We start from the raw sequence: 115,343 nt of genomic DNA on the forward strand, positions 1-115,343 counted from the left end.
GTGCGGCTGAGAACACCGCCATCGAGCAGGTCCTCGCCGCCGCGCGAGAGACCGGCGCCCGGGTGCACATCCTCCACCTGTCCTCCGCCGAGGCCCTGCCCGCCATCCGCGCCGCCAAGCAGGAGGGCGTCAAGGTCACCGTCGAGACCTGTCCGCACTACCTCACCTTCGCCTCCGAGCTCATCCCCGACGGCGCCACCGAGTACAAGTGCTGCCCGCCGCTGCGCGAGAACGACAACCGCAAGGCCCTGTGGGAGGGACTCAAGGACGGCACCATCGACCACATCGCCTCCGACCACTCGCCGTGCACCGTGGACCTCAAGGTCAAGGACACCGGCGACTTCGGCAAGGCATGGGGAGGCGTCGCCTCGGTTCAGCTCGGGCTGCCGGCGGTGTGGACCGCAGGCGAGGAGTTCGGCATCGAGCTGAGCGACATCGCCCGGTGGCTCGCGGCCAACCCCTGCGCGAGCTTCCGCGTCCCCGGCAAGGGCTCCATCGCCGTCGGGAACGACGCCGACTTCGCCGTGGTCGCCCCCGAGGAGACCTTCGTCGTCGATGTCGAGGACCTGGAGCACAAGAACAAGATCTCCCCCTACCAGGGGCGCACCCTGCGCGGCGTCGTCAAGCGGACCGTGCTGCGGGGCCGGACCGTTGACCGGGACTCCAAGGCCGGCCGCATCGTCCGCCGTCCCTGAACCGGGGCGCGGCACCCAGTGCACCCAGTGCGCTCAGTGAGCTCAGCAATTTCAGCGAGCTCAGCAGTCTCGTTGGGCTCAGCGATCAACCAACTTCACACATCACCCCACCATCTCGAAGGAGAGACAACCTATGTCCGAGTACATGCGTTCGATGAAGGGCCTGGTCGACGCCGTCGACCACGTCGGCAAGGACTTCATCTCGATCACCGACATGAGCACCGACCAGCTCTACTCGCTGTTCGAGCTCGGCAAGAACCTGGAGCTGTTCAACCGCTCGAAGATCGACCTGCTCAGCGACAAGATGCTGGCGCTCATGTTCTTCCAGCCCTCGACCCGCACCCGCATGAGCTTCCAGACCGCCATGGAGCGCCTGGGCGGCCACGTCATCGTCGAGGCCAACCCCAAGGTCACCTCCTCGGTGGCCAAGGAGGAGAGCATCGAGGACACGATGCGCTGCATCTCGCAGTACGCCAACCTCATGGTCATCCGCCACTACGACGCCGATGAGGCGCGCCGCGGCGCGGAGGCCGCCGAGTGCCCGGTCATCAACGGCGGTTGGGGTCACTGGGAGCACCCGACCCAGGCCCTGCTCGACCTGTACACCATGTGGCGCCGCTTCGGCCGTATCGAGGGACTCAACGTCGCCGTCGTCTCGCCGGACATGATCGAGGCCCGCACGGGTCACTCGATGGCCGCCGGCCTGGCCCGCTTCGGCGCCAACGTCACCATCTGCTCCGACTCCGACCGCCGCACCCCCGCCGACGTCCGCGAGCGGATCCTCTCCCACGGCAACGTCAACCTCAAGGAGGAGTTCGACTTCGAGCAGGACACCTTCAACGAGTTCATCCGCACTCAGGACCTCATTTACCTGCCCGGCTGCTCCGCCCCCGCCGGCGCCAAGGCCGACGAGTTCAAGACCCTCATGGACCGCTACCTCGTGCGCTACGAGACCCTCGAGGAGGAGGCCGCCAAGGGCCACCAGATCTACGTGACGCACACTCTGCCGCGTCGCGCCGGCGAGATGGACCTGCGGATCGACAACACCCCGCACCAGCTCTACTTCCGGGCCATCCTCCAGTCCGTCTCCATCCGCATGGCCCTGGTCACCGCGATCCTCGGCCTGTGACAGGCGCGCGACAACCGCGACTCGTTATCGAACATCTGAACCCCATCTGAGAAAGGACCTGCACCATGCTTGAGATCAAGGCCGGCGGCTTCACCTTCCTGGCCCGTTACGAGGAGGAGGCGGCCCCCAAGACCGTGGCCGCCTTCCGGGAGAAGCTTCTGCCGCTCGACTCCAAGATCATCCACGTCCGCTGGTCCGGCCAGGCCGGCTGGATCCCCATGGGCGACCTCGACCTGGGCATCGCCCCGGAGAACGGCACCTGCTACCCGCACCCCGGCGAGCTCGTGATCTACCCCGGCGGCGTCTCCGAGACCGAGCTGCTCATGGCCTACGGTTACGTCAACTTCGCCTCGAAGGCCGGTCAGCTCGCGGGCAACCACTTCGCCACCGTCGTCGAGGGCGCTGAGAACCTCTACACCCTCGGTGAGAAGTTCCTGTGGGACGGCGCGCAGGAGATCACCTTCCGCGAGGTCTGAAGCACCACAAGCCAGCACCGCGTCCCGTCCGGCGGGACGGCCCCCGGGCGGGACGCGGGGCTCCAAAGGAGGAAACCATGCTCAATGACCAGGAGCTCACCGAGCTCAAGGACGTTGCGCGTCAGTGCCGGCGCGACATCGTCCGGATGACCCACAAGGCCGGCAGCGGTCACCCGGGAGGCTCGCTCTCGGCCATTGACGCGCTCGTCGTCCTCTACCTTCGGCACATGCGCGTGCGTCCCCAGGAACCGCTGTGGCACGAGCGCGACATGTTCTTCCTGTCCAAGGGGCACTGCACCCCCGCCTACTACGCGGTCATGGCCGCGCGCGGCTACTTCCCCCGCGAGGAGCTACTCACCTTCAGGGCCCTGGGCACCCGGCTCCAGGGCCACCCGTCCAACACCCACCTGCCCGGGGTCGACTCCTCGTCCGGATCGCTGGGCCAGGGCCTGTCGGTGGCCAACGGGGCCGCGCTCGCGGCCCGCTACGAGGGCCTGGACTCGCGCTACTACGTCATGATCGGCGACGGCGAGAGCCAGGAGGGCCAGATCTGGGAGGCGGCCATGACGGCGGCCGCCCAGGGCCTCGACAACGTCTGCGCCATCGTCGACGTCAACGGCATCCAGCTCGACGGAACCGTCGAGTCCGTCAAGTCGCTGGGGGACCTGCCGGCCAAGTGGCGCGCCTTCGGCTGGAACGTCATCGACATCGACGGACACGACCTGCGCGCCGTGGACGACGCGCTCACCGAGGCCGCCCGCACCAAGGGCGTCCCCACCACGATCATCTCCCGCACCGTCAAGGGCAAGGGCGTGTCCTTCATGGAGAACACCGCCAAGTACCACGGGCTCGCCCCCACGGACGAGGAGCTCACCACTGCTCTGGAGGAACTGCGATGACCCAGCATCTCGAGTCCCGAGAGCCCCGCGACGGCTACGCCGAGGGGCTGGTGGAGATCGGCGCCGAGCACGACGACGTCTTCGTGCTCGACGGCGACTGCGCCAAGGCCAACTACACCACCCGCTTCCAGGAGAAGTTCCCGGACCGGTTCTTCAACCTCGGCATCGCCGAGTGCGACATCGTGGGTACCGCGGCTGGCATGGCCGCCATGGGGAAGGTGCCCTTCGCCAACGCCTACGGCAACTTCCTGACCGGCCGCGGCTTCGATCAGGTGCGCGTCTCGGTGGCCTACTCCGGGCGCAACGCCAAGATCGTCGGGCACAACGCCGGCACCACCGCCGCTCAGGAGGGTGCGACCCACCTGCCGCTGGAGGACGTCGCCATCATGCGCGCCCTGCCCGAGATGACCGTCATCGTGCCGTGCGACGCCGTCGAGATGCGCAAGGCCGTTCACGCCGTCCACGCCCTGGACGGGCCCGTGTACCTGCGCGTCGGCAAGCTGCCCGTCCCCGTTGTCACCGATGAGGACACGCCCTTCGAGATCGGCAAGGCGGTCCAGCTGCGCGAGGGCGACGACGTCACCCTGCTCACGACGGGCTCCATGGCCTCCGAGACGCTCGGCGCGGCCGACCTGCTGGCAGCCGAGGGCATCAAGGCGGAGGTCCTCCACCTGCACACCATCAAGCCCCTGGACGCCGAGGCGGTCATCGCCTCGGTGACCAAGACCGGCTGCGCCGTCACCGCCGAGGAGCATTCCGTGGTGGGCGGCCTGGGCTCGGCCGTCGCGGAGGTCCTGAGCGAGCACCTGCCCGCCCCCCTGGAGCGGGTCGGCACCAAGGACACCTTCGGACTGTCCGGAACCATGGACGAGCTCTTCGACTACTTCGGTCTGCGCGCCGCCAACATCGCTCAGGCGGCCCGCGCCGCTGTGGAGCGTCGCAGCTGACCGTTCGGCATCGCCCGGGCAAACCGCTGCTCGTGCCCATCACTCGCAATTCATCAGGCGTACGACTATCAGGAGAGACAGCATGAAAGACTCACTGCACGACTACATGAAGGTCGGGATCGTCCATTTCATGGCCTACCCCTTCGCCCTGAGCGGGGAGGAGCCGGTCGCGGACTCGATCGCCGAGATCGTCGAGGACGACTTCTTCGACGCCATTGAGGTCACCCGCATCAACGACGACGCCGAGCGCCGGCGCGTGGCCGACATCCTGACCACTGCCGGCGCCACCGTCGGCTTCGGCGGCCAGCCCTACATCCTCAAGGGAAAGCTCAACCTCAATTCGCCCGATGAGGAGGAGCGCGCGCATGCCATCGACATCCTCAAGGGCGGCATCGACCAGGCCTACGAGCTGGGCGCGGGCAAGTTCGGCTTCCTCTCCGGTCCCAAGCCGCCTGCGGACCAGCGGGATCAGGCTCTTGAGCTCCTGGCCGACTCGATCGTCCAGCTCGGCCGCTACGCCCGCTCCAAGGGGGACCTCGTCCTGTCCCTGGAGACCTTCGACGACTCCACCGACAAGAAGGCCTTCATCGGCACCAACCGTCTGGCGTGCGAGCTCGCCTACGAGGTGCGCAAGGCCATTCCGAACTTCGGGCTCATGGTCGACCTGTCCCACCTGCCGATGCAGGGCGAGAACTCGCGCCAGGCGCTGAGCGTGACCAAGGAGTTCATCAACCACGCCCACATCGGCAACTGCGTCATCGGCGACCCGAGTCACCCCGACTACGGCGACCTCCACCCGTACTTCGGCCACCCCGAGGGCGAGAACAACGTCCCCCAGGTGCGCGAGTTCCTGCGGTGCCTGCTGGACATCGGCTACCTGCGCCCCGACGCCCCCGAGCGCAACATCGTGGCCTTCGAGGTGCAGCCGCTGGGCGGCCAGCGCAGCCGCGCGGTCATCGCGGACGCCAAGCGCGTACTGCGAGAGGCCTGGCGGACGCTGTGACCCTGCGGGCGGGCGCGCGATAGGGCTGCGGAAGGAGCTGATATGAGCGTTGCGGAACGCGAGAACCGCGAGGCGCACAGCCGCGAGATCGCACTGGTCGGGCTCGGTGCGATGGGCCTGCCCATGGCCCTGAACCTCCTGGCCGCCGGTCATCGGGTCACCAGCAGGTCCGGCGACGCGGGCAGAACAGCCCGATTCGCGCAGGCCGGCGGAGTGGTCGGCGCCTCCTGGGCGGAGGTCCTGGAGGGCGCCGACGTCGTCATCACCGTCCTGCCCGACGGCGGCGTCGTTCGGGACCTGATCGATCGGCCCGACGGAGTGGCGCAGCACGTGCCCTCCGGCGCGCTCATGATCGACATGAGCACCACCTCGCCGCAGGACGCCCGGGCCGTCGGGGCACGGTGCGCCGAGCTGGGGATCGACTTCATCGACGCCCCCGTCTCCGGCGGCGTGACCGGGGCCGAGGCGGGGACGCTGTCGATCATGGTCGGGGGCCGGGAGGCCGACCTGGAGCGGGCCCGGCCGGTGCTGGAGGCCATGGGCGCCTCGATCACGCATGTCGGTCCGCTCGGCTCCGGGCAGGTCGCCAAGGCGGCCAACCAGCTGCTGGTCGGCTCCACCCTGACCGCCCTGGGCGAGGCCGTCCTGCTCCTGGAGCGCTCGGGGGTGGACCCCGCCGTCGCCCTTGAGGCGCTCGCCGGTGGCCTGGCCGGATCGCGGATCCTGGAGGCCAAGGGCGCCAAGGTCATCGACCGCGAGTTCTCGCCGACCTTCACCACGCGACTCCACGCCAAGGACATGGCCATCGTCCGGGCCGCCGCCCAGGACGCCGGATGCGTCCTGCCCGTGGCGGATCGGGTCAACGAAGTATTCGCCGTCGCCATCGCTAACGGCCTGAACGAGCAGGACCACTCCGCCGTGGTCCGCGTCGCGGAGCTGCTCAGCGGCACACACCCCACCGATTGGAGCAAAGAACCATGACAGTCATGAGAGCAGTAGACGCCATCGTCCTCATTCTGGAGAAAGAGGGCGCCACCCAGGCCTTCGGCGTCCCGGGCGCCGCCATCAACCCCCTGTACTCCGCGATGAAGAACCACGGAGGCATCAAGCACGTGCTCGCGCGGCACGTCGAGGGCGCCTCCCATATGGCGGAGGGCTACAGCCGCACCGGTGCCGGGAACATCGGCGTGTGCCTGGGCACCTCGGGCCCTGGCGGGACCGACATGGTCACCGGCCTGTACTCCGCCTGGGCGGACTCCATCCCGATCCTGTGCATCACCGGCCAGGCGACCGTGCCGATGCTGAACAAGGAGGAGTTCCAGGGCGTCGACATCGCCTCCGTAGCCGCTCCCGTGACGAAGATGGCCGAGACCGTCCTCGAGCCCGCCCAGATCCCCGGCACCTTCGCCAAGGCCTTCCAGCTCATGCGCTCCGGACGCCGCGGCCCGGTCCTCATCGACCTGCCCTTCGACGTCCAGGTCGCCCAGATCGATTTCGACATCGACTGCTACGAGCCGCTTCCCGTCGCGGTCCCCACGATGTCCCGCACCCAGGCCGAGCGCATCCTGGACATGCTGGACGCCGCCGAGCACCCGCTGCTCATCGCCGGCGGCGGCGTCATCAACGCCGACGCCGCCGGGGACCTCGTCGCTCTGGCCGAGTACCTGGATGTGCCGGTCATCTCCACCCTCATGGGCTGGGGCTCCATCCCCGACGACCACCGGCTCGCCCAGGGCATGGTCGGCATCCAGACCTCGCAGCGCTACGCCAATGCCACCTTCCTCGAGTCGGATCTGGTCATCGGCATCGGCAACCGCTGGGCCGCCCGTCACACCGGGAACCTGGACGTGTACCGCAAGGGACGCCGGTTCGTCCACGTCGATATCGAGCCCACTCAGATCGGACGCGTCTTCGCCCCCGACCTGGGCTCCGTCTCCGACGCCGGCGCCGCACTGCGAGTGCTGCTGGAGGCCGCCGAGGAGCGCTACTCCGGCCCCCTGGAGAGGTACGGCTCCTGGGTCGAGGCGTGCAACGAGCGCAAGGGCACCCTGCTGCGCAAGACCCACTTCGACAACGTGCCGCTCAAGCCCCAGCGCGTCTACGAGGAGATGTGCCGGGCCTTCGGGCCGGAGACCCGCTACGTCACCACCATCGGCCTGTCGCAGATCGCGGCGGCGCAGATGCTGCACGTCTTCCAGCCGCGACACTGGGTCAATGCGGGGCAGGCCGGTCCGCTCGGGTGGACCATCCCCGCCGCGATCGGCGCGTGCGTGGCCGATCCGGACACTCCTGTGGTGGCGCTCTCGGGGGACTACGACTTCCAGTTCCTCATCGAGGAGCTGGCGGTGGCCGCGCACTTCCGAGTCCCCTACGTCCACGTCGTCGTCAACAACGCCTACCTGGGACTGATCCGCCAGTCCCAGAGGAACTTCGACATGGACTACCAGGTCCAGCTCTCCTTCGAGAACATCAATGCTCCTGAGACCGACGGCTACGGCGTGGACCACGTCAGCGTCGTCAAGGGCCTGGGGTGCCATGCCATCCGCGTGCGCACTCCCGAGGAGCTCGGAGATGCGTTGGCGCGGGCGCGCGAGCTCGCCGAGCGCGACCGCGTGCCGGTCGTCGTCGAGGCCGTCCTCGAGCGCGTCACCAACATCTCCATGGGCGGTGCGATCGACGCCGTCACCGAGTTCGAGGAGATCGCTGAAGATCCCGCCGCCGATGCTCCGACGGCGGTCGGGCTCCCCGCTTGAGCAGGACGAGCGCCGCTGCTGCCGGCAAGCCGGCTCGACGTCGCTCAATCGCTCAACGTCGCTCGACAGGGCCATACGCCCCCCGGTCCCGCTGATACGAGGACCCATCAGCGGGACCGGGTGGTACCGGCGGCCTTCACCGATTGCCCACCGGTGAGGGCCGCCGGGGCGGGGACGCCCGCCGACTGCCGGTGAGGTCCGCCCTCGCCGATCGCGCGCCCCGGATAAGGGGCGCCCCGCGTCGTCACGGTACGGGCCGGTGACGACAGCCGACTGCTGCGACGGCGGTGGATCGCGCCTTCCGCAAGGCCCGCGCTACCTGACAATGGTGTGAGGAGATAAAGCTATGAAAGCACTGGACGTCGACCACGACGAATTGCGCCGTGGCGACACCGAGGGACGTCTTTTCAACGACGACCTGGCCCCGGCGCGTGCGGACGACCGCAGCTGGAACAGCTACTCGCTGTTCTCCCTGTGGATGAACGACGCGCACAACGCCTCGAACTACACCTTCGCGGCCGCCCTGTTCATCGGTACGGGGACGCTCATGGGCATGACGCCGCTCGCGATCGTCATCGGCGTGCTCGTCGCCACGGTGATCATCTTCGCGGCGTGTTGCGTATCTGGGCAGATGGGATATGAGACCGGCGCTCCGTACCCGGTCATCAGCAGGGTGACGTGGGGCGTGTGGGGCGCGAACTTCCCGGCGATCGTCAGGGGGATCGTCGCCATCGCCTGGTACGGCATTCAGACCTACCTGGCCTCCATCTCCCTGGAACTGCTCATGATGCGAGTGTTCCCGGCCATGCAGACGTGGGACGCCTCGTTCGTCGGGCTCCGACTCTCCGGCTGGCTGGCGTTCCTGATCCTGTCGGCCATTCAGCTGATCATCGTGTGGCGCGGAATGGAGGCGGTCCGGCACTTCCAGGGAGCCGCCGGCCCGACCATCTGGGTCATCATGATCGGCCTGGGCCTGTGGATGCTCTCCCAGGCGGGCTGGCAGTTCCACTGGACGGTCAACGCCGACGGCGTGGTGCCGCCCATGGGGACGCAGGTTCACCAGGTGCTGGTCACCGTGGGCCTGACGGTCGGCACACTGGCGACCCTCATGCTCAACTTCTCCGACTTCGCCCGCTACGCGCCGAGCTCGCGCTCCATGGTCATGGGCAACCTGCTCGGCCTGCCGCTGAACTGGACCGCCTTCGCCATGACGTCGGTCCTCTGCTCGGCCGCGGCGATCGAGGTCTACGGCGTCGCCATCCACGATCCGGGCGAATTGCTGGCCCTGGTCGACAACGACATCGTCTTCTACGCGGTGAGCATCGGATTCATTGTGGCCACGATCGGGGTGAACATCGTCGCCAACTTCGTCTCCGCGGCGTTCGACCTGTCCAATGTCAATCCCAAGCGGGTCTCCTTCCGCGTGGGCGGGATCGTCGCCGTCATCGCCTCCATTGTCGTTACGCCGTGGAACCTCTACGGCAGCCCGACGGCCATCACCTATTTCCTGGGCTCACTGGGGGCGCTCCTCGGACCCTTCTTCGGGATTCTCGTCATCGACTACTTCTACTTCAAGCGCGCGCGCATCGACCTGCGCGACCTGTACTCCCCGGCGCGCGAGGGGCGGTACTACTACCAGCGCGGAATCAATATGAATGCGCTCATTGCCTTCATTCCGGCGGCGATCATCGCCCTGTGCATCGCACTGATCCCGCTGCCGCTGTTCCAGACGCTGGCTCCGTTCTCCTGGTTCATCGCGGCTCCGCTCGGGTCGCTGTGCTACTGGGCGGTCATGCGCGTGCGCGGGGTCGAGGAGCGACTGGTGCCCGTGCCCGCGGACGGGACGGATGAAGCAGAGGAGGCTGCGTAGCGACGAACCAGTGAATGTGAACTGATCTCGACGGACATCAGTGGAGATCAGCGGAGATCTGCGGAAAGCAGTGGTGTGACTGCGGCCCGCGGGCCGGGCTCCCCCGGCCCGCGGGCCTCCGTCATCAAGGGGCTCATCGTCCGGGTTCCCATCCCCGGAGGAGCACTCCTTCTTCGCCAGAGCGACCGGGCCGGGCTCCCTAAGACCCGACTCCGTCTCGGCAGCGATCCGGTCATCGGGTTCCCCAACCCTCGCGGCCCGCTCCGTCCGGCGGCTGCGCCCATGTAACCCGCCTCGCCTGGAAGCTCACCCCCATGTCTGCTGACAAGTTCCTGTGAGCGCGCGATCGTCCGGGCGATGGCGCATGATGCGCGCCGGAATGCGCCGGAGACGGATGGACAGGAGCCGACGAGTTGGTGCGGGGCGCGTGAGAGCTCTTGGCCGGGCCGGCCGTGATCGCCTTGACCCTCGCGCTGCGTGAGGGCCCAGGCTCGAGTTCGTGAGAGATGCTGTGCTCATGGAAACCGCGAACACCGCGCCGCGCCGGAGCGAGGATTCCGGTGAGTTGACGGTCGGGCAGGTCGCCGGGCTCGTCGGGGTCAGCGTGCGCACCCTGCACCACTGGGACGAGATCGGTCTGGTGGTGCCCTCGGCGCGCTCGTGGGCCGGCTACCGGCTCTACGGGCCCGACGACGTCGCCCGGATCCACCGAGTTCTCGTCTACCGGGAGACCGGGATGCCGTTGGCCGAGGTGGCCCGGGTCCTGGACGACCCCGACGTCGATGCCACCGCACATCTGGCTCGCCAGCGCGACCTGCTCCAAGCACGCATCGCTCACCTGACCCGGATGCTCCGGGCGGTCGACACGATGATGGAGAGGAACAGCATGGGAGAGAACCTGACCCCGCAGCAGCAGGCCGAGATCTTGGGCGCCGAGTGGGACCCCGCGTGGCAGGAGGAGGCCGAGGAGCGCTGGGGCGACAGTGACGAATGGGCGCAGGCGGCCGCCCGCAAGGCCGCCATGACCCGGCAGGACTGGGCGCGCGTCGCTGAGGAGACGGAAGCTCTCGAGACCGACCTGGCGAACGCCATGCGCGAGGGCGTGGTCCCCGGCAGCGAGCGGGCCAACGCCCTGGCCGAGCGCCACCGCGCCAGCATCGACCGGTGGTTCGACACGACCTACGCCAAGCAGGTCCTCATCGCCCGCGGTTATGTTGCCAATTCGCGCTTCACTGCCTACTACGACAAGCGCGAGTCGGGTCTGGCCGCCTGGATCAAGGAGATCATCGACGCCAATGCCGCCGCCCACGGGGTGGACCCGGCCAACGCCGTCTGGCAGTGATCCGGTGTTGATTCTGGGCTGATCCAGCGCTGATCGTGCGCTGATCCTGGGCCGGCCTCCGGCGTCGAGGTCGATCGAGGCGGACGAGGCAGACGAGATTGACATTTTCGAACGAAGACGACGGTGTCACCGTCGATCTCGTTCGAAAATGTCGACCTCGACGCCGGAGGCCTCATGGAGCCGGCGCGAAGTCAGCCCTGAGCCGGTCCAGGACTAGCGCGAAGTCATGTCATGGGGCGAGGCACCCCAGCGGGACCACCAGTACGCCGTCCTGTCTGCGGTATGCAGTTGCAGTGCCCGTGAGCACCATGAGGAACTCGGGTTCGCCCAGCGACGTGGTGTCCACTCTGTCGGCAAGACGAAGCAGGTTGGCGGCGGCCTCGTCGATCTGACCACTTCCCAACTTGACCTCGATGGGCGCCCACCGGCCGTCGTCCAGCGAGATGACGGCATCGGCCTCAAGGCCCTGCCGATCGCGGTAGTGGTAGAGCCTTCCGCCCAGACCTCCGGTGTAGATGCGCAGATCGCGTACGCACAGGGACTCGAAGAGGAGGCCGAAGGTCTCCGGATCCAGGAGCAGTCGTTCTGGGGTGAGCCGCAGTATGGCCGCTGCGATGGAGGGATCGGTGAAGTGGCGCGTGGGACTCGTGCGGATGGCGGTGCGCGACCGCAATGACGGGCTCCAGGCAGGAAGGTCCTCTATGACGAATGCGCGTGAGAGCAGGTCGAGGTAGGGCCGAAGCGCGTTGACTGAGAGTGTCTGCCCATCCTCCTGCATATCCGCTCGCAGGGTTGCTCCTGTGGCTTGGGTGGCGATGTTGCGCGCGTAGGAGCGAAGAAGTGCTCGCATGCGCATGCTGGAACGGTTCACTGAGTCGACGCGTGAAAGATCGGAATCGATGAGGCCATTGACGTAGTTCCGCGCATATTGGATGGCGTCGGCGGGATCGGTCTCGAGTATGGCCTCAGGCCATCCGCCTCGGCAGATCGACTGGGCGAGGGCGTCGACCGTCAGGTTCGAGAGCGCAGCGATATCCGAGTCGCCGTCGAACAGGGCGTTGAGTGAGACGGCCCGGTTGGACTCCAGTGACTCGGTGAGCGACATCGTCCTCATGACGAGGCGCGTGATACGGCCGACCCCTGAGTGGGCGGGCTCGACAGCAGGTGTGGAGGACCCGGTCAGGATGAACTGACCGCGAGCATGACGCCTGTCGATGGCGAAGCGAACCGCGTCCCAGAGCTGGGGGGCCATCTGCCATTCGTCTATGAGGCGCGGGGTTGTTCCCTCGAGAAGCGCTGACGGCTTGAGATCGGCGAGCCTGAGGTAGGCGGTGCTCTGGTCCGGGTCCTGAAGGTAGATGATGCTGGACGCCGCCCGCGACCCCGTCGCGGTTTTACCGCACCACTTGGGCCCTTGGATCAGAACTGCTCCAGATGTGCGCAGGGCATCGGTGAGCTGACCGTCTGCGATACGGGGCAGGTACTCATTCAGATACTCGTTGCGGTGGTGGGTGCTCATGCCTGTTCTTACCTCAGTGGATGCCCCGAGAGTACCCGCAGTGTGAAGGTTGGCGCGATTCTAGTGTGAAGATTGACGGGTTTTCAGTGTGACAGTTGACGCGGTTTCAGTGTGAAGGTTGACGAGCCGGTGCGGCCCCTGAACGTCATGTCGTCATGGGGCCGCACCGGCTCCTCGGGGCCTCAGGCCACCTCAGGCCAGGGAGGGCTGGAGGCCGAGCGTGCCGATCAGGTGCGTGCGGTAGGCCGGCGAGGTGACCTCGTTGAGCCAGGCGCGCGCCGCGGCCAGGCGCCCCTCGATGTCGAGGCGCACGGCGACCTCCTCGTTGTTCTCCGCCGTGTAGAAGCGGGTGAGGTCCTCAATGGCCTGGTGGGCCTGGCGGGTGTCGCGCTCGACCTTGGCGTCGACGCGCGCCGCGTACCAGTCGGAGGCAAGGATGTTCTCGCGCTCGAACAGGGCGCGGAACTCCGGGCTCGACAGGGTCCACCCCTGCTCGGAGCGCCCGGAGTGCATGATCTCCAGCAGCGCTTTGAGCGGCGGCACGGCCCACTGGATGGAGCCGTCATCGATGTAGCGCTTGGCCACGACCTGATGGGTCTCGACGATGACCTCCACGGAGTCGGCGAAGACCGCCGGATCCTGCAGCTCGGGCCGCAGCATCTCCTCGGTGAACACGACATCGGGGTGCAGGAAGATGCGCCCGAAGTACGCCGTCGCGAAGGCGGCGTTCATGCGGTAGCCCAGGCGCGAGGCCTCAATGCGGCGCCCCTCGTAGTCGAAGTCCTCGAGGCGCTCCAGGTAACCGGCCTCAATGAGGGTGCGGGCGTCGCGCTCCTGCGGGGTCATGCGCGAGAAGATCTCGGGCACGAGCAGGGAGATGTCGTGCGCGACCTTGACCTTGGGGCCGATGTAGCCGGCCGAGCTCAGCCAGCCGTCGTAGCTCCCCAGGGCGTAGGACAGCAGCGCGGCGTTGAGGTCGTAGATGGGCGGCAGCGCGTTGAAGGGCGACTTGGTCAGCGCCCCCTCGCTGCCTGCGCCCGTCGTCGAGGGCGACTTGCCGGTCATGGAGGAGATGAACTCCATGAACAGCTCGGGCAGCTCCATGTAGTGCAGGGGGTTGTAGGCGCACAGCGCCGGTACCCCCGGCTCGGGCGGGTTGTTGCGGCGTCCGGCGGCGACGACGTCGACGCTGTGGCGCACCGGCTCGGCCAGCGGCGTGTCCCGGTACAGGTGGGAGGACAGGTTGGCCAGTGCGACCTCCTCCGGATGGGCGGTGTCCGGGCGCACCTGCAGGTAGCGCGGGTTCTTGGTGGGAGCCCCGTTCACCAGGCGCGGGTCGGCCGTCGAGGTCCAGTAGGTCTCCTCGCGCGGATCGGTCGCCTCGGGGATCGCGGCCGCGCGCCGCACGAGCTCCTGCATGGGCTCGGTGAAGCGGGACAGGCCGGGCGCGTCGGCGACCATGGCCCGGGCGTCGGCGGGGGTGAGCGGCTGGAAGTTGGAGATGAACAGGCCCGTGGCCGACATGTCCTTCTCGGTCTGCTTGTCGTAGCCGCGCACGATGGCGTCGTCGGGACGCTGGAAGAGCAGGGACTCGCAGTTGGCCACGAACTTGCGCGAGACGCTCGAGCCCGCCGTGGACGGCAGGCCGCCGGGCGCGACGATCGAGGCGGTGATGTCGTCCTCGGTCTGGACCTTGGCGGCCGGGGAGAAGTCGGGGCGCAGGGACAGTAGGCGCCAGGCGCCGTCGTCCTCGAAGCCCACGCGCAGCATGTTGACCTTGATGACCTCCCCGTCCAGTCGCAGGGAGTTGCCCTTGCGGCCGTTGATGATGCCCACGGAGAAGTGGCTGCGCCAGTCCTTGCCCCAGCTGGGCTGGTAGAAGCGCTTGACGGTGAAGATGAGCTCCTTGATGTGGGCCGGGATCGACTCCAGGAAGGCGTTGTACTCATCGGTGTACATGCTCGACGGCGTCAGCAGCTTGATGACGCTCCCCAGCGAGCGGCGCTCGGAGAGGATCGAGCGGTGGTTGTCGCTCTTGTTGGCCGGGTCCACGAAGCGGTCGGCGTAGTTACCGTCCAGGATCTTCTGGACGGTGTCGAAGTCCTCCTCGACGTCGCCCACGTAGGCCTCGCCGAAGACGAAGGCGTCCAGGAGCGACTTGGAGATCTCCGACTTGCCTCCGCCGGAGACGGTGGCCGGCTTGTGGGCCTGGGTGGCCCAAGGGGCGGTGCCCACCAGGTGCCACTGGGTGGCGTCGCCCTCACGGTGCTTGGCGTGGACCCGGTAGCCGTTGGGGGTGATGTACACCCGGTCGGCCAGCAGCGGGATGGAGGACGTCCGACCGTCCGGGCGGGTCCAGGTGATCGTCTGGTCGCGCATCGAGTAGTGGGCGCCGCCGGGTACCAGCACCACGGCGGCGTCGGCGGCGTCGGCACTGCCAGCGGTGTTGGCAGTGTCGATGGCGGAGCCGTCCTCGCGCACCTCGAAGCGCCCCGGGTTGCGCTCCAGGACGTGCTCGAGGGTCAGCCCCTCGGGCGTGTGGATGTCGGTGTAGTCCTGGCCGAGGTTGTAGCGGGGGAAGGTCAGGGCGCCGCCGGCGTGCTCCTCCTCCACGCAGCCGAAGAGGTTGGCCGAGTACCCGATCTGGGTCTTGACCTCCTTCTTGCAGTAGCCGAAGTAGTTGTCGGCGATGACGGTGACGATGACGCCGCGCTCGTCGCGGGCCACCAGCTTGAAGGCCTTGCCGTCGTTGTAGAGCTCGCCCTCGTCCTTCCAGCACATGCCGTCGCGGCGCTGGCGCTCGGTGGCGTCCTCCCAGGCGGGCAGGCCGAGCTCCTTCTTGGTCAGTCGGGTCAGGTGCGGGGCCAGGATGACGCAGCCGGTGTGCCCGGTCCAGGACTCCGGAGCCAGGGAGGCGTCGTTCTCCGGCAGGTAGGGGTCCCCGCCGTTGCCGAAGATGCCCTCGACGAAGTCCAGGTTGGAGACCAGCCCGCCGGGCGCGATGAAGCGGATCTCCATGGAGCGCTCGGCGGAGAAGCCGGGCACCTCGGGAACGACGACGGGCCGCAGCAGCAGGGAGACGAAGCAGCGCGCCGGCGCCTCCTGGTTGGAGGCCCACGGCAGGGTCAGCAGGTCCTCGGGGGCGTCGACGGCGGCCGCGAGGATGCGGGCGAAGACATCGCGGGGCACGGCCTTCTTGTCGTCCGGGATGGGCAGGCCGCCCTCGGCGACGTGGAAGACGCCCGCAGTGGTGCGGCGGTCATTGCGCGGATTGTGGAGGACGCCGGAGAGCACCTTGTAGCTCTCGACGTAGTCGGAGGTGAAACTGGTGGCGTCCACCGGCAGGGAGAGCGTGCGGGCCAGCCCCGGCTGATCCAGGACGAAGGTCTCCCCGGGCAGCTTCGGCTGGGCGGCCGCGCCGTCGAGATAGGAGTCCAGGAAGGTCTGGATGCGCCGATCCGCGGCGCACGGGCGGTTGGCCAGGCGGCGGGTCAGCTCGCGCTGACGGGCGAGGATCGGCGCCACGAGGCGATCGGTCTCGCGGTCGAAATCGGAGCGGGCGGCGTGATCCGGGACGGGCGCGCCGAGCAGCTCCAGGCGCAGCGCGATTGCTGAGTTCTCTGAGTTCGCTGAGTCGTTGGTGGTGGCGGCAGGGGAGGAATTCATAGCACCGACCCTAGCGACGGTATGCGACACATGCTGTTCTCATTCCTCAGCAGCGGCCCTCAGCGGAGGGTCTTGAGTGCCTTGAAAGCCCTTGAAGTCCCTTGAAAGTCCTTGAAGGCCTTGCTGAAGGCCCTAGTGAAGACCTTGCGAGAGCCCTTGATAGCCCTTGAGGGCCCTTGAGAGCGCTGCCGGCGGCTCGCAGTGGCTCGTGGGCTCGTGGTGGCTCACAGTGACGTGCTGTACACCACGGAAAGGTGGCGGGTCTCGTTGGTCACTGATTGGTCACCGATCGGTGGCCGATCAGGCGCCCGGCGGGCGGCGCGCCGGCGAGACGTCGAGGGCCCGACGGCGCTGCCGAGCCGGTTGTCGCAGGCCCCGGGTTGATGCGGAATCGCGCTGTTCGAGGCCCTCGCCGTCCATCGAGGAGGCCGGTCGGACGGTCGTCCATCGGCGGTCCGACCGGCCGCCCCATGAGCGGGGCGAGGATGCGGGTCATGGGCAGCGCTCGGGCGTCGTGCAGGTTCTTCCTGCTGTTCATGTCCGGCCGAAGCCGCCATACTTGACGACAGTCCGTGACGGCACGTGGCCGTCGTCCGCACAGAAATGAGGACCGCGTGGCAGACTCCGCTAACAAGGGCAAGCGACCGAAGGGCATGAAGCTGGCGCAGGCCGCCGGCCGCTACAGCGACCCGGCAAGCGCTCAGCCGGTTGCGGCTGTGTCCGGCGGCAGGACGGCCGGCGGGAAGGCGGGCGGACGGCCGGCGGGCAAGCCGGGCGACTCGCGGCGCCGTCGCTGGATCAACTACCCGCGCGCGGGCAAGGGGCCGATCCGTCGGTGGATGCCCGGATGGCGTTTCGTGCTGGGGAGCTTCCTTCTCCTCATCATCACCGCGGTGGGAGCCTTCGCCGTGGCCTATTCGATGGTCAAGGTCCCCGAGCCCAGTGAATTCGCCCTGGCTCAGACGACCACGGTCTACTACAACGACGGCACCACCAAGATGGGCGAGTTCGCCGATGTGGACCGCACCATTGTGGACACGAGCACGTTGCCCGACTACGTGGGCAATGCCGTTGTCGCCAGTGAGGACCGTACGTTCTACAGCAATAACGGCGTCGATCCCAAGGGCATTGTCCGCGCCTTCGTGAACAATATGCGCGGCGGCGACCGCCAGGGGGCCTCCACCCTCACGCAGCAGTACGTCAAGAACTACTACGTGGATACGACCTCCTCATATTCCGGCAAGTTCAAGCAGGCCATCATGGCCATCAAGATCGACCGGGAGATGAATAAGAAGAAGATCCTGGGCTCTTATCTCAATACGGTTTATTTCGGCCGCGGGGCCTACGGCGTCGACGCCGCCTCCAACGCGTTCTTCGGACACCCGGCCTCCGAGATGACCGTCTCCGAGGCGGCGCTGGTGGCCGGCATCCTGCCCGCGCCGAGCTCCTGGGATCCTGCCATCAGCCCTGATCAGGCCAAGGAGAGATGGCAGCGCGTGCTCGGCTACATGCTCGAGGACGGCTACATCACCCAGGATCAGTACGACTCCGCCACCTACCCCGAGACCATCGTCTCGGAGAACACCGAGACCTATGCGGGGCCCACGGGCTATCTCCTCCAGATGGTGCGCGCCGAGCTTCAGCAGGAGGGCGAGTTCACCGACCAGCAGATCGACACCGGCGGCCTGAACATCGTCACCACGATCAAGAAGGAGGATCAGGACGCCGCCGTCGATGCCGTCAACAATCTTCCTGAGGGGCACTCGGACAGACTGCGCACGGGGCTGGTGTCGATCGATGCCACGAATGGGGGAATTCTCGCCCTGTACGGAGGCCCGGACTATCTGACCGACCAGGTCAACTCCTCGACTCAGGCCGTCGCCCAGGCGGGGAGTACCTATAAGCCCTTCGCGCTCATCGCCGGCCTGGAGGGCGGGCTGACCCTGTCCAATGGGTATGACGCCTATTCGCCGATGCAGGTGGAGGGCTCGACCTTCAATAATTTTCAGAACGCACAGTTCCCCTGGATCAACCTGATTCAGGCCACGACCGACTCGGTCAACACCGCCTATGTCCAGCTCAACCGCGATGTCGGCCCCGATGCCACCAATGAGGTCGCCAAGCGCGCCGGCTATCCGGAGGACACCGTCGGTATGGACGAGACCCTTCAGAACGTGCTCGGATCCGCTTCCCCGCACACCTTGGACATCGCCGCCTCCTATGCCACCTTCGCCTCTCAGGGCAGGCAGCGCGACGCACATATCATCTCCTCGGTGACCAATGGCGCCGGAGCGGTGTCCTATTCGCCCTCCACGGATGGGGAGAAGGCCTTCGACGAGGACGTCATGGCTGACGCCACCTACGCCATGCAGCAGGTCGTCAACTCCGGCTCGGGGAAGACCGCTCTCGCCCTGAATCGGCCCGTAGCGGCCAAGACCGGTTCGTCCAGTGACAACAAGTCCGCCCAGTTCGTCGGCTACACCCCGCAGGTCGCCACCGCGGTCACCCTCTACCAGGCCGGTGAGGACGGCACGGAGGAGTCGATCACCCCGTGGGGCGAGTACGAGGAGATCACCGGGTCAACGTATCCGGCCGATATCTTCACCGATTACATGACCACCGCCCTGAAGGATCTGCCGGTGGAGGACTTCCCCGACCGCACCCCCGGCTCCTATCAGCGGGGCTCCCTCAACGGGACGCAGATGCCCGTGGATGATGACTACAACACTCCCGAGCCCCAGCAGCCGACCGCTGCGCCCACGACCGCCCCTCAGCCCGTCGCGCCCTCGGAGGAGCCCGGTCAGCCTGAGCCCTCCTACGGCAATGGCGATCAGCCGGATCCGGGTGTGGGGCAGCCGATACAGCCGACTCAGCAGCCGCCGATCCAAACTCAGAATCCCATTCCCAATCCCAATCCTCTTCCGCCGGACAATGGGGGTAACAACCCCCCCGATCCTCCCAGGCAAGGGGAGCAACAACTGAGGAACAACAACGGACAGCAGCAATAGCTGCGGCACGCATCGTGGTGCACCGCACGCCGCCCGGACGGGTTTTCGCCTTCCGGGCGGCGCGTCGTCTCCGGTATCGTGCTGAGCCAGTCTGGCCGGCGGACATTCAACTGCCGGCTCGGCTGCACGCATCACCCTCCTGTCACGGAAATGCCGTGACCGCTTGAGTCCAGAGGAGGTGGGTACTAAGCATGCGTCATTACGAGATCATGATCATTCTCGACCCCGAGACCGACGAGCGCACCGTCGCTTCGTCGCTGGAGAAGCTGCTGCAGGTCGTCCCCAACAACGGGGGCACGGTCGACAAGATCGATATCTGGGGCAAGCGTCGTCTCGCCTACGACATCAAGAAGAAGTCCGAGGGCTTCTACGTCGTCGTCGATATGACCACCGCGCCGGAGATCGCTCAGGAGCTCGACCGTCAGCTCGGCCTCAACGAGTCCGTTCTGCGCACCAAGCTCCTGCGCCCCGAGGCCTGAGACCGGATCGGGAACGGAGGGAAGCATGGCCGGCGAGACGACCATCACCGTCATTGGAAACCTCACCGCGGACCCCGAGTTGCGGTACACCAGTAGCGGCATCCCCGTCTGCTCGTTCAGGGTGGCCTCGACGCCGCGCGTCCGCAATCGCCAGACGGGCGAGTGGTCGGACGGCGACCCGCTCTTCTTAGGATGCGAGCTGTGGCGCGAAGCCGCTGAGAATGCGGGTGAGTCCCTCAAGAAGGGCATGCGCGTCATCGTTCAGGGCAATCTGACTCAGCGCTCCTACCAGACCCAGTCCGGTGAGCAGCGCACCGTTTTCGAGCTCAAGAACTGCGAAGTCGGGCCGTCCCTGTTCCGCGCCCGTGCCCAGGTCACGCGCAATGAGCGCGGTGGTGGCGGCTACGGCGGAGGCGGCGGTTACCAGGGCGGCGCCGGCGGTTACCAGGGCGGTTCTGGCAGCGGCTACAACAATGCCGGTGGCCAGGGCGGCTACAACGGCGGCGGCCAGCAGCCCACCTACAACGCTCCGGCCGGCGGGGCCCCGGACGACCCGTGGGCCACGGGCGGGGCGACCAGCTTCGGCGACGAGCCTCCGTTCTGACTCAGGTCTGACTCAGGATCGTTCTCGGGAGCGGGGGACCGCGGCAAGGACTCCTGCTCCCCACATCGCGCAGCGCGCAGACACGCGGCGCCGCGCATCACCACACATCTCGTATGAGCGCCATGAGCGCTTGAAGCAAGGAGTACCACTATGGCGAAGCCTCAGCTTCGTAAGCCGAAGAAGAAGGTTGGCCCCGTCAAGGCCATCAAGGTCGGCGCTATTGACTACAAGGACACCGCCACGCTGCGGAAGTTCATCTCCGACCGCGGCAAGATCCGCGCTCGCCGTGTCACCGGCGTTTCCGTTCAGGACCAGCGCAAGATCGCCAAGGCCGTGAAGAACGCCCGTGAGATGGCGCTGCTGCCCTACTCGAGCTCGGCTCGCTGACGGGAGGGGGAACGCATGACCACCAAGCTCATTCTCACGCACGACGTTGCCCACCTCGGCGAGGCCGGTGAGGTCGTCGAGGTCAAGGACGGCTACGCCCGCAACTACCTCGTCCCCCGCAAGCTCGCGACGCCGTGGACCAAGGGCGCCCAGCGTCAAATCGACCAGATGGCCGAGGCCCGTCGTAAGCGGGCCATCGCCTCTCTCGACCAGGCCCAGACCGCTCGCGCCTGGCTGGCCGACAACGTCATCACGGTCACCGCTTCCGCCGGCGCCAATGGCCGCCTCTTCGGCGCCGTGACGACCGCCGTGCTCGCCGACGCAGTCAAGGAGGCCGGTGGCCCTGCCATCGACCGCCGTAAGATCGAGGTCATCCCCCCGATCAAATCGACGGGTCGCCACAGTGCCTCGGTGCGTCTGCACACCGACGTCGTCGCGCCTCTCGAGGTCAACGTCGTCGCCGCGCGCTGACTCCTGATGTCGAGCCCGGCTTTCGGCCGGCCTCGGCATGAGCGTTGCTGACGTCGCTCCTTCACCTTAGTGCGCTTTGTCGCGGCGCACGGAGGCGAAGGAGCGTCGTCAGCGTCTTACCCCTGTGGCACTAGCCGATATCAGGTCCGGGTGAGCCTTTCGGCGACTGCTCGGTGCCGTTCAAGTTGGGGTCGAGGTTCTGAGCCTGTTGGTAGGCGGTGGCTGCTTCGTCGGGGCGTCCCATTCTGTGCAGGGTGTTGCCGATGCCCTCGTTGAGGCAGTAGGCCTGCTGACGCTGGGTTCCGTTCACCTGGCGGAACAGCTCCAGAGCTTGCTGGTAGGCCGTGAGAGCTTCCTGGTAGCGCCCCAGGTCGCGCAGAGCGTCACCGGTGTTGCGCAGACAATCCGCCTGCCAGCGCCGGGTTCCGCTCACCTCTCGGTAGAGGTTCAGGGCTTGCTGGTAGGCGGTGGCTGCTTCGTCGGGGCGTCCCATTCTGTGCAGGGTGTTGCCGATGCCCTCGTTGAGGCAGTAGGCCTGCTGACGCTGGGTTCCGTTCACCTGGCGGAATAGCTCCAGGGCTTGCTGGTAGGCCGTGAGAGCTTCCTGGTAGCGCCCCAGGTCGCGCAGAGCGTCACCGGTGTTGCGCAGACAATCCGCCTGATCCTTCTGGCTCCCACCCTGGCGGAACAGCTCCAGGGCTTGCTGGTAGGCCGTGATCGCCTCCTGGTAGCGCCCCAGGTCGCGCAGAGTGATACCAGTGTTGTAGAGACAGTCGGCATGCTGGCGCTGAGCGCCTGTCGCCCGACTGTAGAGGTCCTGGGCCTGTCGATAAGCCGTCAGGGCTTCGTCGTATTGCCACATATCGGCCAGGGTGAGGCCGATTCTGTAATTCAGGATATTGGCCTGGTCCTTCTCGGTCCCGTCCTCCTGACGGAATATGGCCAGGGCTTCTCGATAGGCGGTGACCGCCTCCTGGCGGCGCCCCAGGTCGCGCAGAGTGTTACCGATGCTGCGCGCGCAGTCGGCCTGATCCTGTGTGCTGCCGTCCAGGTGCTGGTAGAGGCCCTGGGCCTGCTGAAAGGCCGTGATGGCGTCCTCATACTGCTTCGCGTCGCGCAGAACGGCGCCGGTGTTGTACAGGCAGTGGGCCTGGTCGCGTTGGGTTCCGTTGATCTGGCGGTAGAGGTTGAGCGCTTCCCGGTAGGCGGTGACGGCCTCTTGATAGCGCTTGAGGCTGCGGAGAGTGATACCGATGCGGTAGTGCAGGATGTTGGCCTGATCCTTCTCCGTGCCGGGCACGTCGCGGTAGAGCTCCAGGGCCTGTCGGTAGGCGTCTACCGCCTCCTCAGGTCGTTCTGCGTCGCGCAGAAGCATGCCGATATATCGCAGGCTATCGGCCTGGTCCCGCTGAGATCCGTCGATCTGGCGGTAGAGGTCGAGCGCTTGCCGGTAGGCGTCTATCGCCTCGTCAGCTCGTTCTGCGTTGCGCAGGGCGACGCCGGTGTTGTACAGGCAATGGGCCTGGTCGCGTTGGGTTCCGTCCAGCCGGCGGTAGAGGTCGAGCGCTTCCCGGTAAGCGCTGATCGCCTCTTCGAACTGCCCGATTCTGTTCAGGGTGAGGCCGATGCTGTAGTGCAGGGTGTCAGCCCGCTCCTGTTGGGTTCCGTCCAGCTGGTGGCAAAGATCCACGGCCTGCCGGTAGGCGTTGATCGCCTCCTCGTAGCGTTCTAAGTTGCGCAGGGCATGACCGGTCTTGAGCAGGCATTTGGCCTGCTGGTACTGGGTTCCGTCCAGCTGGCGGTAGAGGTTCAGGGCATCGTGGAAGGCCGAGCACGCCTCCTCGTACCGCTTCATCCCGTGCAGGGACAGGCCGATGCCGCGCAAGCAGTTGCCCTGCTGGTACTGGGTTCCGTCCAGCTGGCGGTAGAGGTTCAGGGCATCGTGGAAGGCCGAGCACGCCTCCTCATACCGGTCTGTATCAATCATGATGCCGCCGGTGTTGAGCAGGCAGTCGGCTTGATCTCGTTGAGTTCCGGGTACGTGGCGGTACAGCTCCACCGCCTGCCGATAGACCGTCAATGCCTCGCCGTATCGGCGCATCTCGCGCAGAGCCAGACCGGCGTTGAACAGGTTGTCAGCCTGCTGGCGCTGCGAGTCTGGCAATTGACGGTACAGTTCCAGGACCTGCCGGAATGCGGTCAGCGCCTCGTCGTACCGGCCCGCCCTGTGCAGGGCGGTGCCGGTGCTGTTCAAGCGCTCGGCCTGCATCCACATGGCGGGCGGGGTGCTGCGTTGGAAGGCCAAGGATTGATCGGCATCATTGGAGGCGGTGACCGTCTCCATCTGCTGATCCGCCTGTGCGGGGCGTTCCCCTCCGGCTATGCGATTGAGCTTATTCTCGTTCTTCTTTATGCTCGGATCCATCGGCTCCATCTTCCGTATGCTGATGGCAACTGTATATCAAGACGTTATCCGTGTTCGCGGCGGAGAATATTCTGAACTGCGCGAAATACTGCGCGAGTAGGGCAGCCGTGTCCTTGTAGATAAACGTGTCGTGCGCGGAGCGGAATATCGGACGGAGCGTTCGGCTCTGCTCGGCGGGCTGTGGGGCATTGTGAAAGCACTGTGAGGGCGCCGTGAAGGCACCGCGGCGGCACTGTGACGACACCGCTGTGACACCGTGGTGACGATGACGCGAGCTGCCGGTGGCCCCGCTCCACTCCGACCGGGTGTTGTTTCTCAGCGGCGCCAGGCGGAGCTGCGGGCTCGCAGGCCGGTTGTCAGTGCTCGCATCCCCATGAACACCCAGGCGAAGGCCGCCCACAACCATACGAGTCTCCCAGTGCCGGCGATGGCGGGTGTTGTCGAGGCGGTGAGGGCGGGCGCCCCCTTGGCCACGATGATCGCCAGGGGCAGATAGGGAACCAGGGTGAGGATTCCGGTGCGCGCCAGGTATCGCCCGTCGCCCGCGCCCATGAGAACCCCGTCGAACAGGTAGACGGCGCCTGCCAGGGGCATCGCCGAGGCGGCCACGATCAGGGCCGGTGTCGCGGCTGCGCCGACGGCGCTCTCCGAGGTGAATACGCGCGGCAGCCACGGGCTCACCGCCGCCAGGCCGACACCGATGACCGCGCCCACCGCGATGCCCCATACCAGGCATCGGTGCAGCACCGCGTCCAGCGCACCGCGCGACGCAGACCCGTGGATGCGGTGGATGCGGCGAGTACCGCGGTGATCGGAGTCGCTGCCGGTGCTCGTCCCGCTCGTGGCGTCGGACTGCTCGGCCTCGCCGTCGCCCCTGCTCTCCGCCCGTTTCGCGTCCTCCTGCCCCAGGGCGGTGCCGACCAGCGCCTGCGCCGCGATCGCCAGCGCGTCCAGCGCGAAAGCGGCGAAGTTCCATACAGAGCTGACTACTTGGTGCGCCGCCAGCGGCACCTCGCCGAGCGCCGTCGCCGACCACACCGTTGCCAGGATCGCCACTCGCAGTGACAGGGTGCGCACCAGCAGCGGCGTTCCCGCACCCAGGGATGCCCGCAGGCCGCGGCGCCCCGGGAGCAGCCCCGCACCTGCCCTGCGGGCGGCCCGGATCACGGGCGCCATGAGCGCTGCCGCCATGACGCTCTGGGAGATCGCGGTTCCCAGTCCCGATCCGGCGATCCCCATTCCGACGCCGTACAGGAGCACGGCATTGAGCCCCGCGTTGAGGATCGCTCCGGCGCTTGCCACGATGAAGGGCGTGCGGGTGTCCAGCAGTCCCCGCAGCGTGCCGGTGGCGGCGTAGACGACGAGCATTCCGGGGATTCCGGGTGCCGAGGCGCGCAGGTAGTCGCATGCCGCCTCGGCGACGTCGCCGCCGGCGCCCATGGCCGTGGCCACCCATGGTGCGCCCGCTGCGAGCACTACCGCCGCCCCCAGACCGAGGAGCGCCGCCAACCAGCAGCCGTCGATGCCGGCGCGCAGCCCGCCGTGCTGATCTCCGGCGCCGAAGAGACGGGCCGTGGTCGCCGTTGTGGCGTATGCGAGGAAGACGAACAGGCCCACGACCGTCGTCAGCACCGTTGATGCGAGCGACAGGCCGGCCAGGCTCGTGGCGCCCAGGTGGCCGACCATGGCGGAGTCGACAAGAACGAACAGGGGCTCGGCGACCAGGGCTCCGAGAGCGGGTACGGCCAGGGACAGGATCCGCCGATCGAGACTCCGCCGATCGAGAGTGGAGCTGGTCGTCCGGCCGGCTGGGTGGCCGGATCGCCGAGTGGGGCGCGGGCGGGCGGAGCGGGTCACGTTCTCTGAAGTCCTTCGAGTCTTGAACCGAGCCAGTCTCTCACGCCGGTGCGAGCCTCTCGGCCGTCCCGAGCTCCCGGGGCCGTTCTGAAGCCGTCCTGGGGCTCCCCGCCCGCCGGGTGCTCGGCTGCCGAGAGGTGCTGGGCGGGGCACCCCGGGCCGCCGAGCGCCCAGTGGTGACCCAGAGCTCACTGAGCGCACAGAATTTACGGTGGTTATGACGATTCTTCCAGGCTGAGTACAGGTTCGGTACGAGTCTCCACGCAAGCCGAAAACCTCAGGGTGAGGTAGAGGTTCATCCACAGGTTTACCCACTTGTCCACAGATTTCTCCGTGACGCTCAGAATTTGTGCTGTGAATCGTGACTCCGCGTGAAGAATCGCTCCATTGCAACGATCTGAGCGTGGTCTGTGGATGAGGGCTTCGAGCTCTGGTACGCCTGTGCACAAGCAACGCGGCGCGTCGTCCACAGCTGCGGACCAGTTGTCCACAAGGCCGTGCAGATTGTCCACATGTGGCAAGTGGATACCCGCTTGCGAGCGCTATGGAGGGCGGCTATGGTCGCGCGCGCACCCTGCCAGCACCCGGACCCGGCCATGGGTGCACGGCAGAAAGGTGCGTATGACCGACCGTATGACCGACATCGACTCCCGCCCGGGCTTCGAGTCCGGCCGGACAGCCGGATCCGACGACGTCGGCCTCGGCGGCTCGGTGCGCTACGACGGTGCCTTCGACCGCGTCCCGCCCCAGGACCTTGAGGCCGAGATGGCCACGCTGGGCGGAATGCTCCTGAGCAAGGAGGCCATCACCGACGTCATCGAGGTGCTGCGCGGTTCCGAGTTCTACAAGCCGGCCCACGAGTCGATCTACGACGCCGTCATCGAGGTCTACAACCGCTCCGAACCGGCCGATCCGCTCATCGTGGCCGACGAGCTGGCCAAGCGCGGCGAACTCGAGCGCATCGGCGGCGCGCCTTACCTGGCCTCCCTCATGGCGACTGTGCCCACGGCGGCCAACGCCGCCTACTATGCGCGCATCGTGCGCGAGAAGGCCCTCATGCGCGGGCTCGTCCAGGCGGGGACGCGCATCGCGCAGCTCGGCTACTCCACTGACGCCGGCGATATCGCCGAACTCGTCACGCTCGCCGAGGCCGAGGTCTACTCCGTGGCCCACTCCGAGGGGGAGAAGGAGGACTACGTCCCGGTCGGCGAGCTTCTCAATGAGGCCAACCTTGAGATCGAGGCCGGGCAGGCCCGTGAGAACGGCCAGATGACGGGTGTGCCGACGGGCTTCGTCGAACTCGACGAGCTGACCGGCGGCCTGCACCCCGGGCAGATGGTGATTGTCGCCGCGCGTCCCGCCATGGGCAAGTCCACCCTCGCCGTCGACTTCTGCCGTTCGGCCTCCCTGCACTCCCGGCGCGCTGACGGCTCCCTCATCCCCAGCTGCTACTTCTCCCTGGAGATGGGGCGCATGGAGCTCATGATGCGCATCCTGGCCGCCGAATCCGGGGTGGATATGAACAAGCTGCGCGGCGGGCGCCAGATGAGCGAGCGCGACTGGGAGGACGTGGCGCGCGCCTACAACCCGGTCAGCGAGGCGCCGCTGTTCATCGATGACTCCCCGAATCTCACCATGCCGGAGATACGCTCCAAGGCGCTGCGGCTCAGGCAGCAGAGCGACCTGGGCCTCATGGTCATCGACTACCTGCAGCTGATGACCTCGGGCAAGCGCGTGGAATCCCGCCAGCAGGAGGTCTCCGAGTTCTCCCGCTCCCTGAAGCTGCTGGCCAAGGAGCTCGACATCCCAGTGGTGGCCGTCGCCCAGCTCAACCGCGGCCCTGAGCAGCGCACCGGCAACAAGCCGCAGATGTCCGACCTGCGTGAGTCCGGCTCGCTGGAGCAGGACGCCGACATCATCATGCTGCTGCACCGTCCGGAGTACTACCAGCCCGAGGAGCGCGCCGGCGAGGCGGACATCATCGTCGCCAAGCACCGCAATGGTCAGACCCGCACGATCCCGGTCGCCTTCCAGGGGCACCTGTCCCGTTTCGCCAACATGGCGCGCGATGTCAGCGTCGAGCCCGCCTACGAGTAAGTACGAGCAGAGGGACGCGGGCGTGGCGAGCGGCGGGCTGCGCCAACGGAGCGCGGGGCGGGCCAGGTCCCTCGACGTCAACGGCTGGCTGTGGGAACGAGTTGGCGGGCGTGGACGGCTCGATCCGCGCCCTGGCCGTGTCAGTGGACGTCGGTGGCGGACAGGTCGAGCTTGTCCAATGGGAGCGGGCGCGAGCCGCGCATCAGCCTGTAGCCGAGCCACAGCGCCACGGTGATCGGCAGACCGATATAGGCCACGAGTAGGCCGTACCAGGTGAAGCCCGATATGGCCAGGTTGACTCCCTGTCCGATGATCACGCCGATGAAGACGATGAGTGCGAACCACGTGCCCACCGGGAAGAACCGAGCCCGGTAGGGCAGCTCGTCGGCGCTGTGCCCCTGCGCCTTCCAGGCTGCGCGGAACCGCAGGTGGGCCAGGCACACGCACACCCACACGATGAAGCCGGTCAGGCCGGTCGCGTTGTAGAACCAGGTGTAGGCCACCGAGTCGCCCACGAGCGAGGACAGGAAGCCGAGCATGGAGATGGCGACTGTGGCCAGCACGCCCCACACGGGCACGCCGCGCGCCGTCGTCTGCGTGAAGAGCCTCGGCGCGCGCCCGGCTCCCGCCATCGAGTACAGCAGGCGGGAGCCGACGTAGAGCGTGGAGTTGCCGGCCGACAGCACAGCGGTCAGCACGACGGCGTTCATGAAGGCGGCGGCCACGGCCAGGCCCGCCCGTTGGAAGATGATGGTGAAGGGGCTGGCCGCGATGTTGTCCTCCGAGGCGTTCAGAAGACTGGGGTCGGTGTAGACCACGAGGGTCGCCACGACGGCGATCGCCCCGATGTAGAAGAGCATGATCCGCACGAACACGGAGTTGATGGCCCGGGGCATGGTCGTGCGGGGGTTCTCCGCCTCGCCGGCGGCCACCGCCGCGGACTCCACGCCGATGAAGGAGAACCCGGCGACCATGAGCACCGAGAACGTCCCCGACCACCCATCGACGAAGGGCGCCGCGTCAGTCGTCCAGTTCGACAGCCCCGCCTCGTGGCCGCCGACGATGCCCACGATCATCGCCACACCCAGAATGAGGAAGACGATGATGGTGATGACCTTGATTCCCGCGAACCAGAACTCGGATTCGCCGAAGATGCGGGCGGAGAACAGGTTGAGCGCCAGGATGATCCCGAGGAACAGCACGCTCCACAGCAAGGAGGGGGAGTCGGGGAACCAGTACTTCATGATGATGGAGGAAGCCACCAGTTCCACGGCGATGGTCATCGCGCACGAGTACCAGTACATCCATCCCACGGTGAAGCCCAGTGCCGGCTCGACGTACTCGCCCGTGTAGGTCTCGAAGGCCCCGGCCACGGGGCGGTGGGTGACCATCTCTCCCAGCGCCGCCATCATGAAGTAGATCGCGATACCGATCACCCCGTAGGACACAATGGCGCCGCCCGGTCCGGCGGCGGAGATCGAGGCGCCCGTGCCGACGAACAGCCCCGTGCCGATCGCCCCGCCGATGGCGATGAGGTTGATGTGCCGGGCCTTGAGATTGCGCTGGAGACCGCCTTCGACGGGGCTGTCCGCGAAGGCCTGGCCGGGCGGCGCGGCGGAGGGTGCTGCGTGAGGATGATCGCCGTCGGATTGTCCGTCCATATGTGCCTCATTCGTGGTGCCCGTGCACCGGTCTGTTGGAGAGGTGTATCGACAGTGGGGCGGATCCCACTGATCCCACTGAGTGGGGCCTCACTATAACGGTAGAGTAAAAGACATTCAGCATACGTATCGCCTCCTTTCAGAAACCGGAGTCATCGCATGGAGATCACCAAGGCACTCGTTCGCAGGCCCAGCCCTCGACTCGCCGAGGGGCTGGTGACCCATATCGAGCGCAGCCCGATCGACATGGATCTTGCCCGCAGGCAGTGGCAGGACTACGTCGATGCCCTTCACTCCCAGGGTTGGGAGACCATCGAGGTGGATCCGGCCCCTGACTGCCCCGACTCGGTCTTCATCGAGGATGCCGTCGTCGTCTACGGGCGCACCGCCGTCATCACCCGCCCCGGTGCCGACTCGCGCAAGCCCGAGATCGAGGCCGCCGAGAGGGCCGTGGCTGCGCTCGGCTACGACGTCAGGCGCATCACCTCGCCCGGCACGCTCGACGGCGGCGACGTGCTCAAATATGGCGGGAAGGTGTGGGTGGGCCAGGGCGGCCGCACCAACGAGGAGGGACTGCGCCAGCTGCGCGAGCACCTGGCCCCCGAGGGCGCCGAGACGATCGGCGTGCCCCTGACCAAGGTGCTCCACCTCAAGTCCGCCGTGACCGCGCTGCCGGACGGCACCGTCGTCGGCTACGAGCCGCTGGTGGACGACCCCTCGGTGTGGGACTCCTTCCTCGCGGTTCCCGAGGAGAGCGGCTCGCACGTCGTCCTGCTGGGCGGCGACCGGCTCCTCATGGCCGCCGATGCGCCGCGCTCGGCCGAGCTCTTCCGCTCGCGCGGCTACGAGGTCACCGAGGTCGACATCTCCGAGTACGAGAAGCTCGAGGGCTGCGTGACCTGCCTGTCCGTGCGCCTGCGGGGCTGCCCCGCCTGAGGGGCCGGGGCCTCTGCGCGGGTGCGGGCGCGTCCCCGGTCCCCGGTGGCGCTGCTGTGGCGCTCCTGCGGTGTCGCCGTGCTCAGGGCTCGGGCAGGCGGATCGTGCGCAGGCGCAGGACGCCGAGCAGCCAGCTGATCGTGCCCAGTGCCAGTCCGTAGGCGGTCCCATGGGCCAGTCCGGCGTTCAGGCTGCCGCTCGTCCCGGAGCTCGAGGCGGCCACGGCGTCGGCGGAATCCAGGATGTAGGTCGCCAGTTCCCGTGCGGACCACAGCGGCAGAACGCGGGTCCAGCTCTCGGCGGGGTCGACGAGCACCTGGACCGCCATGATCGCCAGGAGCAGGAGTGCGCCCTCGAGATCGCGCGGGACGGCGGCGGCCACCAGCGACCCCAGAGGCGTGGCGGCGGTCGCCGTCAGCAGCAGCATGAGGGGGACGGCGGCCGGTCGAGTCAGCTGATCCCCGATCATGACCAGCGCCAGTGCGCTGTAGAGCAGGCCGATGCCCCAGCTCAGGCCCAGCACCGCCAGCTGCCGGCCCAGGACGAGCGTGATGGGTGAGGCGCCGGTCACGGTGAGCCGACGATCCACGGAGCGCGACGACACCGCTGTGAACAGGGCCAGGGTCGCCGCCGCCCAGCCCAGGCCCATGGACAGCAGGCGGAGCGCCGTCCAATACGTGTCCAGGCGGACCAGGAAGAAGGCCAGCGGGAGGAGGAGCGCGAGCACCAGTGCCCATCGCCGTCGGGCCAGCTCGTGCAGCGTGATGAGCGCGACCAGGGCCAGGGTGCCCGCATGGTGGCGGATGCGTTGGCGGATTCCGCCGGGGGCCGTGCGGGTCGCATCGAGGGCGAGGCCTGCTGCCGAGGCTGTTGAGTCGCCGGTCATGCCGCCTCCTTCGAGGCCCGTTCGGGGGCGGGCAGTTCGACTACCCGGTCCACGAGGTCGATGTCGCGCAGGAGGTGGGTGACGAGCAGGACCCCGGCCCCGGAATCGCGCCACGCCGAGATCAACGCCCACAGGTCCTCGTAGGCCAGGGCGTCGAAGCCCTGGTAGGGCTCGTCGAGCAGCAGCAGGTCCGGGGAGTCCAGTTGGGCCAGGGCCACGTTGAGCTTCTGCTGCGTGCCGCCGGATAGGGTGCCGGCGGTGCGCGAGCCCTCTGGGGTCCAGCCCAGGCGGCTGAGGAGGCGGTGGCCGGTGGAGATCGATCGGGCGCCGCCGGCACCGCTGACGGCGCCGAACAGCCGCAGGTGCTCATCGACGGTGAGCAGTGGGGCCAGGGCGTCGAGCTGGGGCGCATAGCCGAAGCGCGCGGTGCGCTCCACCGTGCCCGAGCTCGCGCGCAGCAGGCCGGCGCAGACCTGCAACAGGGTGGATTTGCCCGCTCCATTGGCCCCGACGACGGCGACGACCTCGCCGCGGCGCACCGTCAGACTGACTCCGCCGAGCACGGGGCGGCGGCCCCGACGGGCGCCGACGTCGGTCAGGCGGAGCACGACCGGGCGGGGCTCCGGGGGCTCTGAAGGCACTGAAGGCTCGTGAAATCCTGGCGCTCCGTCGCGGGGTTCGTGCAATGGGGCGACGCCGTCCCTCAAGGCCGAGGCGAGCTCGCGGGCGTACAGGACGGCTGGGCCGAACATGGTGGTCGGATCGAGGCCGGCGGCCTCGGCCTCTGCACGGGTGTCGGCGGTCGCGCGCTCGGCCTCGTGGGGGCTCAGGCCCCGGGAGCGCAGTTCGGCGTCGAGGCTCCGGTACCAGGCGGCGGCATCGAGGCGGGATGCGGGTTCATCGGCGGCGCGGGTCATGAGCGCGCCTCGGTCGTCGCCGTCGAGCTTTCCAGGATGGCGGAGAAGGCGGTGCGGAAAGAGCGCCATTCCGCCCGGCGGGCAGCCAGTTCGTTACGGCCCGCCGCCGTGAGCTCGTAGTACTTGCGGGCCGGTCCGGAGGCGGAGGGTCGCGTGGAGGTGCTCACCAGGCCGCGGCGCTCCAGGCGGGTCAGGGCCGGGTAGAGGCTGCCGCCGGGAACGTCCTCCAGGCCCGCCGCGCTCAGGCGGCGCATCAGTGAGAGCCCGTAGTCGGGGCCGGGTGTGAGGAGGGCGAGGAGGCAGGGCTCTAGGAAGCCTCGCAAGAGGCGGGAGGTGGAATCGCTCATGTAGGTAGGTTAACTGGTTACTAGTCTGTCTGACTAGTGGTGCCGCTCGGATCGCGGTGAGGCTGTGCGGTGGGGCCGTGCGCGTCGAGATCGACTTTTTCGCACGAAGACGACGGTGTCACCGTCGATCTCGTTCGAGAATGTCGATCTCGCGACGCTGAGGGCGCGGGGTGTGGGGGTTCGGAGGGCGCTGAGGGCGCGGAAGGTGAAGGTGTGGGGGTTCGGGGGCGCGGGGCGCGGAGCTACGAGGCGGTGGCGCGGTCGGAGGATGCGTATCCGAAGGTGGTGGCGTATCCGTGCCGGAAGGCCCATACGACGATCTCCAGGCGGGACTTCGTCTTCGTCTTGCTGAACAGCACGGAGATGTGGGACTTGACCGTGGCCTCGGAGATCGACAGCTGCGAGGCGATCTTGCGGTTGGAGGCGCCCTCGCACAGCATGTGGAGGACGTCGCGCTCCCGCTTCGACAGGGCGACGCTCCCGTCCTCGGTGTGGGCGGATGCCAGCACGTAGTCGATCAGGCGCGCGGTCGACATCGGGGCGACCACCTTCGCCCCGGAGTGGACGGTTCGCACGGCGGAGAGGATCTCCTCGGCGGGCGCGCTCTTGAGGAGGAAGCCGCTGGCGCCCGCGCTCAGCCCCTGGATGAGGCTGTCGTCGGTATCGACAGTGGTCAGCAGGATGACGCTGGTCTCGGGGGAGACCCGCAGCGCCTCCCGCGCCACCTGGGCTCCGTCGATGTTCTCCATGTGGATGTCGGTGATGAGGACGTCCACCCGGCTCGACTCGAGGAGCTCCAACATCTGGTCGGCGCACCGCGTCGCAAGTAGGACCTGGATATCCTCCGGCGGGGTGAGAAAGGATTCCAGGCAGGTCAGCGCCATCGCATCGTCGTCGAGGAGTACGACGGTGATGCACTCAGGGTCGGTGGCGGTCAGGGAACTCATACATCTCCTTGCGACGTAACCGGCTCGAGCCGAGGTCAGAGATGTCCGCGGCCTCAAGGGAGATAACGATAATATTACGATTCAGAGCGCCTGGGTAATCCCGCTTGACGGTGCTCGTCAGGCGCGAGTTTCGTGGTCTTGTGAGGTCGTGCCGCCCGGCCCTTGAGGCGCTGGCGCGCGGCAGTGGATCTGCAGTGGATGAGCGGGATCGGCAGGGGAGCCGGCTGAGTCGGCACAGTCAGTGAGGATCAGTGGCGCCGGAGCCGACGCTCCCAACGGTCTCCAGTGAACCCCGACCTCCTTCCACCGGCGGTGCGCCGAAGGGATGAGCGTGGTCGTTCGAATAGTGAACGGGCACACACTCAAAAAGAGACATCACAGTGGCCTGATGGCCGATACATGATTCCGCACCTCACCGGGCAGACTCTTCGGTCAACGGCACATTCCTGAAAATGTGTTGGCCCTGTCTCACCCTGGAAGGCGGATCCGTGTACCGATCTGCGCTCGACGAGCGAATCGCTCCTTCACTGGCCCGCGCGGCGTCCCTCGAGTCGTCGGTCGGCCTGGTGTCCCGCACTGCGGAGCTGCCTCAGGCTCCCGGGGAACCGGCCTTCTCGATCTGGACCGGATTCCTCGGCGACCTCTCCGCACCGCTGGCCTCGCAGAACACCTGGAATCACCGGGTTGAGTCCGGCAACATCGACGGCGCCGGGGGCGCCATCGACCCCGATCTCGCCAGGCACATCGCCATCGTGGAGTCCCTGGAGCGCTACTCCAGCTGCGCATGGGCGGCCGAGGACCTGATCTGGGACACCCCCGCCGGACTGGGCGAGGCCGCCGTCGGGCCGGAGCGCTGGCCCGCCTGCTCGCCCACGGAGTTCGCGGACCCGCACTGCGGGCTGATCCCCTCCGACCCCAGGGTGCCGCTGCGCTGGGTACGGGGCTGGTCCCTGACCCGAGGATGCGAGGTCTTCGTGCCGGCCATCCTGGTCTACCTCAAGTTCCCGGTGCGCAGCCCCTCCGAGCGCTTCATCAACATGGTGTCCACCGGTACGGCCGCCCACTCCGACCTGCACGAGGCCGTCCTCGGCGGTCTGCTGGAGGTCATCGAGCGCGACGCCATCGCCATGACCTGGCTGCAGAGGCTGCGCCTGCCCGAGGTCACAGTAGACCCCGACGCCCTCGGCCCCGAGGTCGCCGAGTACTACCGGGCCGGCACCTCCACCGAGCTGACGGTCCACCTGCGGGACGCCACCACCGACTACGGGGTCCCGATCCTCTACGCCGTCCAGACCTCCGAGGTCGACACCGAGCTGGCCCAGGTGGTGGCGGCCACCTGCGACCTCGACCCGCAGCGGGCGCTGGCCAAGATCTACCGCGAACTCGCCTCCCTGCGCATCGCCCTGCGCAGTCACGCCCGCAGCCCCCGCGCCCAGGAGGTCACCGGCCAGGACATGACGGTGGTCGGCGGCGCCCTGGCCGATGCCGCCCCCGACATGCGCGGCGTCTTCGACTTCCTGCTGGAAGGACCCCGACCCGTCCACCGGCTGGATGACATGGGACTGCCGGAGCTCCGCAAGACCGCCGGATCCGGAGCATCCGACGGTGCCGATCCGCTGGGGAAGGTCGTCTCTGCACTGGAACGCGCCGGATCGGAGGCCATCGTCGTCGATATCACCACCGACGAGGCCCGCCAGGTCGGAATGCACGTGGTCAAGGCCCTCGTTCCCGAGGCCGTGCCGCTGTCGTTCAGCCACCACGCCCGCTACCTCGCCACCCCCCGCCTCTACGAGGCACCCCGCGCCATGGGCCTGACCGCTCATGACGAGGCCGATATCAACCCCGTCCGTCAGCCCTTCGCCTGACCCACCCGCAGGAGAATCATGAGCACCAGTACTGCCAGTACTGCCGCGCAGAGGCCGGTGACGGCCTACCTGCCGCAGGGGCGCTTCGGGCACGCCGTCGTCGAGCACCTCGCCGAGCCCCAGGACGTCGTCCTGTCCGTGGACCACGGCCTGGTCTACGCCTCGGTCCCCTACGCCGACCGGCTCGTCATGATCAGCGACGCCGACCGCACCCCCGTGCGCGAGGCGCTGGACGAGGTCTCCTTCGTCCGCTCCCTGCCCTCCCTGGGCCTGGAGCTGACCCCCACCGAGCTGCGCTGCGGACCCCTGGTGGTGCCCGGGCGCACCGCCTGCTACCACTGCTACGCCCGACGTCGTCAGCAGCACGGCTACCGTCCGCTGCCCGATGACCTCGAGCCGCTGCCGCAGGGCTACGCCAGGCATCACGTGGTCATCGGTGCCGGGCTGGTCAGGCTCGCCCTGGGGGTTCTGGACCATGGCGACCCCGCCGACGGGAGCACGGGCGATGACGAGCTCGGCGGGCAGGTGTGGACCGTCGACCTCGTCTCCGGGCTGACCTCCCTGGCCCGGACCGTCGCCACCGATCGCTGTCAGACCTGCTCCGGGCGCTACGCGACCCGGCGCGACGCAGTGCCCGCACTCGCCGCCCTCCTGCCGGAGCGGGTGATCTGAATGGCCGAGAGAGTCGACAGCATCGACGGCGTCAAGAGCCCTGAAAGCCCTGCGAACCCTGAGAACCCTGCGGCGTCGGCGGCCTCGGCGGCCTCCGGGATGCGTGCGGCCGATGTGGGCCGTGCGGCCCGCCAGGACCTGCAGTTCCGCATTCCCCGCAAGCCCGTGGTCCGACTCGGGGTGCGCATGCGCCCCGAGGACGAGACCTGGGTGCTCGAGGGCGGGCGCAAGCGCCAAGTTCTGGGCGGAGCCTTCGCACGCGAGCACCTGGGCGCGCTGCTTCAGGCCTGCGACGGCACTCGCACGCTCGACCAGATCGCTGAGGCCATGGGAATCGGCCCGGGCGGTGCTTTCGAGGCCGTCTCCCTGCTGTGGACCGGCGGCATCGTCGAGGAGGGCGACACCGACCCGCTCCCCGACCCGCAACCGGCTCCGGAGCTGGCCTGCCTGCTGTCGCGCCTGGGCGAGTCCACGGGCGTCAACGACTCCTGGCAGGACGCCGCCCGTCGCCTGGCGGCCGCCCGCGTGGCGGTTCTGGGGGACGCCGCGCTCGCCGACGACGTCGTCAGCGCCCTGTCCCCCACGTTGGCGGTGGCGGCCCGGGCCGCCGCTGTCGAGCCCGGCGACACCCTCGCCGTCGTTGTTGAGACCGCTGAGGCAGCCGAGACCGGTGACGCCGGCAGCGCGATCAATCGCTGCTGGGAGCTCGGCGTCCCCCTGCTGCGCGTACGGGCCGAGCATGACGCGGTCACGATCGGACCGTACATCGACCCGAGCTTCTCGCCCTGTCCGCAGTGCGCCACCGCCGGCGAGTCCGACCCGGGGCCGGTGCCGGGGCCGGACCGCAGGGACCTCGCCGGCGGTATGGCAGCCCGGGCTGTGGCCGCACTCATCGCCCGCGCCACCATGATCCACCTGCCGGGCGACATCCGGCGCATCGACCTGGAGACCTTCAGGCATACAGACCATCCGGTGACCACCCGTCCGGGGTGCCCCATCTGCTCGATCACGGGAGGCTCAGGACAAGCCGACGAATCGGACGGGCCATCCGCGCCGGTCGCGCAGTCGGCCCCCGTCGGGGCCCGCTACGAGCAGGCCGTGGCCATCCCCCCGGCCGGGTTCGTGGACTCCAAGGGCCACCAGCAGCACTACAAGCCCTCCAACCTGCGGCTTCAGCGCGAGTTCCGCGACTGGCCCAACTGTCCGCGCACACTGCTGCCCGACGCGGACCTGGAGCGCTTGAACCGGCCCTGGCCCCTGGGCGGGGCGGGTGCGCAGGCGGCGGGCAGTTCAGGCACTCCGGTCTCGGACAGGACTGTCTCGGACCGGACTGATGACGGCCCGGAGGCGCCGATCGGTCGGCCAACGCTCACCGAGCTCGCCACCGTGCTGGCGCTGGCGGTCGGTGTGCGCGAGCCGCTGCGCCCGCAGGAACAGGACGCCGACGCTCCCGCCGACGCCTCGAAACTGCGCCGGTGGACGGCGGCCGGCGGCAATATCGGCTCGGTCACCGCCTACGTCCTCGTGCCCGACGCCGGGGCTTCCGGGGCCGGGGCCGCCAAGAGTGTCGGGGCTTCCGGGGGCGCCGGATCGCCGGCCCCGCTCGCCCCGGGCGTCTACACCTACATCGAGCGCGACCACGCCCTGGCCCAGGTGGGGCCGCCGCCTTCTCCGGCATCTCAGGGCTCCGACGGCCCCGGGGGCTCGACGACTCCCGAGTCTCCCGAAGGCTCGGAGGCCCGCGATGCAGGGGTGCGAATCGTCCTGACCGGCAATGTGGACAAGCTCTCCAAGAAGTACATGGCCTTCGCCCTGCGACTCGCGATCCAGGACTGCGGCTGCTCCCTGGAGACCCTCCGGATCGTCGCCCGCTGCTTGGACCTCCCCCTGCGCGCTCAGGCCCGCTGGGACGAGCGGGAGCTGTCCGCCGCCATCGGCGTCGATCCGGCGCGCGAACCGATCGTCGCCGTCGTTGATCTGGGAGGCCGCCATGCGCACTGACTACGAGATCCTGCGAGAGATCATCGGCGGCTTCTCCGACCCGGACGCCGTACCGACCTCCGACGGCCTGGCCGCACGGCGCCCGCGCCGGCCGCTGGACTGCGAGGTCCCCGACGCCCTCGCCCCGCAGGCTGACGGCCCCTACCCGTACGACCTGCGCCAGACCTTCGAGCGGCGCTCCTCGACCACCGACTACGCGCCCGAGCCCCTGGATGCCGCGCCCCTTCTGGCCAGCGTGCAGGCCGCCCTGGCCGAGGAGGCCGAGGCCTGGGGCGAGGAGGCCGACGTCGTCGGCCTGGAGCCCTTCGTCCTGCTTCTGCGGGCTCGCGGCGCCCGACCGGGCGTCTACAGGGTCGGGCCCGACGGTGCGGACCTCGTGCGCGAAGCGCCGAGCCCAGAGGAGATCGAGGGGATGACCGTCCAGAAGGAGTTCGCCCGCGCCGGGGCCATCGTCTCGATGGCCGCCGATCTGGACCGGGCCGACGCCTGGGCCGGGGCCCACGGCTACCGTCACGCCATGGCGCGCGCCGCCGCCGTCATCTACTCGGTGCACCTGCGCAGCGCCGCCCGCGGCCTGACCGGAACCGTCTTCGCGGGCCTGTCGCCCTCGGCCGTGCGCCGCCTGCTCGACTCCGACGGAGTGAGCCGTCACCAGATGCTCGCCGTCACCGTGGCCGTCCCGGCCCGCGCCGCGCCGTCGTCCTAGCCGGACACGGCTCCCATAGCCGCCCCGTTCCGCGGGGCGAGGGGCCCGGCCCGTGCAAGACCGGACCCCTCAATGAGGCCCGACAAGGGCCTCGCTCCTGACCAGTGACACGAACCGGAGAGGAGGTGAACAAGCATATGGCTAACACCATCGATCTGACACTGACCGACAGCGATTTCGGCGTTGAGGAGCTCCCCGAGGGCAACGCTCTGGGTTGCGCCTTCTGCGGCGGCTGCGCGTCGTGCCCGGGTTGCGCCGCCTGCGGCTCCTGCCCGTCCTGCGCCGCTTGCTCGTCGTGCCCGTCGTGCTCGTCATCGTCGTCCTGTTGAGACGTCATTCACGGCGGCGGGCGGAGGAGCTCCCTCCGCCCGCCGCCCCCTATGCCACTTCGATCCGACCTGAGGGGGCCCTGACCCGATGACCACGACGACGAGTCCGGCGAGGATGTCGAGCAATGACATTCCGCGGCTGCGCCGAGGGGTCAAGCTGATCGTCGGGATGGATGATCAGCCGATGCTGTTCGACTCCGTGTCGGGCGCCTACCACCGCCTCGGAGGCGCCGCCGCCTTCATCGTCGATCAGTTCGACGGGGCGCGCTCCCTGCCCACGATCATCGACCAGCTGCCCCAGGAGATCGACGCCGCCGGCAGGCAGCGCATCGCTCGTCTCGTGGAGTACCTGCGTTCCAAGAGCCTCTTGGAGGGCGGAGCGCCCCCCAAGGTCGTCGTCCAGCAGGAACGGGCCCGCAAGCGCGCCGACGGCCGACACGTCGCACCGCCGCACGTCGGAAAGCACGAGCAGATCCACCCGCCCCGCTGGAACGGCAACTGGATGCTGCCCCGATTCATGCTGATCCGCAGCTACCGCCGGGCGGTCGCGCCCGTGGTGACCGCACTCCATCACCTGCCTGCGCGCGCACTCGGCTGCCTGTTCGTTCTCGCCGCTGCCGGAGGCTACGCGGCGGGGGTGGAGGGCCTGATCCATCTGGCCGGAGGCCCGCTCCCGCCCGCGCGCGTGTACGTCATCGCCGTCGCCATCCAGCTGGTGAGCATCGTCGGGCACGAGTCCTGGCACGCGATCGTGGCCGGCTACCTGGGAACCCCCGTGCGCGGTCTGGGAGTGGCGTTCATGTTCTGGGTGCTGCCGATCGCCTACGTCGACCGTACCGACTCCTACCGCGTGCGCTCGCGGCTCGGGCGCGCCATGCTCGCTTTCGCGGGCATCTGCTCCGACGGCGTGGTGTGCGGTGTGGAGGCCGCGGTGGCCGCGGCGTTCACGGGCGAGGTGCGGCAGGTGGCGCTGACCCTGTGCGCCTTCCAGCTCACCATGCTCGTGACCAATCTCAACCCCCTGACCCAGTCCGACGGCGTGGCCACGGTCGAGGCCCTGACCGGCTCGGTCAACCTGCGCGGCCGCTCCATGCTGATCCTGCGCAGCGTCTTCACGCGCGCACCGCTGCCCCCCGCCCTTGCCCGCATGCGGCTGACCGTGCGCGGAGCCTACTTCCTCTACGGCCTGGCGTGCGCGCTGCTGAGTGTGGTCGGCACCGTGTTCGGCGTCGCCTGGCTGGGCATGATCGTGGTGGGCATCGTGAGAGGAGTGCTCGCCTGATGCGCACTGAACCCGCTGACCCCACTGAATTCACTGGACTCGAGGCCGGTGCCGCGACTATGACTGCGCCCGATCGTGTTGCCACTACTGCCGCTGCTCCCGCACCCGCTCCCGCGCTGGACCACGCACCCGCTCCCGCGCTGGACCACGCACCCGCGCCCGCTCGCGCCGCTGGGCCGGTCCCGCTGCTCCCCACGCTCGTGCGCCTGGGCGGCCTTCCGGCAGCGGCCGTCCCCCGGCCCGGCAATGCCCTCGTCGAGGCCCTGGAGGGGCTGAGCCGCCTTGACGAGGAGATGGAGCTGGCCGGCGATCGGCTGCTCGACCCCCTGTACAGACTCATCCCCGACCTGGAGCGCAATGAGAGGCGAGCGGTCCTGCACGCCAAGCGCAGAGTGTTCCAGGGGCGCGTCAGCGGCCTGCCGCCGCAGGTGCGAGCGGGCCTGCCCGCCGACGTCGGCGCCATGCTCGCCGTCTGGGACGACCTGGTCTCCCAGCGGCGCGCTCAGTACGCCCGCCTGGAGGCGGCGGTGGCCTCGGACCTGGATCACAGCCGCACCCTGCTGGCGGCCGGCCTCGACGACGCCGAGTACCTGCGCGCCCTCGCCATCGCCGCCCCCGCACTGGTGGCGGCGCTGACCAGACGCGGGCGCCGGCTCGACGACTCGCGCGTGCTGCGGACCCTCTACACGATGGCGACTCGCACGGCCCTGAAGACCAGCCCCTTCTCCGGTCTGACGACTGTGGCCGAGGCCGGCAGGCCGGCTCGCGGGCGCCGCCGCTGCACGGTGGCGCTCCACCTCGCCTACGGAATCCTCGCCGCGACTGCGCGCGATCTCGATCCCGCCGGCCTCCTGCGCCTGGAGGCCGCTCCCGTCAGGCGGGCGCCGGCCATGAGCATCGCCGTCGTCGCCGGGGGGAGTGGCGACGGCGATGGGGCGGTTCCCGGCGGTACCGCGGCCGAGCCCGGCGGTACCGCAGCTGCCGAGCCCGGCGGTACCGCGGCCGCACAGGCGAGCGCGCTGACCATCGTCGCCGAGCACGGGTACGCCAATGCCATGGTCTTCCGGCGCCAGGAGGTGCAGCCGGCCCGATGGCTCGCAGCCGCTCACGACCGCCTGACCGGTGGGCGCCCCGATGCGGAGCCGGTGAGCGTGCGGGAGGCCGCCCGACTCGTGGGCGGACGGGATCCGCGCCTGCGCCTGCGCCGTCTGCTGTTCTCCGGGGCCGTGCATCCCCGAGCCCCGTGGTCGCGGGGTGCGGACCCCCTTCCCGCCCTGGCCGCCACGCTCTCAGAAGCGCAGCGGCGCGCCTGGGGCGAGGACCTCGGCCGGCTCGGGCGTCTCGAGCGGCTCGTCGAGACCGAGGACGGGTCCGCGCGGGCGGAGCTGCTCACCGACGTCCAGCGCTTGGCGCAGCGCATCTTCTCCGACGGCGAGCTGGGGGCCAAGCCGGGCGGCCTGCTCTACGAGGACTGCGAGTCCAGAGGGCAGTGGCCCGATCCGATGGAGCTCGAGCCGTTGCGGCGGGATATCGAGACCCTGACCGGGCTCGTGGACCCCTGGGTGACTCGTTCTCACATCTACGACCTCATGGTGCGCCGGTTCGTCTCCCGGTACGGGCGCGGCGGAGTGTGCGAGGACCCGCTCTCCTTCCTCATGACTCTGGCGCACGCGCCCGACGGCGACACGGAGATGATGGGTGCGGTCGCGCGGGACATCTCCGCCGGCCCCGACCCCGAGCGCGCGGCCATGCCCGGTGGCGTCTCGGCCTCGCCGCGGCACATGGGCGCCTACCTGCAGCCGGTTCTCGCCGGTTCGGATGGGCCTGCCGGGGCCGCCGGGCCTGCCGGGGCAGGCGGTTCGCAGGCGCTCGGCACCGGCGGCCTGACGGTGGTCAACGCCTTCACCAATGGCAATGGGGCCCTCCAGACCCGCTTCCACCGGTTGCTGGGCGATGGCTACCGCGAGCGCCTGGCGCGAGGAGTCCGCACCGCCTGGGGCCTGGAGCGCGTGCTGGAGATCGAGGTCGCCACCGACTGCAATACGGCTCAGGCCGCGGCCTGCGGCGTCCTGCCCCCGCTCGGCCTGCCCGGCGAGCCCGCGGCGCCGGACGCCGTGCCCCTGAGCTCGCTGAGGCTCGCGCACGATCCGCCTACCGACACCCTGTTCCTGAGCGACGACCACGGGCCGGTGGGAGTGGCCTACCTCGGGCTCATCCCGCAGTACCGACTCGGCGGTTACATGTCCTGGCTGGCTCTGCTGGGCGATCCGTGGGCCCGAATGGCCCCCTTCGCGGATCACCGGACCAGTCGGAACCTTGACATGACCGGACCGCTGCCGGATGAGGTGGTCCACTCCCCGCGCTCCTCCCATGGGCGCCTGGTCACTCGTCGGGAGTCCTGGACCTTCCCGGCCTCCCGGGTGACCGAGCTCCTGGACCGCGATCTGGCGGCCACCCTGGTGAGAGTGGCGAGACTGCGCGACCAGTGGGGGATTCCCGCGGAGATCTACGTCCATCAGCATATGGATTCCCGGGCGGACCCCGGCGCCACCTTCGACGAGCACAAGCCGCGGTACGTGGACCTGCGGTCGCCGGTGTCGCTGCTGGCACTGCACGGCTGGATCGACCCCGACGTCGAGCACCTGACCCTGGTCGAGGCCCTGCCGACCAGGGATGAGCTCGCGGGTACGACGCCCGACGGCGAGGCGACGGTGCTGGAGTATCTGATCGGCATGCAGTGGCCCAAGTGGCCTAAGGGGCCCAAGGGGCCCAATGGGCCGCAGATCGGTGGAGGTGACTGGTGACCACGGTGCAGAACGACGTCGGCGCGGGCTCGCCGAGACCCCGGGCGGAGAGCAGCGGCCCCCCGGCAGGAGACCTCATGACGACGGGATCCGGCCTGCTCGCCGGGATCGACCCGTCGGCGGAGGAGCGCTCGCCGGCCGAGGGCGGTCCGAGCGCCGCCTCGGTTCCGACGGGCCGGGATGACCGGGATGGTCGGGATGATCGGGATGTCGACTGGCTGTATGCGCGCATCTACTGCGACGGCGGGGACGACACCGACGCCCTGCTGCCCGACATCGCGCGATGGGTGGATCAGATCCGCGCCCGCCGGCCGATCCGCTCCGTCCACTTCCTGCGCTTCATCGACCTGCGCGGCCACCATGTAAGGCTGCGACTGCAGGCCGCTTCGGATGTGCTGGACGAGGCCTTCGATCGTCTTGACGCCCTGGACGCGGCATCCCGGCGGGCGCGGGTGCGCGTGGTCGAGCGACTCGTCCCCGATCCGATGACCGCCCCCACCGGCAGCGGCCGGGCGGGCGCGGTGTGCTCGGTGTACGGGCCCGAGTACGACAAGTACGGCGGTCCGCCGGGGGTGGAGGAGGCCGAGCGGCATTTCGACGTCTCCAGCCGCTGGTGCTTGGAGAACCGGGTGTGGACGGTGCCGCGTCCGCTGCCCAGGGTCGCTCTGACCGCTCGCTTCCTGGCGCGTGCGGCCGCCGTCGGATCATTGCCTGCGGATGAGCTGTTGGGCACGCACCTGCGCACGTGGGGGCCGCGGCTCCCCGAGCGTTTGCGCGACGGCGCCGTCCTCGGCCCCGTGGTGCGTCAGGTGCTCGGGTGCCGCCTGGAGGAGGAGCCGGGATGGGAGCGGGTCGATGACCTGGTTGAGCAGTTGGCCGCCGACGCCGCCCTCACCGCGCGCAGGATCGGTGCCGGCCCCGGCGGGCGCCGGGCCCTCGACGTCATGCACATGGATGCGAATCGTTTCGGCGTCAACCCCGCCGAGGAGTGCGTCGCCGGGGTGTGCGCCCGCTACCTGCTCGGTTCCGGCTGAGGCGGTAGGGGGTGGCTGCTGCCGGTGCCACCGTTCCCGCCGGCGCTTGCGCTTCTGCCGGCTTCTGGCTCCCGCCAGTGCTTGCGCGTCGAGGTCGACATTTTCGAATGAGATCGACGGTGCCACCGTCGATCTCATTCGAAAATGTCTATCTCGACGGGGTGGGCGCGTCGGTTTCTCTACCTTCTGGGTTTTCCGGTTTCTCTGTTCGCACCTGATGCGGCGTCGGAGAGGATGGTCGAGGTGCGGTGCTTGAGCGTGGAGGGAAGGACTGAGACCAGGTCGGCGATCGTCTTCTTCGCGAGTTCGGATCGCCAGGCCGCATCGGCGGAATCCACGAGCGTGTGAATGATGCACCTACGCCGGCATTCCTCAGGTGTGGCGGCACCGAGGCCGTGACGACGAATGTCCTGACAGGTGAACGCGGGCGCCGTGCCCTCAATGGCCTCGAAGACGTCCAGAGCAGTGATTTTCTCCGCTGGAGCGGCCAAGCGGTACCCGCCTTTGGGGCCCGTGGTGGCCACCAGTACGCCCGCGGCGACCAGACGACGAAGGTACTTGGCCAGGTACGGCTCGGGCAGGTCGTAGAACTCGGCGATCGTCCGCCGTGAGGTCCACGCGCCCTCGGGGGCCTGCGCCAGCAGGACCGCCGTATGCATGGCCCACTCCACTCCCGTCGAGACGCGCATGGACGTCAGTGTCGCATACTTTCAACGCTTTGCTATTGTGGATACATGACATCCACAATACGACATCAGGGCATGATCCTGGCGATACTGCTCGTCGCTGCGTTCATGGGGCAGTTCGACTTCTTCGTCGTGAACGTCGCGGCTCCGGCTGTCCAGGAGGCGCTGGGGGCGAGCGAGGCCGGACTCGAGCTCATCGTGGGCGGCTACGCCTTCGCGTATGCCAGCGGACTCATCGCGGGTGGTCGCCTCGGCGATATGTACGGGCATCGGCGGATGTACCTGTGGGGAATCATGCTCTTCGCGGCGACGTCTCTGCTGTGCGGGGTGAGTGCATCCGCCGGATTCCTGATATTCGCGCGAATAATGCAGGGTTTTGCTGCTGCGGTCATGATTCCGCAGGTGCTGGCGTCCATCAATGTTGTTCTGCCGGGCGAACGACGCGGGTGGGCCATGGCCTGGTACGGCGTCGCCACCGGTGTCGGGTCGATTGCGGGCCAGATTCTGGGGGGATGGTTTATTCACGCCGATCTCATGGGGCTGGGTTGGCGCGTTATCTTTCTCATCAATGTGCCCATTGCTGTGCTCACGTTCGTGGCGACGCTTCTCATCATTCCTGGCAGTCGGCGTCCGGAGGCGCCCACGATCGATGCGCCGGGAGCTGTCGGCATCTCCGTGTCGCTGGCTGCCATGCTTCTGCCCTTCGTCCTCGGGCGTCAGAATGGGTGGCCCGTGTGGATGTGGGGCGGTCCGGTTGTCGGCGTCATCCTTTTATTGATCGTCATTCGTATGGAGAATCGACGTGCGGCGCGCGGTGGTGATCCCGTGCTCGATACGAGGGTCATCGTTATTCCCTCATTGGCGCGCGGCCTGATCGCATCCGTACTATTCATGACTTTCTTCGCCAGTTTCATGTTCAGGCTGACTATTCTTCTGCAGCAGGGCGAGCATATCGAGCCTCTGTATGCCGGATTGGTATTCGCGCCGTCGGGCGTCACGTTTGCACTCAGTTCCCTGCTCATGCGGGGATGGGTTGCTCAGAATCGAGAACGAGCTGTTCGGACTGGCGCGTGCGTGACCATGATCGGCCTGCTCATCGCCGTCCTGGGTCTGACTGTTGAGGCTCTGCCCACAGTGCCCCTGATCGTGGCGGCGGTGTGTGCGACTGGATTCGGGAACGGGCTGGTTCTGCCCACTCTCATCGGGCTCGCGCTCTGCGATGTTCCGTTGGCGAAATCCGGCGTCGCCAGCGGGACGATGACCGCTTCTCAGCAGTTCGCGGCGTCGGCGGGGGTCGCGCTTCTGGGGACGCTTTATTTCGCGTGCTCCGCCTCGACTGGGCACGAGCATGCGATGGCATGGACTCTGGTCGTTGACATCGTTCTGCTGATCGCCGTCATTCTTGTTGCCGGGTTGCCGAGGCGTTCAGCGATAGAGGGATGACTCTCGATTCCCGGTTCCCGCTCCGTCGGTCTCATTCGAAAATGTCGACCTCGTCTACCCTGACGGGGGTGGGGTGGCGCATGGGGCGCGTGCGCGAGGGAGACGGCGGGGAGCGGCGGAACCGGTGTACTCCGCGTCAGCCCTCCAGGTGGTCCACCAGCTGGAAGGTCGAGCGCGCCCGCGCCCCCGAAAAGGGAGCGGTTCCTCGGGAAAATGGCCTCGTCCCGGGTGGGGTGCACCATCTGGCAGATCTCCTCGTTGCTCAGTGTGGCGCCCACTGACTCCGTCCAGCATTGTCCCGGCGCGCTCTGGTTCTACCCACGGAGGAGGCTTATTCATGGGCCTCGTCGTTCCTGGTGGGGTCGGTTGGCGGGGCTTGTCTGGGCGGATGTGTCCAAAACGGAGGAGATTAAGGCCTCGGTGGCCTGGGGTCTCTCCAAGGAACCATGCGATGGCCTGGTGCTTTCGGTATCGCGCTGCATGATGCCCGGGTTAATCTCCTCCGTTTCGGACACCTGGCGCGGTCAATGCGCCGTACTGACACCAGAACAGAACTGTTGAACAAGACGCCCCCGGACTCAACCAGCCCCGGGCTCGATCAGTCGCATGTCCCGCCCTCGACTCTCGAGAACCGCCCAACGCCTCCCCACAAAACGGACACAACCCGCGGAAACATGAGGGAGCTTATGAATAAGCCTCGAGATGATCCCATGAGCCTTGAGGTACTGCGCGAAGGTTTCGGAAGTGCATTGGCGGCCCCGATCCGAATGAAACATCGTCTCATCTTCACGTGGAGGACGTTTATCTGCTGCCATATCGATCGTCTCGCAGGGTAGGGATGTGCGCATTTGGTCGGCCATCGCATACCCAACCACTTTCTTGGTGCAGCAATCCAGAACCGTGGCCAGGTAGACGAATCCCTCCCAGGTACGAATGTAAGTAATGTTACCCACCCATTTCACCCCAGGCTCATCGGCCGTGAAATCCCGCTTGTCCAGGTCCGGGCGCGACTCCAGGTCCGCGGCGGGGACTGTGATGCGGACTTTCTCCCGTCACCGGGCGGCTTCCAGGCCCATGGCCCACATGCGGGGGTAGGCCGTGTTCCCGGTAGATGCTGATACCCCGTCGTTGCAGGGCGGCGTGGACCCTTCGGTGCCCGTAGGTGCCGTGGGAGTCGTTGAATACCCGCTGTTCTCCGCCGACTGCTCAGTGCTCGTCTCGGCATCCATGGATTCCGGGTGGTCTTTTCTACATTTCTTGACCTAAACCCCCGCACCGTCTGCGGCACCAGGTCGTAGGACTTCGCGACCTCCGCGATACTACAGTCCTTCACAGGCCACCTCGCGGACTATTTGCGCTTTGAAATCACTGTTGAGCCTCCGTGCTGCCATGAGCCGATCCCCGCCTCATTTCTCGAAAGGCGGATCTTTTCCACCACTGTCCGAGAAACGCTGAGACTTCAGTCCTTTTGAAGGTTCGTGGGTGTGCTGGGGCGTCGGAAGGTCGATTGGTCGGGAGGTTGGAGCGGGTGTGGAGTAGTCTGTACGGGGGTCGTGTTGGGCGGTCTCTGGCGTGGTCAGGTCTCCCGGTGTCGAGGTGTGGAGCATGGTGGATAAGCCGAATCAGTACAAGCAGGCGCTGAGCGCGGTGGGTAGTGCCTTCGGCTCTCACGAGGAGCCTTTCGAGACCAGTGGGTATGCCACGCTCGGGGAGGGGTTCGCTACGTCCATCTCGGGGTCGGCGTGGACGTCGTCTCAGGCTGATACGTATGCGACTGATGTGGCCGGGATCGTCGACTCGGTGCATGCGCTGTGGAAGAGCGCCAAGGAGCATGTGGCCCAGGATGTTGCTGCGGAGAGCGACATGGTCGACGATGAGGGGGAGGAGTCCTGGAAAGCGCGGTTCCTTGACTCCGCTGCGGGCGCGCCCGAGGCGGGGGTGCTCCCCTGATGACGTACATCTACTTGAACTACGACGAGATGAAGATGGTGGTGGCTTCCCTGCTCGCTTTCGCCAATGGGGCCGAGGATGCCAAGTCAGGGGTTGAGGCGAATAACACGGTCAATGGTTCGGCCGCGGACTTGAGTGCGATGTCCACGCTTCCGGACAAGTCCCAGGAGCTGAGGGATAAGGCCGCTGAGATCGATGCTCGGGTTGAGCTGGCTAAGACGCAGAACGAGAACGGCATCACCTCCAAGGCGTCGGACGGGACGATCGCTTACAAGTTGCCCGATGGGGTGGAGGACACGGTCGCCAACGTCCAGGGAGCTAAGAGCGCCACCCAGGACGCCATTGACCTCAAGAAGGCCCTGGAGAACCAGGATGCGGCCGCCGCCGAAGAGGTTAGGAGCCGTATCGAGGAGCACCAGGATGATCAGGCCTATGCCACGTCCTTCATCGACACGATCGGTATGGAGAGCTTCCTGGAACTCGGCATTAACGCCCAATCAATATACAAGCACCCGGAACAAAGTGGCGTTATGGTGTCGAATTCCAATAAGGATGCGGAGTCATTTAATGACACTATTTATACATTGGGGCACGTGCTTGCGGCTGCGTCGCAGCCTAACCCGGAGACGCACAAGGAGAACCATTACGAATCCGATATCTATGATGTTGTGGTGGCCAAGGGTAATAACGGCCTGGCTTCAGTTGTGACAGCCTTGATGTCGGTACCCGACACCGTTTATGGGACCGAGTTCACTTCTCGTCTTGCCGAACAGATGGAAACCGAAAAAAATTACGGTGACGGTATCCTTGGTCCTAAATATGGGACCTATCTGGACGGGTATTCTTTGGATCCGTTGACCGGCCCTCTTTTTGCTATGGGTAATAATCCGGAGGCGGCGGATCGTTATTTCACGCCGAACAATACGGGGACGAATCCTGCTCTTGAGATTCTGGATACTGATGGTGATGGCGAGGCCGACGGCACCAAGGAGGTGTTCGACCCCTATGATCCTTCGAAGCCTTTCACAACCATCGATGGGCGGACCATCACTCCGCAGGAGAGAATGAAGAAGCTTCTTGATCGGAAATGGGACAGAAGAGGCGAGGAGGCCTTGACGGCGGCGTTTGCGGGGGAGTCTGCTAACAAGACCTCTGACAACCCCAACCTTGATTACCGGGCGTCCTGGGCCAGTGGTGAGGGGCTGACGTACTTCGGAAAGCAGGATTACTCCGGCTCCTCGGACCAGACGAAGAGGAACCTTGGCGTGTTCACCGGAAACTACGCTGCGGACCTTGTGGGGATCGGGGATAATTACAACGGGAATAATACCACAGCTGGAGCAGATACGCGCTACGACTACAAAACCGAGAATGGCAACGAGTGGCATTCGGCTAAGGAGCGTGAGGGCTCCCTCAAGAGCATCATTGAAGACATCTCCGATAATGATGACGCGATCTCCGCCACCGGCCAGGGCATCATGAAGTACACGGAGAAGGCGGCTGACGCGGAGGCGAAGCACGACTCCGCACGGGAGAAGGATGGCGGCATCAAGGGTGGGCAGAGCGGAATGTACGAAGCATACATGAGCGGCAAATCTGCCACGAAATGGGTCGATGATGTGGCTGATCAGGCGAACAAGGACAGCGACAGTGACGGCAAAAAGGAGAGAGCCGCCCTGGGTGCCTCATTGAGCGCGCTCGGACTCGTGCCCCACCCAGCTGCAAAAGCGGTGTCGACCGTTGGTTCGGCGGGCCTGACCCTGGCCAACGCCTACCCGAACGATAAGACGACTGAAACAGGGGTGAGTTCCTCTGATTACAATGCGAGTATCGTGAGGGTCGGGGTGCGGAACGGCCTCGTGGACACCAGTGAGTTGCCGACTGACCAATCATGGTACAACCCGAGCACGGGGGAAGTGACAATCAGCAACTCCGAACAACGCGAGCAGTTCGACCGCTGGTGGGCCGAGCGCGGCGACGACATTGGCCTCTCAGATGACCTCCGCAACTTCAGCAAACCGCAGTAGCGTGATGGGACATAAGAGAATCCCGCAGTCGGAGCCTGTGGTGCAACCGATCGGCGATGATCCCAGTTCAGCCCCCTTGAGCCGCCTCGACGAAAGAAGCCGGTGATCGCATGCCGCTATCGCGCCGCTCCAACGGGGAGCACGTGAATCCGCCCCGCACTGGCGCCGACCAGGATCGCGGTGATGAGCCGACCACTTACACCCGGCAGCATCTGCTGGTGGTGGGCGCGACTATTCTCATTGTGCTGGCGGTAGCCGCCGTAGTCATCCGTCCCACATGGCACCCATGGGAGAAGGAGACACCGCCGACCTCCCTGTGCGACGGGGTTTACGCCACCTCCGAGATCAACCGCCTCGCCCACATGCAAACGGTAGGCTATTCTGTGTCAGGATCTTACTTGTGCCATATCGAGACCGACAAAGGGGCGCAAGATGATTCGGGGCGGCGAATATTCGATATTAGAATCTGGCCATCGAGTAGTTTCGATACCGGTTCCGCTGTCGAATGGGACAGGGATACTCTGGCGTCGGACACGAGCGGCGATGTCAAGCGTTTCGACGTCCCGGACCTGGAGGGCGAGTTCTACACCTGGGACTACCGTGCCGAGAACACCGCCTACGGGATCTGGGCTACAGACCGGTTCTTCCTGGTCGTCGCCTTCTACAATCCGGACCAGCAGCCCGACGGCCCGGCCACCACCGAGCAGGCCCTGGAGCTCATGCCCGACCTCCTGTCCTACATCGCCCACCAGGCCGACCAGCACGGTGTCCTCCCCAGCACCACACCCACAACCGAACCACCACCCATCGATCCCACCACACAACCCGCAACAGAACCCACCTCCTGAAGCAAACCGCCTCAATTGGACCGATTCCTCAGGAATGACCAACGTGCGCGTCATTCCCAAGATCGGTCCAGTTGAGGGAGGGGGCGGCGGAGCCGGCGCCCTCCGCGTCAGCCCTCCAAGTGATCCACCAGCTGGGTGGCCAGTCCCGTGTAGGTGGCGGGGGTGAGCGCCAGGAGGCGCGCCTCGACGTCGTCGGGCATGCCCAGGGAGCGGATAAAGTCGCGCATGGCCTCGCGCGTGACCCGCTTACCGCGGGTGAGCTCCTTGAGGCGCTCGTAGGGGTCGGCCATGCCGGTGGCGCCGGCCACCGATGCGGCCCGCATCGCCTGCTGGACCGGCTCGCCGAGCACCTCCCAGGTGGCGTCGAGGTCCTCCTCCAAACGCTCCCGATCGACGTCGAGCCCCGCCAGGCCGCGCCGGATGTTGTCGATGGCCAGCAGCGAGTGCCCCAGGGCCACGCCGATGTTGCGCTGGGTGGTGGAGTCGGTCAGGTCTCGCTGGAGGCGGGAGGTCACCAGGGTGGCGGCCAGCGTGTCCAGCAGGGAGCAGGAGATCTCCAGGTTCGCCTCGCCGTTCTCGAAGCGGATCGGGTTGACCTTGTGCGGCATGGTGGAGGAGCCGGTGGAGCCCTGTGCCGAGAGCCGCTGGTGGAAGTAGCCCAACGAGATGTAGGTCCACGCGTCGGTGGCCAGGTTGTGGGCGATCCGGTTGAAGCGGGCGACGTCGGAGTACAGCTCGGCCTGCCAGTCGTGGGACTCGATCTGCGTGGTCAGCGGGTTCCAGACCAGGCCCAGGTGCTCCACGAAGGCGCGCGCCACCGCCTGCCAGTCCGCGCCGGGCACGGAGACGACGTGCGCCCCGAAGGTGCCGGTGGCCCCGTTGATCTTGCCCAGGTACTCGGTGGCCTCCACGCGGCGCACCTGGCGGCTCAGGCGGCGGGCGAGCACGGCCAGCTCCTTGCCGAGCGTCGTGGGGGTGGCGGCCTGGCCGTGCGTGCGCGAGAGCATGGCGGCGTCGGCGTGCTCGTGGGCCATGGCCGTCAAGTCCGCCACGAGCCCGCGGGCGGCGGGCAGCCACACCTGCTCGATGGCGGCGCGGATGGTCAGGGCGTAGGAGAGGTTGTTGATGTCCTCCGAGGTGCAGAAGATGTGGACGATCTCGCCCACACCCGGCAGCACCGTGGGGCCGCCGTCGGCACCGACGACGCCGGGGGCCCGGGCCGCCTCGGCCAGGCGCCGCTTGAGCAGGTACTCCACGGCCTTGACGTCGTGGCGGGTCTCGGCCTCGATGGCCGCCAGCTCGGCGATCTGCTCGGCCCCGAAGTCCTCGACGACGCCGCGCAGGTAGGCCTTCTCGGAGTCGCTGAGCGCGGGGGCGCCGGGCAGGGCGCGGGCGTCGGTGAGGTGGATGAGCCACTCGACCTCCACCTGCAGGCGCGCCCGGTTGAGCGCGGCCTCGGAGAGGTGGTTGACCAGGGGGGCGGCGACTGCCCGGTAGCGCCCGTCCAGGGGGCCCAGGGCGATGGCGGGGGATGCGGTGGAGAGATCGACCATGCGGCTCATTGTGGCAGGCCGGGGGCCGTGTCGGCGGCGCGCACGGCGGCGAGCGCCTCTCGCACCTCGGCGGGATCGTCTGTCAGAAAGGCCTCATCAAGCGGTTGCTCGCGCAGGCGAAAGAGCAGGGCGTGGGCCTGGTTGGTCCAGGCGGACTGCTGAACCAGTCCACGAGGAGCGCGCTGGAGACTGCCTTGAAGAAATTTTCCCGGGGCGAATCAGCATAGTCTGGGAAAGCATCGCCGTACGGCAATTTATCGAACGTGATGAGAGCAAGGTCCCGGTGTTTCTCGAACAGCGGCAAAAATAAGCATCGTGTGTAGGTGTCAGGCATCTCAGTCTTGTCGCCCGCTCGCGCGATATGACCGCGGCTCCGGGGCGCCAGTGGGCATCACCTATTTCCATAGGGCCACGCCGGGGTCGAGAACAAGATTGAATTCCTGACTTCTTCCTCCTCCTGGTTCGGGTTCCCCAAGCTCAATAATGGGAGGAGGGACGGCTTTTATCCATATGACGGTTCCAAAGCCATCGAAATGGACACTTTCCCCCAGGCGAAGATCCACGGCCTGTGTGGGGCCGCCGCGCGGGTGCCATTTCGCCGTGATAACCCACTCATGATTCACCGACCGCAAATCTCGTGCACGAAAAGACCCGCCGTCTATCGTCCAAGGCGTCGGAAGATTACCTTGTATGAAGACGGTCTCCCCTGTTCAATCCCAGGCGGCAGGGCTGCCGAGCGCTTCAACGGGTGCGTCCACCACACCCGCCCCATCACAGCAACCGCACCAGACAACACAAAAACCAGAACAACAACCACAACCGCCCGGCCGAACCTCCCCATACGCCCAACCCAATCACAAACCCACGACCTCACCGCCACCATCACCACCAGAACTCGGAAAATCGCCATTCGTAATTTCAACAACGACCGGCTTATCGTCCTCAACGGCCTGGCCGATCTCGTCCCACTCACCATCTGCATACTTGCGATAGTCCCACCACCGCCACCTCAAGGCTCCCGAACCACCACCCATCCTATTATCATCGTCGATGACTCCGTTTTGTTCGTGTCCACTTTTGCTTCTATGACACCTTCGCCAATTTGTTCGAAGTCTTCCCCGCCGGTCCCGGCACCCGCGGGCTTCCCGTCTTCAGTGGTTTCTTCGATTTCATTTCATTTTTCATTTCTTCATCTCCTAAGAACTTACCGTAAGCGCGCTCATATATGCTTAAAAACTCGATGGCCCTTCCAGGCTGTCTGTATGATAGCCATCCACTTTAACTTCGATTGGAATTCCATGAATATATAAGGTGATTATGAAATCGTGATCCTTATTGCTCCACCCAACTTGATCACGCAAACGCTGCCTGCCTTTTTCGGTATTGGAGTACGCCTGTAGTGTGGCCAGTAGGAAGCAATCGCCTATACCTTGCTGATCAACAGCAGCCCAGTCCTCGCCGCTCTCATCTTGTCTTTTGATTCGCTCAATGTCGTCTGGATTTAGCTTGCTGGTTTTAAGATCGCCACCCCCGGAACCGCTCGTCTGCGATCCCGATTTATCCCCTGACTTCTGCCCGCCAGCGCCGGCACCCAGTGCCGTTGAATCGCTGATACCAGCACCGCCGCCTCCCAAACTCAACCGGTGGGACAAGATTTGGTACAGGTTTGGTCGGTCCGCGACAGGTGATGCGGTGGAACAGAACCTTGTATGGGGAGAGGGTCTCGCCTTGCTCAGTTCCAGGGCAGGGCCATCGAGTGCGTCAACAAGGGGCCATAGCATACTGCCTTGATACTGCCGGACACACGCCCTAGACACTCATCAGGCGCTCGGAGAATCCCCTGCTCTCAGCAGTGGAACCCGCTACTCGAAAGCAAGTGATGGCGAGACGATGGGCCCGTGCACAATAAATCGCAGCATGATACGCTAGCAATGCGAGTTTCGATTTCATATGATCTGTGTGGTAGTCCCATAGCGCATATTCAGAAGGAGTGCTGCTGAGGGCCAGAACCCCGCGTAGCGCATGAAGACACGCGCGAGCGCTCATGGACCTGGTTGAGGTGGTCTGGGACTGTTCATGGAGGATGACGGAGGACGTCAGATGCAGGATCGAGAACCTCAGAAAAACCTGCGGTCACCGGACAGCGGAAGCAAGAAGCTGGCGGGTACTTCCCGACGAAGCGATAGTAAGCGCCTCATTATCGGCACTAGCGTATTCGTGATTGTATCAATGGTTATCGCAGGCGCCATGACAGGCTACCTGTGGTGGATTCGTCCCTGGACACGATCCGCGCCCCTGCCCCCAGGAGTAGAACAAGCGGAGACCGTGAAAATCGGGAACACGATCCAGCCGCTATACACTAATCAAGGCAGATTAGAATGGGATTCCCTGCGAGTTGAGAACCATGAATGGGTGGCTACCGTCAACTGGAGGCAAGACAACGTAGGAAACAATCCTATCGACTTCCATCTAGGACAAACACACCACATTCAAGGACTTGGCACCATCACCCTCATCGAAATTGATCCAGCATACGTCGGCATAGAAAAATGGGCGGGAGCCCAAAAAGGCGGCGGCCCTCGAGCTTTCTTTAATGTACAATTGGACTCAGAGGTCGAAAGAATATATTACTAGGCGCCGAAGTTGTCTAGGGAATATTTCCAATATCGGTGGAAGTGAACCATCTACCATAATCACTTCGCGACACACGAATCAGGCCCCCACCGCCAGGATTCCCTTCACCATCATTGTGCGCCCAAGGATTATATAGCGTCACATAATTGTCGTCGACGGTAACTACTGTGTACACATGATCTTTGACGACTCGATAGTTTCCCGAAGAGTCCTGCGAATTGATAGCGCCGTCGCCGTTGGTGTCAGCTGTACCGTGAACCACGCCCCCTTCGTCGGTGCTTGCTGTAACAACCTTGTTATTGTCTTCAGATGCTTGCTCGATGTCTGACCATTCTGAATCTTCATACTTGTGATCTTCAGTGCGCCCAAGCCACAGGAATCCCGAAGGCTCGCTAGTATTTATCGTTTCCACCGGAGCTTTAGAAATGTCATGCATAACATTTCCGCTATAGCCGCCTTTATCTAGATTATGATCGCTGATATAGATTCCGTAGGCTCTTTCGTATATACTCATGAGAGTTGGCGGATTATCTTTGCCTTGTGCGCCATCCGTATAGTAATCATCCACCTCGATGGGGACAGGCATACCATCATAATAAAATGTAACAACAAAGACCTGTTTATCTTTATTCCATTGGATCTGATCACGCAAACGCTGCCTGCCTTTCTCGGTAGTGGAGTACGCCTGTAGTGTGGCCAGTAGGAAGCAATCGCCTATACCTTGCTGATCAACAGCAGCCCAGTCCTCGCCGTTCTCATCTTGTCTTTTGATTCGCTCAATGTCGTCTGGATTTAGCTTGCTGGTTTTAAGATCGCCACCCCCGGAACCGCTCGTCTGCGATCCCGATTTATCCCCTGACTTCTGCCCGCCAGCGCCGGCACCCGGTGCCGTGCCGGTGTTTAGTATGGCAGCGGTTCGGGCGGCTGCCATGTCGACCTCGGCCTGTAGGTTTGCCCAGGCTCCCGCGATTGCGGACAGCGCTCCTACCGCGGCACCGGCCCCAAGCGGATTAGCCATGGCCTCCAGAAGCACCCTGCCCGCCTGCTCACGTAATGCTGCCGCCGCATGAATCGCTGATTCCAGCACCGCCGCATAGTCATCCAAAACCCCCGCACCATGAGACAGGTGGCCCACGCCCTGTTCCAGCCCAGACTCAAGACTGCTGGCCGTGCCAGCAAAAGCTACGGCCGCCTCGCCCTGCCATGACGGCACCCCACCGCGCGCACCACTACTAAGACCAACTGCCTCACCAAGCCGGCCCGCACCCGACCGCCACGACTGGGCCACCGACCGCACCCCACCCGGATCACCCTCAATCCGACCAACCACCACACCACCAAGCCCACCAGCCATCACCGTCACCGCAACCCCTCCCAACCAGACCCCGCAACACCCGCAGCCGCGCCCACGGCCGCGCCCGCGCCCAACGAACCGCCCAGCGCCCGGGCACCCGCAGCCGCTTCCTGATCAACCGCCTCATAATTACTCATAGCAGAGCTCAACCCATCAACAATCCCGTCAGCCCTCGCCGCACCAGACCGAATCTCCCCCTCGCAATCCGAACAGAAACCAGCCGCCGCCGAAGCCAACACCGCCACCCCGAACACCGCCTGACTCCCCCGATCCAGACGCACACCGCTCAACACCTCAGCGCACTGACCCATCTGCGAACGAGCCGCAGCCAACTCCCCACCAGAAACCCGCAACACCACCGACAAACCCCTCCCTCATAAGAAACCAACACCAACAACAAACACGTGAAACATACCACACACCCCACAACCCCAACAGAGACACCCACCATCAAGGCAGACATTGCCGAACGAGGCAGACGGTGTCACCGTCTGCCTCGTTCGGCAATGTCTGTTTGGACGCGAGGACGAGCGACAGCAACCCGTACTCGACGCGAAGACGACCCATATAAGTAAGGGATGGTCGGAAACGACACGCCTCGTCGCCCGCGGATCGTCACTCCTCCCCGTTGCGGACGCGATCCCACAGGTCGCGCAACGACTTGCCCAGGTCGCCGTCGTCCGAGCCGCCGTCGCCGGGCTCTTCTCCGGCGCCCGGCTCGCTGGGCGTGGCCTCGTCACCGGGGTCCTGCGCCTTCTGAGTCGACAGTTCGGTCACTGCGGCGTTCGCGTCGATGATGCCGGTTCCGCAGGCGTCGCGGTCGCAGGAGGTCATGGATCTGGAGGTGTTCTGCAGAAGTGTGGTGGCCTTCTCGGTTGTGAGCGAGGGATCGATGTACTTGAGCAGCGCGATCGTGCCGGCTACGTGCGGGGTGGCCTGGCTCGTGCCCATCTGGAAGGCGTAGGGAGGGGAACTGGGGTCTGAGGGCTGGGAGAGGGAAATGATGCCGTTGTCTACTTCGGAGTCGCCGCCGGGGGCCGACACCTCGACCTTGGTGCCGTGGTTGGAGTAGTAGGAGCGGGCGCCGTTCTCGTTGGACGCGCCGACGGTGATGACGTTGTCGCAGCCGCCGGGGCTCACGATGCTCACGTCCTGATCCTCGTTGCCGGCGGCAGCGACGACGATCGACCCCCGGTCCACCATGTCGTCGATGACCTTCTGGTAGTAGCTGGGGCAGATGCCGACGCCGCCCAGGCTCAGGTTGACGATCTGTGCGGGGTTCGCGTTGTCCGGAACCCCTTTGACGCTGCCGCCCGACGCCCAGGTCATGGCGTCGAGGATGTCCGTTCCGCTTCCGCCGCAGCGGCCGAGCGCGCGCACGGGCACGATCTTGGAATCTGGGGCGACCCCGGCCACACCACTGCCGTTGTCGGTCGAGGCGCCGATGATCCCCGACACGTGCGAGCCGTGCCAACTGGACTCCCTCGCCTCGGAGCCCTGACCGCAGACCTCGGCGTCGACGGCGTCGCCCGCGTCAGTAGGGTCCGCGTCGCGGCCGTCGCCGTCGCCGGCCATCCAGGAGTCGGAGATGAAGTCGTATCCGGGCAGGAGCTTGCTGCTGATGTCCGGGTGGTCGGGCAGGATGCCGGTGTCCACGACGGCGACCGTCACGTCCTGCCCGGTGGACTGGGACCAGGCGCTCGTGGCGTTGATGCTGTGGTCCTCGTTGCTCACGCCCCACTGGTAGCCGAAGTACTCGTCGTTGGGCGTGCCCGAGCTGGTGTCGAGCGCCGTCATCTTCATCTCGGGCTCCGCGGACTCGACGGAGTCGGAGGAGGTGAGGGCGTTGATGAAGGACTGCGACTTCTCGGGGGAGAGCACGTCGCTCAGCTTGACGGTGGTCAGGCCCCCCACGTGGACGGTGGCCTGCTCGACGGAGACGGAGGCCTGGTCGGCGGCCGCCTTGAGCGAGTCCTGGTCCTTCTGGGGCAGGGAGCTGATGACGTCGACGCCGTAAGCGTCGACGGAGTCGACGAACTTGGCGGCCTCGGAGCCCTCCGCCCAGGTGATGACGAAGCTGTCCGCGGCGGCGGGCGTGGCGCTCGGGGCGGCGCTCGCGGCGGCAGGGGCATTGGAATCCTCGGTACTGCTCGCCGAGGGGGCCGTGGAACTGGAAGAGGAGGAGCAGGCGCTGAAGGTGCAGGCGAGGGAGAGGGCGCAGAAGAGCGCGAGGATCGTTGAGCGTCTTCGGGAAGCGGTTCTCATCGGATGGTCCTTGATCAGTGAGGGCCCAGTGAGATCCCCTGGGCAGGGCTTGCTCCGCTGATCCGGAGCACCATGAGTGTGGCACAGGAGGGTCGGTGAGCAGGAACGCTGCGGATGGGCAGCGGTCCCCGGGGACTGCTGTTCACGGGACGCCCGCTCTCCCGCCCGCGGCGGCGCGGATCGGTCCTGACAACCGCTCTGGAGTGGAAGCGTCCCAACATGTGCCTGGCCCGGCAGCTTTCCTTGGTCGAGGGGTGGTTCTGGCGGGGGCAGGACTAAACCCGCGTACGGCGAAGAAGACCTAGGCGGACCAAGAGTGGTATTCGACGTCGATGTCCCGTCGCAGTCGCGGCTAAGAGGCTTGTTCGTGGGCTTCTAGGCGTCGTTCTCGAGGGGGCGGTTGTTTTTGGTGGGCCGGCGTGGTGGTGGGGTCGGTTGTCGGGGGTTGTTGGGCTGGGTGTGTCCAAAACGGAGGGGATTAAAGCCTCGGTGGCGTGGGTGTCTCCAGGAGACCAGGCGATGGGCTGGTGTTTTCGTTGTGTTTCCGGTGTGTTTTCGGTGTCGTGCTGCATGGTGCCCGGGCTGATCTCCTCCGTTTTGGACACTTGGCGCGTTCACTGCGCCGTGCCGGCACCCGAGTAGGGCTGTCCGGCGGGCCGGGCTGGGGCGGGGCGCTCGAGGGTGCTTGGACCTTGTCGTGGACGAGGGCTTGCGCTGCCAACGCGAGTTCAAGGCTGATCATGAGGGCCGGGGCCTCGTCATCGGGGACGAAGCCGGCCTTGATGAAGGCAGCAGTCCCCGTTGACGACCGGGACCCTCGCCACCCCCGGCCTCCGCTACCGAGGCGTCCCGGGCTCGACCAACCGCGCATCCCGCCCTCGACCCTTGAAGACCGCCCCCGCACAACAGACACAACGTGCAGAAACACAAGAGAGCCCACGAATAAGCCTCTAAAATTAAAACCGTAATGAATGCAGGCCCTTTCTCGTTTGGTCAGGATGGTTGGCCGGTGGATGGCGGCAGTGTCGGAGCTCCCTGCGTGTGCGGCTGGGCGGGTGGCATTGGTCGCGGCACAGGCGGTGTGTAAGGACCTCCCTGCAGAGCTGGAGAGGGGCGCATGGAAGGGACGGGTGCCCGTGCGGGCATCTGTGGCGCCGGTAGCGCTGGTATGGGCAAGGGCATCTGGGGAGGGTGGCTGAAGCGCCAGGGGGGTGGGTGCGTGTGAGCTGTGTGAGTTCATGAACGTGCTGTGACCGCAATACACGCAGTTCCTAAAGAATGCCGGAATGATGAGGAAGAGGCCAAAAGTGCAGACGGCCAGTAGACCGATGAGAATTGAGAATACTGCGGCCGATATTCTTCCCGCCTCCTTCGCACATGCAGCAGCCGAAACAGCCGTGGCGGGCGTAAGTCTCAACGTTGAGAGGCAAGGTCGTGATAATCCTTAGTATGGGAAGTACTTCCCCTCCTATTCATCCACAATCATGGACACAGTGCAGATGGAGTGTGTATGAGTGTGCATGAAGGTCCTGCGCCATGGCCCGTACCGACTGTGCTCCGGCGGCGGCAGTTCTAGCTCTTGGGCGACAGCCCGCCCAGGAGATTGGGCGACGGCCCGGACGAGAGGCGCGACCCCGCCCGCTCTCCCGCCCGCGCCGGCGCGGATCAGGCAATCGGGTCCCAGCTGGGCAGTATGACGGGCTCGGCCTCCAGTGCCGCGCGGACTTCGGCGGGCAGGCGTCGGGCGCGCACGACCACCTGGAAGACGTACTCGTCGAACCACGAGTCGTTCATCGTGTGGAAGCCCTTCTCGCCGAGCTTGTCGCCCCAGGAGTTCTCCACCCGCCAGCGCCGCGGGACGCCGTCGACCAGGTCCACGCCCGTCAGGCACATGGCGTGAGTGAGCATGGACTCGCGCGCCAGCAGCCGCTCCGCCTTGGTCATGGACAGCTCCACGCCGTACAGGCCCTCGTAGTCGTGCAGGGCGGCGTCCCAGATGCCCGTCTCCTTCTCCCGCTGCTTGGCCACGTCGCAGCCGAACCACACCGGCTCGCCGTCCTGGATGGCGGCGATGGCGGCGGCCTTGAGGACGTCCAGCTCGGCGGTGACGTGCTCCTGGGTGGGCTCGCCCACCATGATGTCGGTGCGGTCGATGCCGAATCGGGTGTTCACGGCGATCCCGGGGCGCGGGTCGTGGACCACGACGACCAACTCCTCCAGGCCGGTGACGTACCGCTGGGCGAACTCGCGCGGGGTCAGTGCTCCGACACGGTGGAAGGCCTTGTCCTTGTCCCGGTACTGCCACACGAAGTCGGTCGGCGGCGTGCCCAGGTGGATGGACAGGACCCGGTGGACGTCCTCCATCGCCGCCGCACGGATCGGCTCGGGGTCCTCGCCTGCGGTCACCGCGGCGCGCAGGCGCAGCGCGGCCCGGCGCAGGAGCGTGGACAGGCGGGTGTTCATGGTCTCCGAGTGGGTCGCCGAATCCGTGTCCGGCATGGCGTAGTGGGGAACCACCCCGTACTTGGCCACGAGCCGGGCGAACTGCGGCCACCACCCGCCGTCGCCGATCGGCTCGTGGAGGGAGGCCGCTACCTCCCGGTCGTCGAGTGGGCGCTCGGCGTCGACGATGGCGCGGGCCAGGAAGGCGGCGGCCTTCTCCAGTTTGTCGTGGAAGTAGACGAAGTTCTGGCTCAGCTCCACCGACTCCAGGTTCAGCTCCTTCATGAGGGCGGTGCGCAGGACGTTGAGACCGGCGAAGGTCCAGCAGCGGCCGGATCGCTTCTGGTCGGTGACGGCGGCGTCGGGGATGAGGTCGGAGACCGAGGTGTCGATCGAGGTGACGATCGCGCGGTCCAGGGTGAGCTTGTCGACGTCGGTGGTGGCGACGGCGTTGCCGGCGACGCGGGCGGCGGGGTCGGAGAGGAATGCGGTGCTGCGGGCGGTCACCCAGGAGGGAGCGATGGCGCGGGGCGCGTGGGGGTCGGTCATGATGCGAGGCTAGGCGCTGGGTTTTGTTTGCCGGGGCGTCCTTCTCCCATGTGCGAACTGCCTCCGCCATGTGCGAATCGCCTCCGCGCCTGCTGTCAGGCTTTTCTGGCTTCGGGCTCGGTGCGCCGCCGTCGAGGTCGACTTTTTCGAACGAGGGCGACGGTGGCGCCGTCGATCTCATTCCGGGATGTCGATCTCGACGCCGTCTGGTATCGCTAGTCTCGCACCCATGAATGAACGTCAGGAGCAGTGGGAATCGCGTTACGCCGCCGTCGATCGGCTGTGGTCCGAGCAGCCCAACGACTGGTTGCCGGAGTTCGCCGCCTCCTGGGAGCCGGGGCGCGCCCTCGACCTGGGCTGCGGGGAGGGCGCCGACGCCGTCTGGCTCGCCGAGCGCGGTTGGGACGTCACCGGCATCGACCTGTCCGCCACTGCGATCGCCCGTATGGAGGCCGAGGCCGATCGGCGCGGCCTGGGGGAGCGGGTTCACGGCGTCGTCCTCGACGTGACTCGTGAGGAGCTGCCCACCGGCCCCTTCGAGCTTGTTGCGGCCTTCTACGTTCATGGAGGGCCCATGCCCGGATCGCTCGACCTGATCGAGCTCCTGGGTCGGGGTGCCGGGCTCGTCGCCCCCGGCGGCCGTCTGCTGACGGCTGTCCACTGCGTCAACCCGCCCTGGCACGGCCATCATGCGCGCACCTACACCCCTGACGAGCTTCTTTCGGGGTTGAGCGGGGCGACTCGGGGCTGGCAGGTCGAGGCGGGGCGCGAGCGGTGGCGGGAGGTCACCGGCCCCGACGGCGAGGCGGGACGGCGCTCCGACGCCGTGGTCTGCCTGCGTCGGCCCGCCTGAGCGGTTCGGCGTCAGCGCGCGGATCGATGCTGCCGATCACTGCCGGTGGCGCCGAGGCTGCCGATGAGGTGGTCCGGGGGCAGTCGGTAGCCGGTCGAGCTGCCCGCATCAGCGGATGGCGTCGAGATCGGTCGTACTCCGTGTCGAGTTCGGTTCGCTTCCGCGTCGAAATCGGTCGTAACCCGTGTCGAGTTCGGTACATCTCCGGCTCGAGTTCGGTCGTACTCCGTGTCGAGATCGGTTCAAACTCGCTTCGAGTTCGGTCGTACTCCGCTTCGAGTTCGGTCGAGTTCTGGCTTGAGTTTGTGGTGGGTGTGGTTGTCATTGGTGTTGCACATGGGAGAGCGGGGTCTTTGCGGGGCGGTGGCTGGCTTTTGTTGGAATGACGGGATTTTCTGATGATCGTGGTGTGTGGTGGTCGGGCTCCCATGTGCGGTGAGGGGGGTCTGCGCACATGGGAGCCCGACCATGACCGCTACTGGCGGTGCTGTTCCGCGTGATTCCGCGGTTCCCACCGACACGGAGCGTGCGTGAGTGTGCAACACCCACCAGCCCCGGCACACGCGGGCACCGGGAATCACGAAGACGCCGCGATTCACGCCATCGAGCACCGCCCCCGGCACACGCGGGCACCGGGAATCACGTGAATGGACGTCAGGTGTTCACAGCCCACCCCCGGCGTATCGAGGCAGTCGGCCCAAGAGCTGACAGCCGTCCCGACCGCCTAGGCACCACCCCACCATGCGCGGGCATCGACGTCGTCCAGGCCGTGGCCCACGACGTCCTGGCCCACCACCCCATCCCACGCAGGCATCAGCAGAGCCGGCCGGCAACGATCCAGTCCGACCCATCCGGCTCCCAGCCCCAAGACGTCGCACCCCGCACCGGAGTACGACCGATCTCGACGCGGAACTCGACCGATCTCGGCACGGGTTTCGACCGATCTCGGCACGGGTTTCGACCGATCTCGACGCGGAACTCGACCGATCTCGGCGAGCGGGCGAGATCGGCGTCGACGATCGAAGCTCAGTACAACACCCAGCTCGCCGGTTCATGCGGATGTGACGCGGGGCGACGCGACGCCGCCCTGCCGATGGCCTCAGATATCCAGCTCTTCGACCGCCGGGACCTTACCCGCTCGCCGGACAGCGTCGACCAGCTCGTCCGGGAGGTGGCCGGCCATGTCATCAACCGAGGCGAACACCCTCAACTCGCGGTTGCCCCTGCGCCACCAGTCGCCCTGCCAGGTCTTGGGGTCTTCCCACACCGGATTGTCGTCATCGGGGTTGGAGAGCACCGCCCAGTTCGGGTCATCCCGCTCATAGACGGCGAGCTGCCCCCTGGCCGTCTCGAACACCCGGAACGAGCGCGTCCGCATGCCCTCGTCCCGCCTCCACCGAAGCAACTGACGTCCGGAGAAGCGCTTGGTCGTGACAACCCGCTCTTCGTCGACATCGAGCTCGATCGTTCTCATGTCATTCCCTTTTCGCCGGTTCTCATGCTGAGCCAAGTAGAGCCTGAGCCCCGCGGCGACCGCCGCCGACAGGCTGCCCGCATGAGCGGTGGCAGCCTCGAACAGGGGCAGGTCGGCGTCTGAGACGTAAACGTTCTTGCTTGGCATGCACATAAGCATAGTCATATGCATTCTCGTCGTGCGATCCTTCGCCGCGCCGCGCCCCGACGGACGCTGACGGGCAACTGGAGCCGACGAGCGCCGCCGCGCCACGCCAGGCATCGACGGGCGCCGCGCCGGACGCCGCCGGGCAGCCGAGCACCCCCCACCGCTCGCACCCATGCGTCGAGATCGACTTTTTCGCATGAGATCGACGGTGGCACCGTCGGTCTCGTTCGAAAATGTCGATCTCGACGGGGCGAGGCAGGGCAGAGGGGTGGAAGGGAGGCAGGCCGCGACAGGGCGCGAGCCGGCCGGAGCGAGCCGGCCTCACCCCGCCTCAGAACTGCGAGCTGGAGCCGGACTGACTGGGCTCACCGGTCGTGTTGCGGGTGACGTCGAAGACGAATGCGCTCGTCGTCGCCCCCTCCTCACCCGTGCCGGTGAGCGACCCCAGTTGCTGAGTCCACGCGTCGATCCCGGGGTCCCCGCTCATGCCCTCGACGGCGTCGGCGTAGACGTCGCCCCCGTGCGGGTAGCCCTGCAGGTCGGAGCCGGTGGTGTCCAGGGTGACGACGGTGCGCGTGGGCGTGCGCGGAGTGGGCGCGCCGTCCAGGCCGGGAACGGCGTCGGCGCCATTCTCGAGATGCAGCGCGTTGACGTGGTCGGGGAGGTCGGCTCCGGCCGTGGGGCCGCCGGCCGTCAACAGGGTGGTGACGTTGTACCGCTCGTTGATGGTGGGGTCCGCCGCAATATCTGCCGCCACAATGGCGCCCTGCGAGTGGCCGTAGATCCCCACCGGGTCATCCGGACCGATCCCCGCCCGGCGCATGGCGGTGACCACGGCGCTCTCCAAGTCGTTGGGCGCCCCGGCCACGGACTGCAGGTTGGTCAGGAGGTCCTGCGGATTGGTGTTGCCCAGACCCCAATCGGTCGTGCCCGGCACGACGACCATCCACGAATTCGTGCCATCGGCGTGCGTGGTGCGCACGACGCTGACGACGCCACTGGAGGCGTCGTCGTCCTCCGCCTTGAGCGAGTCGCTATAGCGGATGACGTCCGAGGCCGTCCCCAGTGGCCGGTCCATCCTCTCCCCGTCAGCCGGCGCCCCGTCCGCCTTCTTGAGAGCGGGCACCTGCGTACCCCACGCCATCGGGTCGCTGCCGGAGGGCGGGATGGTGAAGGAGGAGCCGCCGCGCGCGGCCACAGTGGTGCCGGTCGGGTCGCCGAAGCGCCTGGCCGCGACCTGCGACGACAGCGCGGACATGTAGTAGACGACGCGCTCCATCGGCGTCAGCGACGAGGCGGGAACCGTCTGGCCGCCGCCGGTCACGAGCTCGTCGGGCAGCTTCTCGCTGATCTCCGGGTCGAGACGCTGCGCGACGCCGGCCAGGTAGGTCTCGACGGCGGCCGACTCATGACTGGTCTTCGCATCCTTGGCGTACGCGACCAGAGCCGCGATCGTCAACAGGTCGCTCTTGACCCACCCCGACAGGTCCTCATCCGACATGACGACCGCGAGATCGTCCAAGACATCGGCGAGATCGCCGTCGGCGTACTTGGTCAGATCGGGATTCTTGACCGCGGAGGCGCCTGCGAGCATGAGGAGCAGCCCGGCGGGCGAGGACGCCGCCGCCGCGATGAGCCCGAGCACGACCCCGGCCGTGACACCGTTCAAGCCTGCGGATCCACCGGCGGGCGTCGCACTGGAATCGGCGCCGTTGTAAACACTGACGCAGGCCGTGACGTCAGCGGCGAGGGCGCGCAGGGAGTCGGCGGCGTCCTGGAGGGAGCCGGGGCCCGCCGTCAGCGCCGTGGCGGCGTCGATCGCATTGGTGCGCAGGGTCTCGAAGCTCGACGGCGCGCCCTGCCCGGCCTGGGCGGCCCCACCGCAGGAAGGAAGGCCCGTGTTGCCGAAGCCGGAGTAGCACATGGGGTCCGACCAGGTGAATCCGCTGGAGGCGACCCCTCCGCCCGCCCCGGAGCCGCCGTCCTGGGAGTTCTGGGGGTCCGAGGAGGAAGCGCCCGAGGTCCCGTCGTCCGGCTCGGAGGGGGCGATGGCGGCCCGCGCCTGGGCCTCGGCGTTGAGGACGTGCGTGCGGGCGTCGTCGAGGTATCCGGCGGCGTTGGTGAGCGCTGTGGCGAATTCGGTGAGTGCGTCGGTGTCGACTGCATAGGCGCCTCCCGACACGACGGCGGTGACCCCGGCGGTGATTCCGGGCCAGGACAGCGTGGCCGATCCGTCCCCGTCGCCCGCGGACGGCGGATCGACGTAGGTGCCCTTCGGCGCCGGGTCGCTCGCGCAGCGCGGCATCGCGTCGCCCAGGGTCAGCTCGGGGAACGGGTCCCTGCTGTTCTGGATGGCCTCATCGGCGGCGAGGAGGGCCTCTCCCGGGTCGTCGCAGATGTCCGCCTGCTGTGACGAGGTCGACGGGGATGCTGTCGCGGTGCTCATCCGACCGCTCCGCACTGGTCGCTTGCGTTATCGAGGGCCGTCATGGCGCTGGAGGCCGTGTCCAGAAGCGGATCGAGGCCGGCGAGCAGGACCTGAAGGGTGTCCAGTTGCGTCTGACAGGAGCTTGACGCGGCCCCGGTCCAGCTCTCGGGGACGGCGGCGGGAACGAGTGACACGCCGGTGGCGGCGTCTTCATCGGCCAAGGCGATGCTTAAAGAAGCCATGCCTCGACGGTACGACCATCGGCCCGCATTCCGCCGAGCCCCTGTGGAGAGCGCGCCAGCAGGGTGCACGACGCCACCCTGTGGAGCCCCGCGCATCCTCTGCGCGCGCCCCCTCCGTCGAGATCGGTCGAAACCCGTGCCGAGATCGGTCCATTTCCGCACTGAGATCGGTTCACTTCCGGCTCGAGATCGGTCCGGTTCTGCGTCGAGATTGTGGTGTCAGTACATCTGAGACAAGGCGAGTGTCCGGGGTGTGGTGGTCCCCGGTGTGGTGGTTCTCGAGGTTGGGGTCGTATGAGTCGGGCCGCACCGTTGCGGGCTGGCTCTGCCGCTGCCCGCATACGCCGGGGGCGGTGCTCGATGGCGTGAGTCGCGGCGTCTTCGTGTTCCCGGTGCCTGCATACGCCGGGGCTGGTGGGTGTTGCACACTCACGCACGCTCCGTGTCGGTGGGAACCGCGGAATCACGCGGAACAGCACTGTCAGTAGCGACCACGGTCCTGCTCCCATGTGCGCAGACCCCCCTCACCGCACATGGGAGCCCGACCACCACACACCACGATCACCAGAAAATCCCTTCATTCCAACAAAAACCAGCACCCACCCCGCAAAGGTCCCGCTCTCCCATGTGCAACACCAACAACAACCACACCCACCAAGCACACCAGGCCCCACACAACCAAACTCGAACCGAAGGTAGACCGAACTCGACACGAGTTTGAACCGATCTCGATACGGAGTACGACCGATTTCGACGCGGAAGCGAACCGAACTCGACACGGAGTACGACCGAACTCGACACGGAATGCGACCGAACTCGACACGGAGTACGACCGAACTCGAGAAACAAAACAAATGAGGCGCTCGCAGACACCGTCGCGAATGCTCAGAAGCAGACAACACACCACCCCACACCCCCGCACCCCACACCCCCGCACCAAGATCGGCCGCGTTGGGGCTGCCGGCCCTTCCGCGAACGGCGACCCGCCGTCCCGCGGGTAACCCGCCGTCGCTACCTCGTCATGAGATCCCAGAGGGTCAGACCGATCACGGCCAGGCAGCCAACGGTGCCGAACGGCAGGTACCAGATCCCGAGCGCGGCGACCACGATGAGTGCGACACCGCCCGTGAAGGAACCCATGAGGTAGGAGATGCCCGCGGCCAGCAACGCGATGTCTTAACCGACGAACACCATGGCCACGCCGGGCGCGTGGGGGTCGATCCCGAGTCGTTTGAGCAGCCCCGCCCACGGGCCGAGCTCTCCGCCGGGCGCGATATACCCGGCGCCCTAGAGCTCCCGAACGCCGTCGACGATCATGAAGCCCGCGACGATCACAACCAGGACGCCGATCACGATCGGCCGTACCGTCACTCGACCTCGCCTTCCTGTGCGCGCGCTCCCGGGCCGCCGGCCGACAAGAGTCGTGGGGACCCCGCTAGTCGTCCCGCTCGCGCGAGCCGAGCACGCCCACCACCAGTGCCGAGACGATCGAGACCACGATCGAGCCGAGAACCGCCGTCCCGAAGGAGCCCACATGCAGGCCCAGGGTGACCCCCGCCTCCGCCCCGACACCGACCAGCCGGTCCGTGATGGCACTCGTGAGCATCAGCATCGCCCCGTTGACGACCAGGGCGAACAGCCCGAACGTCAGGACGTACAGCGGAAAGGCGACGAACTTCGCCACGGGCTTGATCAGTGAGTTCACCAGTGCCAGGACGAGGCCGACCACGAGCAGGTTGACGACTGTCATGAGCGTGGTCGGTGTGCCCGGCACGTCCATCCCCTTGATGAAGGTGACCGCCAGCCACAGGCCGGCCGCATTGCCGATCGCACGTACGAGAAACTCCATAAACTTATTCTTCCATGCCCTCCTGTGGCGGGGCTGTGCGCGCCCTCCCAAGACGGGGCTGTGTGCGGCGCTGGGGGAGGGCGGAGGCCTGTCGGTCGCGGCGCCTCCGTCGCTGCCGGGATCGTTCTCTGCGCCCTCGCTCTGCGCCCTCGACACGCCCCATCTGCCGGTCTGCTGCTCGTCGCGCCCGGCCGCTGGTTCCCGACGACGGACGGCGGGGCTCGTGCGGGGCGCAGACGATACTCACGAACAGGCGGCGGGTCCGGTCGCGGACGATGGCTTGGCGCGGTGCCCTCGGTGCTCCCGGGGTACTCGAACTCCTCGGTGTCATGGGGTTTTCGAGGGCCGCAGAGCGGCGGCGCTCACGCTGCCGAGGAGCGTCAGGAGAGCAGATCCGATGAGCGCTGCGCTGAAACCGCGGGCGAAGGCCGAGTCGGGGGTCAGCTCGCCGAATGCGTAGAAGAGGATCACGGCGATCGATGTGCCCACGGCCCCGCCGAGCTGGCGGAATGTGTTGAAGACTCCGGAGGCGATGCCCGTGCGCGTCGGGTCGACGGCGCCCAGGACCGCCTTCTGCAGTGCGGGCCCGGCCATGGATATGCCGGCCCCGGAGATCACCAGGGGCGTGATCATGGCGCGGTAGTCCGTGTCTGGGGACAGGATTGCGGCGATCCAGACGTATCCGATCGCCTGGAGGAGCAGGCTGATGATGGCTACGGGCCGCTCTCCGAATCTGTCGACCGCTCGCCCGGCGAAGGGCGAGACGATCACGAGAGTGCCCGTCCACGGGAGTATCTCCATGCCGGCGGTCAGGGCGTTCGCGCCGGTGACCGTCTGAAGATACTGGGGCAGGAGGAAGACGACCCCGTACATCGCGGCGTAGAGCAGGAATGTCCCCGCAACGCCGCCGCTGAAGGTCGACGACGCGAAGAGCGACAAAGGGATCATCGGTGCGGACGACTTTCGCTGCCGAAGCACGAACACGGATCCCAGCGCGATGCCGGCCGTGCCGACGACCAGCGCGCTGGTGCGGCCGGCTGGGAAGATGCTCTCGGACAGTGCCCAGATGATTCCTCCCGAGGAGGCGACGACGAGGACGGAATCAAGGGCGTTCGGCAGTCTCCCGCCGGCCTCGGATTCGGGGAGCCTCCGGTGGGACAGGTGCATGCCGATCAGACCGATGGGGACGTTGATCCAGAACACCCACTGCCAGCCCAGCTGCGAGACGATCGCACCACCGAGTGCGGGACCGATGATCAGCGCCAGACCGCCGACTCCGCTCCAGATCCCCAGGGCCCGGCCTCGTCGGGACGGAGGAGATGCGGCGAAGAGGATGGCCATGGACATGGGTGTCATGACCGATGCGCCGATTCCCTGCAGGACGCGCGAGGCGATGAGGGCGCCGAGACTCGGCGACAGGGCGCAGGCCACGGACCCGATGACGAAGAGGAGCAGGCCGATGGTGTAGAGCCTGCGGTGTCCGATCCTGCCTCCGATTGCGACCCCGATGAGGAGGAAGGCCTCCACGGCGACGTTGTAGGCGTTGAGCGTCCACTGCAGCTGCCCGACGCTCGCGTCGAAGTCGTCACGGATCGCCGTCGAGGCGGTCGTGACGATCATCGAATCCATCATGGCCATGAAGAAGCCGAGCGACGTCAGGGCCAGGACCCAGGCATATCCGGCGGTATCGGCTCTGCCGGCTCCGCCAGTGCTGCCTGTCCTGTCGGCATCGCCGGCGGCGCCGACCTTCTTCTGAATGTCCGACATCTTTGAGTATCCTCTCGCAGTCATTTCAATGGTTCAAATATTATTGAACTGTTTCTTAGGGTGCACCGCTGATCCGGGGTCGGTGCGCGCGTGCCTCCACCCGCGGGCGGCTGTGCCTCTGTTGTCGGTCCTCCGCTGTGGATCGGTCCGCGTCTCCGCCCGCAGGCGGGTCAGGGGCGGTGGCCTGATGCATCTCGATGTCTGCGATGCGTGCCTCCACCCGCAGATGGAGTCGCGGCGGATGCTGCGGCGGGGTTCGACGTTTGCAGCGGACCGGGTCGTGTGGCGGGCTCTGCGGCGACCTTGGCGGCGGGTTCTGCGGCGGCATGGTGGGTCCCGTAGCGAACTTTGCGGCAGATCTCGTGGTGATCTTTTGGTGAGCTTGCGGTGGGCCCGGCGGCGGATGTGCGATGTGGCGGGTGCGCTGGGCTCTGCGGGCTCGATGTGGGACTTACAGAAGATCGACGAAGTGCGTCACGTAATCGTTCAGGGTCTTGAGATTGATGGAGACGTACTTCTCGCGGGACTTCTTCTCGGTGATGGTGAGTCCGGCCTCCCGCAGGGTCTTGAAATGGTAGGAGCCGGCCGACTTGCTGATATCGATGACCTCTCCGATCTCGCTGCAGGTGACGCCCCGGCCGACCCGCTTGAGGTAGCGGAGGATCTGGAGGCGCACCGGGTCGGACAGGGCCTTGAACACCTTGACCTGCATGTCCTCGTCCCAGTTCGAAGCGGTCGGCACCCCCGTCAGTTCAATAGTCATAGAACTATGATATCTTCGAGTCCGCCGTCGGGCAATCGAATGACCGGGCGCCACCGCCGACGGATCAGGCCGACGCCGGCGCATCTGGTCTCCCCAGGCGGCTACTCCGGCCCACTCGCACTCCCCAGTGGGAGGATGCGCCCATGAGCAGCACGGAACCAGCCGGAACCCCCGGCGCCCTTGGCACCCCCGGCACCCCCGTCCACATCCGCGACGCCGTCCTCTCCCTGCCCGGCTATGTGCCCGGGGCGCGCCCCGGCGCCGGCCGCACGGCCAAGCTCTCCAGCAACGAGCTCCCCTACCCGCCCCAGCCCGCGGTGCTGGAGGCCATGGTCGAGGCCGCGTCCGGCGCCAACCGCTACCCCGAGATGGCTGCAGACTCACTTATCGCGGCTCTCGCCCGGCGGCACGGGGTGGACGCCGAGCAGATCGTCGTCGGCAACGGGTCGGTGGCCCTCATCCAGCACGTGCTCGACGCCGTGTGCGACGAGGGGGACGACGTCGTCGTGCCGTGGCGCTCCTTCGAGGCATACCCGATCTGTATCGCCGTCGCCGGGGCGCGGGCCATCGCGGTGCCGCTGACCGCCGACGGCCGCCACGACGTCGCCGCCATGATCGCGGCCGTCACGCCGCGCACCCGCGTCGTCATCGCCTGCACGCCCAACAACCCGACCGGGCCGGCCCTGACCGGCGCCGAACTGGCCGCACTGCTCGACGGCGTGCCCGAGCGGGTGCTCGTGCTCGTGGACGAGGCCTACCTCGACTTCGTCACCGACGCCGCCGTCGGGGACGCGCTGACGCTGCTGGACCGCCACCCGAACCTGGTCGTGTCGCGGACCTTCTCCAAAGCGCACGCCTTGGCCGGAATGCGGGTGGGCTACCTGGTGGGGGCTCCCGCGATCATCAGCGCCGTCCGCAGCGTGGCGACTCCCTTCGGGGTGGGGCTCGCGGCGCAGGCCGCGGCCATGGCGGCGAGTCGGCCCGAGGCGCTGGTCGAGACCGCACGGCGGGCGGGCGCGGTGGTCGATGAGCGGGAGCGCGTGGTGTCGGCGCTGCGCGAGCGGGGGTGGGCGGTGCCCGATGCTCAGGGGAACTTCTACTGGCTCGGCGTGGGGGAGGCGACGGCGCGCCTGGCGGAGCATTTCGCATCCGCCGGGGTGCTCGTGCGCCCCTTCGCCGGGGAGGGCGTGCGCATCTCGGTGGGCACGAGCGAGGAGAACGACCGGGTGCTCGACGCCGCAGCCGCCTGGAGGGGCCCGCGCGGCTGACCTCCTCCGGCTCCTTTCCGCGAGATCGGTCCGCTTCCGCGTCGAGATCGGTCCGGTTCCGTGTCGAGATCGGTCCGGTTCTGCGTCGAGATTGTGGTGTGTCAGGACATCTGAGACAGTTCGAGTGTCTCAGATGTGGTGATTGTGGTGGGGTGGTCTCAGGGTTGGTGGGTGGTTACTGAGATTTCCTGGGCTAGACGGCATGCGCTCGCCGCATTCAATACGGACCGATCTCGAGCCGGAGTACAACCGATCTCGACGCGGAGTGCGACCGATCTCGACGCGGAGTGCGACCGATCTCGAGCCGGAATACGACCGATCTCGACGCGGGTTACGACCGATCTCGGCGAATAAGCTGAGTGCAGCCGGTTAGCCGGTGGTGATCGAGATCAGGAAGACCAGCTCGAGCACCACCTCGACCAGACCCATCGTCCCCGGACGCAGCGGCCGGTGGCGCTGCTTGACCAGCTTCCACTGCCAGCGCGGCATGACCAGGGACCTCACCGCCAGCACTACCCAGAGCGCCGCGTGCATCCACGGCAGCCACCCGCCGACCGCCAGCCACACGGCTCCGGCCGCCACGACCGTATGCGCCGCCACCGTCGCGGCCAGGAGCCGGTTGTTGAAGCGCTCGCGGATCATCGACTTGATGTACGGCACCGTCCCGCAGAAGTACGCCGCCGTCGAGGCCGTCACCAGCCACATCCACGGCCAGCCCACCAGCTGACCGTTGGGGCTCATGCCGGGCAGCCCGGCGTCGTTGCCACCGGTCCCGAGGAATCCGCCCGCGCCCCGCACGGCCAGGCTGTAGGTGACCGCGGCGATCAGGCTCGCCGCCGCCGCCGTCGCCAGTCCGGAGGGCAGTGAGCGCTCGCGTCCGCGCCACACCTCCCACAGCGCGATCGCGAACAGCGGCAGCATGGGCACCGCCCACTGCAGCAGGTGCGGGGCCACGACCAGGGTCAGCAGCCCGAGCATGCCGGTCCATCCGGTGTACATCACCAGGGGGATGAGGAGCAGCGCGCGCTTGCGCGCGGACCGGGTGCGCAACCACTGCGACCAAGCCCAATAAGTGAGGTAGGCGCCCCACCAGGACGGGATGAACAGCAGGTTGACCCAGCTGAAACCGCCCACGACCCAGCCGACGATCGCCGGCATCACCAGCATCGACCAGGCGCCGTGCTGGCCCGGGACCCAGGCGCGCCGGCCCGGCTGACGGCGGATCTTCTCCTGCTTGCGCCGCTCGGACTGGACGAAGGTCTCGCCCGCGCGCGTGCTGGCGGGACGGCGGGGCTTGCCGGTGGCGAGCATGATGTCGTCGTCGGGACCCGGTCGGGACTGCTGATGGGGAATACCGGTGCGCGGCCTCTGCTCCGCGGCGGGGGCGGCGTCCGGGTTCGCGACGGCATCCGGACCGGAGGAGGCGCCGGAGGAGGCGGAGGGGGCCGCCCCCGCCGAGGCTGCTCCTGCTGCGCCCGTCCCTGCCGAGGCCGCCCCTTCGGCCTCTCCAGCTTCCCCGGCCCTCTCGACCGGGGCGCCCTCCGGGGTCGGGTCGCCGGAGACGTACTCGATATGGTGGTCGGAAGGTTCCGAGGGGCGCTGCTGGGTCACGTGGGCAGCCTACTGAATGCCCCGCTGAATCCGTCAGCGCAGGCCGTAGATGAGGGTGGCCTTCTTGGAGCTGGTGTCGTTGCCGGAGCTGTCCCACGCATCCCAGAAGGTGCTCCACATGACTACTGCTCCAGGCGCGGCGATCGCCTGCGGCTGGTTCATTTCAGAGTCGCCGGCGTGCAGCAGGGCCTCCGATTCCACTGTCACCGCCGCTGATCCGTCGGGGCGGGTCAGCGCCAAGCCCGTGGGCTGGTCATGAGAGTCGGAAGGAGCCGATACGGCGACTGCTGTATCCGCCGTCGCCCAGCCCGCAGGCCGATGATCATGGGTACTCATCTGGTACTGCGCGCCCTCGGCAACTGGCGTGAGCGTGCCTGTGGAGGGATCGAACAGTGCTGCGATCGACAGTCCACGGCCTTGCCCGAGATCCTCCGTCTTGGGCGCCCGGCGCAGCGCGATGAAGGAGCGCGAGCTCCAGGGATCCGGGCCTCCGAACTCCCCGAGCTCGACGACGCGCGCGTCCTCGGGGACGGTCTTCGTCACGTCGCCGCTGAGGGAATCGATGTCCAAGGCCTCCATGGCGGTCTCACGCGAGCCGGAGTCGGCTCGCGATGCGTTGGCGTCCCGGTCGGAGTAGCGCACGACCCATCCGTCCACCACGGTGAGTCCGTCCTCCGGGCTGCCGACCACGTTCATCAGGAGATGCTCGGAGTCCGGGTCGTCGTCGTTGATGAGAGTCAGGTCGCATGCGCTCGGTCTCGGATCGTCCTCATGGCCGTTCTCGCAGGCTTTCTTTGTGATCAAGGTGTGGTGACCGGCCGTCCCGGAGAAGCGGTAGCGCTTGTCGGAGTCCTGCTTCAGGTCCAACTCCCACATGAATGAGCCGTCTGCTAGGGAGAAGGCCTGGGTATCGATGAGGACCACCGAGTCGGTCATCTGAATGGCGGGCATGGCCTCGTCGATGTCGTCGGCCTCGGTGGGGGTTATCTCATCGGGATCGTAGGCGCGCCCGCCCTTATCGGGAGTCTTGGGACTGGCGGATTCCCGGGGGCGGTTCCCGGCGTGCTCCATGATGACGCGACCGGTGACGGTATCCAGAACAAGGGTGAGCACCCTGATGCTGCTGCCCATTGTGGGAGTGATCGCCAGAGCGATGGCGATGCGACTGCCGTCCGGGCTGGTCACCGAACGTATGACAGGCGGTTCCTCGTCGCTCGTGGACGAGCGGCTCCTGGCTTTCGGCTCGGGCGCGCCGATTCTCCCGACGACGCCGCGGGCACGCCGGTAGGACCACAGTGTGGAGCCGTCATCCCCGTTCAGGCCGATGAGTCCGTTGTCGGTGATCAGGACCGGCCCCGCCTTGCCCGCGGCGATATCGACGACGGGCTCATCCATGGCGAGCTGCCAGGCGACCTGTCCCGACACGGATGCGGGGGTGGCGGGCAGCTGATCGTCCGACTGTGCGGGCGCCGTCGTCCGCGTGACCGGATCCGGGAGCAGTGTCGGAGCCGCGGCGGCCAGCACCGGAACCAGGAGGGCCGCCACTGCTCCCAGCAGGCCGAGGCGGCCGCGCCGCCCCAGCGGTATGGACCGCCATGCCTCCGCGCCCTTGGGGCGCGGAATCGCATCGCCTGCCCTGCGGCACAGGAGGAGGTCGAGGGTCAGGGCGATGGTCAGGGAGGCGACGGCGCATGCTGCGAGCCCGCCCGTGATGGTCCGCGAGCCGCGGATGGAGAAGAACGTCCAGGAGATGAGTGCGCCCACTGCCCCGATCCCGAGGGTTCCGGTCAGGACGCAGATCATCAGGCGCGACGTGGGCTCCCAGCGGCTGCGGCCGATTCTCCACGCGACGAACCCGATGAGGCATTGCGAGATCAGAAGCACCATCCCTCCCTTGCCGGGCGGCGGAATGGCGGGCTCCATGTAGCGGTGCACCAGGAAGGCCGCGCATGCGAAGGCCGTCGCGCTCAGGGCGGCGCCCTGTCGGATACCGCGCATCAGATCGGTGGTTGGGGATACCGGGATGGGCGCGGGCGTGCTCGTTGCGGAGTCGGCGGCGGGCTCGACGGCGTCGCCGGTGTCAGGCTCGACGGCGTCGGCGGCATCAGGGGCGCTCGCGGTGCTCTTTGTGTTCGCAGTGTTCGCAATGTTCGCAGTGTCCTCGGTGCCCTCGGGGTTCGCGGCACCGCTGTCGGGAGAGTCGCTCATGAATCCGCCTCTTTCGGGATCGCGTAGAGATCAAAGCGCTGTCGCGATACATCGGTGATCAGCGAGTCGGTATAGGTGGAGTCCACTTTCATTTTGTCGGTTATCCGAAGAACTGAACCAGGGGAGTCAGGGGATTCAATAGTGGGCGCACTGGTCGCCGGGGTGCTGATATTGATATTGCCGACCGTGGTCTTGTTGTTGGTTCCGGGCTCCTTCTGGATGAGCTCCACCTGGTTTCCAGTATTCGTGTCCAGAGACTCGGCCGTCATTCCGGTGATATCGATTCTCTGATCGGTATTGAGATCGACCAGCTCTCGGGTCTGCTGCTCGGGGCCGGAGAGGAGCTCCACCCATCCGCCCGGGAAGATGTTGCGAACACCGGTGATTTTGGATGCCTCGTCTACTCTGGCCGGGGTCGCCAGGGTGACGGTGGCTGCCCGTCCTTCCTTAGGGCTGTTAGGGTCGTGAATGCTGTACGGCGATTGATCGGATAGCAGGAGGCGGTCGCGGGTGGCGCCCACCAGCCAGGTGCTCACCTTCGCTGTGCTCTGAAAGTCCGCATAACCATTCTCCCTGTTCAAGGAGTAGGTGAGGATGGTTCCGCCGGTTTCCAGGGGGGAATCGTCCGCGGTTTGGATTGCCAGGGTGTCCGAGGTCAGGACGGTGCTGACGATCTCGCCCTGGATCTCTGCGCTCCCCACTATTCCGCCGCTCGTCAGATCGATGACGGCAATGGGCGTGATCCATTCTTTGGCGGATTTATTCCAGGTGGGTTTGAGGCGGATGGCGAGTAGTTGTCCGTCGGGATCTGTGACCATCCTGCCAATGGCCGGATTGTCCTCGTTGGGGAAACTGGTGGGTAGATAGTCGGAGAGATTGTGAGAGGAACCAGAACGTGAGGTGTCTCCAGTGGATAGTCTCGTGGGACTGGTGAGTTCCAGACTCCACTGCGGGGAGCCATCAGTCGGATCGAGCAGGGTGACGGTCAATGTGTCGAGTCGGCGGGACTCGTATGTCGATACTGCGCTGTTCCTGCTGTCCGACGTGTCCTCCTCCTTCGGGGCCGACAGGGCGATCGGCCCGGCCGCAGTGACGGCATAGTCGATGAACAACGACTGCTTGAACTGGACGGTCCACGTGCCCGAGTCGCTGGTACGGGCGAATAGGTCCGGCCCGCTGCCCGAGGGACGCGACTCGGAGGCGCTGAATGCTCGCGTGGGCGATACCCGTGCGCTGTAGACCTCGGCGGAGACGATGGTAAGAACGATCACCCCGGTGATCGCCGCGACGCGGATCCAGAGGCGAGGACTGCGCAGACTGCGCAGACTGCGCAGGCCGTGCAGGGTGCGCAGATCGTGCAGGGTGCGGCTGAAGATCTGCAACGGGCTCGGCCCGCCGTCGTCGGCGGGTTGCGGAGGTTGCGGTGGCCATTCCCGCGGCCTCGGCGGTAGGAGCACAATGCCGAGCGCCAACAGGAAGCCGCCGACGATGAGGAAGCGGGCTCCCAGATAGTGGGCGGGGGCTAAGTCCGCCAGGATGACGACGGCGCCCACCAGGGCGGAGAAGTCTAGGAGATTGATGCCGAATGCGGCGGAGCCCGCCGAGGACCTGGTCAAGGGGTCCCGCCGGATCCACAGCTGCATGGCCAGGACGACCGCGCAGCTCAGCAGGATGGCGAGGCCGCTGCAGAAGAGATCGCGCTCCCGGCCGGGAAGGTCGCCGCCCAGCATGGCGATGGGCCGGACGCCCAGGGCCGACATGAGGTGCGCCACGATCGGGACGAGAGTCAAACCCACTCCCGCGCTCAGGCAGGTAATGGAGGCCGCAGTCAGCAGCTTGTGGAGCAGCGGCCGCGGGCGCTCGTCGCTGCGGGCCTTGACGGACTGACTGGGCTGGTCAGGCGGTGAGGTCATGGGGCCTCCATGGGGGTCGGGCTGAGAGTCACGTCCATGTGGTCCTCAGGTTTGACGAACTTGGAGGTTCGGTAGCGGTCCTTGACGTCGGTGACGGGTTCGGTGTGCACGGCCCCGCCGTCGGCGGGGGCGCCGATCCAAGCGGCCGAGTGCTGATCGAAGCGCGGCGAGCCGTCCTTGTCGGGCTCGGCCTCGACAACGCGGTTGAGGAGGACGCCGGGGCCATCCGTCAGGATGAGAGGGGCGGGGGCGGTGGCGAAGCCGGTGATATCGGTGGTGGTACCGGTGGAGACATTGAGGATCTCCCGGCTAGTCGCCGCCCAGGCCAAGTCTTTCCCGGGGCCGCCGACGGCATCATTGGCGGCCGCCGGGTCGGTGTAGCGCTCGACGCGCCCGGCGCTCAGAATTCGGTAGACATACGGAATAGTCGCCAGAGTCTCGCCGCTTGCGGACATCTCGGTGATCGTGGCGCTGGTGCACGGCGGGCAGAAGCCGGAGAGGCCATCGGGAGCCAGGAGAACGGCGTCGGCCGTGGCGCCCACGAGCCACTGGTCGGTGCGCAGGGTACTCGGCTCGGCCTCCGGCTCATCCAGCCGGGCGACGGTGAGGGTGCCGCTGCCCGCCGGCACATAGTCCTGCGCGGTTTGGACGAACAAGTCGGAATCGGTCAAGGCCTGCCCCAGGACCAGGCCGGTGGTCTCGAGGGTGCGCACCGTCTCGCCCGTAGCGGCGTCCAGAACCAGGATGCCGGCGCGGGTGCCGGCGATTGTCGAGGACTCGTTCGAATTGAGCTGGAGGGAGATGTATTGGCCGTTGGGACTGGTGACGACAGGGCCGGGAGACCCGACCAATTCGATATTGTCCATCGCTACGCGTTGAGGAATCGACGGGTTTCTTAAGGGGGAGCTCTCCAATGATTCAATCGCAGGCGTGATGGTGAGCGACCAGCGCAGCGAGCCGTCCTGCGGGTCGAGCGCGGCCAGAACGGTCTTATCGTTGGGGCCGGAGTATTCCTCGGACCTTACGCGCAGGATCGCCACAGGCCCCGACGCCGTGGCGATGAACCACGGGGTGTCGCTGGACAAGGCCAATCCCGTCGTCCAGCCCGCGCTATCGGAGCCCGAGGAATCGACCAGGTCGGCGGGACCAGATTCGATACTGGGCGCTTCACTCTGCGCGTCGCTGCTGGTGGATGGGTCGCAGCCGGTCGCCCCCAGTGCGCACCCGACGACGGCGAGGACGCAGACCGTGGAGCGCAGCAGTGCGCGAAGGCGTGAAAGACGGCGGCTCGTCATCAGTCATCTCCTGCTATGCCGTAGATGACGCTGACCTTCGGGTCGTCGACGTCCGGAAATATGGATCTGAGGACAATGACCGTGGCCCCGGGGGCGGTCAGGGCGGTGATATCCGAGCGTTCCGCATTGAGAGGTTCCGCCTCCTCGGGAAAGAGAGTGTGCCTTTGCGGGGCGAAGAGGGTTCCCGGTGGAATCTGGGCCGAAGTCCCGGCGCTGCCGTCGGCGGGGTCGATGGCTACCGAGGTTATGGCCTGTGTGTTGTCGACCGTGGTGCGCAGGCTGACTTTCGCGGCGGCCAGGCCGGAGGACTCGACGGCCGGGGTTGCCATGTCCGTTGCCGGATCGAAGACCGTCTCGACCCAGTTCACCTTGGGATCGTCGATACTGCTGCGCTTCGCAAGGCTTTCGAGCGCAGCGGCGGTGACCAGGGTATGGGAGGCGTATGAGGCGACCGCGTTGACGCCGCTCGCGCTCCCCAGAGAGATCGGCGCGTACTCCCAGCCGAGGGCGACGGCGTCGAGGCTCACCGCCTGCGCGTCCCAGGCCGGCTCGGCACTCCCGTCCGGAACCGTTCGTGCCTTCTCGTCGGTGCTGCGCGCCACCCAGCCGCCCACGACCGTGATGCCCTCCGCAACGCTGTGCTGCAGCTCGAGATCGCGCAGGACATGGGTGATGTCGGTGGTTGCGGTCGGGTCGTGATCGGGGGCGATGCGGAGCGTACTGGTCATTGCGCAGAACTCATTGGAGGTGATGCAGCTCCTCTGCGCACTCACGATGACGGCGGTGTGCCCGGCGGTTCCCGAATAGCCGTTCTGCCCCCGCCCGAATGTGCCCTCCGGCATTGTCCACAGGACTCTGCCGCCGTCGAGTGCGAAGGCCTCGTCCCCGTCGACGGCGAGGGAATCGGTTATCTGGAAGGAGTCGTCGTCGGTGCCCCGGTGCTCGGCGGTGACCTCGCCCGTGGCGGAGTCGAGAATGACCGAGACGACGATGTGCGAGTGGTGCAGACTCGGGCCCTTCATCCGTATGGCGACGTGGCGGGCATCGGGACTGATGATCAGGGTTTTGTCCCTGGAGTTCCCGCGCCCGTTCACGTAGTCGGCGTCGCGCTGGTAGGTCCACCGGACGGAGCCGTCCTCCCCGTTGAGCGCGGTGACGCCCTCGGGCGTCAGGATGATCGGGCCGGCCGTGCCCGCGACGACATCCAGGAACGTGCCGACGTTATAGGTCCAGTCGATGTTCTTGTCGTTCTTACTGCTCCCGCTGCTCCCGCTGTCCCCGCCTGGGCCGGTCGGACGGGCGGGCGGCTCGGAGTCGGCCGGCGCCGTCGTCCGGGCGGCCGGGTTGAGCAGGGCGGTGGGCGCTAGAGCGGCGGCGGTCAGGGCCAGGATCGGCAGAAGGACGACGACGGCGAGCAGGGCTCTGCCCCGGAAACGCAGAGGCAGTGGGGTCGGCGGGGTCGCCGGAGTCGGCGGAGCGTCGGGCTCGCTTGCTCCCTCGGGGGCCGGGTCTGCTTCGGCGGGTCCGCGCAGGCGCCGCCAGCGGGCCGGGTCGTTGGGCGTCCGCCGTCGTGCACCCATTCGCCTGCGGGCGCGATACAGACGTATGTCGGCCACGACGAGCAGAGCGAGTGCGATGAGGGCGGCTGCGACGATGAGGTACACGGGAGAGGTGATGGTGGTCTCCCGGTAGTCCGCCCACCACGCCCGCGCCAGACGCACCGTCATCGCGAGCGCCGCCCCCACGACAATGAGCTCGGTCATCGCGATGATCGTTGTTATCCCAGCGATCCTGGTGTTGTTCGTGTTGTACTCAGTCCGCTCACTACTCGCCGCCGCGCAGTCGACGACGATCATCACCACGCAGGCCAGGATTGTGAGCGCCCGGTGAGGGTTGAGCAGGCCGATCTCCTGACGCCAGGCGCAGAGCAGGCCCAGGAGGGCGGCGCATGTGATCAGTGCGCCCAGTCGCAGCGCGCGCAGTGCCAGGATTCCGCGGTAGCCGGCTGGAAGGGCGGCATCGGTGGAGCCGGGGTGCGGAGCGCTCACGAGCCGGGCTCGCCGATCGGTGCGGGGGCCGGCATGAAGACGAGTATGAAGACGGGGACAGGAGCAGAGTTCGGTGTATCAGGGGTCACAATTCTATTATGTGACTGAGCCGTGACCGGTGTGAAGGGCCTGTCCGTCCCGGGTGGCCCAGTCAGCCCAGTAGCAGGCCGAGCAGCACGAGCAGGGAGGCGACCACCTCGAGGCGTCCGACGAGTTTGACGGGCAGGAGCTTCCGCCCGCTGTCCATGCGTCTGCGCTGGAGCAGGGGAAGCGCGACGGCCCGCAGGAGCAGCAGAACCCAGACCAGCGCGTGCAGCCAGGACATGAGCCCGGCGGCCGCGCAGCCGAGTGCGGCCGCCGTCACCGCGGAGTGAAAGCCGACCGAGCCGATGATCATTCGCGGGTCACCGCGTCGGCGTATCATTGTCTTGACATAGGGGACTGCGCCGACGAAGTAGGCGGCGAGGAATCCGGTGAGCAGCCACATCCACGGCCAACCCGTCAACGAACCGTTCAGGCTCTGGCCGCGCAGCTCGCTCGCCTCCGGCCCCAGCCCGAGCCAGCCCCCGCGACCTCCGGTGCCCAGGTCGTAGACGACGAGAGCCATGAGGGACGCCGCCAGCGTGGTGACGCTCCCGGAGAGCAGAGAGCGCTCCTTGCCGCGCCACGACTGGTGAACCGCCACTGCTGCGAGCGGGACGAGAAGGAGCCCCCAGCCCACGAGGTAGGGGGCGCGGGCCAGGGAGATCAGCGCCAGGATTAGCGTGATCGCCGAGTAGACGGCCAGCGGCGTCCGCAGTGGAGCGCGCTTGCGGGGACTGCGGGTGCGCAGCCACTGGGTCAGCACCCAGTAGCTGAAGTAGGCGCTCCACCAGGCGGGCAGGACGACGGCGTCCATCCAGCTCCAGCCGCCTACGACGATGCCGACCACCGCCGGCAGTACGAGCATTCCCCATGCCCCGTGATAGTTGGGCACCCAACCGCGCTTGCCGCGCCGGCGCTTCTTCTTCGGCTTCTGCGGTGCGGCCGTCGGGACCCGGCGCGGCTGCCCGGCGTCGGAGGCGCTGCCGTCGGAGGCTGCGTTGGCGGCGTCAGTCGCACCGGCCGTGGCGGCCGCGTTGGCTGCACCGGCTGCGTCGGCCGGCTCAGTGGATGGCGAGTGGCTCACGCATGCGAGCCTAGAGAGGGGCGGGTAAGCGCCGCGACCATGGTGACGTCCCGTTAGCTCCCGCGTTCGCCCCCTCCAGATGTGCCCACACCTTCCAAATTGACATTCTCGAACGAGATCGACGGTGACACCGTCGATCTCGTTCGAGAATGTCGATCTCGACGCCGGAGCTCCGGTTGCGCAGGCCCGAGCGCGAGACCGCGAGCAGTCAGCCGCCCAGGGCGGCGGAGACGACCTTCTTGGCCTCCTCCTGGACGAGCGCCAGATGCTCGGCCCCCTTGAAGGACTCGGCGTAGATCTTGTAGACGTCCTCAGTGCCCGAGGGGCGCGCGGCGAACCAGGCGTCCTTGGTGGTCACCTTAAGCCCGCCGATGGGGGCGTCGTTGCCGGGGGCCCGCACGAGCCGGTCGATGATCGGCTCCCCGGCGAGCTCGGTGGCGGTGACGTCCTCGGGGGACAGGGCCGCGAGCTTCGCCTTCTCCTCCTTGGTGGCGGGCGCGTCGATCCGGGCGTAGGCGGAGGCGCCGAAGCGGGCCACCTGCTCCTCGTGCAGCTGCGAGGGCGTCTTGCCGGTGACGGCGATGATCTCGCTGGCCAGGAGAGCCAGGATGATGCCGTCCTTGTCCGTGGTCCACACGGTGCCGTCCTTGCGCAGGAAGGAGGCTCCCGCGCTCTCCTCGCCGCCGAAGCCGACGGAGCCGTCGATGAGTCCGGGCACGAAGTACTTGAATCCGACGGGCACCTCAATGAGCGTGCGCCCCATGGCCGCCACCACCCGGTCGATGAGGCTGGAGGAGACCAGGGTCTTGCCCACCGCGCAGCCCTCGGGCCACTCGGGCCGGTGGGTGAAGAGGTACTCGATGGCCACGGCCAGGAAGTGGTTGGGGTTCATCAGCCCGCCGTCGGGGGTGACGATGCCGTGGCGGTCGGAGTCGGCGTCATTCCCGGTGGCGACGTCGTAGGGGGTCTTGCCCTCGGCGTCGGGCGTCATCTTCCCCCGCAGGGAGGCCATGGCGTTGGGGGAGGAGCAGTCCATGCGGATCTTGCCGTCCCAGTCCAGGGTCATGAAGTGCCAGGCCGGATCCACCTCGGGGTTGACCACCGTGAGCTCGAGACCGTAGCGCTCGCCGATGGCGCCCCAGTAATCGACGGAGGCGCCGCCCAGCGGATCAGCCCCGATGCGCACGCCCGCCTCCCGGATGGCGTCCAGATCGATGACGTTCTCCAGGTCAGCGACGTAGGTCTCGAGATAGTCGTGCTTGATGACGTGAGGGTCGTCGAGGGCGGTGGCGATCGGCGTGCGCGGCACATCGCGCCAGCCGCCGGCCAGCAGCTCGTTGGCGCGGTCCGCGATCCATCCGGTGGCATCCGAGTCCGCGGGGCCGCCGTGCGGCGGGTTGTACTTGAAGCCGCCATCGCGCGGCGGGTTGTGGGAGGGGGTGATGACGATGCCGTCGGCCAGGCCCGGGCCGGTGGTGCGCACGCCCGCCTCGGTGCCGGCGCCGTTGGCCCGCAGGATGGAGTGCGAGACCGCCGGGGTGGGCGTGTAGGAGCCGCGGGCGTCGACGGCGGTCGTGACCCCGGCTGCAGTGAGAACCTCGATGGCGGTGCGCCAGGCGGGCTCGGACAGCCCGTGGGTGTCGCGGCCGAGGTAGAGGGTGCCGTCGGTGCCCTGGGAGCGCCGGTACTCGATGATCGCAGCGGTGATCGCCACGATGTGGGCCTCGTTGAAGGCGGTGTCCAAGGAGGAGCCGCGGTGGCCCGAGGTGCCGAAGACCACCTTCTGGGCCGGGACCGCGGGGTCGGGGACGAGGTCGTAGTAGGCGGAGACGACCTCGTCGATGTTGACGAGGTCTTCGGGCTGTGCTGGCTGTCCTGCGCGTGGATGCATGACGGCAGTGTGTCACTGATCACGGAGCGTGTCTCGAGAATCCCGAAAGTCGGACGCGTGATTTTGACGTGACGTTCTCGCACCGTTCTGCTCCGGCTCTTCTTCCCGTTTCAGCCGGCCGTTGCGACCCGCGCCGTCGGGGGTCGTCTGATGTGGTCGGCCGCCGTCGGAGTGCCGTCTGCTTCCGTCGTCCTGCCTGGGCCCGGCCGGTTCAGCTGATCCCGTCGACCAGCCACGGCAGCACGTTGCGCCTGGTGGCGACCCACAGCTCGGCGCGAGTCACCCTGCCCCGGGTCACGACCAGTGAGCCCTGCAGGATGTGGGGGACGTCGTGGAACTGCCGGTAGCTCTCGCCGGCGTCGACGGCGACCCGGCCCTTGCCCAGCAGGTGCAGGCGGACGGTGGGGCGCTGCGGGTCCGCCGTGAGGGCGGCCGTCACCCGGGGCGGGAGCCCCTGCGGCAGGATCAGGCCGACGTCGGCGGCGTTCTCGGCGGGATCCTGGCTCACGGCCGCGACGAGGACGTCCAGGTGACTGTCGTCCACGACCTGGAGGAGCGATCTCCCCTGGTCGGTGTCCACGCATAGGCGGGTCCAGTCCACGGCGCCGCGCGCCCGGTCCCGCTCGGAGGCGACGACCTGATGCAGCGAGCCGTTCTCGTCCCCGCTGCCGCCGGCCAGGTGCTCACGGTCCTCCCGGCGGTGCAGGAACGCGACCGACATGATGCTGGGCAGGCGGATGCCGTGGATGTGAGCGAGCTCGGCGACGTCGAGGGGCAGGTCCGGCCGGCTGGAGGTGTCGAAGCCGTCGGTCCTGATTTTCTTGCGCTGCGCCCGGGTGTGGCCGAAGGGCGAGTACTTCCAGGTGGTGCCCAGCAGCAGAGTGGAGGCCTTGCGCGCATGCGGACGGGTCGCCATGGCCGTGCCCAACTCCCGTTGGAACCGCGACCCGGTGAACCGGGCTCCTCTCCGGATGCCGCCGGGCAGGGCGCCGCGCACAGTCTCATCGGCTCGTCGTGCTGCCCGGGAGGCGACCATGGATGCCGCTTGCCCGCCGGCTTGCGCCAGCTTCCCGACGGTGCGCTGCGCCTGTTCGCGCCGGTCCTCATGAGGGGTGCCCACGGCTGCGTCTCCTCGCTCTCCTCAGTGGTTGGTACCCAGATTCCGCTCCGCCGGTTTCCGACGGGCGGGGCGCGGGGCGGTGTCGGGGTGAGCACAGGCTATCCGTCGGTCGTGCGCAGCGAGTGTGGGCGACTGGCCGCCCACTGAGCCCGCACCAGAGCCGGGCCGCCCGGCGGTAAGGTGGCTGCGTTAACAGTTATGCGTTAACAGTTCACAGCAGCCGCTCGCCCGGTTCAGCACCCGCCATCGCCTAGGAGCTCCCCTTTGTCCGCATCCGTCGACCCCACCGGTTCTGCCGCCTCTGCAGCCTCCACCGATTCCGCCACTCCTGCAGCCTCCGCCGCCCCCGCAGCCTCGGTCACCGCCGTGTCCACCGCCGCCGCACCCGCCGCCGCCGGGCCCTACTCCCAGGCCGTGTCCACAGGGTCCACCGGGTCCACAGGGTCCACCGTATACATCTCTGGTCAGGTGCCTCTGGATCCCGCCACCGGTGCGCTCGTCGAGGGCGGCATTCAGGCTCAGGCCGAGCGGGTGCTGACCAACATCGGGGCGATCCTCGAGGCGGCCGGCCTGAGCTACGCCGACGTCGTCAAGACCACTGTCCTGCTGGCCGATATCGCCGACTTCAAGGCCGTCAACGAGGTCTACGCCCGCTTCTTCACCGGACCGGTGCTGCCCGCCCGCGCCGCCTTCGCCGTCGCCGGCCTCCCCCTGGGGGCGAGGGTCGAGATCGAGGCGGTCGCTCTCCGGCCCTGAGACGGCGGGCGGACTGCACCTTCCCGCGTCGAGATCGACATTTTCGGACGAAGGCGACGGTGCCACCGTCGATCTCATTCGAAAAAGTCGACCTCGACGCAGAGGGCACGCACGGGGGCGCGTGTTACCCGGGCAATTCTCCCCATGCGGGGCGCCCCGCGCGCAGCGGTGGCCGACTACCGTTGAGGCGGTGAACGACACACTGATCCGCTGGGGCGGCTCCCGCGCCGTCGTGTCCTTGTCCCTCAAGATCATCGTCATCCTCCTGCTCGTGGGCGGGGTGCCGTTGCTGGCCTTCTGGCCCTTCGGGAAGACGCATGCGCCCACCGTGGAGGTCTACGACGAGGCCAACGTGCTCCAGGACAACGGAACCGCCTCCTCCCTGGAGAACCTGCGTTTCCGCAAAGACGTGAAACTCGTCGTCGTCACCCTGGATGCCGGCTACAACGACAATTTCAACAGCGCGGTGCTGGCCTACGCGCGCCAGGACCACCCGGAGTGGATCAGCGCCTCCAACCCCAACTATTGGGCGGACGGCACGGTCATCCTCGGGGTCTCGCCGAAGGGCAGATGGACCGGCTGCTATTTCGGCGAGGACGTCAAAGTCGACCTGGCCATTCAGCAAGAAATCCAGGACGCGGGCAAGGACTCCTTCCGTCAAGGCCTGTGGGCGCCCGGCGTCGAGCGGATGGCCGCCCGCACCGCCGACGTCATAGGGCGTCCGATCCCCTCCGATACCGCAGCGGTCATCATCTCCGGGATCGGAGCAATCGGCGGCCTCGCGCTGGGGGTTGTGATGCTCGTGAGGCGCAGCGATGCACGGGAGGCCTTCACCCGAGCCCGGCGCCACTACACCCAGGTCACCACCGACTACGAGGGCACCCAGATCAAGGCCGGTCTCATTCCCACCGACGACGCCCACGGCGCTCAGATCCTGGCCCGTTTCGCCTGGTTCGAGGACCGTTACGCCGAGTTGACCCGGGCTTTCTACGACTTCGGGGAGCCCCGCAGGGCCGAGTGGTTCGAGTGGGACCGCAAGACGGATGCCGAGAGGCTCGAGGTTCGGGCCGCCGCACTCGACTCCCTCGACGACGCCATCTCCAACGCCTCCGACCTGCTGACCATGTCCCAGAGCTGGCGGGAGGCCTGGCGCAATGAGCAGGGGCCGGTCCGCGAGGACCTGGCCTCCTTCCGGAAGCTGTGCTCCTCGGTGCAGGCCAAGGGCGAGCTCGATATCACCCAGGAGCGCATTTGGCTGAAGGCGAGCTTGGACCGGATGGCGGCCATGACCAATGAGATGGAGGCGGGGGCGCTGTCGCCCTCGGCGGCGCTCGACGAGCTGGACACCATCTCTCAGGATGTGCGTACCCGGGCCGAATCTTTGGCGAGGCGGGCGCTGAAGGCAGACACCTCCTCCTACCGAAATGGCCGTCTGCACCGATACGAGTCCTCGCAGAGTAGAAGGGTGCGCAACAGCGATGCCTATGCGGGCTGGTGGCTGTTCGATGGGCACCGCATCTCCTACGACCCGGCGTCGACCATTCGCATCAACCCGTCCTCCGTGGGCGCCAACGCCTCCGGAGTGCATTGGACCGGTGCGGGATCGGCGTCCCACTTCTCGACGCCGATCGCCGATCTCGTCACCGGGTACAGCTCGGCGGCGAATTGGCAGCCGCCGTCGTCCTCCTCGTCCTCCTCCTTCTCCGACTCGGGCGGTTTCTCCGGTGGTGGCGGTTTCTCCGGCGGCGGGGACTTCTCCGGCGCCGGGTCGAGTTCGCATTTCTGAGCGGCTGCTTCTCTGGGCGGGCCGAGGTGGACGAGATCGACATTTTCGGACGAAGGCGACGGTGACACCGTCGATCTCGTTCGAGAATGTCGATCTCGACGGGGCGGGCGCAAGGAGAGAGCGAAGAGAGGAACGGCCGTCATGAAGATGCTCGTGAAGACGCTGGGAGAGCGGTTCGGCGGTTGGCGGGCCATCGGCGCTCTCAGTGCCAAGATCGCGCTGGGGATTGCCCTCATCGTGCTGCCGATCCTGGCCGTCTGGCCGTTCGGAGGTCCGTACACCCCGCGGGTCGAGGTTGATGACGAGGCCGGAGTCCTGCACCTGCAGGTCGACGCCGTCAGGGACGCGCTTGAACAGGTCACCTTCCGCAGGGATGTCGACCTGGTGGCCCTCACGTTGGACGTCCCTTACGAGAGCAACTTCGATTCCGCGGTGCACGACTATGCGACGCAGAAGCATCCGGAGTGGTTCGAGCCCGACCGGCGCACTGTCGTCCTGGCGGTCTCGCCCTCCGGGAGGTGGGTCGGCTGCTACTTCTACGGCAGACTCTCCAGACTCTCCTCCAACGGGAAGGCCATGAGCACCATTCAGGAGGCCGGTAAGGACGCTCTTCGGGCGGGCGACTGGACGGGCGGATTCGAGGCTGCTGCGAGGGAGTCCGCGAGCCTGATCGGGCGCCCGGTCACGACCTTCCAACCGTACATGTGGGTCGGGCTCATCGTCCTTGCGGGGATCGCCTGGCTCTCCGTACTGACCTGGATCGCCCGGAGCGGCATGAGCGCTTTCGAACGGGCCCGCCGCCACCGCGATCGAGCCGCCCGGGAATACGAGGGCGTCCGGCTCAATGCCCGGACGATGCCGCAGAATGAGCACCATTGCGCCCAGGTGCTCAGGCGCTTTGAGCGGCTCGATGGGACCCGCGCCGAACTTTCCCGGGATTTCGCCGACTTCGGTTCGCCGCGCGGCGCTCAATGGTGGACGCGTGAGATGCGCTCGAAGGCGCGGGATCTGGAGAAGCGAGCGGCCGATCTCGACTCGGCCGGCAGCGCCGTTGCCAACGCATCGGCGCTGTTCGCGCGGAGCCCGGGCTGGGAGGCCGCCTGGAGCAATGAGCAGGGGCTGCTGCGCGAGGATCTGGCGAACTTCGATGCGCTGTGCATTAGAGCGACGAGCTCGCGTCTATCCGTGGATGAAAGCCGTTTGAACACGGAGATCTATACCTCGCAAGTCTGGGTGCGCAAGCAGATGCGCGTCCTGGATCAGACGACGGCCGAGCTGTCCTCGGGCGAGTTGCAGCCCGCCGAGGCCCTGGACCGGCTCGACTCGCTCTCGAGCGAGATCCGGTCCAAGGCCGAGCAGTTCGCCGCGTACGCGATCTCGTGCGATCACTCGCGCAGGGCTGCGGATCGCAGCCGGGTGCTCAACGAGAAAATACGGGAGTGGCAGCGCAGCCGCTTCGGCTATTCGGGCACATGGAGTCTCGATGAGGTGGAGGGCTCGTACGATCCGTCCTCGACCATTCGCGTCAACCCGTCCTCGCCCGGCATCGACGATTCGGACTGGGACGGTGCGGACGACCAGTCCGCACCGGCGCCGAATGCGGTCCCACTGTTCTCGTTGTCGATCGCGGGCCTCGTCGAGGTCTACAAGGAGGCGTCGACATGGTCGCCCTCCAGTGACTGGACCTATGGTGGTGGCGGGGGCGGTTTCTCCGGCGGCGACGGCGGCGGGAGCAGCTCGCACTTCTGAGCGGGCTGGTTGGGCTGAGCGGGCTGGGCGAACCGGTTCGGCCCCCGCCGCGCCCGGCTGCGTGCGTTCCCCCTCTTGCGTGCGCGCTCCCCCTGTCGAGGTCGACTTTTTCGAACGAGATCGACGGTGGCACCGTCGATCTCGTTCGAAAAAGTCGACCTCGTGGGTGGCCTCGACAGTGCGCTCGGCTATCCGTGCGCGCCGCACTAGTAGCTCGCGCACGCCGCTAGCAACTACTGTCAACCTACTGACAATTACTGTTAACCTATTTACAGTAGAACTCGTGGACAAGATCGATCTTGACTCGCTGCTCGGCCTCGACGCGGAGGCCAGAGGCGCACGGCTCGTCTCCGCATCGGAGTCGCAGTGGTTCGAGCGCAAGGCGTTCCGCATCAATGCCAAGAAGCTCGCCGCTGCGGTCATCGGTATGGCGAACGCCGAGGGCGGGCTTGTCGCCGTCGGACTGAGCCAGGGTCGGGTCGAGGGCGTCGATGCCGATCCCCGACAGGTCAACCGCCTGCGTCGCGCGCCCCTCGAGCTCATCGACCCCCCGCTGCTGCTGCGCATCGAGGAGATCGACGTCGTCAACGACGAGGGGGCCGCCGACCATGTGCTCCTGTTCTCCGTGGCGCCCAGCCAGCACGCGCATCAGCGCACTGATGGCGAGGCATTCATCCGCGCGGGCGACTCGACGATCTCCTTGAGTCGTACAGCCTGGCAGGAGCTCGTCTACGACCGGGAGGCGGACAGCTACGAGGCGCAGCCGGCGCCGGTCGGCGTGGAGGAGCTCAGCGCCGAGCGGGTGGACCGGCTCCGTCGAGATATCAATGCCGTGGGAGATGACGCGCACGTGCTGCGCGCCAGGAGCCTCGTCACTGTTGATGACAGACTGACAGTAGCGGGCCTGCTGCTCCTCGGTGAGCACCCCCAGCTGTCCTTCCCCCATGCCCTGGTGCGGGTGCTGCGCTACCAGGCCGATGAGACCGGCGTCGGTTCGAGACAGACGATGGTTGCGGACGGCGACCGGCGTCTGGAGGGGGCGATTCCGGACGTCATCGACGCCGCCCTCGCGCTCGTCGATGAGTGGGCCCCGCGTCGTCGAGCTCTGAGGGCCGACGGACGCTTCGGCCCCGTTGACGTCATCCCGAAGGAGGCGTGGATGGAGGCGATCGTCAACGCCGTCGTCCACCGCTCCTACTCGATGGCCGGCGATCACATCCGGGTTTCGATCTTCCCGCACCGGATAGAGGTCTCCTCGCCCGGGCGCTTTCCGGGACTGGTCGATCCCTCCGACTCCCTCAAGATCGCCCGATACGCTCGGAATCCGCGCATTGCGCGCGTGTGCTCCGACCTCGGCTACGCCCAGGAGCCCGGCGAGGGAATCCGCCGCATGGTGGGCGAGATGCGGCAGTCGGGGCTGAGCGATCCCGTCTACCACCAGACCTCCACGAGCGTCATCGTCAGACTCGACGCCGCCACTCGAGTCGCGGAGTCGGTTGCCGAACGGGTTGGGAAGGATGCGCTGGACGTCGTATCCCTGCTCCGATCGACCGGGCCGCTCGGTACCGCTGATATTGCGATGGCAATGGGCGTGACTCGGCAGACCGCGCTCAAGCGGCTCAAAGCGCTGCGGGAAGAGGGAATGGTCGAACGCGATGGTCGGTCTCCCCGTGATCCTCGGGCGACGTGGAGGGTTGCCGGGGCGTGACGTGCGCCTGGAGCGCCTGAGCCGCGCTCGGCTGCGGGTGCCCGCGTACGCCCCCTTCTTGCGTGCGCGCCCCCTGCTTGCGCGCGCCCCCGCGTCGAGATCGACATTCTCGAACGAGGGCGACGGCGCCACCGTCGATCTCGTTCGAGGATGTCGATCTCGTGTCTACCTCATGGTCTGCCTCGCCGAGGCGGGTGTGGGCGGGCGTGATGAGGCGTACAGGGCTCCTATAGGGCTCTTACAGGGCTCCACAGGGGCGTGTGCTGCGGGCGGTTGAGCACCGAGTGTGGAGGGGGCGGACGCTCGGGGCGCCCTGGACCTCATCATGAATAGATTGAGCCACAACACCTTCGCCTCGCGTCCCGGTCTCCCCGCCCGCGGTCGCTGCGGTCCCACTCCGGTCGTCCGCCTGGTTTCGGAGTACACGGGTCTGAGCGGCGTGCGGCTGGAACGCGACGACGCCTGGCGCCGGGTCGCCCCCGGTGTCTACGTCTCCGCTGGTGAGTGGCGTCAGGCCACTGCGGACGAGCGCCATCTGGCTCTGGTCGATGCTGCCGCCCGCAGGCAAGGCGCAGACGGCGACGGCAGCCGGGAGCTCGTCCTCGCCGGCGCATCGGCGGCGCTCGTGCTGGGGCTGCCGGTGGTGGGGCGCGTGCCCGGGCGCGTGCAGTGCCTCGGTCGCAAAGGGGATCGCAGACGCACCTCCCTGCTTCAGCGGCGCATCCGCCGGGCGCCCGTCGTCCTGGTGGGCACGCGCCGCACCACCGACGTCGCTACGACCTGCATCGACTTGGCCCGTTGGGGAGGACTGGTCCAGGGCGTGGCCGCCATGGACCACGCCCTGCACCACGGCCTGTGCGCGCCCGATGACCTCGCCGCCGCTCTCGAGGGGCTTCCCGCACGTGCCCGCGGCCTGCGTGTCGCCCGCATCGCCGTGCGTCTGGCCGATCCCTTGGCGGAATCGCCCGGGGAATCCCTCTCGCGCGTGCGGATGTGGCAGGCGCGGATTCCGCGCCCGGTGCTCCAGAAGGAGATCTGGACCGAGGCCGGCATGGCCCGCACCGACTACTTCTGGCCCGAGGCCGTGGCCGCGCCCCACCCCGTCGCGGAGTTCGACGGCGATGCGAAGTATCACCGGGAGGTTTCCGGGCATGCCGTCGAGGAGACGGTTCTCGCAGAGCGCAGGCGCGAGCGGGCGCTGTGGCGCCTGGGCTTCCCCATGGCGCGCTGGACGTGGGCCGACGCCTGGTACAACAGCGGCGCCCGCATGCTCGCCGAGCTCGCCGCCGTCGGCGTGAGACCCGGTATCGCTCGATGGTGAACGGTTCGTGTACGGCTCGGCGAGGTCGACGCCGGTGCGCCGTTGTCGTCGCCCCGCCCGGTAGTCTGGCCGGCATGTCGAAGAAGAATCGCCAGAAACGTCGCGCCGACGTCGCGACCAAGACACCCAAGAAGAAGCAGATCCCGTTCGTGGCCCGCCCCTTCGAAGGACTCGCGGGCGAGCAGGACCTGGTCGCCATGATGCAGATCCTCCCCGCCGCCACCATGGTCGTGCGGTTGAACGCCGAGCACGGCGGGGGCGACATCCGGCTCGTCACCCTGCTGCCCGAACTCGCCCAGGCCCTCAAGCGCGCCGATGGCGAGGTCCTGGTGGCGATGCAGACCAGCATGCACTCCGGCGACGCCAGCCGCGATGTCGCCGCCGCTCTGCTGGAGGCCCTCGAACTGGACGCCGGAACCGCGCTGACGGCCAGCGGCCTGCCCGAGCCCGGTGAGCGGCTTCAGGACATCCTCGACTCCAAGACCGCCCCGCAGCTCGATGTGCGCGAGACCTTCGACTTCTGGCTCGACTCCGAGACCGCGGAGAATCCGGAGGTGCTGCGCTCGCTGGAGGAGGCCAAGGAGGAGATCGCCCCGACCGCGCCCGTGCCCGGCGTCGAGCATGCCTACTGGTGCCGTATGAACGGCAAGGAGTTCGTGCGCTGGGTGCGCGGCGAGGACGAGGATGCCTTCTTCAACGCGTTCGCGCGCGTGCACGCGGTCCGCGAGTCCGACCTCGAGGAGGGGGCCCGCTTCGTCGGCGCCTTCCGCGCCTGCGGTCTGGCCATCCCCGTGTGGGAGCTGGTTCCGGGCACCGAGGCCGAGGAGCTGACCGAGTCCATGCGGGCGATGGCCGAGCGCTTGGACGCCGCCCTGGCCGACGACGCCCCGCTGGACGCCGCCGCTCGCCGCGCCAAGGCCGGCATCATCTCGCGGCAGGTGAACCTGTGAATCTGTGAGGACGGCGGCGGCGCCGCGCCCCTCGAGATAGACATTTTCGAACGAGATCGACGGTGCCACCGCCAACCTCGTTCGAAAATGTCAATCTCGACGCCGGGGGCTGCTCAGTCCGGGTCGGCTGCGCCGTCTGCTGCGCCGCCCGCTGAGCCATCTGCTGCGCCGCCCGCTGCACCGCCTGCTGGGCTGTCTGCCTCGCTGCCGCCCTCGGCGGCGAGTTCGGCGCGCAGGCGCTCGTTGGCCTTCTCCACATCGAGCCGCCACAGCAGCAGGAGGATGACCCCGTTGGCGATCGCGGGAATCCACAGGTACATGAAGTAGAGCATGGAGATCGTCGAGGCCGGCTGCACATCGGCATTGGCGACGTACCCGCTGGAGGCCAGTAGCCAGCCCGCCATGGCCGTCCCCACGCCCCCGCCGACCTTCACTCCCAGTGACGTGCAGGAGAACATGATCCCGTCGATGCGCTTGCCGCTGCGCAGATAGGTGTACTCCGAGGCCTCGGCGATGAGGGCGTTGAGCGTGCCCTGCAACGGGCTCATGCCGATGGAGGCCAGGGCCGTGAAGGCGAGCATGAGCGGGACGCTGCCCAGGTAGCCGGCGACCACCACCCCCAGGCGCCCGGCGACGGCGATCGCGTAGCCGGTGGTGGTCACGCTCTGCATCCGGCCGAACCGGGAGACGATCGCGGGGGTGAGCACCAGACCCGCGATGAGCGGGACGTTGATCGCCCAGGCGAAGGGGCCCAGCAGGTTGGCGTCCTTCAGGATGTAGGTCATGAAGTAGATGCCCATGTTGAGGGTCGCGGTGAACACCTGGGTCAGGACGAAGACGACCAGGATGATGAGGTAGTACCGGTTCCCCAGGAGCAGCCGGGCGGACTCCCGGGCGCTGAGCTTGTCGGCATCGTCAGCGCCTTCGGCCTTGTCACGCGCCTCATCGCGGTCTTCATCGCTTCCCCCGTCACGGCTCCCGGTCTCCCGATCCGCCTCGGTCTCGGGGCGGTCCTCGAGCTCGTCATCGGGCAGCTCCCGCACGGACATGACGGACAGCGTGTTGGCCGCCAGCCCGATGACCGCGTAGATGATCGCGATGGCGCGCCATCCCTGCTCGCCGCCGCCGAAGAGCTCGACGCCCTCGACGGTCACGGTCTGGATGAGCAGGCTCGTGCTGAAGGCGAAGATGAACCGGATCGAGCCCATTTGGACGCGCTCGGCGCTGTTCTTGGTGATGAGCGCCGTCAGCGTGGAGTACGCGATGTTGTTCGCGGTGAAGAAGCCCGCGTTGAGCAGGGTGTAGGTGATGAAGAACCACGCGTACTTGGCGTTGTCCCCCAGGGTCGTGGGGATCGCGAAGACCGCGATGATCAGGGCGGCGCATCCGAAGAACGCCCACAGCATCCACGGCCGGGCCCGGCCCATGCGGGTGCGCGTCCTGTCGATGATGGCGCCGAAGAAAATATCGGACGCCCCGTCGAAAATGCGCGCGACCATCATGAGGGTGCCGATCACCCCCGCGTTGAGGCCGGCCGTGTCCGTCAGGTAGATCATGACGAAGGCCGACAGGAGCGCGTACACCACGTTCCCGGCGATATCGCCAGAGCCGTAACCGACTTTGTTGTACCACTTCAGGTACTTCTTCTCGTTCATCAGTTCACCTCGTTGTGTGCTGAGTTGGAGATCGGGGAGGAGATGAGGGGCAGGAGGATCAGGTCGAGGCCGAGCGCGTCCTTATCGACCCGGTAGTCGGGCCGGAGCTCAGGACCGCAGCTGGCCGAGCCGATGCCCGCCATGGCGCCGTCGAGGCACAGGACGGTGCTTCCGCACGGCGACAGCTCGGCGTCGTGGGCGGTTTCGGTCAATTCCTCCTGGGTGTAGGCGGAGACGTTGAAGGAGAAGGGCCGCAGCCCGACGGCGGTCAGCTCCAGGGCGCCGTCGGTCAGGGCGACGTAGTCGCAGTCGGCGCGGCTGCCGCTCTCCTGGGGGCGGATGCAGCCCTCGTGGAGTTCGGCGACCGTCGTCCTGAACTCGTCGTGATGGCAGGAGCGGCGCTTGTCGACATAGCTCTCCCCCGGTCCCAGGCCGTAGTAGGCGACCTGATGCATGCTGTTCGGCAGGAAGAGCCGCAGGCCGAAGCGCGGCAGGCAGGGGAAGCCCTCGGATCTGCGTGCGCGCAGATTCACGGCGAGTTCTCCCGATTCGGTGACCGTCCAGATTGCGTGGACCCTGAGCGCCGGCTGGAGTGCGGCAGCGGCCACGGACATCTCGGCATGGAGGGCGACTGCGCCTCGCCGGCGGATGATCCGCGTCGAACAGGCCTGCGCGCCGGCGCGGTCGTACCCGGCCCGCTCCCACTGCAGGCGGATGTGACGGTCGTTGTCGGTGGGGGCCCGCCAGATGTTGAGCTCCATAGGGCGCTCCAGCAGCTCCCGGTCGCCGACCCGCAGGGAGCGCGGCAGGCCGCTGCGGGTGTCGACCACGACGGTCAGGTCGCCTCCCGTCAGAGTCGTCTCGCAGCCGTCCCGAACGGCATCGGCGGCATCGGCGGCACTGCCTGCACCGACTGCACTGCCTGCATCGGCGGCATCGGCGGCACTGCCTGCACCGACTGCACCGGCGGTGTCCGAGTACCCGACGGCGCCATTGGGGCGCGCTGCGACGTCCGCACCCGCCTCCAGGGCCTCCGCCACCGGCCCCAGGGCCTTCGCCACCGCCCGGTGGCGGGGGTCGGCGTTGGCCAGGGGGATCTCGTCGAAGCCGAGCTCATGTCCGGGCTCGAGCAGCGGGACCTGTCGCCGCAGCCGGGAGGTGATGAGCAGGTGGCAGCGTCCGGCGTCCGGCACGGCCGGTGCGCAGCGCAGCGTCACGATGCTGTGCGGCGGGACGGGGCCGGGAAGCTCCAGCGGCCCGGAGTCCACGATGGCGCCGTCGCAGCGGACCTCGTAGGACAGCCGGACGTACTGGTCGAGGTCAGTGAAATCGAGGTCGTTGCGAAGGGTCACCAGCCCGCGCTCCTGGTCGTAGCCGACCACCCGAGCGGGGCGCTGGACGTTCTTGAGCTCCAGGAGCCCCGCATGCGGAGTGCGGTCGGGCGCGACCAGCCCGTCGACGCAGAAGTTGCCGTCATGGACGGCCTCGCCATGGTCGCCCCCGTACAGATGGATCTCCCGGCCCGCCTCGTCGTGGCCCGCCAGAACCGTGTGATCGCACCACTCCCACACGAAGCCCCCGCACGCGTGCTCGTCGGCGAGAATGATCTCCCAGTAGTCCTCGAGGTCCCCGGGGCCGTTGCCCATGGCGTGGCAGTACTCCACCAGGATGAAGGGCTTGTCCGGGTCGGAGCCGAGGTAGTCGCGGACCTCCTCCAGGGACGGGTACATCCGGGAGTACAGGTCGATGTTGGAGTAGTCGTAGCTGCGCTTGGAGTCGCGGTAGTAGGCGCTCTCGTAGTGCGTGACCCGGGTGGGGTCGGTCTGCTTCATCCAGGCCAGCGCCGCCTCGAAGGTGCAGCCGTAGGCGCATTCGTTGCCCGCCGACCAGGAGATGATGCACGGCCGGTTCCGCTCCCGGATCACGCAGCTGCGCACCCGATCGAGCGTGGCCTCCGTCCAGGCCGGGTTGTCCGCGATCGGCTCGTTCCAGTGCTCGACCTGGTTGTCCCAGGAGGGGTCAGCCAGGAAACGGGACTGGGTTCCGTGGCTCTCGTTGTCGGCCTCGGACATGACGACGAACCCGTACTCGTCGCACAGCTGGTAGAAGCGGGGGTCATTGGGGTAGTGGGAGCTGCGCACCGCGTTGATGTTGTGCCGCTTCATGAGGGCCAGGTCGCGCTCCATGTGCTCCAGGTCGACCACAGGCCCGGTGGTGGGGTCGGAGTCGTGGCGGTTGACGCCGCGCAGGGTCAGAGGCCGCCCGTTCAGGCGCAGGACGGCATCGACGACATCGACCTGGCGCAGCCCCACCCGATCGGTGATCACCTCGTGCTCCGTTGAGATGGTCAGCGTGTAGAGGTAGGGGTCCTCGGGGGTCCACGGGTGGGGGTCGGGCACTCGCAGCACGGCGCCGTAGGTGAGTCCGGAGTCGTCCTCGGCCGGGGCGAGCGCGCTCTCGGCCACAAGGGCGCCCCCGGCGTCGTGCAGATGCAGCGCGGTGGGCGTGAACCCCCCGCGGAAGGAGCCGAGCACGGTGACGGCGGCGGCGTCGGGGGTCAGGGCGGTGGTGGTGACGTAGTCGAAGAGCGCTGAGCGGGGGCGCGACAGGAGGTAGACGTCGCGGAAGATCCCGGAGGTGCGGAACTTGTCCTGGTCCTCCAGGTAGGTGCCGTCGCACCACTTGAGCACCAGGATGGCCAGGCGGTTGGTGCCCGGCTCGATGACCTCGGTGACGTCGAACTCGCTGGTGGCGTGGGAGACTTGGCTGTAGCCGACGTACTGGCCGTTGAGCCACACGTAGAAGCAGGAGTCCACCCCCTCCAGGACCAGGTAGGTCTGCGGCGCGTCCGGGTCCGGCGCGTACTCGACGTCGCGCAGGTAGATCCCGCAGGGATTGTCCTGGGGCACGAAGGGCGGATCGAAGGGGATGGGGTAGCGGACGTTGGTGTACTGGTGCCGGTCGTACCCCAGGTGCTGCCAGGTGCTGGGCACGGGCACCCGATCCATGCCGTCCAGCGGGACGTCGCGCCCCCAGAAGGGCTCGGTCACCTGGTGGATGCTCGGATGGTAGGTGAAGGCCCACTGGCCGTTGAGGAGATGAACGCGGTCGGAGCGCTCGCGTGCGCGGGGGCCGGGAGTGATGGCCGTGGAGGCGGGCAGATAGTAGGCCCGCGGCGGCAGGGTGTTCTCGTGGAGGGTCTCGAGGTCCTCGTAGTGCCTGGGAACGATCGTCATTGGTGCTCCTGGGTATGCGGTTGGGGAGGCGCTGTCGGGACTGGTGGGCACGGCAGTCCCGACAGCGCCGGCTCGCACCTCTCGCGGGCCGGGGCCGGCAGCACGCAGGGCCATCGGGGCCGTCAGGGCTGCCGGTGCGGGCGGCGGCGTCATCGCGGTGGGCGCCGCCGGCTTCTCGACGGGCGGGAGGGCGGATCCTTAATGTCGACGTTAACATGATTGTCATGCTGAAGGACATGCATCAGTATGACTGCATTGACGGCGATAATATTGCTTGTAGACGATCTTGGATTCGCCTTGACAATATCGTAGCATAGGTTGTTTTCCGGATGCTCTCGAGGCGCTTGGTAGCCTCGTGCCCATGGGTGAGGCGGGAGGTTCGCGACGGCGCCGGTCCGGCGTCCCGTCGGTCGCGGACGTCGCCCGGCTGGCCGGCGTGTCGACCCAGACGGTCTCCCGAGTCACCAGCGGCGCCTCGAACGTGCGCCCCGGCACCCGGGACAAGGTGCTGCGTGCGATGGAGCAGCTGGGGTACTCGCCCAATCTCGCCGCTCAGGCGCTGCGTCGGGGGTCGTCTCGCACGATCGGGGTGGTCACTCAGCACATTCAGCGCACCGGTGAGGCGCTGACCACCGAGGGTGTGCTCTCGGCGGCCTGGGATGCCGGCTACACCGTCTCGATGGTGCAGGTGGAGCGCCCGGCCTCCGAGGACATGCGCACCGCTGTGCTGCGGCTGGCGCACCAGGCGGTTGATGGCCTGGTCGTGGTTCAGGCGGGGCGCGCCGGGCGTGAGCACCTGTCCCTGCCCGCCGGAGTGCCGGTGGCCGTGTCCGACTCCGCGCTCGTGGGCTACTACCCGTCGGCCTCGGCCGACCAGGTGCAGGGGGTGCGTGACGCCGTCGAGCACCTTCTGGGGCTCGGGCACCGCACGGTCCATCACGTCACCGGGCCGGAGGACTCCCAGTCCGCCCTCATCCGTTCGGCGGCCTGGGCGGCCCGCCTCAAGGAGGCCGGTGCGACGGTGCCCCAGCCGGTGCAGGGCGACTGGACCGCGGCCTCCGGATATGCGGCCGGGGGGCGGCTGGCTGCCGATCCCGAGGCGACGGCGGTCTTCTGCGCCAATGACGAGGTGGCGATCGGGCTCATGCGCGCCATGCACGAGCGCGGGCGGCGCGTTCCGCAGGATGTGTCGGTGGTCGGTTTCGATGGCCTGTCGCTGGGGGAGTACAGCTTCCCGCCTCTGACGACGGTGCGTCAGGACTTCTGGCGGGCCGGGGAGGAGATGGTCGGACTCGTTCTGGAGCAGGTGGCCTCCGGGGAGGTCGACGGCGCCCGGCAGATCCTCATTCCCACCGAGCTCCTGGTTCGCGGGAGCACCGCCCCTCCTGTTCGCTGAGCCGGTTGCCGGGCCGTCCGTCCACGCCGGGACTTGCGCTGTCTCTGCTTTCCGTCGGCCCCCGCGCTCCCTCCGTCGGTCCCTGTCTCAGTCGAAAATGTCAATCTCGACGAGGATGCGGTGGGTGGACCGAGTCTCGGTGCGGAACTCGACCGATCTCGACGCGGAGTACGACCGATCTCGGTGCGGAAGTGGACCGATTTCGGTGCGGATTGGCGGGCCGGGCTCGGGGTGTGTGCTCACTCTTGATGTGCACAGATGTGCACATGAGAATCAATCTCATGTAAGGTGGTGGCTGCAGGGCCGTTCGGGCCCGACCGCGCGACCGCCGCGGCACCCGCAATCAATCGCAGGAGATGCAGGAGATACCGTGAACGAGCAGCAGGCCGAGCAGATGCGACACGGAGCGGGCTTCATCGCCGCGCTCGATCAATCCGGGGGCTCCACGCCCAAAGCGCTGGCCGGCTACGGCGTCGGCCCGGAGCGCTACTCCAACGACGCCGAGATGTTCGACCTGGTCCACGCCATGCGCACCCGCGTCATCACCTCGAAGTCCTTCACCTCCGAACGCATCATCGGCGCCATCCTCTTCGAGCGGACCATGGACGGCCAGATCGAGGGCCGTCCCACCGCCGAGTACCTGTGGGAGGTCAAGCACGTCGTCCCCTTCCTCAAGGTCGACAAGGGCCTGGCCGACGAGGAGCACCGAGCCAGGGTCATGAAGCCGATCCCGGGGCTGGATGATCTGCTCGCGCGCGCCGTCGAAGCCGGCATCTTCGGCACCAAGATGCGCTCGGTCATCCTGGCGGCCGATCCCGAGGGCGTGCGCGCCGTCGTCGAGCAGCAGTTCGAGATCGCTGAGCGGATCATCGCGGCCGGACTGGTGCCGATCATCGAGCCCGAGGTCGATATTCACGCAACCGACAAGGCCAAAGCCGAGGAGCTTCTGGTGGCGTCGCTGACCGAGCGCCTCGACGCCCTGTCCGAGGGCGCCGACGTCATGCTCAAGGTGAGCATCCCGACCGTTGACGGCCTGTACTCCTACCTCATGAAGCACCCGCGGGTGATGCGCGTGGTGGCGCTGTCCGGCGGCTACGAGCGCGAGGACGCCAACGCGCGCCTGGCGCGCAACCCCGGCCTCATCGCGAGCTTCTCGCGCGCCCTGCTGGAGGGCCTGAGCGACGGTCAGAGTCAGGAGGAGTTCGACGCGGTTCTCGCGGCGACCGCTGAGAGCGTCTACGAGGCGAGCATCGCCTAGGGCGCGATCCAGACCCGGGTCGGTCCGGTGGGGGCTGACCCGTCGAGCCCGGCTGGGCGCTCCGGGCAGTGGTGCAGCGCCTGACGGCGGCCGCCGATCGGTTGGGGTTCCGACGGCGGTCGCCGTGCTGCTCGGCTGCTCAGCCGCTCGCCGGCCTTCGGTGTCGCCGCGTGGTCTACTGCGTCTAGGCGGACGAGATTGACATTCTCGAACGAGATCGACGGTGCCACCGTCGATCTCGTTCGAGAATGTCGACCTCGTCGAAGGGCGGGGTGGGGCGGCGCCTGCGCCGGCCCGCCTGCATACCCCCTATACATGCCCATACGCGCCCGTACGCGCGCACCCACACGTACAGTCCACATAATGAGATCGGGTGCCCTGTGTCGAGATCGGTTCATTTCCGCGCCGAAATCGGTTCGGTAGCGCGCGGCCCGTCACTCGATCGTCTCATTTGTTGGCTCAAGTTGCGTTTTTCGGTCTTGGCGGGAGGTGATCCGGCATGCGAGGCTGTGCATGTCATCAGGAAGGTGGTGCACATGACTGACGACCCTCGTATCAGCACGAAGACCCCGGACAGTGCCGTACCCACGGTCTGGCCGATTGTTCCGGATCTGCAGCGTCACCATGAGGCTCCGGTGCGGCGCCCCATCCCCGGAGCCGGGCAGGCCCGGGCTTACTGGGTTGATGAAACGACTCTGGCATGGCCCGCCGACCTGCTTCCCAAAGGGGTCACCCCCGCTATGTGCGTGGGTCCTCACCATGGCCGCCCCCGCAGCGCCCCGCCCGTCAGCTTCGGGTTGGTCTCCTCCCCCGATGGACAGGCCCATGTTCGGGACGGACTGCTGCATCGCGGCCCCCACGGCTCCGAGGTTCCCCTCGTCCTGGTCGGCGAGGTCGGCCCCGAGGTCGTGGCCGCTCATCCACAGCTGAGCGGCTACTTGGCGCTGACCACCGTCGACGACTTCGGTGATCCCCGTTTGGGGCGCGCGGACGTCGAAGCGCTTCTGACCGGCCAACTCGCCGTCGTCCAGCGGACGGCCTCGGCCTCGGGCGGCTGGCTCACGGCTTTCACGGGTGTGCAGATCTGGCCGCTGATCGATCGCTTCTGGGGAGGCGCCGCCTCGACGCGAGACGGCTCGGCTCCACTGGGCGTCCGCTTCGTCGAACCGCAGGCCCCTGATGGCGCAGATGGCGCCGACGGCGCCGGTGACGCTGCCGGTTCCGAGAGCGCCGGGGACACCGAGGGCGCAGAGGGCGTCGAGAGCGCCGGGGGCACAGAGACCGCCGGGGTCACCGAGGGCACTGCGCTCCCGGCCTTCGCCCTGTGGGCGCCGACCGCCCTGGCCGTCACGCTCCTGGCCTGGGAGACCGGCGACCCGACGGGATCGTCGCCTCTGGTCGATGACCCGCCCATGCGCTTGCCCGCTCATCGGTGCGATGACGGCCGATGGGAGGTGGATCCGGGTCGCGTCGGCGCCGGTGCGCAGTACCTGTGGGAAGTCGAGGTGTTCGTCCCCTCGACGGGACGGGTCGAGCTCAACCGGGTCACCGATCCCTACAGCACGGCTCTGACGGTCGATTCGCGCCGGTCGGTCGCCGTCGATCTGGGGCAGCGCGCTCTCAAGCCCACTGCCTGGTGCGAGAACCTCAGCCCCGTCGTCCACTCCGACGCCGCACGGGCCATCTACGAACTTCACGTGCGCGACTTCTCCTGCACCGACGAGTCCGTACCGGCCGAGCTGCGCGGGACCTACGCCGCGTTCACCGTCGATTCGCTCGGCACCCGCCACCTGGGTGCGCTGGTGGGCGCGGGCGTCGACACCCTGCACCTGCTGCCGATTTTCGACACCGCCACCATCCCCGAGGACCGGGCCGACCAGAAGTCCCCCGAGATTCCGGCCGATACCTCGGCCTCCTCGCGCCGTCCCCAGGCGGCGGTGGCGGCCGTGGCCGACAGCGACGCCTACAACTGGGGCTACGACCCGTATCACTGGATGGCCCCGGAGGGCTCCTACGCGCGCGAAGGCCACCAGGACGGCGGCGCCCGCACGCGCGAGGTGCGCGACATGGTGGGGGCGCTGCACGGCATGGGCCTGCAGGTCGTTCTCGACCAGGTGTACAACCACACCGCCGCGGCGGGCCAGGACCCGTGCTCCGTGCTCGACCGGATCGTGCCCGACTACTACCACCGCCTCGACGTCTACGGCGCCATCGAGATGAGCACCTGCCGCAACAACGTGGCCACCGAGCGCGCCATGGCCGAGCGGCTCATGATCGACGCGTGCGTGGCCTGGGTGCGCGACTACCGGGTCGACGGCTTCCGCTTCGACCTCATGGGCTACCACAGCATCGGCACAATGGCCCGCCTGCGCGAGGCGCTGGACGAGATCGCCGAGGACGCCGTCGGACACCCCATCTACCTTTACGGCGAGGGCTGGAACATGGGGGAGGTGGCCGACAACGCTCTGTTCCGCCAGGCCTGCCAGGGGCAGGTCGGCGAGCTGGGCATCGGCACCCTCAACGACCGGGTGCGCGACGCCGTCCACGGCGGCAGCTTCAAGCAGCCCGACCCGCGGACGGATCAGGGCCTGGGCAACGGGGAGCTGACCGACCCCAACGCCGTGGAGGAGCGCAAGAAGGATGCGGCGCGCAGGGACCTCGCCTGGCGCAGCGACCTGGTGCGGCTGTCACTGGCCGGCAACCTGCGCGACTACACCCTGCTGACCTCCGACGGGCAGTGGCGACGCGGCGACGAGATCGGGTACGGGGAGTCCCCGGCGGCCTACGGCATCGAGCCCGTGGACTCCATCGCCTACGTGTCCTCCCATGGCGACGAGACCCTTTTCGACCGCCTGGCGTACAAGCTGCCGCTGCCCACCTCCATGGCGGACCGGGTGCGCATGAACACCCTGTGCCTGGCCATCGCCACGCTGGGCCAGTCGCCGGCCTTCTGGGCGGCGGGTTGCGAGCTGCTGCGCAGCAAGTCCCTGGACACCGATTCCTACAATTCCGGCGACCACTTCAACGCCATCGACTGGTCCGGGCGGGACAACGGCTGGGGGCGGGGATTGCCGCCGGCGGGGCGCAACTTCGAGTCCTGGATCATCCAGGCCGAGCTGCTCGCCCATGACGAGCTGCGCCCCACCGCCCGCGACATCGCCGCCGCCCAGGAGCAGGCTCTCGATGTTCTGCGACTGCGGCGCAGCACGCCGCTGTTCTCCCTGGGGTCCGCCGAACTCATCCGTGAGCGCGTGAGTTTCCCGTCCAGTGGTCCGCGTGCGCAGCCCGGCATCATCATCATGGTGATCGACGACGGCGCGGGCGAGGCGGATGTTGACCCCGCGCTGGACGGGGTCGTGGTGGTGATCAATGCGACGCCGCGCGAGGTCAGCCAGCGGGTCGACGCCCTGGTGGACCGCTTCCTGGTGCTCTCCGAGGTCCAGGTCTGCGGTGTGGACCCGGTGGTGCGCGAGACCCGTTTCGACGCCTCCACCGGCCTGGTGACGATTCCCGCGCGCACGGTCGCGGTGCTCGTCGAGCCCTAGCGGGGCCGGTTCCTGCCTGCACGTCGTCGAGGTCGACATTCTCGAACGAGATCGACGGTGCCACCGTCGATCTCGTTCGAGAATGTCGACCTCGTTGGAGGCTTCTCTGCTCCCGCCCGGAACTAGGGTGGGGGCATGAGTCCTGGTCGAAGCAATGTGCCCGTCGCCGACGACGTCGTGATCAAGGGGGTGCGGGACGAGCCCTCGTCCGACGACGGCCGGCGCGTCCTAGCTGATCGGCTGTGGCCGCGCGGGGTCAGCAAGGAACGGGCCGCGTTGGATGAGTGGGCGAAGGACGCCACGCCGTCAACGGCGCTGCGTCGGGCCTTCCACTCCGGCGACCTGACCTGGGAGCAGTTCGTTCCCGCCTACCGCGCCGAGCTGGAGGAGGAGCCTCGGGCCGTGGAGGCGGTCGAGAGGCTGCGCGCCGAGGCGCTGCAGGGGCGGGTGACCCTGCTGATCGCCGGACACGACAGGAATCGCACCCACGCCCGAGTGCTGCGCGAGGCCATTCTGGGGGAGAGTGACCCGGATCTGCCCCGCTGAGGCCGGGCCGTCCGGCCTTCGGAGCCGTTCCTCGTCTACTGTTTCCGTATGAAACTCAGGCACGCCATTCTTGGGCTGCTGTCCCATGGACCGCAGAGCGGCTACGACCTCAGTCGTGCCTTCGCCGGCTCCGTCGTCAACTTCTGGCATGCCGACCAGTCCCAGGTCTACCGCACTCTGGACCGCCTGGAGGACGACGGCGCAATCTCGACGCGGGTCATCGCCCAGACGGGGCGACCCGATCGGCGTGTGCACAGCCTGACGCCGGAGGGCTGGGCGGAGCTGGATGCCTGGCTGGCCAGCCCGCTCGAACCCCGCTTGGGCAAGGACCCGTTGCTCGCGCGGATCTTCTTCGCCGCCCGGCTGGGCCACGAGAGGGTCGATGCGCTCCTGGAGGAGGCCGAACGGGCGCTCCGCCAGGAGCTGGAGACTCTGGAGGCGATCGAGTTCGATGTCGTGGATCTCGACACCCTTCTCAAGGCCGCGACGCTGCGCCACGGGCTCCAGGGGGCGAGGTTCGAACTGGAGTGGCTCGAACGGGTTCGGCGCGACGTCGCAGATCATGCGGCCAAGGCGAGGGAAGCTGCGGATCGGGACGGCGAGCGCGATGGCGGGGATGGGTGAACGGGAGCCACTTTCATACTTGTAGAATCGAATAGTCGCATTTTACAGTATGGGCATGAGTGAAACATGCCCTTCCAATGGCGTCCCCGCGGTGAGTTCCAGGGCTCGCCTCCTGGTCTTCATCGTCATCGCACTTAGTTCCGGGTGGATCGGGGTCTTCGTCAACCGCCTCCTCGGCATTCCCGACTCCATGGACTCGGCGGGCGCCGCCATCTGGATCGTGACTCCGCTGCTGGTCGGCATTGTCATGGGGCTCACGGATCCGTCCCTGCGGCGCTCCTATCTCGCCTCGTGGAAGCCGGGCCGGTTCCGGGCCTACGGTGTGGCGCTCGTCGTCTTCCCCCTGTCCTTTGTGGCGGCCATCGCCGTTGGTTGGGCGGCCGGGTGGCTGGAGCCTTCCGGGCTGGGTGCCTTCGCGGGCGTGGTGGTCGCGGCTGCGGTGGGGACTCTGGGCAAGAACGTCTTCGAGGAAGGGGCCTGGCGCGGCTACCTGGCGCCCGCCCTCGTGGGTCGAGGGCTGCCGGACCTCTGGGTCTGGGTTATCTCGGGGACTGTGTGGGCGGTGTGGCACTACCCCTACTACCTGTTCCTCTTCGATGAGTCCCTGACGCGCGCGGTCTGGGACGTCCCCCCGGTCGTCTACGCCACGCTGGGGATCGTGATCATGAACCTGTGGGCGCCCCTGTTCACCGAGCTGCGGCTGCTCAGCGGGAGCTTCTGGCCCGGCGTCATCGCCCACAGCGTGGCCAACCTCAGTCAGCTCCCCCTGGCGTACGGCGGGCTTCCGATCGAGTCGGGCAAGCACCTGATCGTCTCCCCATTGGCGGGCCTGATCTCCAACGCCGTCGTCCTGGGTGCGGGCCTGTTGCTGTGGGCGCGTCGCACGGGCCGTCTGCGCCGGGCTCGGTGAGCGGACGGCGGGCGGGCGCGTCGCACGGGCCGCCTGCGCTGGGCTCGGTGAGCGGACGGCGGGCGGGCGCGTTCCAGGTGCTCGCCCTCGGTGCTGCGCGCGACCATTTCGTCCAGCCACTTCATCCAGCCATGGCAACAGCTGGCCCGCATGATCCCCGGCCGTATAGGCGACCCGCCCCTCGGGTCCCCGCGAACAGCGCGCTTGGCCCCAGCAGCACCGCGTCACCGAGGATGACGGGCTGTTGACCGAACTCGCTGAACACGACGGCCGTGCCATCGCGCACAACAACGAGCCGGACGACCTTGTACGCCACAGGGCCGACAGGCCCTCCGAGTCCGAGCCGACAAAGGCGGAGAGATACGGCTAGTCACTCATCAATGAACCTCGCGATTCAGTGCCGGGTCAGTGCCGGTGCAGTGCTGGTTCGGTGCCGGTGCAGGTGCCGATGCGCCCAGTGGGGGCTGTGCATCCGTCCGAGGACGTTGCCGAACGGGTCGATGATGGAGGCCGTCGTGAATCCGCCGCCGCGTTCGGTCGTAGGAGCGTGTATCTGCGCGCCACGGGCGGGGAGCGAACGAGGCTGCCGCTATACTTGTAAAATCGAATAGTCGCATTTTACAGTATGGGCATGAGTGAAACATGCCCTTCCAATGGCGTCCCCGCGGTGAGTTCCAGGGCCCGCCTCCTGGTCTTCGTCGTCATCGCACTTAGTTCCGGGTGGATCGGGGTCTTCGTCAATCGTCTCCTCGGAACTCCCGACTCCATGGACTCGGCGGGTGCCGGCATTTGGATCGCGATTCCGCTGCTGGCCGGCATCGTCATGGGCGTCACGGATCGATCCCTGCGGCGCTCCTACGGCGCCTCGTGGAAGCCGGGGCGGCTTCGGGCCTACGGTGTGGCGCTGGTCGTCTTTCCCCTGTCGTTCGCGGCGGCCATCGCCGTTGGTTGGGCGGCCGGGTGGCTGGAGCCTTCCGGGCTGGGTGCCTTCGCGGGCGTGGTGGTTGCGGCTGCGGTGGGGACTCTGGGCAAGAACGTCTTCGAGGAAGGGGCTTGGCGCGGCTATCTGGCGCCCGCCCTCGTGGGTCGAGGGCTGCCGGATCCCTGGGTCTGGGTTATCTCGGGGACTGTGTGGGCGGTGTGGCACTGCCCCTATTACCTGTTCTTCTTGGACGAGTCCCTGGTGCGCGCGGTCTGGGATGTTCCCCCGGTCGTCTTCTTCACGCTGGGGGTCGTGATCATGAACCTGTGGGCGCCCCTGTTCACCGAGCTGCGGCTGCTCAGCGGGAGCTTCTGGCCCGGCGTCATCGCCCACAGCGTGGCCAACCTCAGCCAGCTCCCCCTGACGACGGGCGGGCTTCCGATCGCCCCGGGCAAGCACCTGATCGTCTCCCCAATGGTGGGGCTGATCCCCAACGCCGTCGTCCTGGGCGCCGGCCTGCTGCTGTGGGCGCGTCGCACGGGCCGTCTGCGCCGGGGGCGGTGAGCGGACGGCGGGTGGGCGTTCCAGGTGCTCGCCCTCGGTGCTGAGCGCGACGTTGTACGCCACAGGGCCGACAGGCCCTCCGAGTCCGAGCCGACAAGGGCGGAGAGATACGGCTGATCGCTCATCAATGAACCTCGCGATTCAGTGCCGGGTCAGTGCTGGTGCAGTGCCGGTGCGCCCAGTGAGGGCTGTGCATCAGTCCGAGGACGTTGCCGAACGGGTCGATGATGGAAGCCGTCGTGAATCCGCCGCCGCGTTCGGTCGTAGGAGCGTGTATCTGCGCGCCACGGGCGAGAAGCGCGTCCAGGGCCGACTCGACGTCGTCGACCTGCCAATAGGTGGTCGAGCCGCCCGCACCCGAAGACCCTGCCGGTGCGTAGGCGCGGTTCATGATGCCGAGCTCGTCTTCGTCGGGGCCGATGCGGAACTCGACGTATGCGGCAGGCCCGGTCTCGGGACGGCGGAAGTACGGGCCAATGCCGAGGGTGTCGGAGTACCAGTCGGCTGCTGCGTCCACATCGTCGGCGGTGAGCACCATCGTGGTGAGGCCCTGCAGGTGAGTCATCGTGCTGTCCTTGCTTCGTGAGGGATCGTTCTACTCCACTCTGGCAGGTGAAGTGCTCATCTTATGAGCACTTTGCTTGAGAAGATCGAGCCATGCGTGCTGACCGGCTCATCGCTCTCCTGCTCCTGCTGCAATCCCGGGGCCGAGTCACCGCCGCTACGGTTGCGGCTGAGTTGGAGGTGTCACTGGCGACGGCCAGACGTGACCTCGAAGCGCTGTCGGCGGCGGGCGTGCCCCTCTATGTGCAGTCGGGTCGCGGCGGAGGGTGGCAGCTCATCGGTGACGCCCGCACCAACCTGTCCGGGCTTTCGGTGTATGAGTCGCGAGCCGTGTTCTGGCTGCTGGGTACTGCTGGACTCGCCTCGCCGCAGACGCGCCTCGCCACGAAGAAACTGATTCGTGCATTGCCGGAATCGATGCGCGACGAAGCCGAACGCCTTGCCGCGTCGATTCACTACGACCACACCGCATGGGGCGAGCATCCTCGCGAATCGGCGAAAGGTCTGGAGTTGCTGCGTGATGCGATCGTGAAGCGGCAGATGGTTCGGGCCTCCTACACCACGGGCGAGGGCGCCCGGGGCGCGCACGAGCTTCGGCCCCTGGGGCTGGTTGCCAAGGCGGGCATCTGGTATCTCATTGCGGATGGTGAGCGGGGGCCGCGGAGCTACCGAGTCGAACGACTGGCTGAACTTCATCTCACAGGTGAGCAGTTCGAGCCACCGCACGATTTCGATCTTGTCGCCTACTGGCACGCTCATGCCGAGGAAGTCGAGACCTTGCGTTCGCAGATCGCCGCGACGCTCAGAGTTCCCATGACGGTTGTGCCGATCCTGCAACAGCAGTTCGGTCGATACTGCACAGTGCTCGACCGGCAGGGCGAGCATGCTGCGGTCGAAGTCCGAGCCCACCTCTTGACCGGCCTCGCCGAACAACTCGCCGGATGGGGTAACCGCATCGAGGTCATATCACCCTCGGAGCTGCGGGCCGAACTGGTTCGCCTCGGAACTGAACTCGTCGCTCACCATAACGAAGCACCATAGCGAAGCACCATAGCGAAGCAGCTCCGTGAAAGGCGGCGTGCTCCTGCTCCGTGGCAGCGGTGCTGACGCGCGCGATTGCAGGTGAGTGCGTTTGCAGTGCCTCGGCTAGGCGCCGGTCCTGTACGTACGGGCCGGGCGCCCCCGTCCGGAGAGGCCGGGTGTCCGCATACTGCGGCCCTCGTTAGCATCGCGCCGGCGCCCCCCGTCCGGAGGAGCTGGGCTCGCAGTGTGCGAGCGGTCCTGCGGAGGGTGACAGGCACTGGGATGGCGGCATCGCCCTTGATGAACCTTCTCATCAAAGGGTGTGGGCTCGTGTAATCTGGCGCTTGTGGTGAGCATGTGTGTGCTTGCTGCGCCGCCCTCGTCGGCGGTCGGATCCGGTCTCTTCCCAGTACGTCCTGTGACGCTGGGAAGAAACCGCAGGCCTATGGAGCTGAAGAAAGATGACGCGCGCAAAGAAGTTCGAGGCGACCACCTACCTCAGGACAGACAACCCCGAGTCGATTGCCGACCTGGCCCACGACCTGGACGTCAAGGCGCGCGAGTACGCTCGTGGGCGGGAGGGGATCGCGGTCATCGAGGTGCGCCCCGCGCCCAGCATCTCCAGTGTGGCCATCTCTCTGGAGGTCTCCAGCATGCTCCCCTCGGCGGCGGCCCAGACCGCCAGGGACTTTCTCGAACAGGTGCAGGGCCTCATGGAGGATCGGGGCAGCACCTTCAAGAGCGCCAGTCGCGAGCTCGCCTACGCCTGACCCTGACTCATGCCCGCCGCCCCGGAGAGGACCCGTGAGGAGCGCTTCCTCTCCTGGGTCGGGCGCGAGGATCGAACGGCAGTGCGCACTCGCCGGCCCCGCCGTCGTACTCAGCCGTGGGGGTGCTGGCGCTTCCGCCGCAGCGCCTCCCAGTGGGTCAGGCGTTCGCGGATGCGGCGCTCGTGACCGCGATCGGTCGGCTCGTAGAAGGGCTCGCGCTCGCCGGGCGGCGGGTAGCCGTCGGGGAAGTAGTCGGCGCCCGAGAAGCCGTCGGCGGTATCCGGGTCGTACTGGTAGCCGGCCCCGTAGCCGAGCTCCTTCATCAGGCGCGTCGGCGCATTGAGGATGTGCGCGGGCGGGGCGAGCGAGCCCGTCTGCTGCGCCGCCCTCTGCGCCCGCCCGAGACCCCGGTAGACCGCGATCGACTTGGGCGCGGTGGCCAGGTGCACGACCGCCTGGGCGATGGCGAGCTCCCCCTCCGGGGAGCCGAGTCGCTCATAGGCATCCCAGGCGGCCAATGCCATCTGCAGGGCCCCGGGCTCGGCCATTCCCACATCCTCGCTGGCGAAGCGCACGAGACGCCGCACCACGTACAGCGGATCCTCCCCACCGTCCAGCATCCGCGCCAGCCAGTACAGGGCGGCGTCCGGATCGGAGCCGCGCATCGACTTGTGGAGGGCCGAGATGAGGTTGTAGTGCTCCTCGCCGGACTTGTCGTACAGGGGAGATCGCGAGGCGACGACGGCGGTCAGATCCTCGGCGTCCAGAAGAGCCCGGCTGTCAGGGGCGGCGTCGGCCCCGGCTGTCCCGGCTCTGTCGCCGGTCTCCCGGGCGGCGTGGGCCCTGTCGGTCCCGGTGCGGTCTTCGGCCCCGTGCGGGAGGTCGGCCCCGGCTGGCAAGTCGGCCTCGGGGCCCACGGGTGAGCGGGGTCTGGTGTGCGGGTCAGGTGTCACCGGCGCTCCGGGGCTCGCGGGTGAGCGGGGCCTTTCGGGTGTTCCCGTGTCCCCGCTGTCGTGGCCGGAGCCGTTCTCGGCTCCCCGGGCCGACCGGTCACCGGCTCCCCTGAGGCGGGCCCAGCCCACGATCTGCTCGACCATGCTCAGCAGATAGCGGCCATCGCCGTCGGCCATGATGATCAGGGCTGCGCGGGCGGCCTCGGTCAGCGGGAGCGGGCCGCCGGCCATCGCCTCGGCGCGGGCGAGCAGGACGGCCAGGGCGCGGTCGTCGAGGCGGCGCAGGACCAGGACCTGGCAGCGGGACAGTAGGGCGCCGTTGAGCTCGAAGCTCGGGTTCTCCGTGGTCGCGCCGACCAGTACGACCGTCCCGTCCTCGACGTAGGGCAGGAAGGAGTCCTGCTGCGCGCGGTTGAACCGGTGGATCTCGTCGACGAACAGCAGCGTGCCCTGCCCGAGCTCGTGGCGGCGCGCAGCGGTGGTGAAGACCTTGCGGAGATCCGCCACTCCGGAGAAGGTCGCCGAGATCTGCTCGAAAATCAGGCCGGTGCGCGCTGCCAGCAGTCGGGCGATCGTCGTCTTCCCGCAGCCCGGCGGCCCCCACAAGATGATGGAGGACAGTCGGCCCGCCTCGACCATGCGGCCCAGTGGCGCATCCGGGGCCAGCAGGTGGTCCTGGCCCACGACGTCGTCGAGTGCGCGCGGCCGCAGACGGTCCGCAAGCGGTCGCGTCGGGTCCGTGACGGCGGGGTCGCCGCTCTCCGCCGCGGCGTCGAAGAGCGAGGGGGCGTCGGTGCTCATGCGCCCCAGGCTACGGCGGCGCGGGTGCGCCGGCGGGCATCTTGACCGGCTCCCCAAGGCGAGCCTTGAAGGGCGCGGAGCCCGGCGGGCGCTTCGAACCGATCTCGAGCCGGAGTGCGACCGATCTCGAGGCGGAACTGGACCGATCTCGAGGCGGAGTGCGACCGATCTCGGCGAAAAGAGGGGGCGGGGGTGGGCGGCTCCTGCGTCGAGGTTGACGAGATTGACATTCTCGAACGAGATCGACGGTGGCACCGTCGATCTCGTTCGAAAATGTCTATCTGGATGGGAAGGGCATAGGAGAGTGAGGGGGAAATGCGGGAGGGAGGGCAGCCGGCCCTACCGGTCGGACTGCCCCCGAGTCGCCCAGGCAGCCAGTCCGGCGGGGCTCGCCACCTCGTCCAGGGCGGCTTCGATGGTGCCGACCAGTGCGGCGTCGGCCCCGAGCTCGCCGACGACGATCCTCGGCTGGTCCTCGCGCAGGCATCGCATGAGGCCGTTCGCCAGGGCCTCCTCGAATGCCTCGGGCGAATGAGCGCGCAGAAGCGGCCCGATCCCGCCGAGGGTGACGACGTCGGGGTCGGTGACATTGATCAGCCCGGCCAGGCCGCTGCCCAGGCTCGCGGACGCGGCCTCAATCGCCGGGCGATGGGCGGGGGCCCCTCGGGCGATGATCGCCCCAACACCGGCCGCCGAGTCGTCCTCGGCCCTCAGTCGCCCGGCCAGCGGCCTGGTTCCCAGGACGGTGTCCCAGCAGCCACGCGCACCGCAGTCGCAGACCGCCTTCGGGTCGCCCAGGGGGAGGTGCCCGACCTCCATCGCCAGTCCGGTCGCCCCGAGCACGGGCGCGCCGTTAAGGACGAGGCCGCCGCCGACGCCTGTGAGCACGGTCAGATGCAGGGCGCTGCGTGCGCCGCGCGAGGCGCCGCGGCGGGACTCCGCCAGGGCCTCGCAGGTGGCGTCGTTGGCGACGAGGAGGGCGGTGTCCGGCACGGCCAGGGGGGTGAGGCTCACCTGGTCCCAATCCAGGACGGAGGATTGGACGACGGTTCCCTCGCGGACGGTGGCGGCCACGGCGACCGATACGGCCCGCACCCGGCCCGGGCGGCCGTTCGCCTCCGCGATCACCGCTCGGCGGATCGGGGCGAGCACGTCGTCTGGGCCGCGGCCGCGATGGGGGGCGGAGGCTGCGGCTGTCAGGCGGCCGTCGAGGCCGGCGGTCGCCATCCGCCAGCCGGTGGCGGTGATCTCGATGGCGACGATGAGTGGGCCCTCCGGGTGTGCGGTGAGCTCCGAGGTGGGCCGCCCCCGGCCGTGGGGGACCGGCGTCCCCTCGCCGAGGATGGCGGCCTGGCGCATGCGCGTCACCAGATCGGCGGCCGTGCCGCTGGAGATCGCGAGTTCTTGGGCGACCCGTGCCCGGGTGATGCCGGGGTGGCGGCGTACCAGGGCGCAGACATCGGCCGCCAGGGTCCAGCGGAGCCGGTCGGCGGTGCCGCGTCGTTGCGCCGGGTGCGTCGGCTGTGGCATGAGCTTCTCCGGTCCCTCGTCTAGTATTTTAATCGGCACGCGAGTTTAATAGGTGCATGAGCGCACACACCCACCATCTTGCCCCCTGTCGGGCTGTTCTCCTCGACATGGACGGCACCCTGGTGAACTCCGATGATGCCGTCGAGGCGGCCTGGGCTGCTTGGGCCCGAGCCAACGGCGTCGAGGCGGCCGACGTCCTGGCGGTCTGTCATGGTTCGGACGTCGCCACTACCGTGCGGCGCTTCCTGCCGGGCATAGGCGAGGCCGAGCTCGCCGAGCACGTCGCCGCCCACCTGGAGCGCGAGTGCGCGGACACCGATGGCGTCCGGCCCGCCCCCGGCGCCCTGGAGCTGATCGCCTGGATGGATGGCCGGTCCCTGCCCTGGGCGGTCGTCACCAACGCCCATCCCCGCCTGGCTCGCGCGCGTCTGGGGGCGGCCGGGCTGGATCCGCCGGTCGTCGTCTCTCGCGACGACGTCGAGCGCGGCAAGCCCCACCCGGAGGGGTACCTGCTGGGTGCTCGGCGCCTGGGAGTAGAGCCCCGGTGCGCGGCCGCGGTGGAGGACTCCGCTCCCGGGCTGGCGGCGGCGCGGGCCGCGGGGACCGTCGTCGTGGCCGTGGGTGGAGCCCGGGACGGCGACGTCGTGTGCCGCGGTCTGGATGAGTTGCGCGGCCTGCTGGCCTCGGCGAAGGGGTGGGCTCCATGAGGATCACGGAGGTGCAGGCCGTCCTGTTCGAATCGCTTGATCCGGCGGACGACGCCGTCCCCGACGGTGGGCTGGACGTCATCGTCGCGCTGGACCGGCACGGCATCCCGTGGCGGGTCCTGCCCCACCGGTCCGCGGTCCGCACGGTCCAGTGGGCGACTCGAGGCGTCGGCGCTCCGGTGCAGCGCTGCCTGGTGGTGGCCTGCACCGACGAGGGCGCGCAGGCCGCGGTGAAGGCGGGCGCGATCGTGGCTCCGGT

At 67.6% G+C, this 115,343-nt stretch carries 86 protein-coding genes and 1 pseudogene (2 of these 87 cut by a window edge); 50 read left to right on the top strand and 37 right to left on the bottom strand.

All coding sequences use genetic code 11. The features are described 5' to 3' along the window. The 10 genes from allB to W5W_RS0102675 all read left to right on the top strand — a co-directional run. Nucleotides 1–695, top strand: partial view of an allantoinase AllB gene (allB, locus tag W5W_RS0102630; RefSeq protein ID WP_017194232.1) — the 3' portion only. 679 nt of this gene lie to the left of the window's left edge; the window shows 695 of its 1,374 coding nt (coding positions 680–1,374); its start codon lies off the left edge, out of view; its stop codon occupies nucleotides 693–695. A 133-nt stretch (nucleotides 696–828) separates the two neighbouring features. Beyond that, the gene (locus W5W_RS0102635) at nucleotides 829–1,824 is read left to right on the top strand and encodes an aspartate/ornithine carbamoyltransferase family protein (RefSeq protein WP_008730698.1); all 996 of its coding nucleotides are present in this window, start codon (nucleotides 829–831) and stop codon (nucleotides 1,822–1,824) included. A gap of 65 nt (nucleotides 1,825–1,889) precedes the next feature. Continuing rightward, complete coding sequence (locus W5W_RS0102640) at nucleotides 1,890–2,300, top strand: DUF3830 family protein (RefSeq protein ID WP_008730699.1); 411 nt, start codon at nucleotides 1,890–1,892, stop codon at nucleotides 2,298–2,300. A gap of 77 nt (nucleotides 2,301–2,377) precedes the next feature. After that, nucleotides 2,378–3,199 carry a transketolase gene (locus tag W5W_RS0102645; protein ID WP_008730705.1) on the top strand — a complete coding sequence of 274 codons (822 nt, stop codon included), beginning with the start codon at nucleotides 2,378–2,380 and terminating at the stop codon, nucleotides 3,197–3,199. Further along, entirely contained in the window at nucleotides 3,196–4,146 is a 951-nt protein-coding gene (locus W5W_RS0102650) for a transketolase family protein (protein WP_017194233.1), read from the top strand. Before W5W_RS0102645 ends, W5W_RS0102650 begins: the two co-directional genes overlap by 4 nt. Before the next feature lie 82 nt (nucleotides 4,147–4,228). Continuing rightward, nucleotides 4,229–5,149: a sugar phosphate isomerase/epimerase family protein gene (locus W5W_RS0102655; protein ID WP_017194234.1), complete on the top strand. Its 921-nt coding sequence runs from the start codon at nucleotides 4,229–4,231 to the stop codon at nucleotides 5,147–5,149. A 42-nt stretch (nucleotides 5,150–5,191) separates the two neighbouring features. Next, on the top strand, nucleotides 5,192–6,130 hold the full coding sequence (locus W5W_RS0102660; RefSeq protein ID WP_008730697.1) for an NAD(P)-dependent oxidoreductase: 939 nt from the start codon (nucleotides 5,192–5,194) through the stop codon (nucleotides 6,128–6,130). Beyond that, nucleotides 6,127–7,902, top strand: a complete 1,776-nt coding sequence (gene gcl / locus W5W_RS0102665; protein ID WP_008730714.1) for a glyoxylate carboligase — start codon at nucleotides 6,127–6,129, stop codon at nucleotides 7,900–7,902. Before W5W_RS0102660 ends, gcl begins: the two co-directional genes overlap by 4 nt. A gap of 346 nt (nucleotides 7,903–8,248) precedes the next feature. Then, nucleotides 8,249–9,772 (top strand): NCS1 family nucleobase:cation symporter-1, encoded by a 1,524-nt coding sequence (locus W5W_RS0102670; protein WP_017194235.1) that lies wholly within the window; start codon nucleotides 8,249–8,251, stop codon nucleotides 9,770–9,772. A gap of 511 nt (nucleotides 9,773–10,283) precedes the next feature. Next, nucleotides 10,284–11,114: a MerR family transcriptional regulator gene (locus tag W5W_RS0102675; protein WP_017194236.1), complete on the top strand. Its 831-nt coding sequence runs from the start codon at nucleotides 10,284–10,286 to the stop codon at nucleotides 11,112–11,114. A 229-nt stretch (nucleotides 11,115–11,343) separates the two neighbouring features. On the opposite strand, the gene W5W_RS0102680 is transcribed toward W5W_RS0102675, so the two are convergent. Together W5W_RS0102680 and W5W_RS0102685 are read right to left on the bottom strand one after the other, a co-directional pair. Beyond that, nucleotides 11,344–12,633: an ATP-binding protein gene (locus W5W_RS0102680; protein ID WP_017194237.1), complete on the bottom strand. Its 1,290-nt coding sequence runs from the start codon at nucleotides 12,631–12,633 to the stop codon at nucleotides 11,344–11,346. Between the two features lie 192 nt (nucleotides 12,634–12,825). Then, nucleotides 12,826–16,299 (bottom strand): PPi-type phosphoenolpyruvate carboxykinase family protein, encoded by a 3,474-nt coding sequence (locus W5W_RS0102685; protein WP_017194238.1) that lies wholly within the window; start codon nucleotides 16,297–16,299, stop codon nucleotides 12,826–12,828. Between the two features lie 614 nt (nucleotides 16,300–16,913). Here W5W_RS0102685 and W5W_RS0102690 point away from each other — a divergent pair. From W5W_RS0102690 to rplI, 5 genes are all read left to right on the top strand, one after another. Further along, nucleotides 16,914–19,307: a transglycosylase domain-containing protein gene (locus W5W_RS0102690; RefSeq protein ID WP_017194239.1), complete on the top strand. Its 2,394-nt coding sequence runs from the start codon at nucleotides 16,914–16,916 to the stop codon at nucleotides 19,305–19,307. Nucleotides 19,308–19,498: 191 nt separating this feature from the next. Beyond that, nucleotides 19,499–19,786, top strand: a complete 288-nt coding sequence (gene rpsF, locus W5W_RS0102695; protein WP_017194240.1) for a 30S ribosomal protein S6 — start codon at nucleotides 19,499–19,501, stop codon at nucleotides 19,784–19,786. 25 nt (nucleotides 19,787–19,811) lie between these two features. Next, nucleotides 19,812–20,390, top strand: a complete 579-nt coding sequence (locus W5W_RS0102700; RefSeq protein WP_017194241.1) for a single-stranded DNA-binding protein — start codon at nucleotides 19,812–19,814, stop codon at nucleotides 20,388–20,390. Nucleotides 20,391–20,540: 150 nt separating this feature from the next. Then, the gene (gene rpsR / locus W5W_RS0102705) at nucleotides 20,541–20,777 is read left to right on the top strand and encodes a 30S ribosomal protein S18 (protein WP_008730795.1); all 237 of its coding nucleotides are present in this window, start codon (nucleotides 20,541–20,543) and stop codon (nucleotides 20,775–20,777) included. 15 nt (nucleotides 20,778–20,792) lie between these two features. Beyond that, nucleotides 20,793–21,248 carry a 50S ribosomal protein L9 gene (rplI, locus tag W5W_RS0102710; RefSeq protein ID WP_008730740.1) on the top strand — a complete coding sequence of 152 codons (456 nt, stop codon included), beginning with the start codon at nucleotides 20,793–20,795 and terminating at the stop codon, nucleotides 21,246–21,248. 130 nt (nucleotides 21,249–21,378) lie between these two features. Here the strand turns inward: rplI and W5W_RS0102715 are convergent, their stop codons facing one another. Both W5W_RS0102715 and W5W_RS0102720 read right to left on the bottom strand, forming a co-directional pair. After that, the gene (locus tag W5W_RS0102715) at nucleotides 21,379–23,673 is read right to left on the bottom strand and encodes a tetratricopeptide repeat protein (protein ID WP_154650224.1); all 2,295 of its coding nucleotides are present in this window, start codon (nucleotides 23,671–23,673) and stop codon (nucleotides 21,379–21,381) included. Nucleotides 23,674–23,988: 315 nt separating this feature from the next. Beyond that, nucleotides 23,989–25,530, bottom strand: coding sequence for an MATE family efflux transporter (locus W5W_RS0102720; protein WP_017194243.1), 1,542 nt, complete (start codon nucleotides 25,528–25,530; stop codon nucleotides 23,989–23,991). Nucleotides 25,531–26,163: 633 nt separating this feature from the next. Between W5W_RS0102720 and dnaB the strand changes: the two genes are divergently transcribed. Next, complete coding sequence (gene dnaB, locus W5W_RS0102725; protein WP_008730753.1) at nucleotides 26,164–27,627, top strand: replicative DNA helicase; 1,464 nt, start codon at nucleotides 26,164–26,166, stop codon at nucleotides 27,625–27,627. Between the two features lie 140 nt (nucleotides 27,628–27,767). Here dnaB and W5W_RS0102730 read toward each other — a convergent pair whose 3' ends face one another. Next, complete coding sequence (locus W5W_RS0102730) at nucleotides 27,768–29,288, bottom strand: amino acid permease (RefSeq protein ID WP_017194244.1); 1,521 nt, start codon at nucleotides 29,286–29,288, stop codon at nucleotides 27,768–27,770. A gap of 159 nt (nucleotides 29,289–29,447) precedes the next feature. Here W5W_RS0102730 and ddaH point away from each other — a divergent pair, with 159 nt between their 5' ends. Next, nucleotides 29,448–30,224, top strand: a complete 777-nt coding sequence (gene ddaH, locus W5W_RS0102735; protein ID WP_008730800.1) for a dimethylargininase — start codon at nucleotides 29,448–29,450, stop codon at nucleotides 30,222–30,224. Nucleotides 30,225–30,306: 82 nt separating this feature from the next. Here ddaH and W5W_RS0102740 read toward each other — a convergent pair whose 3' ends face one another. From W5W_RS0102740 to W5W_RS0102755, 4 genes are all read right to left on the bottom strand, one after another. Further along, complete coding sequence (locus W5W_RS0102740) at nucleotides 30,307–31,110, bottom strand: hypothetical protein (RefSeq protein WP_017194245.1); 804 nt, start codon at nucleotides 31,108–31,110, stop codon at nucleotides 30,307–30,309. Beyond that, nucleotides 31,107–32,027 carry an ATP-binding cassette domain-containing protein gene (locus tag W5W_RS0102745; protein ID WP_017194246.1) on the bottom strand — a complete coding sequence of 307 codons (921 nt, stop codon included), beginning with the start codon at nucleotides 32,025–32,027 and terminating at the stop codon, nucleotides 31,107–31,109. The genes W5W_RS0102740 and W5W_RS0102745 overlap by 4 nt, the downstream gene beginning before the upstream one ends. Continuing rightward, the gene (locus W5W_RS0102750; protein WP_029574033.1) at nucleotides 32,024–32,374 is read right to left on the bottom strand and encodes a PadR family transcriptional regulator; all 351 of its coding nucleotides are present in this window, start codon (nucleotides 32,372–32,374) and stop codon (nucleotides 32,024–32,026) included. The genes W5W_RS0102745 and W5W_RS0102750 overlap by 4 nt, the downstream gene beginning before the upstream one ends. A 242-nt stretch (nucleotides 32,375–32,616) precedes the next feature. Next, nucleotides 32,617–33,321, bottom strand: a complete 705-nt coding sequence (locus tag W5W_RS0102755) for a response regulator (protein ID WP_008733926.1) — start codon at nucleotides 33,319–33,321, stop codon at nucleotides 32,617–32,619. A gap of 488 nt (nucleotides 33,322–33,809) precedes the next feature. On the opposite strand from W5W_RS0102755, the gene W5W_RS0102760 reads away from it, so the two are divergent. From W5W_RS0102760 to W5W_RS0102795, 8 genes are all read left to right on the top strand, one after another. Continuing rightward, complete coding sequence (locus tag W5W_RS0102760; RefSeq protein WP_017194248.1) at nucleotides 33,810–35,186, top strand: YcaO-like family protein; 1,377 nt, start codon at nucleotides 33,810–33,812, stop codon at nucleotides 35,184–35,186. Between the two features lie 18 nt (nucleotides 35,187–35,204). Continuing rightward, the gene (locus tag W5W_RS0102765; RefSeq protein WP_029574034.1) at nucleotides 35,205–35,858 is read left to right on the top strand and encodes a TOMM precursor leader peptide-binding protein; all 654 of its coding nucleotides are present in this window, start codon (nucleotides 35,205–35,207) and stop codon (nucleotides 35,856–35,858) included. Beyond that, a complete protein-coding gene (locus W5W_RS0102770) occupies nucleotides 35,859–37,859 on the top strand; it encodes a TOMM precursor leader peptide-binding protein (protein WP_017194250.1) in 2,001 nt (666 codons plus the stop codon). It begins immediately after the preceding gene. After that, nucleotides 37,849–38,565 carry a hypothetical protein gene (locus tag W5W_RS0102775; protein WP_017194251.1) on the top strand — a complete coding sequence of 239 codons (717 nt, stop codon included), beginning with the start codon at nucleotides 37,849–37,851 and terminating at the stop codon, nucleotides 38,563–38,565. The genes W5W_RS0102770 and W5W_RS0102775 overlap by 11 nt, the downstream gene beginning before the upstream one ends. A gap of 214 nt (nucleotides 38,566–38,779) precedes the next feature. Further along, complete coding sequence (locus tag W5W_RS0102780) at nucleotides 38,780–38,986, top strand: hypothetical protein (RefSeq protein WP_017194252.1); 207 nt, start codon at nucleotides 38,780–38,782, stop codon at nucleotides 38,984–38,986. A 23-nt stretch (nucleotides 38,987–39,009) separates the two neighbouring features. Beyond that, on the top strand, nucleotides 39,010–40,176 hold the full coding sequence (locus tag W5W_RS0102785; RefSeq protein ID WP_017194253.1) for a PqqD family protein: 1,167 nt from the start codon (nucleotides 39,010–39,012) through the stop codon (nucleotides 40,174–40,176). Further along, entirely contained in the window at nucleotides 40,176–42,980 is a 2,805-nt protein-coding gene (locus W5W_RS0102790; protein WP_017194254.1) for a lantibiotic dehydratase, read from the top strand. The genes W5W_RS0102785 and W5W_RS0102790 overlap by 1 nt, the downstream gene beginning before the upstream one ends. Before the next feature lie 77 nt (nucleotides 42,981–43,057). Beyond that, a complete protein-coding gene (locus W5W_RS0102795) occupies nucleotides 43,058–44,014 on the top strand; it encodes a thiopeptide-type bacteriocin biosynthesis protein (RefSeq protein ID WP_017194255.1) in 957 nt (318 codons plus the stop codon). A 179-nt stretch (nucleotides 44,015–44,193) separates the two neighbouring features. Here the strand turns inward: W5W_RS0102795 and W5W_RS0102800 are convergent, their stop codons facing one another. Continuing rightward, on the bottom strand, nucleotides 44,194–44,703 hold the full coding sequence (locus W5W_RS0102800; protein WP_017194256.1) for an RrF2 family transcriptional regulator: 510 nt from the start codon (nucleotides 44,701–44,703) through the stop codon (nucleotides 44,194–44,196). A 45-nt stretch (nucleotides 44,704–44,748) separates the two neighbouring features. Between W5W_RS0102800 and W5W_RS0102805 the strand changes: the two genes are divergently transcribed. Then, on the top strand, nucleotides 44,749–46,143 hold the full coding sequence (locus W5W_RS0102805) for an MFS transporter (protein WP_008733909.1): 1,395 nt from the start codon (nucleotides 44,749–44,751) through the stop codon (nucleotides 46,141–46,143). Nucleotides 46,144–46,721: 578 nt separating this feature from the next. Here W5W_RS0102805 and W5W_RS16890 read toward each other — a convergent pair. After that, nucleotides 46,722–47,105 carry a transposase gene (locus W5W_RS16890; RefSeq protein WP_390882523.1) on the bottom strand — a complete coding sequence of 128 codons (384 nt, stop codon included), beginning with the start codon at nucleotides 47,103–47,105 and terminating at the stop codon, nucleotides 46,722–46,724. 7 nt (nucleotides 47,106–47,112) lie between these two features. Next, a pseudogene (locus tag W5W_RS16895) lies at nucleotides 47,113–47,322 on the bottom strand (hypothetical protein); the annotation flags it as partial. A gap of 426 nt (nucleotides 47,323–47,748) precedes the next feature. Here W5W_RS16895 and W5W_RS0102810 point away from each other — a divergent pair. From W5W_RS0102810 to W5W_RS0102820, 3 genes are all read left to right on the top strand, one after another. Next, nucleotides 47,749–48,093, top strand: a complete 345-nt coding sequence (locus tag W5W_RS0102810; protein WP_017194258.1) for a hypothetical protein — start codon at nucleotides 47,749–47,751, stop codon at nucleotides 48,091–48,093. Then, nucleotides 48,093–50,120 (top strand): DUF6571 family protein, encoded by a 2,028-nt coding sequence (locus W5W_RS0102815; RefSeq protein ID WP_017194259.1) that lies wholly within the window; start codon nucleotides 48,093–48,095, stop codon nucleotides 50,118–50,120. Before W5W_RS0102810 ends, W5W_RS0102815 begins: the two co-directional genes overlap by 1 nt. Before the next feature lie 110 nt (nucleotides 50,121–50,230). After that, on the top strand, nucleotides 50,231–50,968 hold the full coding sequence (locus W5W_RS0102820) for a hypothetical protein (RefSeq protein WP_017194260.1): 738 nt from the start codon (nucleotides 50,231–50,233) through the stop codon (nucleotides 50,966–50,968). 107 nt (nucleotides 50,969–51,075) lie between these two features. Here the strand turns inward: W5W_RS0102820 and purB are convergent, their stop codons facing one another. Both purB and W5W_RS15970 read right to left on the bottom strand, forming a co-directional pair. Further along, nucleotides 51,076–52,521 carry an adenylosuccinate lyase gene (gene purB, locus W5W_RS0102825; RefSeq protein WP_017194261.1) on the bottom strand — a complete coding sequence of 482 codons (1,446 nt, stop codon included), beginning with the start codon at nucleotides 52,519–52,521 and terminating at the stop codon, nucleotides 51,076–51,078. 1,229 nt (nucleotides 52,522–53,750) lie between these two features. Then, nucleotides 53,751–54,161 (bottom strand): hypothetical protein, encoded by a 411-nt coding sequence (locus W5W_RS15970; RefSeq protein WP_154650225.1) that lies wholly within the window; start codon nucleotides 54,159–54,161, stop codon nucleotides 53,751–53,753. Between the two features lie 772 nt (nucleotides 54,162–54,933). Here W5W_RS15970 and W5W_RS15975 point away from each other — a divergent pair. Beyond that, complete coding sequence (locus W5W_RS15975) at nucleotides 54,934–55,155, top strand: hypothetical protein (RefSeq protein ID WP_154650226.1); 222 nt, start codon at nucleotides 54,934–54,936, stop codon at nucleotides 55,153–55,155. 13 nt (nucleotides 55,156–55,168) lie between these two features. On the opposite strand, the gene W5W_RS15500 is transcribed toward W5W_RS15975, so the two are convergent. Next, nucleotides 55,169–56,509, bottom strand: coding sequence for a C2 family cysteine protease (locus W5W_RS15500; RefSeq protein ID WP_238533296.1), 1,341 nt, complete (start codon nucleotides 56,507–56,509; stop codon nucleotides 55,169–55,171). A gap of 615 nt (nucleotides 56,510–57,124) precedes the next feature. Beyond that, a complete protein-coding gene (locus W5W_RS0102840; protein ID WP_017194264.1) occupies nucleotides 57,125–58,774 on the bottom strand; it encodes a S8 family peptidase in 1,650 nt (549 codons plus the stop codon). Nucleotides 58,775–58,888: 114 nt separating this feature from the next. Between W5W_RS0102840 and W5W_RS15980 the strand changes: the two genes are divergently transcribed. Then, entirely contained in the window at nucleotides 58,889–59,053 is a 165-nt protein-coding gene (locus W5W_RS15980; RefSeq protein WP_017194265.1) for a hypothetical protein, read from the top strand. Between the two features lie 1,386 nt (nucleotides 59,054–60,439). Here W5W_RS15980 and W5W_RS0102850 read toward each other — a convergent pair. Then, nucleotides 60,440–61,765, bottom strand: coding sequence for a C1 family peptidase (locus W5W_RS0102850; RefSeq protein ID WP_008733894.1), 1,326 nt, complete (start codon nucleotides 61,763–61,765; stop codon nucleotides 60,440–60,442). A 229-nt stretch (nucleotides 61,766–61,994) separates the two neighbouring features. On the opposite strand from W5W_RS0102850, the gene W5W_RS0102855 reads away from it, so the two are divergent. Next, complete coding sequence (locus tag W5W_RS0102855) at nucleotides 61,995–62,618, top strand: class I SAM-dependent methyltransferase (protein WP_008733897.1); 624 nt, start codon at nucleotides 61,995–61,997, stop codon at nucleotides 62,616–62,618. 1,099 nt (nucleotides 62,619–63,717) lie between these two features. On the opposite strand, the gene W5W_RS0102860 is transcribed toward W5W_RS0102855, so the two are convergent. The 7 genes from W5W_RS0102860 to W5W_RS0102895 all read right to left on the bottom strand — a co-directional run bounded on the left by W5W_RS0102860 (nucleotide 63,718) and on the right by W5W_RS0102895 (nucleotide 71,288). Further along, nucleotides 63,718–64,239: an EXLDI protein gene (locus W5W_RS0102860; RefSeq protein WP_008733899.1), complete on the bottom strand. Its 522-nt coding sequence runs from the start codon at nucleotides 64,237–64,239 to the stop codon at nucleotides 63,718–63,720. A 331-nt stretch (nucleotides 64,240–64,570) separates the two neighbouring features. Next, entirely contained in the window at nucleotides 64,571–66,685 is a 2,115-nt protein-coding gene (locus W5W_RS0102865) for a hypothetical protein (RefSeq protein WP_008730651.1), read from the bottom strand. Next, the gene (locus tag W5W_RS0102870; RefSeq protein WP_008730652.1) at nucleotides 66,682–66,909 is read right to left on the bottom strand and encodes a hypothetical protein; all 228 of its coding nucleotides are present in this window, start codon (nucleotides 66,907–66,909) and stop codon (nucleotides 66,682–66,684) included. The genes W5W_RS0102865 and W5W_RS0102870 overlap by 4 nt, the downstream gene beginning before the upstream one ends. Nucleotides 66,910–67,920: 1,011 nt before the next feature. After that, nucleotides 67,921–68,076 carry a hypothetical protein gene (locus W5W_RS15985; RefSeq protein WP_017194268.1) on the bottom strand — a complete coding sequence of 52 codons (156 nt, stop codon included), beginning with the start codon at nucleotides 68,074–68,076 and terminating at the stop codon, nucleotides 67,921–67,923. Between the two features lie 268 nt (nucleotides 68,077–68,344). Continuing rightward, on the bottom strand, nucleotides 68,345–68,758 hold the full coding sequence (locus tag W5W_RS0102885) for a phage holin family protein (protein ID WP_017194269.1): 414 nt from the start codon (nucleotides 68,756–68,758) through the stop codon (nucleotides 68,345–68,347). 327 nt (nucleotides 68,759–69,085) lie between these two features. Next, the gene (locus tag W5W_RS0102890; RefSeq protein ID WP_017194270.1) at nucleotides 69,086–70,525 is read right to left on the bottom strand and encodes a DHA2 family efflux MFS transporter permease subunit; all 1,440 of its coding nucleotides are present in this window, start codon (nucleotides 70,523–70,525) and stop codon (nucleotides 69,086–69,088) included. Between the two features lie 451 nt (nucleotides 70,526–70,976). After that, entirely contained in the window at nucleotides 70,977–71,288 is a 312-nt protein-coding gene (locus W5W_RS0102895; protein WP_017194271.1) for an ArsR/SmtB family transcription factor, read from the bottom strand. A 143-nt stretch (nucleotides 71,289–71,431) separates the two neighbouring features. Here W5W_RS0102895 and hisC point away from each other — a divergent pair, with 143 nt between their 5' ends. Further along, on the top strand, nucleotides 71,432–72,556 hold the full coding sequence (gene hisC, locus W5W_RS0102900; RefSeq protein ID WP_017194272.1) for a histidinol-phosphate transaminase: 1,125 nt from the start codon (nucleotides 71,432–71,434) through the stop codon (nucleotides 72,554–72,556). Nucleotides 72,557–72,925: 369 nt separating this feature from the next. Here the strand turns inward: hisC and W5W_RS14475 are convergent, their stop codons facing one another. The 8 genes from W5W_RS14475 to W5W_RS0102940 form a co-directional block, all read right to left on the bottom strand. Then, nucleotides 72,926–74,167 (bottom strand): YwiC-like family protein, encoded by a 1,242-nt coding sequence (locus W5W_RS14475; RefSeq protein ID WP_017194273.1) that lies wholly within the window; start codon nucleotides 74,165–74,167, stop codon nucleotides 72,926–72,928. Between the two features lie 33 nt (nucleotides 74,168–74,200). After that, nucleotides 74,201–76,375 carry a hypothetical protein gene (locus W5W_RS0102910; protein ID WP_017194274.1) on the bottom strand — a complete coding sequence of 725 codons (2,175 nt, stop codon included), beginning with the start codon at nucleotides 76,373–76,375 and terminating at the stop codon, nucleotides 74,201–74,203. Continuing rightward, nucleotides 76,372–78,288, bottom strand: a complete 1,917-nt coding sequence (locus W5W_RS0102915) for a hypothetical protein (RefSeq protein ID WP_017194275.1) — start codon at nucleotides 78,286–78,288, stop codon at nucleotides 76,372–76,374. The genes W5W_RS0102910 and W5W_RS0102915 overlap by 4 nt, the downstream gene beginning before the upstream one ends. Continuing rightward, nucleotides 78,285–79,583, bottom strand: a complete 1,299-nt coding sequence (locus tag W5W_RS0102920) for a hypothetical protein (RefSeq protein WP_017194276.1) — start codon at nucleotides 79,581–79,583, stop codon at nucleotides 78,285–78,287. Before W5W_RS0102920 ends, W5W_RS0102915 begins: the two co-directional genes overlap by 4 nt. Next, on the bottom strand, nucleotides 79,583–81,631 hold the full coding sequence (locus W5W_RS0102925; protein WP_017194277.1) for a hypothetical protein: 2,049 nt from the start codon (nucleotides 81,629–81,631) through the stop codon (nucleotides 79,583–79,585). Before W5W_RS0102925 ends, W5W_RS0102920 begins: the two co-directional genes overlap by 1 nt. Nucleotides 81,632–81,782: 151 nt before the next feature. Next, nucleotides 81,783–82,799, bottom strand: a complete 1,017-nt coding sequence (locus tag W5W_RS0102930) for a YwiC-like family protein (protein WP_017194278.1) — start codon at nucleotides 82,797–82,799, stop codon at nucleotides 81,783–81,785. Between the two features lie 208 nt (nucleotides 82,800–83,007). Further along, nucleotides 83,008–84,690, bottom strand: coding sequence for a phosphoglucomutase (alpha-D-glucose-1,6-bisphosphate-dependent) (pgm, locus tag W5W_RS0102935; RefSeq protein WP_017194279.1), 1,683 nt, complete (start codon nucleotides 84,688–84,690; stop codon nucleotides 83,008–83,010). 211 nt (nucleotides 84,691–84,901) lie between these two features. Further along, nucleotides 84,902–85,726, bottom strand: coding sequence for a hypothetical protein (locus tag W5W_RS0102940; RefSeq protein WP_420794957.1), 825 nt, complete (start codon nucleotides 85,724–85,726; stop codon nucleotides 84,902–84,904). 450 nt (nucleotides 85,727–86,176) lie between these two features. Here W5W_RS0102940 and W5W_RS0102945 point away from each other — a divergent pair, with 450 nt between their 5' ends. The 6 genes from W5W_RS0102945 (at nucleotide 86,177) to W5W_RS0102970 (ending at nucleotide 94,080) form a co-directional block, all read left to right on the top strand. After that, a complete protein-coding gene (locus W5W_RS0102945; RefSeq protein WP_029574038.1) occupies nucleotides 86,177–86,566 on the top strand; it encodes a Rid family detoxifying hydrolase in 390 nt (129 codons plus the stop codon). A gap of 190 nt (nucleotides 86,567–86,756) precedes the next feature. Next, on the top strand, nucleotides 86,757–88,352 hold the full coding sequence (locus W5W_RS0102950; protein ID WP_017194282.1) for a DUF5129 domain-containing protein: 1,596 nt from the start codon (nucleotides 86,757–86,759) through the stop codon (nucleotides 88,350–88,352). 141 nt (nucleotides 88,353–88,493) lie between these two features. Continuing rightward, entirely contained in the window at nucleotides 88,494–90,101 is a 1,608-nt protein-coding gene (locus tag W5W_RS0102955) for a DUF5129 domain-containing protein (protein WP_017194283.1), read from the top strand. Between the two features lie 283 nt (nucleotides 90,102–90,384). Further along, entirely contained in the window at nucleotides 90,385–91,809 is a 1,425-nt protein-coding gene (locus W5W_RS0102960; protein ID WP_017194284.1) for an ATP-binding protein, read from the top strand. 325 nt (nucleotides 91,810–92,134) lie between these two features. Beyond that, nucleotides 92,135–93,130, top strand: a complete 996-nt coding sequence (locus tag W5W_RS0102965; protein ID WP_238533232.1) for a hypothetical protein — start codon at nucleotides 92,135–92,137, stop codon at nucleotides 93,128–93,130. Between the two features lie 74 nt (nucleotides 93,131–93,204). Further along, entirely contained in the window at nucleotides 93,205–94,080 is an 876-nt protein-coding gene (locus W5W_RS0102970; protein ID WP_017194286.1) for a DUF5926 family protein, read from the top strand. Nucleotides 94,081–94,193: 113 nt separating this feature from the next. Here W5W_RS0102970 and W5W_RS0102975 read toward each other — a convergent pair whose 3' ends face one another. Continuing rightward, the gene (locus tag W5W_RS0102975; RefSeq protein WP_017194287.1) at nucleotides 94,194–95,735 is read right to left on the bottom strand and encodes an MFS transporter; all 1,542 of its coding nucleotides are present in this window, start codon (nucleotides 95,733–95,735) and stop codon (nucleotides 94,194–94,196) included. Then, nucleotides 95,735–98,971, bottom strand: coding sequence for a glycoside hydrolase family 2 TIM barrel-domain containing protein (locus W5W_RS0102980; RefSeq protein ID WP_017194288.1), 3,237 nt, complete (start codon nucleotides 98,969–98,971; stop codon nucleotides 95,735–95,737). Before W5W_RS0102980 ends, W5W_RS0102975 begins: the two co-directional genes overlap by 1 nt. Before the next feature lie 361 nt (nucleotides 98,972–99,332). Between W5W_RS0102980 and W5W_RS0102985 the strand changes: the two genes are divergently transcribed. The 7 genes from W5W_RS0102985 to W5W_RS0103015 all read left to right on the top strand — a co-directional run bounded on the left by W5W_RS0102985 (nucleotide 99,333) and on the right by W5W_RS0103015 (nucleotide 108,736). Further along, nucleotides 99,333–100,367: a LacI family DNA-binding transcriptional regulator gene (locus W5W_RS0102985; RefSeq protein ID WP_017194289.1), complete on the top strand. Its 1,035-nt coding sequence runs from the start codon at nucleotides 99,333–99,335 to the stop codon at nucleotides 100,365–100,367. Nucleotides 100,368–100,737: 370 nt separating this feature from the next. Continuing rightward, entirely contained in the window at nucleotides 100,738–101,625 is an 888-nt protein-coding gene (locus tag W5W_RS0102990; RefSeq protein ID WP_008730852.1) for a fructose bisphosphate aldolase, read from the top strand. A gap of 536 nt (nucleotides 101,626–102,161) precedes the next feature. Continuing rightward, entirely contained in the window at nucleotides 102,162–105,170 is a 3,009-nt protein-coding gene (gene pulA / locus W5W_RS0102995) for a pullulanase-type alpha-1,6-glucosidase (RefSeq protein ID WP_017194290.1), read from the top strand. Nucleotides 105,171–105,305: 135 nt separating this feature from the next. After that, the gene (locus W5W_RS0103000) at nucleotides 105,306–105,716 is read left to right on the top strand and encodes a DUF488 domain-containing protein (protein ID WP_193760055.1); all 411 of its coding nucleotides are present in this window, start codon (nucleotides 105,306–105,308) and stop codon (nucleotides 105,714–105,716) included. A gap of 48 nt (nucleotides 105,717–105,764) precedes the next feature. Next, nucleotides 105,765–106,340 carry a PadR family transcriptional regulator gene (locus W5W_RS0103005; protein WP_017194291.1) on the top strand — a complete coding sequence of 192 codons (576 nt, stop codon included), beginning with the start codon at nucleotides 105,765–105,767 and terminating at the stop codon, nucleotides 106,338–106,340. Nucleotides 106,341–106,395: 55 nt separating this feature from the next. Next, the gene (locus W5W_RS0103010; RefSeq protein ID WP_238533233.1) at nucleotides 106,396–107,250 is read left to right on the top strand and encodes a CPBP family intramembrane glutamic endopeptidase; all 855 of its coding nucleotides are present in this window, start codon (nucleotides 106,396–106,398) and stop codon (nucleotides 107,248–107,250) included. A gap of 631 nt (nucleotides 107,251–107,881) precedes the next feature. Further along, a complete protein-coding gene (locus W5W_RS0103015; protein ID WP_238533234.1) occupies nucleotides 107,882–108,736 on the top strand; it encodes a CPBP family intramembrane glutamic endopeptidase in 855 nt (284 codons plus the stop codon). A gap of 124 nt (nucleotides 108,737–108,860) precedes the next feature. Here W5W_RS0103015 and W5W_RS0103020 read toward each other — a convergent pair whose 3' ends face one another. Beyond that, nucleotides 108,861–109,301, bottom strand: coding sequence for a VOC family protein (locus tag W5W_RS0103020; RefSeq protein ID WP_017194294.1), 441 nt, complete (start codon nucleotides 109,299–109,301; stop codon nucleotides 108,861–108,863). Nucleotides 109,302–109,393: 92 nt separating this feature from the next. Between W5W_RS0103020 and W5W_RS0103025 the strand changes: the two genes are divergently transcribed. Both W5W_RS0103025 and W5W_RS0103030 read left to right on the top strand, forming a co-directional pair. Further along, nucleotides 109,394–110,341, top strand: coding sequence for a helix-turn-helix transcriptional regulator (locus W5W_RS0103025; RefSeq protein ID WP_017194295.1), 948 nt, complete (start codon nucleotides 109,394–109,396; stop codon nucleotides 110,339–110,341). A gap of 443 nt (nucleotides 110,342–110,784) precedes the next feature. Beyond that, nucleotides 110,785–111,093: a hypothetical protein gene (locus tag W5W_RS0103030; protein WP_017194296.1), complete on the top strand. Its 309-nt coding sequence runs from the start codon at nucleotides 110,785–110,787 to the stop codon at nucleotides 111,091–111,093. 110 nt (nucleotides 111,094–111,203) lie between these two features. On the opposite strand, the gene W5W_RS15215 is transcribed toward W5W_RS0103030, so the two are convergent. Next, nucleotides 111,204–112,847 carry a replication-associated recombination protein A gene (locus W5W_RS15215; protein ID WP_017194297.1) on the bottom strand — a complete coding sequence of 548 codons (1,644 nt, stop codon included), beginning with the start codon at nucleotides 112,845–112,847 and terminating at the stop codon, nucleotides 111,204–111,206. 339 nt (nucleotides 112,848–113,186) lie between these two features. Continuing rightward, nucleotides 113,187–114,377, bottom strand: coding sequence for an ROK family protein (locus tag W5W_RS0103040; RefSeq protein WP_017194298.1), 1,191 nt, complete (start codon nucleotides 114,375–114,377; stop codon nucleotides 113,187–113,189). 56 nt (nucleotides 114,378–114,433) lie between these two features. Between W5W_RS0103040 and W5W_RS0103045 the strand changes: the two genes are divergently transcribed. Beyond that, complete coding sequence (locus tag W5W_RS0103045; protein ID WP_029574040.1) at nucleotides 114,434–115,084, top strand: HAD family hydrolase; 651 nt, start codon at nucleotides 114,434–114,436, stop codon at nucleotides 115,082–115,084. Continuing rightward, nucleotides 115,081–115,343, top strand: partial view of a hypothetical protein gene (locus tag W5W_RS0103050; RefSeq protein ID WP_154650227.1) — the 5' portion only. It continues 157 nt past the right edge of the window; the window shows 263 of its 420 coding nt (coding positions 1–263); it begins with the start codon at nucleotides 115,081–115,083; its stop codon lies off the right edge, out of view. The genes W5W_RS0103045 and W5W_RS0103050 overlap by 4 nt, the downstream gene beginning before the upstream one ends.

It is taken from the genome of Actinomyces massiliensis 4401292 (genome assembly GCF_000269805.1).
Lineage (GTDB): Bacteria > Actinomycetota > Actinomycetes > Actinomycetales > Actinomycetaceae > Actinomyces > Actinomyces massiliensis.

Coding starts and splice junctions, on each gene's coding strand:
- W5W_RS0102635 (WP_008730698.1), top strand. CDS start 829: ATGTCCGAGTACATGCGTTCGATGAAGGGCCTGGTCGACGCCGTCGAC.
- W5W_RS0102640 (WP_008730699.1), top strand. CDS start 1,890: ATGCTTGAGATCAAGGCCGGCGGCTTCACCTTCCTGGCCCGTTACGAG.
- W5W_RS0102645 (WP_008730705.1), top strand. CDS start 2,378: ATGCTCAATGACCAGGAGCTCACCGAGCTCAAGGACGTTGCGCGTCAG.
- W5W_RS0102650 (WP_017194233.1), top strand. CDS start 3,196: ATGACCCAGCATCTCGAGTCCCGAGAGCCCCGCGACGGCTACGCCGAG.
- W5W_RS0102655 (WP_017194234.1), top strand. CDS start 4,229: ATGAAAGACTCACTGCACGACTACATGAAGGTCGGGATCGTCCATTTC.
- W5W_RS0102660 (WP_008730697.1), top strand. CDS start 5,192: ATGAGCGTTGCGGAACGCGAGAACCGCGAGGCGCACAGCCGCGAGATC.
- gcl (WP_008730714.1), top strand. CDS start 6,127: ATGACAGTCATGAGAGCAGTAGACGCCATCGTCCTCATTCTGGAGAAA.
- W5W_RS0102670 (WP_017194235.1), top strand. CDS start 8,249: ATGAAAGCACTGGACGTCGACCACGACGAATTGCGCCGTGGCGACACC.
- W5W_RS0102680 (WP_017194237.1), bottom strand. CDS start 12,633: ATGAGCACCCACCACCGCAACGAGTATCTGAATGAGTACCTGCCCCGT.
- W5W_RS0102685 (WP_017194238.1), bottom strand. CDS start 16,299: ATGAATTCCTCCCCTGCCGCCACCACCAACGACTCAGCGAACTCAGAG.
- rpsF (WP_017194240.1), top strand. CDS start 19,499: ATGCGTCATTACGAGATCATGATCATTCTCGACCCCGAGACCGACGAG.
- W5W_RS0102700 (WP_017194241.1), top strand. CDS start 19,812: ATGGCCGGCGAGACGACCATCACCGTCATTGGAAACCTCACCGCGGAC.
- rpsR (WP_008730795.1), top strand. CDS start 20,541: ATGGCGAAGCCTCAGCTTCGTAAGCCGAAGAAGAAGGTTGGCCCCGTC.
- rplI (WP_008730740.1), top strand. CDS start 20,793: ATGACCACCAAGCTCATTCTCACGCACGACGTTGCCCACCTCGGCGAG.
- W5W_RS0102715 (WP_154650224.1), bottom strand. CDS start 23,673: ATGGATCCGAGCATAAAGAAGAACGAGAATAAGCTCAATCGCATAGCC.
- dnaB (WP_008730753.1), top strand. CDS start 26,164: ATGACCGACATCGACTCCCGCCCGGGCTTCGAGTCCGGCCGGACAGCC.
- W5W_RS0102730 (WP_017194244.1), bottom strand. CDS start 29,288: ATGGACGGACAATCCGACGGCGATCATCCTCACGCAGCACCCTCCGCC.
- ddaH (WP_008730800.1), top strand. CDS start 29,448: ATGGAGATCACCAAGGCACTCGTTCGCAGGCCCAGCCCTCGACTCGCC.
- W5W_RS0102740 (WP_017194245.1), bottom strand. CDS start 31,110: ATGACCGGCGACTCAACAGCCTCGGCAGCAGGCCTCGCCCTCGATGCG.
- W5W_RS0102745 (WP_017194246.1), bottom strand. CDS start 32,027: ATGACCCGCGCCGCCGATGAACCCGCATCCCGCCTCGATGCCGCCGCC.
- W5W_RS0102750 (WP_029574033.1), bottom strand. CDS start 32,374: ATGAGCGATTCCACCTCCCGCCTCTTGCGAGGCTTCCTAGAGCCCTGC.
- W5W_RS0102755 (WP_008733926.1), bottom strand. CDS start 33,321: ATGAGTTCCCTGACCGCCACCGACCCTGAGTGCATCACCGTCGTACTC.
- W5W_RS0102765 (WP_029574034.1), top strand. CDS start 35,205: ATGAGCACCAGTACTGCCAGTACTGCCGCGCAGAGGCCGGTGACGGCC.
- W5W_RS0102770 (WP_017194250.1), top strand. CDS start 35,859: ATGGCCGAGAGAGTCGACAGCATCGACGGCGTCAAGAGCCCTGAAAGC.
- W5W_RS0102775 (WP_017194251.1), top strand. CDS start 37,849: ATGCGCACTGACTACGAGATCCTGCGAGAGATCATCGGCGGCTTCTCC.
- W5W_RS0102785 (WP_017194253.1), top strand. CDS start 39,010: ATGTCGAGCAATGACATTCCGCGGCTGCGCCGAGGGGTCAAGCTGATC.
- W5W_RS0102790 (WP_017194254.1), top strand. CDS start 40,176: ATGCGCACTGAACCCGCTGACCCCACTGAATTCACTGGACTCGAGGCC.
- W5W_RS0102795 (WP_017194255.1), top strand. CDS start 43,058: ATGACGACGGGATCCGGCCTGCTCGCCGGGATCGACCCGTCGGCGGAG.
- W5W_RS0102800 (WP_017194256.1), bottom strand. CDS start 44,703: ATGCGCGTCTCGACGGGAGTGGAGTGGGCCATGCATACGGCGGTCCTG.
- W5W_RS0102805 (WP_008733909.1), top strand. CDS start 44,749: ATGACATCCACAATACGACATCAGGGCATGATCCTGGCGATACTGCTC.
- W5W_RS0102810 (WP_017194258.1), top strand. CDS start 47,749: ATGGTGGATAAGCCGAATCAGTACAAGCAGGCGCTGAGCGCGGTGGGT.
- W5W_RS0102815 (WP_017194259.1), top strand. CDS start 48,093: ATGACGTACATCTACTTGAACTACGACGAGATGAAGATGGTGGTGGCT.
- W5W_RS0102820 (WP_017194260.1), top strand. CDS start 50,231: ATGCCGCTATCGCGCCGCTCCAACGGGGAGCACGTGAATCCGCCCCGC.
- purB (WP_017194261.1), bottom strand. CDS start 52,521: ATGGTCGATCTCTCCACCGCATCCCCCGCCATCGCCCTGGGCCCCCTG.
- W5W_RS15500 (WP_238533296.1), bottom strand. CDS start 56,509: ATGGCTGGTGGGCTTGGTGGTGTGGTGGTTGGTCGGATTGAGGGTGAT.
- W5W_RS0102840 (WP_017194264.1), bottom strand. CDS start 58,774: ATGAGAACCGCTTCCCGAAGACGCTCAACGATCCTCGCGCTCTTCTGC.
- W5W_RS15980 (WP_017194265.1), top strand. CDS start 58,889: ATGGGCAGCGGTCCCCGGGGACTGCTGTTCACGGGACGCCCGCTCTCC.
- W5W_RS0102850 (WP_008733894.1), bottom strand. CDS start 61,765: ATGACCGACCCCCACGCGCCCCGCGCCATCGCTCCCTCCTGGGTGACC.
- W5W_RS0102855 (WP_008733897.1), top strand. CDS start 61,995: ATGAATGAACGTCAGGAGCAGTGGGAATCGCGTTACGCCGCCGTCGAT.
- W5W_RS0102860 (WP_008733899.1), bottom strand. CDS start 64,239: ATGCCAAGCAAGAACGTTTACGTCTCAGACGCCGACCTGCCCCTGTTC.
- W5W_RS0102865 (WP_008730651.1), bottom strand. CDS start 66,685: ATGAGCACCGCGACAGCATCCCCGTCGACCTCGTCACAGCAGGCGGAC.
- W5W_RS0102870 (WP_008730652.1), bottom strand. CDS start 66,909: ATGGCTTCTTTAAGCATCGCCTTGGCCGATGAAGACGCCGCCACCGGC.
- W5W_RS0102885 (WP_017194269.1), bottom strand. CDS start 68,758: ATGGAGTTTCTCGTACGTGCGATCGGCAATGCGGCCGGCCTGTGGCTG.
- W5W_RS0102890 (WP_017194270.1), bottom strand. CDS start 70,525: ATGTCGGACATTCAGAAGAAGGTCGGCGCCGCCGGCGATGCCGACAGG.
- W5W_RS0102895 (WP_017194271.1), bottom strand. CDS start 71,288: ATGACTATTGAACTGACGGGGGTGCCGACCGCTTCGAACTGGGACGAG.
- hisC (WP_017194272.1), top strand. CDS start 71,432: ATGAGCAGCACGGAACCAGCCGGAACCCCCGGCGCCCTTGGCACCCCC.
- W5W_RS0102910 (WP_017194274.1), bottom strand. CDS start 76,375: ATGAGCGACTCTCCCGACAGCGGTGCCGCGAACCCCGAGGGCACCGAG.
- W5W_RS0102915 (WP_017194275.1), bottom strand. CDS start 78,288: ATGACCTCACCGCCTGACCAGCCCAGTCAGTCCGTCAAGGCCCGCAGC.
- W5W_RS0102920 (WP_017194276.1), bottom strand. CDS start 79,583: ATGACGAGCCGCCGTCTTTCACGCCTTCGCGCACTGCTGCGCTCCACG.
- pgm (WP_017194279.1), bottom strand. CDS start 84,690: ATGCATCCACGCGCAGGACAGCCAGCACAGCCCGAAGACCTCGTCAAC.
- W5W_RS0102940 (WP_420794957.1), bottom strand. CDS start 85,726: ATGGTCGCCTCCCGGGCAGCACGACGAGCCGATGAGACTGTGCGCGGC.
- W5W_RS0102955 (WP_017194283.1), top strand. CDS start 88,494: ATGAAGATGCTCGTGAAGACGCTGGGAGAGCGGTTCGGCGGTTGGCGG.
- W5W_RS0102965 (WP_238533232.1), top strand. CDS start 92,135: ATGAATAGATTGAGCCACAACACCTTCGCCTCGCGTCCCGGTCTCCCC.
- W5W_RS0102970 (WP_017194286.1), top strand. CDS start 93,205: ATGTCGAAGAAGAATCGCCAGAAACGTCGCGCCGACGTCGCGACCAAG.
- W5W_RS0102975 (WP_017194287.1), bottom strand. CDS start 95,735: ATGAACGAGAAGAAGTACCTGAAGTGGTACAACAAAGTCGGTTACGGC.
- W5W_RS0102980 (WP_017194288.1), bottom strand. CDS start 98,971: ATGACGATCGTTCCCAGGCACTACGAGGACCTCGAGACCCTCCACGAG.
- W5W_RS0102985 (WP_017194289.1), top strand. CDS start 99,333: ATGGGTGAGGCGGGAGGTTCGCGACGGCGCCGGTCCGGCGTCCCGTCG.
- pulA (WP_017194290.1), top strand. CDS start 102,162: ATGACTGACGACCCTCGTATCAGCACGAAGACCCCGGACAGTGCCGTA.
- W5W_RS0103000 (WP_193760055.1), top strand. CDS start 105,306: ATGAGTCCTGGTCGAAGCAATGTGCCCGTCGCCGACGACGTCGTGATC.
- W5W_RS0103005 (WP_017194291.1), top strand. CDS start 105,765: ATGAAACTCAGGCACGCCATTCTTGGGCTGCTGTCCCATGGACCGCAG.
- W5W_RS0103010 (WP_238533233.1), top strand. CDS start 106,396: ATGAGTGAAACATGCCCTTCCAATGGCGTCCCCGCGGTGAGTTCCAGG.
- W5W_RS0103015 (WP_238533234.1), top strand. CDS start 107,882: ATGAGTGAAACATGCCCTTCCAATGGCGTCCCCGCGGTGAGTTCCAGG.
- W5W_RS0103020 (WP_017194294.1), bottom strand. CDS start 109,301: ATGACTCACCTGCAGGGCCTCACCACGATGGTGCTCACCGCCGACGAT.
- W5W_RS0103025 (WP_017194295.1), top strand. CDS start 109,394: ATGCGTGCTGACCGGCTCATCGCTCTCCTGCTCCTGCTGCAATCCCGG.
- W5W_RS0103030 (WP_017194296.1), top strand. CDS start 110,785: ATGACGCGCGCAAAGAAGTTCGAGGCGACCACCTACCTCAGGACAGAC.
- W5W_RS15215 (WP_017194297.1), bottom strand. CDS start 112,847: ATGAGCACCGACGCCCCCTCGCTCTTCGACGCCGCGGCGGAGAGCGGC.
- W5W_RS0103040 (WP_017194298.1), bottom strand. CDS start 114,377: ATGCCACAGCCGACGCACCCGGCGCAACGACGCGGCACCGCCGACCGG.
- W5W_RS0103045 (WP_029574040.1), top strand. CDS start 114,434: ATGAGCGCACACACCCACCATCTTGCCCCCTGTCGGGCTGTTCTCCTC.